This is a genomic window from Pseudomonas sp. AK-TSAG1-1, assembly GCF_056821665.1.
Window position 1 is genome coordinate 5,514,535 of record NZ_CM165965.1, and the last position, 85,466, is coordinate 5,600,000.

At 58.4% G+C, this 85,466-nt stretch carries 91 protein-coding genes, 4 tRNA genes and 2 rRNA genes (2 of these 97 only partly in view); 22 read left to right on the forward strand and 75 right to left on the reverse strand.

The features are described from left to right. On the forward strand, positions 1-589 hold the final stretch of the coding sequence (locus tag AC1UK9_RS24950; RefSeq protein WP_482578687.1) for a TonB-dependent receptor domain-containing protein. 1,295 nt of this gene lie to the left of the window's left edge; only the last 589 of its 1,884 coding nucleotides appear in the window; the start codon falls outside the window, past its left edge; its stop codon occupies positions 587-589. A gap of 138 nt (positions 590-727) precedes the next feature. Here the strand turns inward: AC1UK9_RS24950 and AC1UK9_RS24955 are convergent, their stop codons facing one another. From AC1UK9_RS24955 to nrdR, 12 genes are all read right to left on the reverse strand, one after another. Further along, a complete protein-coding gene (locus AC1UK9_RS24955; protein WP_482578688.1) occupies positions 728-1,528 on the reverse strand; it encodes a cobalamin-binding protein in 801 nt (266 codons plus the stop codon). Next, positions 1,528-1,947: an MFS transporter gene (locus AC1UK9_RS24960; protein WP_482578689.1), complete on the reverse strand. Its 420-nt coding sequence runs from the start codon at positions 1,945-1,947 to the stop codon at positions 1,528-1,530. Before AC1UK9_RS24960 ends, AC1UK9_RS24955 begins: the two co-directional genes overlap by 1 nt. After that, positions 1,944-2,561, reverse strand: coding sequence for a GTP cyclohydrolase II (gene ribA, locus AC1UK9_RS24965; protein WP_007968177.1), 618 nt, complete (start codon positions 2,559-2,561; stop codon positions 1,944-1,946). Before ribA ends, AC1UK9_RS24960 begins: the two co-directional genes overlap by 4 nt. Positions 2,562-2,819: 258 nt before the next feature. Then, entirely contained in the window at positions 2,820-3,557 is a 738-nt protein-coding gene (locus tag AC1UK9_RS24970; protein WP_473013701.1) for an ABC transporter substrate-binding protein, read from the reverse strand. A gap of 34 nt (positions 3,558-3,591) precedes the next feature. After that, complete coding sequence (locus AC1UK9_RS24975) at positions 3,592-4,095, reverse strand: phosphatidylglycerophosphatase A family protein (protein ID WP_003228639.1); 504 nt, start codon at positions 4,093-4,095, stop codon at positions 3,592-3,594. Then, on the reverse strand, positions 4,092-5,057 hold the full coding sequence (gene thiL / locus AC1UK9_RS24980) for a thiamine-phosphate kinase (protein WP_473013702.1): 966 nt from the start codon (positions 5,055-5,057) through the stop codon (positions 4,092-4,094). Before thiL ends, AC1UK9_RS24975 begins: the two co-directional genes overlap by 4 nt. An 18-nt stretch (positions 5,058-5,075) precedes the next feature. Beyond that, positions 5,076-5,576, reverse strand: a complete 501-nt coding sequence (gene nusB, locus AC1UK9_RS24985) for a transcription antitermination factor NusB (protein WP_025109537.1) — start codon at positions 5,574-5,576, stop codon at positions 5,076-5,078. Continuing rightward, positions 5,573-6,049, reverse strand: coding sequence for a 6,7-dimethyl-8-ribityllumazine synthase (gene ribH / locus AC1UK9_RS24990; RefSeq protein WP_003228649.1), 477 nt, complete (start codon positions 6,047-6,049; stop codon positions 5,573-5,575). The genes nusB and ribH overlap by 4 nt, the downstream gene beginning before the upstream one ends. Positions 6,050-6,140: 91 nt before the next feature. Continuing rightward, positions 6,141-7,232: a bifunctional 3,4-dihydroxy-2-butanone-4-phosphate synthase/GTP cyclohydrolase II gene (gene ribBA, locus AC1UK9_RS24995; protein ID WP_025109536.1), complete on the reverse strand. Its 1,092-nt coding sequence runs from the start codon at positions 7,230-7,232 to the stop codon at positions 6,141-6,143. A 31-nt stretch (positions 7,233-7,263) separates the two neighbouring features. Continuing rightward, a complete protein-coding gene (locus AC1UK9_RS25000; RefSeq protein WP_473013703.1) occupies positions 7,264-7,926 on the reverse strand; it encodes a riboflavin synthase in 663 nt (220 codons plus the stop codon). A gap of 47 nt (positions 7,927-7,973) precedes the next feature. Then, the gene (ribD, locus tag AC1UK9_RS25005; protein ID WP_482578690.1) at positions 7,974-9,107 is read right to left on the reverse strand and encodes a bifunctional diaminohydroxyphosphoribosylaminopyrimidine deaminase/5-amino-6-(5-phosphoribosylamino)uracil reductase RibD; all 1,134 of its coding nucleotides are present in this window, start codon (positions 9,105-9,107) and stop codon (positions 7,974-7,976) included. Next, the gene (nrdR, locus tag AC1UK9_RS25010) at positions 9,104-9,568 is read right to left on the reverse strand and encodes a transcriptional regulator NrdR (protein ID WP_007910946.1); all 465 of its coding nucleotides are present in this window, start codon (positions 9,566-9,568) and stop codon (positions 9,104-9,106) included. The genes ribD and nrdR overlap by 4 nt, the downstream gene beginning before the upstream one ends. A gap of 128 nt (positions 9,569-9,696) precedes the next feature. Here nrdR and AC1UK9_RS25015 point away from each other — a divergent pair, with 128 nt between their 5' ends. From AC1UK9_RS25015 to trxA, 3 genes are all read left to right on the forward strand, one after another. Continuing rightward, complete coding sequence (locus tag AC1UK9_RS25015) at positions 9,697-10,161, forward strand: YbaY family lipoprotein (protein WP_025109533.1); 465 nt, start codon at positions 9,697-9,699, stop codon at positions 10,159-10,161. Further along, positions 10,158-10,814, forward strand: coding sequence for a class I SAM-dependent methyltransferase (locus AC1UK9_RS25020; RefSeq protein WP_482578691.1), 657 nt, complete (start codon positions 10,158-10,160; stop codon positions 10,812-10,814). The genes AC1UK9_RS25015 and AC1UK9_RS25020 overlap by 4 nt, the downstream gene beginning before the upstream one ends. A 175-nt stretch (positions 10,815-10,989) precedes the next feature. After that, positions 10,990-11,862 (forward strand): thioredoxin, encoded by an 873-nt coding sequence (trxA, locus tag AC1UK9_RS25025; protein ID WP_025109531.1) that lies wholly within the window; start codon positions 10,990-10,992, stop codon positions 11,860-11,862. A 4-nt stretch (positions 11,863-11,866) separates the two neighbouring features. Here the strand turns inward: trxA and AC1UK9_RS25030 are convergent, their stop codons facing one another. Beyond that, entirely contained in the window at positions 11,867-12,226 is a 360-nt protein-coding gene (locus tag AC1UK9_RS25030; protein WP_473013705.1) for a hypothetical protein, read from the reverse strand. A 135-nt stretch (positions 12,227-12,361) separates the two neighbouring features. Here AC1UK9_RS25030 and AC1UK9_RS25035 point away from each other — a divergent pair, with 135 nt between their 5' ends. The 5 genes from AC1UK9_RS25035 to AC1UK9_RS25055 all read left to right on the forward strand — a co-directional run bounded on the left by AC1UK9_RS25035 (position 12,362) and on the right by AC1UK9_RS25055 (position 16,534). Beyond that, entirely contained in the window at positions 12,362-12,964 is a 603-nt protein-coding gene (locus AC1UK9_RS25035; protein ID WP_025109529.1) for a DUF2796 domain-containing protein, read from the forward strand. 140 nt (positions 12,965-13,104) lie between these two features. Further along, complete coding sequence (locus AC1UK9_RS25040; RefSeq protein ID WP_007966120.1) at positions 13,105-13,815, forward strand: ABC transporter ATP-binding protein; 711 nt, start codon at positions 13,105-13,107, stop codon at positions 13,813-13,815. A gap of 1 nt (position 13,816) precedes the next feature. Then, positions 13,817-15,082: an ABC transporter permease gene (locus tag AC1UK9_RS25045; RefSeq protein WP_482578692.1), complete on the forward strand. Its 1,266-nt coding sequence runs from the start codon at positions 13,817-13,819 to the stop codon at positions 15,080-15,082. Between the two features lie 11 nt (positions 15,083-15,093). Continuing rightward, complete coding sequence (locus AC1UK9_RS25050; RefSeq protein WP_025109527.1) at positions 15,094-15,612, forward strand: DUF3299 domain-containing protein; 519 nt, start codon at positions 15,094-15,096, stop codon at positions 15,610-15,612. 223 nt (positions 15,613-15,835) lie between these two features. Beyond that, on the forward strand, positions 15,836-16,534 hold the full coding sequence (locus AC1UK9_RS25055) for an OmpW/AlkL family protein (RefSeq protein ID WP_025109526.1): 699 nt from the start codon (positions 15,836-15,838) through the stop codon (positions 16,532-16,534). Positions 16,535-16,716: 182 nt separating this feature from the next. On the opposite strand, the gene AC1UK9_RS25060 is transcribed toward AC1UK9_RS25055, so the two are convergent. Then, the gene (locus tag AC1UK9_RS25060) at positions 16,717-17,646 is read right to left on the reverse strand and encodes an NAD-dependent epimerase/dehydratase family protein (protein ID WP_025109525.1); all 930 of its coding nucleotides are present in this window, start codon (positions 17,644-17,646) and stop codon (positions 16,717-16,719) included. Beyond that, complete coding sequence (locus tag AC1UK9_RS25065) at positions 17,639-18,523, reverse strand: sugar nucleotide-binding protein (RefSeq protein ID WP_025109524.1); 885 nt, start codon at positions 18,521-18,523, stop codon at positions 17,639-17,641. Before AC1UK9_RS25065 ends, AC1UK9_RS25060 begins: the two co-directional genes overlap by 8 nt. A 240-nt stretch (positions 18,524-18,763) precedes the next feature. On the opposite strand from AC1UK9_RS25065, the gene AC1UK9_RS25070 reads away from it, so the two are divergent. Continuing rightward, on the forward strand, positions 18,764-23,065 hold the full coding sequence (locus AC1UK9_RS25070; RefSeq protein ID WP_482578693.1) for a DEAD/DEAH box helicase: 4,302 nt from the start codon (positions 18,764-18,766) through the stop codon (positions 23,063-23,065). A 116-nt stretch (positions 23,066-23,181) separates the two neighbouring features. Here AC1UK9_RS25070 and AC1UK9_RS25075 read toward each other — a convergent pair whose 3' ends face one another. After that, positions 23,182-25,275 carry a mechanosensitive ion channel family protein gene (locus AC1UK9_RS25075; RefSeq protein ID WP_482578694.1) on the reverse strand — a complete coding sequence of 698 codons (2,094 nt, stop codon included), beginning with the start codon at positions 25,273-25,275 and terminating at the stop codon, positions 23,182-23,184. A 233-nt stretch (positions 25,276-25,508) separates the two neighbouring features. Between AC1UK9_RS25075 and AC1UK9_RS25080 the strand changes: the two genes are divergently transcribed. The 5 genes from AC1UK9_RS25080 (at position 25,509) to AC1UK9_RS25100 (ending at position 30,892) form a co-directional block, all read left to right on the forward strand. Next, positions 25,509-26,714: an MFS transporter gene (locus tag AC1UK9_RS25080; RefSeq protein ID WP_473013711.1), complete on the forward strand. Its 1,206-nt coding sequence runs from the start codon at positions 25,509-25,511 to the stop codon at positions 26,712-26,714. A 215-nt stretch (positions 26,715-26,929) separates the two neighbouring features. Beyond that, complete coding sequence (locus tag AC1UK9_RS25085; protein WP_482578695.1) at positions 26,930-27,856, forward strand: DUF72 domain-containing protein; 927 nt, start codon at positions 26,930-26,932, stop codon at positions 27,854-27,856. Continuing rightward, positions 27,853-28,650 carry an endonuclease/exonuclease/phosphatase family protein gene (locus AC1UK9_RS25090; protein WP_473013713.1) on the forward strand — a complete coding sequence of 266 codons (798 nt, stop codon included), beginning with the start codon at positions 27,853-27,855 and terminating at the stop codon, positions 28,648-28,650. Before AC1UK9_RS25085 ends, AC1UK9_RS25090 begins: the two co-directional genes overlap by 4 nt. Continuing rightward, positions 28,647-29,921 carry a cardiolipin synthase ClsB gene (gene clsB, locus AC1UK9_RS25095; protein WP_025109518.1) on the forward strand — a complete coding sequence of 425 codons (1,275 nt, stop codon included), beginning with the start codon at positions 28,647-28,649 and terminating at the stop codon, positions 29,919-29,921. Before AC1UK9_RS25090 ends, clsB begins: the two co-directional genes overlap by 4 nt. Next, a complete protein-coding gene (locus AC1UK9_RS25100; protein WP_473013714.1) occupies positions 29,918-30,892 on the forward strand; it encodes a lysylphosphatidylglycerol synthase domain-containing protein in 975 nt (324 codons plus the stop codon). The genes clsB and AC1UK9_RS25100 overlap by 4 nt, the downstream gene beginning before the upstream one ends. Before the next feature lie 114 nt (positions 30,893-31,006). On the opposite strand, the gene AC1UK9_RS25105 is transcribed toward AC1UK9_RS25100, so the two are convergent. The 5 genes from AC1UK9_RS25105 to AC1UK9_RS25125 form a co-directional block, all read right to left on the reverse strand. Further along, a complete protein-coding gene (locus AC1UK9_RS25105; RefSeq protein ID WP_025109516.1) occupies positions 31,007-31,765 on the reverse strand; it encodes an alpha/beta hydrolase family protein in 759 nt (252 codons plus the stop codon). Further along, positions 31,755-32,864: a DUF3182 family protein gene (locus AC1UK9_RS25110; protein WP_482578696.1), complete on the reverse strand. Its 1,110-nt coding sequence runs from the start codon at positions 32,862-32,864 to the stop codon at positions 31,755-31,757. Before AC1UK9_RS25110 ends, AC1UK9_RS25105 begins: the two co-directional genes overlap by 11 nt. A gap of 177 nt (positions 32,865-33,041) precedes the next feature. Further along, positions 33,042-33,782, reverse strand: a complete 741-nt coding sequence (locus AC1UK9_RS25115; protein ID WP_482578697.1) for an iron-containing redox enzyme family protein — start codon at positions 33,780-33,782, stop codon at positions 33,042-33,044. Between the two features lie 95 nt (positions 33,783-33,877). Further along, positions 33,878-35,071, reverse strand: coding sequence for an MFS transporter (locus AC1UK9_RS25120; protein ID WP_482578698.1), 1,194 nt, complete (start codon positions 35,069-35,071; stop codon positions 33,878-33,880). Beyond that, entirely contained in the window at positions 35,072-36,205 is a 1,134-nt protein-coding gene (locus AC1UK9_RS25125) for a HesA/MoeB/ThiF family protein (RefSeq protein WP_482578699.1), read from the reverse strand. Between the two features lie 572 nt (positions 36,206-36,777). Between AC1UK9_RS25125 and AC1UK9_RS25130 the strand changes: the two genes are divergently transcribed. The 6 genes from AC1UK9_RS25130 to AC1UK9_RS25155 all read left to right on the forward strand — a co-directional run bounded on the left by AC1UK9_RS25130 (position 36,778) and on the right by AC1UK9_RS25155 (position 41,320). Beyond that, positions 36,778-37,446 (forward strand): YjfI family protein, encoded by a 669-nt coding sequence (locus tag AC1UK9_RS25130; RefSeq protein WP_025109512.1) that lies wholly within the window; start codon positions 36,778-36,780, stop codon positions 37,444-37,446. Positions 37,447-37,463: 17 nt separating this feature from the next. Beyond that, positions 37,464-38,162, forward strand: a complete 699-nt coding sequence (locus tag AC1UK9_RS25135) for a PspA/IM30 family protein (protein ID WP_025109511.1) — start codon at positions 37,464-37,466, stop codon at positions 38,160-38,162. Positions 38,163-38,371: 209 nt separating this feature from the next. Then, the gene (locus AC1UK9_RS25140) at positions 38,372-39,019 is read left to right on the forward strand and encodes a DUF2491 family protein (protein WP_482578700.1); all 648 of its coding nucleotides are present in this window, start codon (positions 38,372-38,374) and stop codon (positions 39,017-39,019) included. A gap of 14 nt (positions 39,020-39,033) precedes the next feature. Beyond that, positions 39,034-39,459, forward strand: a complete 426-nt coding sequence (locus AC1UK9_RS25145) for a DUF350 domain-containing protein (RefSeq protein ID WP_025109509.1) — start codon at positions 39,034-39,036, stop codon at positions 39,457-39,459. Positions 39,460-39,476: 17 nt separating this feature from the next. Beyond that, positions 39,477-40,160 (forward strand): DUF1190 domain-containing protein, encoded by a 684-nt coding sequence (locus AC1UK9_RS25150; RefSeq protein ID WP_025109508.1) that lies wholly within the window; start codon positions 39,477-39,479, stop codon positions 40,158-40,160. Between the two features lie 2 nt (positions 40,161-40,162). Further along, positions 40,163-41,320, forward strand: coding sequence for a glutathionylspermidine synthase family protein (locus AC1UK9_RS25155; protein ID WP_482578701.1), 1,158 nt, complete (start codon positions 40,163-40,165; stop codon positions 41,318-41,320). 200 nt (positions 41,321-41,520) lie between these two features. On the opposite strand, the gene AC1UK9_RS25160 is transcribed toward AC1UK9_RS25155, so the two are convergent. Together AC1UK9_RS25160 and AC1UK9_RS25165 are read right to left on the reverse strand one after the other, a co-directional pair. Then, positions 41,521-42,039 (reverse strand): single-stranded DNA-binding protein, encoded by a 519-nt coding sequence (locus tag AC1UK9_RS25160; RefSeq protein ID WP_003228709.1) that lies wholly within the window; start codon positions 42,037-42,039, stop codon positions 41,521-41,523. Between the two features lie 9 nt (positions 42,040-42,048). After that, positions 42,049-43,446 carry an MFS transporter gene (locus tag AC1UK9_RS25165; RefSeq protein WP_025109506.1) on the reverse strand — a complete coding sequence of 466 codons (1,398 nt, stop codon included), beginning with the start codon at positions 43,444-43,446 and terminating at the stop codon, positions 42,049-42,051. Positions 43,447-43,636: 190 nt separating this feature from the next. Between AC1UK9_RS25165 and uvrA the strand changes: the two genes are divergently transcribed. Then, a complete protein-coding gene (gene uvrA, locus AC1UK9_RS25170) occupies positions 43,637-46,471 on the forward strand; it encodes an excinuclease ABC subunit UvrA (RefSeq protein ID WP_025109505.1) in 2,835 nt (944 codons plus the stop codon). A gap of 64 nt (positions 46,472-46,535) precedes the next feature. Here uvrA and bfr read toward each other — a convergent pair whose 3' ends face one another. The 52 genes from bfr to AC1UK9_RS25430 all read right to left on the reverse strand — a co-directional run. Beyond that, entirely contained in the window at positions 46,536-47,000 is a 465-nt protein-coding gene (gene bfr, locus AC1UK9_RS25175) for a bacterioferritin (protein WP_025109504.1), read from the reverse strand. Positions 47,001-47,150: 150 nt separating this feature from the next. Next, positions 47,151-48,605, reverse strand: coding sequence for a catalase (locus AC1UK9_RS25180; protein WP_482578702.1), 1,455 nt, complete (start codon positions 48,603-48,605; stop codon positions 47,151-47,153). A gap of 239 nt (positions 48,606-48,844) precedes the next feature. Next, complete coding sequence (rplQ, locus tag AC1UK9_RS25185; RefSeq protein ID WP_003176402.1) at positions 48,845-49,231, reverse strand: 50S ribosomal protein L17; 387 nt, start codon at positions 49,229-49,231, stop codon at positions 48,845-48,847. Positions 49,232-49,273: 42 nt separating this feature from the next. Further along, on the reverse strand, positions 49,274-50,275 hold the full coding sequence (locus tag AC1UK9_RS25190; RefSeq protein WP_003186012.1) for a DNA-directed RNA polymerase subunit alpha: 1,002 nt from the start codon (positions 50,273-50,275) through the stop codon (positions 49,274-49,276). A gap of 22 nt (positions 50,276-50,297) precedes the next feature. Further along, complete coding sequence (gene rpsD / locus AC1UK9_RS25195; protein ID WP_003176404.1) at positions 50,298-50,918, reverse strand: 30S ribosomal protein S4; 621 nt, start codon at positions 50,916-50,918, stop codon at positions 50,298-50,300. An 18-nt stretch (positions 50,919-50,936) separates the two neighbouring features. Then, positions 50,937-51,326, reverse strand: a complete 390-nt coding sequence (rpsK, locus tag AC1UK9_RS25200) for a 30S ribosomal protein S11 (RefSeq protein WP_002555466.1) — start codon at positions 51,324-51,326, stop codon at positions 50,937-50,939. Between the two features lie 30 nt (positions 51,327-51,356). Then, positions 51,357-51,713, reverse strand: coding sequence for a 30S ribosomal protein S13 (gene rpsM, locus AC1UK9_RS25205; RefSeq protein ID WP_008374135.1), 357 nt, complete (start codon positions 51,711-51,713; stop codon positions 51,357-51,359). A gap of 130 nt (positions 51,714-51,843) precedes the next feature. Beyond that, positions 51,844-51,960, reverse strand: coding sequence for a 50S ribosomal protein L36 (gene rpmJ, locus AC1UK9_RS25210; RefSeq protein ID WP_002555468.1), 117 nt, complete (start codon positions 51,958-51,960; stop codon positions 51,844-51,846). Between the two features lie 27 nt (positions 51,961-51,987). Continuing rightward, positions 51,988-53,316 carry a preprotein translocase subunit SecY gene (gene secY / locus AC1UK9_RS25215; RefSeq protein ID WP_003228718.1) on the reverse strand — a complete coding sequence of 443 codons (1,329 nt, stop codon included), beginning with the start codon at positions 53,314-53,316 and terminating at the stop codon, positions 51,988-51,990. After that, positions 53,317-53,754, reverse strand: coding sequence for a 50S ribosomal protein L15 (rplO, locus tag AC1UK9_RS25220; RefSeq protein ID WP_003228720.1), 438 nt, complete (start codon positions 53,752-53,754; stop codon positions 53,317-53,319). 3 nt (positions 53,755-53,757) lie between these two features. Beyond that, complete coding sequence (gene rpmD / locus AC1UK9_RS25225) at positions 53,758-53,934, reverse strand: 50S ribosomal protein L30 (RefSeq protein WP_003176408.1); 177 nt, start codon at positions 53,932-53,934, stop codon at positions 53,758-53,760. A 2-nt stretch (positions 53,935-53,936) separates the two neighbouring features. Further along, positions 53,937-54,437: a 30S ribosomal protein S5 gene (gene rpsE, locus AC1UK9_RS25230; protein WP_003186035.1), complete on the reverse strand. Its 501-nt coding sequence runs from the start codon at positions 54,435-54,437 to the stop codon at positions 53,937-53,939. 3 nt (positions 54,438-54,440) lie between these two features. Continuing rightward, positions 54,441-54,791 (reverse strand): 50S ribosomal protein L18, encoded by a 351-nt coding sequence (gene rplR, locus AC1UK9_RS25235; RefSeq protein ID WP_003186037.1) that lies wholly within the window; start codon positions 54,789-54,791, stop codon positions 54,441-54,443. Between the two features lie 10 nt (positions 54,792-54,801). Continuing rightward, the gene (rplF, locus tag AC1UK9_RS25240) at positions 54,802-55,335 is read right to left on the reverse strand and encodes a 50S ribosomal protein L6 (protein WP_003176412.1); all 534 of its coding nucleotides are present in this window, start codon (positions 55,333-55,335) and stop codon (positions 54,802-54,804) included. Positions 55,336-55,347: 12 nt separating this feature from the next. Further along, positions 55,348-55,740, reverse strand: coding sequence for a 30S ribosomal protein S8 (gene rpsH / locus AC1UK9_RS25245; RefSeq protein ID WP_007918458.1), 393 nt, complete (start codon positions 55,738-55,740; stop codon positions 55,348-55,350). 209 nt (positions 55,741-55,949) lie between these two features. Continuing rightward, positions 55,950-56,255: a 30S ribosomal protein S14 gene (gene rpsN, locus AC1UK9_RS25250; protein ID WP_003228726.1), complete on the reverse strand. Its 306-nt coding sequence runs from the start codon at positions 56,253-56,255 to the stop codon at positions 55,950-55,952. Positions 56,256-56,268: 13 nt separating this feature from the next. Next, a complete protein-coding gene (rplE, locus tag AC1UK9_RS25255; protein ID WP_003210069.1) occupies positions 56,269-56,808 on the reverse strand; it encodes a 50S ribosomal protein L5 in 540 nt (179 codons plus the stop codon). 20 nt (positions 56,809-56,828) lie between these two features. Beyond that, positions 56,829-57,143 (reverse strand): 50S ribosomal protein L24, encoded by a 315-nt coding sequence (rplX, locus tag AC1UK9_RS25260; RefSeq protein ID WP_003186046.1) that lies wholly within the window; start codon positions 57,141-57,143, stop codon positions 56,829-56,831. Positions 57,144-57,154: 11 nt separating this feature from the next. Next, entirely contained in the window at positions 57,155-57,523 is a 369-nt protein-coding gene (gene rplN, locus AC1UK9_RS25265) for a 50S ribosomal protein L14 (protein WP_002555479.1), read from the reverse strand. Between the two features lie 23 nt (positions 57,524-57,546). Beyond that, a complete protein-coding gene (gene rpsQ / locus AC1UK9_RS25270; protein WP_003194644.1) occupies positions 57,547-57,813 on the reverse strand; it encodes a 30S ribosomal protein S17 in 267 nt (88 codons plus the stop codon). Between the two features lie 2 nt (positions 57,814-57,815). Further along, entirely contained in the window at positions 57,816-58,007 is a 192-nt protein-coding gene (gene rpmC, locus AC1UK9_RS25275) for a 50S ribosomal protein L29 (RefSeq protein ID WP_002555481.1), read from the reverse strand. Beyond that, positions 58,007-58,420 (reverse strand): 50S ribosomal protein L16, encoded by a 414-nt coding sequence (gene rplP, locus AC1UK9_RS25280; protein ID WP_003228729.1) that lies wholly within the window; start codon positions 58,418-58,420, stop codon positions 58,007-58,009. Before rplP ends, rpmC begins: the two co-directional genes overlap by 1 nt. Positions 58,421-58,432: 12 nt before the next feature. Then, entirely contained in the window at positions 58,433-59,119 is a 687-nt protein-coding gene (rpsC, locus tag AC1UK9_RS25285) for a 30S ribosomal protein S3 (protein WP_003176422.1), read from the reverse strand. Positions 59,120-59,132: 13 nt separating this feature from the next. Next, positions 59,133-59,465 (reverse strand): 50S ribosomal protein L22, encoded by a 333-nt coding sequence (gene rplV / locus AC1UK9_RS25290; RefSeq protein WP_003103908.1) that lies wholly within the window; start codon positions 59,463-59,465, stop codon positions 59,133-59,135. A gap of 11 nt (positions 59,466-59,476) precedes the next feature. Continuing rightward, the gene (rpsS, locus tag AC1UK9_RS25295) at positions 59,477-59,752 is read right to left on the reverse strand and encodes a 30S ribosomal protein S19 (RefSeq protein ID WP_003228731.1); all 276 of its coding nucleotides are present in this window, start codon (positions 59,750-59,752) and stop codon (positions 59,477-59,479) included. A gap of 16 nt (positions 59,753-59,768) precedes the next feature. Then, the gene (gene rplB / locus AC1UK9_RS25300) at positions 59,769-60,593 is read right to left on the reverse strand and encodes a 50S ribosomal protein L2 (RefSeq protein WP_003228734.1); all 825 of its coding nucleotides are present in this window, start codon (positions 60,591-60,593) and stop codon (positions 59,769-59,771) included. 14 nt (positions 60,594-60,607) lie between these two features. Continuing rightward, positions 60,608-60,907: a 50S ribosomal protein L23 gene (gene rplW, locus AC1UK9_RS25305; protein WP_002555488.1), complete on the reverse strand. Its 300-nt coding sequence runs from the start codon at positions 60,905-60,907 to the stop codon at positions 60,608-60,610. After that, positions 60,904-61,506, reverse strand: a complete 603-nt coding sequence (gene rplD / locus AC1UK9_RS25310; protein ID WP_003228735.1) for a 50S ribosomal protein L4 — start codon at positions 61,504-61,506, stop codon at positions 60,904-60,906. The genes rplW and rplD overlap by 4 nt, the downstream gene beginning before the upstream one ends. A 12-nt stretch (positions 61,507-61,518) precedes the next feature. Continuing rightward, positions 61,519-62,154, reverse strand: a complete 636-nt coding sequence (gene rplC / locus AC1UK9_RS25315) for a 50S ribosomal protein L3 (RefSeq protein ID WP_003228738.1) — start codon at positions 62,152-62,154, stop codon at positions 61,519-61,521. A gap of 80 nt (positions 62,155-62,234) precedes the next feature. Continuing rightward, positions 62,235-62,546 (reverse strand): 30S ribosomal protein S10, encoded by a 312-nt coding sequence (gene rpsJ / locus AC1UK9_RS25320; RefSeq protein ID WP_003186070.1) that lies wholly within the window; start codon positions 62,544-62,546, stop codon positions 62,235-62,237. A gap of 158 nt (positions 62,547-62,704) precedes the next feature. Continuing rightward, complete coding sequence (tuf, locus tag AC1UK9_RS25325) at positions 62,705-63,898, reverse strand: elongation factor Tu (RefSeq protein WP_038362141.1); 1,194 nt, start codon at positions 63,896-63,898, stop codon at positions 62,705-62,707. Between the two features lie 31 nt (positions 63,899-63,929). Beyond that, positions 63,930-66,035: an elongation factor G gene (gene fusA, locus AC1UK9_RS25330; RefSeq protein ID WP_025113549.1), complete on the reverse strand. Its 2,106-nt coding sequence runs from the start codon at positions 66,033-66,035 to the stop codon at positions 63,930-63,932. A 30-nt stretch (positions 66,036-66,065) separates the two neighbouring features. Next, positions 66,066-66,539 (reverse strand): 30S ribosomal protein S7, encoded by a 474-nt coding sequence (gene rpsG / locus AC1UK9_RS25335; RefSeq protein ID WP_003228745.1) that lies wholly within the window; start codon positions 66,537-66,539, stop codon positions 66,066-66,068. Positions 66,540-66,646: 107 nt separating this feature from the next. After that, the gene (gene rpsL / locus AC1UK9_RS25340) at positions 66,647-67,018 is read right to left on the reverse strand and encodes a 30S ribosomal protein S12 (RefSeq protein ID WP_003186084.1); all 372 of its coding nucleotides are present in this window, start codon (positions 67,016-67,018) and stop codon (positions 66,647-66,649) included. Positions 67,019-67,233: 215 nt separating this feature from the next. After that, positions 67,234-71,433 (reverse strand): DNA-directed RNA polymerase subunit beta', encoded by a 4,200-nt coding sequence (gene rpoC / locus AC1UK9_RS25345; protein ID WP_025113548.1) that lies wholly within the window; start codon positions 71,431-71,433, stop codon positions 67,234-67,236. A 63-nt stretch (positions 71,434-71,496) separates the two neighbouring features. Next, positions 71,497-75,570, reverse strand: a complete 4,074-nt coding sequence (gene rpoB, locus AC1UK9_RS25350; RefSeq protein WP_025113547.1) for a DNA-directed RNA polymerase subunit beta — start codon at positions 75,568-75,570, stop codon at positions 71,497-71,499. Positions 75,571-75,791: 221 nt separating this feature from the next. Further along, positions 75,792-76,157, reverse strand: a complete 366-nt coding sequence (gene rplL, locus AC1UK9_RS25355; RefSeq protein ID WP_003228750.1) for a 50S ribosomal protein L7/L12 — start codon at positions 76,155-76,157, stop codon at positions 75,792-75,794. 74 nt (positions 76,158-76,231) lie between these two features. Then, positions 76,232-76,732: a 50S ribosomal protein L10 gene (gene rplJ / locus AC1UK9_RS25360; protein ID WP_025113546.1), complete on the reverse strand. Its 501-nt coding sequence runs from the start codon at positions 76,730-76,732 to the stop codon at positions 76,232-76,234. Positions 76,733-76,930: 198 nt separating this feature from the next. Beyond that, on the reverse strand, positions 76,931-77,626 hold the full coding sequence (gene rplA / locus AC1UK9_RS25365) for a 50S ribosomal protein L1 (protein WP_003228754.1): 696 nt from the start codon (positions 77,624-77,626) through the stop codon (positions 76,931-76,933). Beyond that, positions 77,626-78,057, reverse strand: coding sequence for a 50S ribosomal protein L11 (rplK, locus tag AC1UK9_RS25370; protein WP_003228756.1), 432 nt, complete (start codon positions 78,055-78,057; stop codon positions 77,626-77,628). Before rplK ends, rplA begins: the two co-directional genes overlap by 1 nt. Before the next feature lie 117 nt (positions 78,058-78,174). Further along, positions 78,175-78,708 carry a transcription termination/antitermination protein NusG gene (nusG, locus tag AC1UK9_RS25375; RefSeq protein WP_025113545.1) on the reverse strand — a complete coding sequence of 178 codons (534 nt, stop codon included), beginning with the start codon at positions 78,706-78,708 and terminating at the stop codon, positions 78,175-78,177. Positions 78,709-78,717: 9 nt separating this feature from the next. Next, a complete protein-coding gene (gene secE / locus AC1UK9_RS25380; RefSeq protein ID WP_007916493.1) occupies positions 78,718-79,086 on the reverse strand; it encodes a preprotein translocase subunit SecE in 369 nt (122 codons plus the stop codon). 45 nt (positions 79,087-79,131) lie between these two features. Continuing rightward, positions 79,132-79,207, reverse strand: a tRNA-Trp gene (locus AC1UK9_RS25385). A gap of 53 nt (positions 79,208-79,260) precedes the next feature. Further along, positions 79,261-80,454: an elongation factor Tu gene (tuf, locus tag AC1UK9_RS25390; RefSeq protein WP_038362141.1), complete on the reverse strand. Its 1,194-nt coding sequence runs from the start codon at positions 80,452-80,454 to the stop codon at positions 79,261-79,263. Positions 80,455-80,539: 85 nt separating this feature from the next. Then, positions 80,540-80,615, reverse strand: a tRNA-Thr gene (locus tag AC1UK9_RS25395). Positions 80,616-80,641: 26 nt separating this feature from the next. Next, positions 80,642-80,715 (reverse strand) — tRNA-Gly (locus AC1UK9_RS25400). 24 nt (positions 80,716-80,739) lie between these two features. Then, positions 80,740-80,824: transfer RNA gene (locus AC1UK9_RS25405), tRNA-Tyr, on the reverse strand. 142 nt (positions 80,825-80,966) lie between these two features. Beyond that, entirely contained in the window at positions 80,967-81,404 is a 438-nt protein-coding gene (locus AC1UK9_RS25410) for a hypothetical protein (protein WP_025113568.1), read from the reverse strand. A gap of 7 nt (positions 81,405-81,411) precedes the next feature. Next, entirely contained in the window at positions 81,412-82,161 is a 750-nt protein-coding gene (locus AC1UK9_RS25415; protein WP_473013720.1) for a pantothenate kinase, read from the reverse strand. Further along, complete coding sequence (gene birA, locus AC1UK9_RS25420; protein ID WP_473013721.1) at positions 82,151-83,104, reverse strand: bifunctional biotin--[acetyl-CoA-carboxylase] ligase/biotin operon repressor BirA; 954 nt, start codon at positions 83,102-83,104, stop codon at positions 82,151-82,153. Before birA ends, AC1UK9_RS25415 begins: the two co-directional genes overlap by 11 nt. Positions 83,105-83,236: 132 nt before the next feature. Continuing rightward, positions 83,237-83,352: ribosomal RNA gene (gene rrf, locus AC1UK9_RS25425) — 5S ribosomal RNA — on the reverse strand. Between the two features lie 159 nt (positions 83,353-83,511). After that, positions 83,512-85,466, reverse strand: a 23S ribosomal RNA gene (locus AC1UK9_RS25430); it runs 937 nt beyond the window's last position.

Here is an 85,466-nt window from a genome sequence, read left to right on the forward strand (position 1 = left end):
CTTCAGCAACCCTGGCCTGAAACCGGAAACCTCGAAAAGCTACGAGCTGCAATGGCGCAGCCAATTGAGCGATAGCAGCCGTCTGGAAGCGTCGATTTACCGTACTGACCTGCAAGACGCGATCATCTTCGGCAGCAACTCACGCCCGGAGAACGTTGCCTCGGCGCGGATCAATGGTTTTGAAGCGGCGCTGAAACAGGAACTGTTTGGCTGGCAGAGCAACCTCGGCGTGACGATCATCGACCCGCGCGATCGCGATACCGGGCACACCCTGGCGCGTCGTGCACGGCGTACCGCGAGTTGGGATCTGGATCGCCAGTTCGACCGGTTGGGACTGGGCGCCAGTTGGCAACTGGTCAGCGGCAGCTACGACGACCTGAACAACACCCAGTCGCTGGGTGGCTACGGCACAATCGGGTTGCGCAGCAGCTGGGCGCTGAACCGTGAGATCAAACTGGATCTGAAGCTGGATAACCTGCTGGACAAGGGTTACAGCCGCGCGTTGTACAGCTATGGAGGCAGCCAATATGGCTATCGCGAGGAAGGTCGGGCGTGGGTGTTTGGGGTGACCTGGACACCGGAGCTCTGATCCAGAATTCACGCTGCTTTGACTGGCCTCTTCGCGAGCAAGCCCGCTCCCACAGTAGATCGGGGCCTGCCCTGAAACTCTGGCAAAACACAGATCCCATGTGGGAGCGGGCTTGCTCGCGAACAATTCACCTCGGTCTCAGCGGTCTGGCGCGATCGAATGGCAGAGCTTGGCGGTGGCCTCGATCATCTGCCCGCTCGGGCGCTCCAGGCCTTTGTCGCTGACCAACAGCAACTGCCCATGCGCCACCGCAGCCACCTGCGGCCAGGCCTTCCATGCATCAAGCTGGGCCTGATCAGTGGCCAGAATCACCTCGGGATTGCGCTGCAATACCGCCTCGATACTGACCTGCGGTGCCGGTAAGCTCAGGTCCGCGAATACATTGCGCGCGCCGCACACCTCAAGCGCATCGCTGATGATCTGCCCGCCGCCGACGGTGTACAACGGCTTGTCCCAGACTTGATAGAACACTTTCAGCGGCGTATCCCGGCGATAGCGCTGACGCAAATCGTCGAGTTTTCTGCGCAGCTCCGACGCCAGTGTCACCCCCTGCTCAGGTCGCCCCAGTCGAGCGGCAATGGCCTCGATCTGCGCCGACAGCTGTTCAAGATCATGCGGTTCGGCAACGTAAGTCGCAATGTTCAGGCGCTTGAGTTGATCGCGTTGCGCCGGGCCGACACTGCCGGGCCACAGCAGCAATAAATCAGGTTTGAGACTGAGCAGGCGCTCAATGTCCAACTGGCCGTAGCGCCCCACTGACGGTAGATCCTTGAGCGCAACAGGACGCTCACCAGCGTCGAGCACGCCGACCAGCAAATCAGCCGAATCCAGTTCAACAACGATTTCAGAGAGAGAGGGGGCGAGGCTGACCACCCGCAGGCTCCCCAGCACCGGGCCGGCGCAGGCCAGCAGCAGAACCGCCAGCCACAGACGACGCATCAGCCGAGTTGACGCGGGATGCGATAGAGGTAGAACAGCACGGCAGTGGACAACGCCAGCAGCATCAATGGCACCGCTTCGAGGCCGACGAATACCGCCAAGGCGCCGATCCACGCCGGCAGCGCTGCCGCCAGAAACGCGGTGCGGCGGCGTGCCGCGAGGGTAATCCAGGCCGACGGTTCGCCAGGCGTATCGAGGGCTTTCTGGGTGGCGATCAATGCATGTTTGTAGCCACCGAAAAATTTCAGGCTGACAAACATCGAGGCCACACCGGCGATGAACATCGGCATGGTCAGCACCGGCAGCAACGCCTCATATTGGCCGAACAGTGCATTGAGCACGAACAACGGCACCAGCGCCAGCGCCAGATATTTCCACCAGTCGACCGCCAGACGGCGTCGCACCTGCCCGCGGGTCACGCCCGGTCTACCTCGCCCTGGTGCTCGTTACCCATCATGTGGTCGAGCTTGCTGGCCTTGGTCGCCAGGTACAGTTTGTTGTGCGGGTTGTGGCCGGTGTGCAGCGGTACGCGCTCGGCGACGACGATGTTCATGTCGGTCAGGGCTTTGACCTTGCGCGGGTTGTTGGTCATCAGGCGCAAGGACTTCACGCCCAGATGCTCAAGCATCGGCAGGCACATGGCGTAGTCGCGCTGGTCGGCGGCAAAGCCCAGACGCTCGTTGGCTTCAACGGTGTCGGCACCGCCATCCTGCAACTCGTAGGCGCGGATCTTGTTCAACAGACCGATACCACGCCCTTCCTGGCGCAGGTACAGCAGCACACCCCGGCCTTCACGGGCGATGGCCTTGAGCGCCGCTTCGAGTTGCGAGCCGCAGTCGCAGCGCTGGCTGAACAGGGCGTCACCGGTCAGGCACTCGGAGTGCAACCGACCGAGGACCGGGGCACCGTCGTCAATTTCACCCAGGCTCAGCACGACGTGCTCGCGGCCGGTGGCTTCATCGAGAAAACCGTGCATGGTGAATTGCGCAAAAGGCGTTGGCAGCTTGGAAGCGGCGACAAAAACGACAGGCACCGGTGTGCTCCTGATCTAAAAAGTCTGAAGATTCGCAGGCCGGCATTGTAACAGCAGGTGCCTGCAGACGCTTAGGCTGAATTATCGGGCATAACGATCAAAAAGTTTGATAACACCCGGCCAGTGCAGATCCCCGTGGGAGCGAGCCTGCTCGCGAAGGCGTCGGCAGATTCAATCTCTGTGTTGCCTGACCCAGCGCTTTCGCGAGCAGGCGCGCTCCCACAGGGGGGGGGGCAGTGCTGGACACAAGACCTGCGCTCAGTTCGCGTCGAACGGATACGGCTGCTGCCACTTCTCGAACACCGGTTTCAGTTCGCCGCTCTTCACCAACTGCTCCATGCGCTTGTCGAACAGCGCCATCAACGTGCGAGCCTGCGGCGTGTCGGCGAAGCACAGGTACAACGGCAACTCGGCGATGTGGGTCTTGCGAAACTGCGTCGGATCCTTGGCCCGGCCGACCACGTAATCGATTTCGGTCTGCGCATCGATGTAATAGTCGGCGCGGTTGTGGGTGAGCATCGACAGGATCCCGGTACGCCGGATGACCTCATTGTAGTTGCGCACATTGGGCAGGTATTTCTGATAGTCATAACCACGAACCCAGGCCAGCCGATAGCTGCCGAGGGTGTCCTGGCTCGGCGGCGGATTGCTCGCCAGGCCCAGGGCGTAGATGTGATCGGTATCAAAATTCCAGCGCGGATACAGCAGATCACTGGCCTCGTCATGATAGGAGCCGACGCAGGCGTCGACTTCACCGCGCTCGGCCAGACCGACCGAGCGGGTATACGGTTCGCTGCGAATGTCGAGCTTCACCCCGGCCGGTTCGAACACCTTGCGCAGCACGTCCCAGCCCAGGCCATGACCGTCGGCGGCGGTGTAATCTTCCCATTCTTCACTGGCCAGGTGGATGACCGCAGGCGTCGGCGCAGCTTCCTGCGCACTGGCAACAGTGCCCAGCAAGATCAGAAACACCAGCGCCAGCCAGCGTCGAGCCATCCCTACTCTCCTCACTTAACCCTGACGATCCGGATCAGGCGAAAATCCACACCAGTCCCTGCATTGCCAGCCAGGCGAACACGCCGGCCAGCACGTCATCGAGCATGATGCCGACGCCACCGTGGACATGCCGGTCGATCCAGCGGATCGGCCATGGCTTGAGAATGTCGAAGAAACGGAACATCAGGAAACCGGCAAGCAACCAGTACCAGCCTTCCGGCACCAGCCACAGGGTGATCCACATCCCGACCATCTCGTCCCAGACGATGCCTTCGTGGTCGTGTACCCGCAGATCGTCGGCGACCTTGCCGCACAGCCAGAAGCCGAACAGCATGGTGATCCCGAGCATCAGCCAGTAACCCCAGTCGGGCAGCATCTGCCACAACGGGATAAAGGGTAGCGCAACTAACGAGCCCCACGTGCCCGGCGCTTTCGGCAAGGTGCCGGAACCGAAGCCGAACGCGAGAAAATGCCAGGGATTGCGCCAGACCGACGGCGGAACGAATTCGGCCGGAACCTGTTTCGGGTGATCTGTCACGGTGTCTCCTGAAAATGTTGATAACCCCGGATTTGCGGGGTGATGTCGTGTCCTTCGCGATCCAGCAGCACCACACCCTGGCCCTGCGCCACCCGCCCGATCACATGAATCGGCCAGCCATCGGCCAGCAACGCCGACAACTCGACGGACGGCAGGGTGAAGGCCAGTACGTAGTCATCGCCGCCGCTCAACGCCGCCCGTTCCGCGCCGCGCTGACCAAGAAACGCCACTAAGGCGTTCGACAACGGGACGCGCTCACGTTCAACCTCAAGCCGCACTTGCGAGGCCAGGGCGATATGCCCGCAGTCGGCGAGCAGGCCATCGGAAATGTCGAGGGCTGAAGTGGCCTTGCCGCGCAACGCCTGACCGAGCGCCAGTTGTGGCTGCGGTGACCAGTAATGACTGAGCAGCGGCTCGGCTATCTCAGCATCCGCTTCACGCTGACCGAGTACCAGTGGCAAGGCACCAGCGGCATTGCCCAACTCACCGCCGACACACAGCAGATCCCCCGGTTGCGCACCGCTGCGGGTCAAGGCCTGGCCGGACGGAACGCGACCGAACACCGTGACCGTCAGGCTCAACGGCCCACGCGTGGTGTCGCCGCCGACCAGTGCCACGCCGCAGCTCTGCGCCATGCGGTTCAAACCGCGGGCATAGGCTTGCAGCCAATCGGCAGTCACCGTCGGTACAGTCAGGGCAAGGGTAAAGGCAACGGGCGTGGCGCCCATGGCGGCCAGATCGCTGACCGCGACGGCCAGCGAGCGCTGACCGAGCAGAAACGGATCGCAGGGATCGGCGAAATGCACGCCGGCCACCAGCGTATCGGTGGAAATCGCCAGCTGTTCCCCGGGGGGAACCGCCAGCAAGGCGCAGTCGTCACCGATCCCCAGTGCAACGCCCTCGCCGCCCTGCGCACAAGGCGCGGCGGCGAAGAAGTTGCGGATCAGCTCAAACTCGCCCATTGCGATATCAAGCGCTGATCAGCGCTTGAACGCCTTGACTTCAGCTTCACGCAGGCGCGGAGCCAGCTTGTCGAGTACGCCGTTGACGAACTTGTGGCCGTCGGTCGAACCGAAGACTTTCGCCAGCTCGATACCTTCGTTGATCACAACGCGATACGGCACGTCGACGCGCTTGAGCAGCTCCCAGGTGGACAGGCGCAGAACCGCCAGTTCAACCGGGTCCAGCTCTTCGATTTCGATGTCCAGGCAAGGCTTGAGCGCGGTGTCGATTTCGCTCTTGAACTGCGGAACCCCGTGCAGGATTTCGCGAAAGTAAGCGCCATCGACATCGGTGAAATCGTTATCGACCCGGAACTGCGCTTCGATCTCGTTCAGCGACTGCTTGGCCATGTGCCATTGATACAGGGCCTGCGTCGCGAGCTGACGGGCTTCGCGGCGCTTGACGCTCTTCGATGGCTTGCCGGCGGCCGCAGGTTTTGGATCGCGCGGGTTGAAACGATCGCTATCGTCGCTAATCACTTGGCCTCCAACTGCGCCAGCAGGCTGACCATTTCCAGAGCGGACAGGGCAGCTTCAGCACCTTTGTTGCCGGCCTTGGTGCCGGAACGTTCGATGGCTTGCTCGATGGAATCAACGGTCAGGACGCCGAAAGCGACCGGTACGCCGAACTCCATGGACACCTGGGCCAGGCCCTTGGTGCACTCGCCTGCCACGTATTCGAAGTGCGGAGTGCCACCACGAATGACCGCGCCGAGGGCGATGATGGCTGCGAACTCGCCTTTCTGGGCGACTTTCTGCGCAACCAGCGGGATTTCGAAGGCGCCAGGTGCGCGGATGATGGTGATGTCGCTTTCGCTCACGCCGTGGCGAACCAGGGCATCCACTGCACCGCTGACCAGGCTTTCAACTACGAAGCTGTTGAAGCGGCCCACTACCAGAGCGTAGCGGCCTTTAGGGGCGATGAAGGTACCTTCGATGGTCTTCAGGGTCATTCGTCAGATCTCTTAAAGAGCCGGGACGCGTCTGTTTCGCGTCCCTCAGTGATTTATTTGCCGCGAATTCGGGGCCGGAAACAACCGGTCATTATTCGGAGGGCACGTATTCTACAACTTCCAGATCGAAACCGGATATCGCATTAAATTTCATCGGTGCCGACATCAGGCGCATTTTGCGCACACCGAGGTCACGCAGGATCTGCGAACCGGCACCGACGATGCTGTAGGTGGTCGGTTTTTTCACCGCCGCCTGATCACCGGTTTCGCGGATGTGCGCCAGCAACACGTCACCGTCCAGCGGGTGACCGAGCAACAGCACCACGCCGCTGCCGGCCTCGGCGACCGCGGCCATCGCGGCGCGCAGGCTCCAGCGGCCCGGTTGCTTGACCATCAGCAGGTCGCGCAGCGGGTCCATGTTGTGCACGCGAACCAGGGTCGGCTCTTCGGCGCAAACGGTGCCCAGAGTGAGGGCCATGTGCACGTCGCCTTCCACCGAATCACGATAGGTCACCAGGTTGAATTGGCCCAGTTCGCTGTCCAGTGGCTGCTCGGCAATCCGCTGAACGGTACGTTCGTGGATCATCCGGTAGTGAATCAGGTCGGCGATGGTGCCGATCTTGATGTTGTGCTCGGCGGCGAAGGCTTCCAGTTCAGCGCGACGGGACATGGTGCCGTCGTCGTTCATCACTTCGCAGATTACGCCGCTCGGCTCGAAACCGGCCATGCGCGCCAGGTCGCAAGCCGCTTCGGTATGACCGGCACGGGCCAGGGTGCCACCGGCCTGGGCCATCAGCGGGAAGATGTGGCCCGGGCTGACGATGTCTTCAGCTTTCGCGTCTTTCGCGGCAGCCGCTTGCACGGTGCGCGCACGATCGGCGGCGGAGATACCGGTGGTCACGCCTTCGGCGGCTTCGATCGACACGGTGAACTTGGTGCCGAAACCGGAGCCGTTGCGCGGCGCCATCAGCGGCAGCTTCAACAGTTCGCAGCGCTCACGGCTCATCGGCATGCAGATCAGGCCACGAGCGTGCTTGGCCATGAAGTTGATGTGCTCGGCCTTGCAGCATTCGGCGGCCATGATCAGGTCGCCTTCGTTCTCGCGGTCTTCGTCATCCATGAGGATGACCATCTTGCCTTGGCGGATGTCTTCAACCAGTTCTTCGATGCTATTGAGCGCCACAAGGCACCCCCCTTCTTTCGAATTTAGAGCTTCAGGATTTGAGGTAGCCGTTTTGGGCCAGAAAGCTTTCAGTGATGCCACCGGACGTTGGCTCTGCAGCCTTGTCGCCCAACAGCAGGCGCTCCAGATAACGCGCCAGCAAGTCGACTTCCAGGTTCACCCGGCGACCTGGCTTGTAGGACGCCATGATGGTTTCGCTCAAGGTGTGCGGAATGATCGTCAGCATGAATTCGGCGCCATCGACCGCGTTCACGGTGAGGCTGGTGCCGTCGACAGTGATCGAGCCTTTATGGGCGATGTACTTGGCCAGCTCCTTCGGCGCGCGAATGCGAAATTCCACGGCGCGGGCGTTGTCGCTGCGCGAGACGATTTCGCCGACACCGTCGACGTGACCGCTGACCAGGTGCCCGCCGAGACGGGTGGTCGGGGTCAGGGCTTTTTCCAGATTGACCGGACTGCCGCTTTTCAGGTCATTCATGGCAGTGCAGTCGAGGGTTTCACGACTGACATCGGCGGCGAAACCGTCGCCCGGCAGCTCAACCGCCGTCAGGCACACGCCGTTGACCGCGATGCTGTCGCCGAGTTTGACGTCGCTCAGGTCGAGCTTGCCGGTTGCGACGTGCACCCGCACATCACCGCCCTTGGGGGTCAGTGCACGGATACTGCCGATGGATTCGATGATGCCGGTAAACATGGGGTTCTCCTTGAGAACGAAGCCAGCGCTAAGGCGATGGCCGGGAATTATACGCTCGCCGAAAGGACCGGCGTCGCAGTGACTCGCCAGTCATCGCCAACCGCGCGGATTTCAGTGATTTTCAGCTCGGGAGCGTCTTTCATATAGGCCAGCGGCCAGTCCAGCAGCGGACGCGCCGTGGAACCGAGGAACTTGCCGGCGATGAAGATCACGAATTCGTCGACCAGACCAAGTTGGGCAAACGCACCAGCCAGTCGCGGGCCGGCCTCGACCAGCACTTCGTTGACGCCACGGCTGGCCAGTTCGATGAGCAATTGATGCAGATCGACCTGACCGTCGTCACCCGGCACGATCAGGCATTCCGGGCCGTTGGCATATTGTTCCTCGACCGCCATGCAGGTGGCGACCAATGCCGGGCCGGCCTTGAAGAACGGCGCATCCAGCGGCACCCGCAGACGCCCGTCGATCAGCACTCGCAGCGGCGGGCGACTCATGGCCAAAGCGGTTTGTTCGGCATCCAGACCCAGTTCGTCGGCGCGTACGGTCAGGCGAGCACCGTCAGCCAGTACAGTGTCGGCGCCGGTCAGCACCACGCTGGCCTGTGCGCGCAAACGCTGCACGGCGGAACGCGCGGCCGGGCCGGTGATCCACTGGCTCTCGCCGCTTTCCATCGCTGTGCGACCGTCCAGGCTCATGGCCAGTTTGACCCGCACAAACGGCAAGCCGTGTTCCATGCGCTTCAGAAAACCTTGATTGAGCTGGCGCGCTTCAGCTTCGAGCACCCCGCTTTCGGTGGCGATGCCGGCATCAGCCAGACGCTGCAAGCCACGCCCGGCAACCTGCGGGTTCGGATCACGCATCGCCGCGACCACCCGGCCGACACCGGCATTGACCAACGCATCGGCACACGGCGGCGTGCGGCCATGGTGGCTGCACGGCTCAAGGGTGACGTAAGCCGTCGCGCCCCGGGCCAGTTCACCGGCAGCGCGCAGGGCGTGGACTTCGGCGTGGGGTTCGCCGGCGCGCTCGTGAAAGCCTTCGCCGACAATCTGCCCGTCGCGCACAACCACGCAGCCAACCCGAGGATTGGGGTGCGTGGTGTAGTGGCCCTTGCGCGCCAGTTCCAGCGCGCGCGCCATGAAGTGAGCGTCGAGGATGGCCTGCTCGGCGGCGCTGGTCATTCTTTCACCGGCTCGCGGGCAAGGCGGTCGATCTCTTCGCGGAACTCGTTGAGGTCCTGAAAGCGCTTGTACACCGACGCGAAACGGATATAGGCCACTTCATCGAGCTTTTGCAGCTCGGCCATCACCAGTTCGCCGACCACGAGGGACTTGACCTCGCGCTCGCCAGTGGCGCGCAGCTTGTGCTTGATGTGGACCAGAGAGGATTCGAGGCGCTCGACGCTCACCGGACGCTTCTCCAGGGCGCGTTGCATGCCCGCGCGGAGTTTTTCTTCGTCGAACGGTTGGCGGCTGCCGTCGGTTTTGATCAGGCGCGGCAACACCAGTTCGGCCGTCTCGAACGTCGTGAAACGTTCGCCGCAGGCCAGGCATTCACGCCGGCGGCGCACCTGTTCGCCCTCGGCGACCAGACGCGAGTCGATGACCTTGGTGTCGTTGGCACCGCAGAAGGGACAGTGCATGGTGGCTGGCAACAAAAAAAGGGAGGGCCATGGTAGCGCATCCCGGTGGCAAGACAAGCCATAGGGTTTGCGGTATACAGACTGCCATGATCGTTTGATCCATGGATTTCATTTTGCTGGAGCTGCCAATGCCGCTACGACCGCTCGTTTTGCTCAGTCTTTTCGCCCTGCTGGTGGCCTGCGGCAGCGACAAGCCCAAGCCGCAGCCGCCGACACCAGGCCCTGCGCCGCAACAGGCGCAGAAAAAAGCCAAAGAGGCTGCCGATCTGGGTCCGCTGCCGGCCTATCAACGTGAACTGAGCGGCACTTTACAAGGCGTGCCGGCCGGTGCCGAAGTCGAACTGGCGCTGCTGGTGATCGACGAGAAGTCGCGCCCGCAGCAATTGCTCGCCAGTTCCAGCCTGATCGGTAACAACCAGATCCTGCCGTTCCGCCTGCGTTTCAATCCGGAAGCCTTTCCAGCCGGCGCCAGGGTTGAGCTGCGCGGTCGGGCCACGCAGTCCGGCCAGTTGATCCTGCATCTGCCGTCGCAAACCATCACCCAGCCGACCACTCAGGCGCTGGGCCAACTGCAATTTGTCAAAGCACCATGACGGCACCGCTCGACCTGCAACAGGCGTTAGGTGAATTGCTCGGCGATGCCAGGCTCAAAGCCTGTGCATTGCCGGGCACTGACTTGCAGCTATGGCTGATCGACGGCGACAACATGCACCGCGAATTCAGCCCCGACGAAACCCGCCGTATCCTCCACGAGCCACCGTATTGGAGCTTCTGCTGGGCCAGTGGCCTGGCGGTGGCGCGTTATCTGGCGGCGTTTCCCGAGTGGGTACGCGGCAAGCGGGTACTGGATTTCGGCGCTGGTTCCGGGATTGCCGGGATTGCCGCCGTGAAGGCCGGGGCGCTGGAAGTGGTGGCGTGTGACCTCGATCCGCTGGCGATTGCTGCCTGCCGGGCCAACGCCGCACTCAATGAGGTGCAAATGAGTTACTCGACGGATTTCTTCGCCGAGGCCGATCGTTTCGACCTGATCCTCGTGGCAGACGTGCTGTACGACCGCGAGAACCTGCCATTGCTCGATGCGTTTCTCAGCCGCGGGCGTGAGGCGCTGGTGGCGGATTCGCGGGTGCGCGATTTTCGCCATCCGTTGTACCGGCGCATCGAAATGCTCGAAGCCATGACCCTGCCGGATCTGGCCGAGCCGGAAGAATTCAGACATGTCAGCCTTTACCATGCGCGGCGTGACTAGAAGCTTCGCGAGCAGGCTCGCTCCCACAAGGGGTGGGTGAACGTCATAGATCCGATGTGGGAGCTTGCTCGCGAAAGCGTCCTGCCAGGCGGCACAACGCTCAAATCTGCACCGCTTCCGGCCACACCCCGCCAAGCCGTATAGTTGCCCCATCCACGCTTTTACGAGATCCCCCATGAGTCAGCAAACGCCGTACATCTTCGACGCCACGACTGCCGATTTCGACCAGTCGGTGATCGAAGCTTCCTTCAACAAACCGGTGCTGGTGGATTTCTGGGCCGAATGGTGTGCGCCGTGCAAGGCGCTGATGCCGATGCTGCAAGGCATCGCCGAGAGCTATCAGGGCGAACTGCTGCTGGCCAAGGTCAACTGCGACATCGAGCAGGACATCGTCGCCCGCTTCGGTATCCGCAGCCTGCCGACCGTGGTGCTGTTCAAGGACGGCCAACCGGTGGACGGTTTTGCCGGTGCGCAACCGGAATCCGCGGTGCGCGCCCTGCTCGAACCGCATGTGCAGATGCCGGCGCCAACCGCTGCCGATCCGTTCGAGCAGGCTCAGGCGCTGTTCGATGAAGGGCGTTACGCCGATGCCGAAGCGGCGCTGGTGGTGATGCTCACCGAAGACAACAGCAACGCCAAGGCGCTGATCCTCTACGCCCGCTGCCTGACCGAACGCGGCGAACTGGGCGAAGCGCAAACCGTGCTCGACGCGGTCAAGAGCGATGAGCACAAGGCTGCACTGGCCGGGGCCAAGGCGCAGATCAAGTTCCTCGGCCTGGCTCGCGACCTGCCGGATGCCGCTGACCTCAAGGCGCGTCTTGCGCAGAATCCGCAGGACGACGAAGCGGTGTATCAACTGGCGATCCAGCAGCTGGCGCGCCAGCAATACGAGGCGGCGCTGGAAGCCTTGCTCAAGTTGTTCATCCGCAACCGCAGCTACGGCGAAGGGTTGCCGCACAAGACCCTGCTGCAAGTGTTCGAACTGCTGGGCAACGATCACCCGCTGGTGACCGCTTACCGGCGCAAGGTGTTTGCGGCGCTTTATTAAGCGCTCACTCGATCCAGCTGTAGAGCGGCGTATCCCCGCCGCTCGCCACTTTCACCCGTGCACTATGGCGCAAGCGCACCAGCAGGCGTTTGCCCGCCGCCGCGCTGCCGGTCAGGCCCTCAAGCTGATCCAGCAAGTCCGGGCCGCTGAGCTGACCGGCCTTGCGCAACAGGTCCTGCGCGACTTGCCACAACGCATCGTCCTGGTTCTGCGGTTTGGCTGCCGGGGTCAGTACTGCCGCCTGCGGCTGCTCGCTCTGCGTGTGCGCCCCAAGCGCCGCGCCCAGCTTCGCCCAATCGCTGTCATCCAGCTCCACCGTCAAATCCACCGGCATCGCGCCGACGGTTCCACGTATCCGCAACATCTGCTTCGCTCCTGCACATTTCTGACCTGCATGCTCCCACGGGACTTGTGCAACGCCAAGCAGGCGGGCAAACTCTGCGCACTTTCGTTATAAGATTACATAACAAACTCTTCACTTTACTTTCCGGAGATCGCCATGCGCCGTCTGCTGCTCGCTTTGCCGTTTGCCCTGTTGCCGCTGGCCATCGCCCACGCCGCCGATGAGCACGATCATGACCACGAGCACGGCAGCCTCGGCGCCCATGAACATGGCGTCGGCCGGCTGAACGCTGCGCTCGACGGCCAGACCCTGGAGCTGGAACTGGAAAGCCCGGCAATGAACCTGGTCGGCTTCGAACACGCTGCCACCACCGACGTCGACAAAGCCAAGGTCGTGGCCGCGCGCACCAAACTGGAAAACCCGCTGGCGCTGTTCAACCTGCCAGCCGCCGCCGGTTGCAAAGTCACCAGTCAGGAACTGCAAAGCCCGCTGTTCGGCGACAAGCCGGATGCCGACGACCATGACGATGATGACCACGACGAAGATGCCAAGGGCGGTGAAGCGCATCACCACGATCACAGCGAGATCCACGCCCATTATCAATTCAGCTGCGCGACCCCGGGTGCTCTGAAGACGCTGGATCTGGCGAACATCTTCAATACCTTCCCGGCGACCCAGAAAATTCAGGTACAACTGATCGGTCCGAGCGGCCAGCAAGGGACGGAAGTGACGGCCAAGGCGGCTGCCCTGAAATTCTGATCACACCGACGATCCCCTGTGTGAGCGGGCTTGCTCGCGAATGCGGTGGATCAGTCAACAAAGATTTGGCTGATCCATTGCATTCGCGAGCAAGCCCGCTCCCACAAGGGGTTATGTGTTCACTTCATGAAACTGGTGCCATGACCCAAGCACTCATCGAACTGTCCGACCTGGGCTTCAACTGGCCCGGTCACCCGCCGCTGCTGGACATCCCGGCATTTCGCCTGGAACCGGGCGAAACCTTGTTCCTCAAAGGCCCCAGCGGCAGTGGCAAGACCACCCTGCTCGGCCTGCTCGGCGGGGTGCAAAAACCCGGGCGCGGCAGCATTCGCCTGCTTGGCCAGGAGCTGACCGAACTGGGTGCCGGCGCCCGCGACCGCTTTCGTGTCGATCACACTGGCTACATTTTCCAGCAGTTCAACCTGCTGCCGTTTCTCTCGGTGCGCGAGAACGTCGAGCTGCCCTGCCACTTCTCGAAACTGCGTGCCGAACGGGCGAAACAACGTCACGGCAGTGTCGATCAGGCCGCCGCCACCCTGCTCGCCCACTTGGGCTTGAAGGATGAAAGCATCCTCGGTCGACGCGCCGACTCGCTGTCGATCGGTCAGCAGCAACGGGTCGCCGCCGCGCGTGCCTTGATCGGCCAACCGGAACTGGTGATCGCCGACGAACCGACCTCGGCGCTGGATTACGACGCCCGGGAGAACTTCATTCGCCTGTTGTTCGCCGAATGCCGCGAAGCCGGATCGAGCCTGTTGTTCGTCAGCCACGATCAGAGCCTTGCGCCGCTGTTCGACCGTCACCTGTCCCTGGCCGAACTCAATCGCGCCGCCACGTCTGCCGAGGTCTGAGATGTATCTGTTTCGTCTGGCCATGGCCAGCCTGGCCAACCGCCGCTTCACCGCCCTGCTCACCGCTTTCGCGATCGCCTTGTCGGTGTGTCTGCTGCTCGCCGTCGAGCGCGTGCGCACCGAAGCCAAAGCCAGTTTCGCCAGCACCATCAGCGGCACCGACCTGATCGTCGGCGCCCGCTCCGGTTCGGTGAACCTGTTGCTGTACTCGGTGTTCCGTATCGGCAATGCGACCAACAACATTCGCTGGGAGAGCTTCGAACACTTCGCCAGCAACCCGAAAGTGAAGTGGGCGATCCCGATGTCCCTCGGCGACTCGCATCGCGGCTACCGGGTGATGGGCACCACCGAGGCGTATTTCGAGCATTACCAGTACGGCCGCCAGCAACATCTGGAACTGGCTGATGGCCGGGCGTTTGCCACCGACCCGTTCGAAGTGGTGCTCGGCGCCGAAGTGGCCGAGGCGCTGCATTACAAGCTCGGCGACCAACTGGTGCTGGCCCACGGTGTGGCGGCGATCAGTCTGGTCAAGCACGACGACAAACCGTTCACCGTGGTCGGCATTCTCAAGCGCACCGGCACCCCGGTGGATCGCACGTTGCACATCAGCCTCGGCGGCATGGAGGCGATCCACATCGACTGGCACAATGGCGTGCCGGCGCGAGGTAACGGCAGGATCACCGCGGATCAGGCGCGCAACATGGACCTGACGCCACAAGCGATCACCGCGTTCATGCTCGGCCTCAACAGCAAGATTTCCACCTTCGCCCTGCAACGCGAGATCAACGAATACCGTGGCGAGCCGATGCTGGCGATCCTTCCGGGCGTGGCCTTGCAGGAGTTGTGGAGCCTGATGAGCACCGCTGAAAAAGCGCTGTTCGTGGTCTCGTTGTTCGTGGTGCTGACCGGGTTGATCGGCATGCTCACGGCGATTCTCACCAGCCTCAACGAGCGTCGCCGGGAGATGGCGATTCTGCGTTCGGTCGGTGCGCGGCCGTGGCACATCGCAAGCCTGCTGGTGCTGGAAGCCTTTGCGTTGGCGCTGACCGGGGTGATCGCCGGGCTGGCGTTGCTGTACATCGGCATCGCCGCCGCGCAGGGTTACGTGCAGGCCAATTACGGGCTGTACCTGCCGCTGGCGTGGCCGAGCGAGTATGAATGGACGCTGCTCGGTGGCATTCTGGCAGCCGCGCTGCTGATGGGCAGCGTGCCGGCCTGGCGTGCATATCGCCAATCCCTGGCTGATGGCCTGTCGATCCGTTTATGAGGATGCTCACCATGCCCCGCGCTGTACTTGCGCTGCTGTTGCTGGTTGCCCTGCCCGTGTGGGCAGCGGCGCCGAAAGACCTGACCTGGTCGGAAATGATCCCGCCGGACGCCGCGCCGGAAGTGCCGAACATGACGCCTCTGCACGACATGTCGAAGATGAGTGATGCACTCTCCGCCGAGTCCGCGCCAGCCGCCAGGCAGGACCTGCCCAACGCGCCGGTGGTGCCGAGCCTCGACGGGCAGAACATCCGCCTGCCGGGCTACATCGTGCCGCTAGAAGTCAACGAAGAGGGGCGCACCACGGACTTCCTGCTGGTGCCGTACTTCGGCGCCTGCATCCACGTGCCGCCACCGCCGTCGAACCAGATCGTGCATGTGAAAAGCGAAGTCGGCGTAAAGCTCGACGAGCTGTATCAGCCGTACTGGGTCGAGGGGCCGCTGCAGGTCAAGGCGTCCACCAGCGAACTGGCCGATGCCGGGTATCAGATGGATGCCGACAAGATTTATGTGTATGAACTGCCGGAGTGAATCCCGAGAGTTTTGTACCGGTTGATCAATCGCCTTCGTGAACAAGCCCGCTCCCACATTTGAAAAGCATTCACCTGTGGGAGCGGGCTTGTTCGCGAAGGGGCGGCAAAGGTTCCACAAAAAACCACCCCTTCACTGTTTCATTGAGCTGAGTCAAAAGACCGTATCAGTTGGCTTCATACCATAGGGCATCAGACATTTTTAACGTCCTTTTGGAGCTCCCATGAACAAGTCCTTGCTCAGCGCTTCGCTGTTTGCATTCGCGCTCGCAGCCCCGCTCGCCCACGCCCACGAAGCCGGCGACATCATCGTTCGCGCCGGTGCGATCACCGTCAACCCGAAGGCCGACAGCTCCAGCGTCAAGGTCGATCAGGGTCCGTTGAGCGGCACCAATCTGGGCGGCAAGGCGACCATGAGCAGCGACACCCAACTGGGTCTGAACTTCGCCTACATGCTGACCAACAACATCGGTATCGAGTTGCTGGCCGCCTCGCCGTTCGAGCATGACGTAAAAATCAAAGGCACCGCGCTGCCAGCTGCCAACGGCAAACTCGGTACCCTGAAACACCTGCCGCCAACCCTCAGCGTCGTGTACTACCCGCTGGATGCCAAGTCGCCGTTCCAGCCGTACATCGGCGGCGGCATCAACTACACCTGGATCTACGACGAGCACGTCGGCAGCGAAGCCCAATCCAACGGCTTCAGCAACTTCAAGGCGAAAAATTCCTGGGGTCTGGCCTGGCAGGTCGGCGCCGACTACATGCTGACCGACAACATCATGCTCAACGCCCAGGTGCGCTACATCGACATCGATACCCGCGCCACCGTCGAGAACAACGCCGTGGCGCCGGGCACCCGTGCCAAGGTGAATGTTGATGTCGATCCATTTGTGTACATGGTGGGTCTGGGCTACAAGTTCTAAGGCAGATTCAACCAGGAACGTTCACGTGGTGGTGAATGAGGCTTTGGGTGAGCAGGCTTGGAACTGACGACGATCACGTGTGATCGATCGGGGATAAATCCCCTCGCCACAGGAATAGCGACATATTCCGGCCGTGAAAAAGGCGCCTGTAAAAAGGCGCCTTTTTCATGTCTGCGATAAACCTACTTGTCGAGCAACCGCGCCAGCCCCACACGCATCGGCGTCGGCTCTGGCAGCTTGAAACGCTCCAGCAAACGCGCGTTGTTCGCCCGCGAATGACGGATGTCACCGGAGCGCGCCGGGCCGTAGCTGACCGGGGGCAAATCGCCGACCACTTCCTGCAGCGCTTGCAGCATCTGCTTGAGGTTCATTGCCTGATTCCAGCCGACGTTCATCGCGCCCACTTCCACTTCAGGCTTGTCGATCGCCTGCACCAGCACATCAACCAGATCCTCGACATAGAGGAAATCGCGGGTCTGCTCGCCATCGCCGAACACGGTGATCGGCAGGCCTTTCTGCGCCCGTTCGCTGAAAATGCTGATGACTCCGGAGTACGGCGAGGACGGATCCTGGCGTGGCCCGAAGATGTTGAAGAAGCGGAAGATCACCGGTTCCAGGCCATGCTGGCGGCGGTAGAAATCGAAGTAGTGCTCGCCGGCCAGTTTGTCCGAAGCGTACGGGGTCAGCGGAGCCTTTGGCGTCTCCTCGTCGATCGACTCGCCTTCACCGTTGTTGCCGTAGACGGCAGCGCTGGAAGCGAATAGCACACGCTTCACACCGGCTTTGCGCATGGCTTCACAAACATTCAGGGTGCCGATGAAATTGCTCTGGTGAGTCTTCACCGGATCGTCCACCGAAGCCTGGACCGAGGCCACCGCTGCCAGATGCGCCACCGCGCTGCAACCTAGCATCGCCTGTGCGACCAGCGCGGCATCGGCGACGTCACCGACGATCAGCTCGACCTGCGGATTGTCCAGCGGCAGGTTGGCGCGTTTGCCGGTCGACAGATCATCGAGAATCCGCACCGAGTGGCCCTTGGCGAGCAGCGCATCCGTCAGGTGCGAGCCGATGAAACCGGCGCCACCGGTGATTAAAACAGGGCCTTCAGCCATGACGATAAAACCTATCCAGTAAAGCCGGGAGTGCCGCGCGCCAGGCGCGTGGCTTGATCCCGAAAGTGTGCAGAATTTTCTTGCAGGCGAGTACCGCGTGCTGCGGTTCTTCGGCGGCGTCCGGTCGCGCGGCATGTGCCTGGGCGGTCGGGGCTTCGATCGCCAGCTGATGCAAATTGCGAGCTTCGGTCAAAATCGCCTGACCGAGCGCCAGCGGCGTGGTCGCCTCATGGCCGGCGTAATGGTAAGTGCCCCACAGCGGCGCCGCGCAATCGAGTTGCTTGAGCACCGAAATGATCACCCGCGCCGCGTCATCCACCGGCGTCGGATTGCCCCGACGGTCGTCGGCCATGAGCAATTCGTCCGGTTGTTCGGCGCGGGCGAGGAAGCGCCCGAGGGTGCCTTCAGGGCTGTCATCGAGCAGCCAGCCGAAGCGCAACAGCACGTGTTGCGGGCACGTCGCACGGACGCTTTGTTCGATGCGCCACAGCGCCTGACCGCGCAGGCCCAAGGGCACCGGCTCGTCTTTTTCGCTGTAGGCAGTCGCCCGCGAACCGTCGAACACCCGGTAACTGGAAGGCTGCACGAGGATGATGTTGTGGTGCTGGCACAGCTCGGCCAGCCGCTCGATGGCGCGCTCCTGCCCGGCCAGACGGCTTTCGCTGACGGTTTCGGCCTGGAACCAGTCGAAATAGTAGGCGAGGTTGATCAACGCATCCGGACGGGTGTCGTCGAGCAGTTGCGTCAGGCTCGCGGCATCCCAGCCGTCTTCTGGCGGGCGGGGGGCGAGGAAACCGATGTCTTCCTCTGCACCGAGGCGAATCAGCGCCTGCCCAAGGGCATTTCCGCCGCCCAGTAACATAAGGCGCATTCGCATAGAGTCAGCAGGCCCAGTCTGATTGGAACGATGGCTTTAACGACAGTGTTTGTGACACCGCCGTCGATAATTGCCGGAATCGTTGCATTTTGCGGGTTTAGTGCGCAACCGTCACCCGTAAAGTGTAGATCGCCGGGAATTGTGCTGAATCAACTGGCCTGCTCGCGATGAAGCCCTGTCAACCACTGGAGATCCCCAGCGGTACTTGCATCTTGCCGCCCCCACCCGCATAACTTAAGCATGAATCTGCCCATCTCCAAGGACGCGGCCCTGGCAGGCTTTCACCCCGCCGTCAGCGCCTGGTTCAGCAGCACCTTCCCGACGGTCACCGCCGCCCAGGCCCGCGCATGGCCGTTGATCCGACTGCGCCGCTCGACGCTGATCGCCGCGCCCACCGGCTCCGGTAAAACCCTCACCGCGTTTCTCGCCGTACTCGACGATCTCGTCCACCGTGGCCTGGAAAACCCCGACGGCCTGCCCGACGAAACTCTGGTGGTCTACGTTTCGCCGCTCAAGGCGCTGTCCAACGACATCCGCATCAACCTGCAGAATCCGCTGACGGGGATCACCGAGCAGTTGCGCCAGATGGGCCTGCCGCAATTGCAGATCACCACGGCCGTGCGCACCGGCGACACCCCGCAAAAAGAACGCGCCGCCATGCGCAAAAGTGCGCCGCACATTCTGGTGACCACCCCGGAATCGCTGTACGTGCTGCTCGGCTCCGAATCCGGGCGCAAAATGCTCGGCACCACGCGCACGGTAATCGTCGACGAAATCCACGCCATGGCCGCCGGCAAGCGCGGCAGTCACCTGGCCCTGAGCCTTGAGCGACTGCAAGCGCTGTGCGCCGAACCACTGACCCGCATCGGCCTGTCCGCCACACAGAAACCGGTCGAAGCCGTGGCGCAATTTCTCGTCGGCCATGATCGCCCCTGCGAAATCATCGACATCGGCCACGCCCGTCCGCGGGATCTGGGCATCGAAGTACCGCCAGTGCCGTTGTCGGCGGTGATGCCCAACGATGTCTGGGAACGGGTCTACGACCGCCTCGCCGAGTTGGCCCGCGAACACCGCACCACGCTGATTTTCGTCAATACCCGGCGTCTGGCTGAACGCTTGAGCCGTCACCTCAGCGAGCGTCTGGGCAAACACGCGGTAGCGGCGCACCACGGCAGTCTGGCCAAGGAGTTTCGCCTCGACGCCGAACAGCGGCTCAAGCGCGGCGAGCTGCAAGTGCTGATCGCCACCGCCTCGCTGGAATTGGGCATTGATATCGGTGAAGTCGATCTGGTTTGTCAGATCGCCTCGCCGCGTTCGATTGCCGGATTTCTGCAACGAGTCGGGCGCTCCGGGCACCAGGTCGGCGGCACGCCCAAAGGCCGGTTGTTTGCCACCACCCGCGACGACCTGATCGAATGCGCCGCCCTGCTCGACTGCGTGCGCCGTGGCGAACTCGACACCTTGCACATTCCCGAAGCGCCGCTGGATGTACTGGCGCAGCAGATCATTGCCGAAGTCAGCTGCCAGGAATGGTCGGAAGACGCGCTACTGGCGCTATTTCGCCAAGCCTCGCCGTATCGCGATCTCGACGAAAAACACTATCAGGCGCTGCTGACGATGCTCGCCGAAGGCTACAACGGTCGTCAGGGCATCCGCAGCGCCTACCTGCATCGCGACGCCGTCAGCGGCACTCTGCGTGGCCGCCGTGGCTCGCAACTGACCGCCGTGACCAGCGGCGGCACCATCCCGGACAACGCTGACTACAGCGTGCTGCTGGAGCCGCAAGGCCTGAACATCGGCAGCGTCAACGAAGACTTCGCCGTGGAGAGCATTGCCGGCGACGTGTTCCAGCTCGGCAATACGTCCTATCGCATCCTGCGGGTGGAAACCGGCAAGGTGCGGGTCGAGGATGCCCAGGGTCAGCCGCCGACCATTCCATTCTGGCTCGGCGAAGCCCCGGGACGCAGCGACGAATTGTCCTCGGCGGTGGCGCGCCTGCAGGCCACCCTCGACAACCTGCTCGGCGCCAGCCCCGGCGACCTGCAACCGGCGCTCGACTGGCTGACCGAGATCCTCGGCCTGAATGCCGCCAGCGCCGAGCAACTGGTGGAATACCTCGCCCGCGCTCGCCTGACCCTCGGCGCCCTGCCCTCACAAGACACGCTGCTGATGGAGCGGTTTTTCGACGAGTCCGGCGGCACCCAGTTGATCATCCATTCACCGTTCGGCAGCCGCATCAACCGCGCCTGGGGCCTGGCCTTGCGCAAGCGTTTCTGTCGCACCTTCAACTTCGAATTACAGGCTGCCGCCAGCGAAGACGCGATTGTCCTGTCGCTGTCCACAAGCCACAGTTTCGAACTCGATGACGTCTGGCGTTACCTGCACAGCAACAGCGCCGAGCACATCCTGATTCAAGCGGTTCTGGACGCGCCGTTGTTCGGCGTGCGCTGGCGCTGGAATGCCGGGGTGGCACTGGCGTTGCCGCGTTTTACCGGCGGGCGCAAAGTCGCGCCGCAGTTGCAGCGGATGAAAAGCGAAGACCTGATCGCCAGCGTATTTCCCGATCAGATCGCCTGTCTGGAAAACCTCGCGGGCGAGCGGGAAATTCCCGAGCATCCGCTGGTGGAGCAAACCCTCGACGACTGCCTGCACGAGGCCATGGACAGCAAAGGCTGGCTGGCGCTGCTGCGGCGCATGGAGCGTGGCGAAGTGCGTTTGTTCAGCCGTGATCTGCCGGCGCCGTCACCGCTGGCGGCAGAGATTCTCAGCGCGCGGCCATACACCTTTCTCGACGACGCACCGCTGGAGGAGCGCCGGACCCAGGCGGTCATCAATCGGCGCTGGAGCGATCCGCAATCCACCGATGATCTCGGTGCACTGGATGCCGACGCCATCAGCGCGGTGCGTGAAGAAGCGTGGCCGACGCCGGCCAACATCGATGAAATGCACGAGGCGCTGATGAGCCTGGCGTGCGTCAGCGAGGCCGAAGTGCAGGCCAACGAATCCTGGCGCGAATGGTTGAACACGTTGACAGACAGTGGCCGCGCCTGCCGCCTGATGATCGCGCCACAGTGCTGGTTGTGGCTGGCGCGAGAACGCCTGACCTGCCTGCTGGCGCTTTATCCACAGGCTACGCTGCAACCGCAGCAGGAGGCCTTGCCCGGTTTCGACGAACCCTGGAGTTTCGATGACGCACAGGTCGAAGTGATCCGCGCACGGCTCGGCGCGTTTGGTCCGCTGCCGGTCGCGGCGATTGCCGGACCGCTGGCGCTGCCCACAGCGCAAGCCTCGCAAGCCCTCGCGCAACTGGAGCGCGAAGGTTATGTGCTGCGCGGTCGTTTCACCCCGGACGTGGCGGTCGAAGAATGGTGCGAACGGCATCTGCTGGCGCGTATCCATCGTTACACGGTCAAGCGTTTGCGCCGGGAAATCGAACCGGTGGCGTTGCAGGACTTCATGCGTTTCCTGTTCGACTGGCAGCACCTGTCCAGTACCACGCGCGGTCAGGGCAGCGCGGTGTTGCCGGCAATTGTCGGCCAGTTCGAAGGCTACCCGGCGGCGGCCTCGGCGTGGGACAGCGACATTCTCCCGGCACGGCTCAGGGACTATTCGCCGAGCTGGCTGGATGACCTGTGCCGCAACGGCAAACGGGTGTGGACGCGGCTCAGTGCCCGGCAGAAAGTCAGCGGCACGGCCCTGCGCAGTACGCCGATTGTGCTGCTGCCACGCAGTCAGGTCGGGTTGTGGAGTGCACTGACCGAGCAGACGCCGGTCAGCGAGCTGTCGCCGAAAACCCAAAAGGTCCACGCGGCGCTCAGTCAGCACGGGGCACTGTTTTTTGATGAACTGATTCATGAAGCGCACCTGCTGCGCACCGAGCTGGAAATCGCCTTGCAGGAGCTGGTTGGCGCCGGTCTGGTAAACGCCGACAGCTTCGCCGGCCTGCGTGCGCTGATCACCCCGGCGAGCAAGCGCCAGCAGCGCAGCAGTCGACGCGGACGCGGCGCGTTTGTCGGTGGCATGGACGATGCCGGACGCTGGGCATTGCTGCGCCGAGGGCCGTTGGTGGAGAACAGCCAGACGCCTTCGCCGCAAACCCTGGAACACATCGCCATGACCTTGCTGCGGCGCTACGGCGTGGTGTTCTGGCGCCTGCTGGAACGCGAGGCGGATTGGCTGCCGAGCTGGCGCGAGTTGCTGCGCACATTTCATCGGCTAGAGGCCCGTGGCGAGATTCGCGGCGGACGATTTGTCAGTGGTCTGGCGGGGGAGCAATTTGCCTTGCCGGAGGCGATTGCGCTGCTGCGCGAGGTACGGCGACGGCCCCATGACGGCAGCTTGATCGCCGTGTGCGGGGTGGATCCGCTAAATCTGGCCGGGACGTTGTTGCCGGGGGCGAAGGTGCCAGCGTTGGCGAGTAATCGGCTGGTGTATCGGGACGGTCTGCCTGTCGCTGCCGAAATTGCCGGCCAGCAGGTTTTCTGGACAGCGCTGGATCAGATCGCCATGGAACAGGTGCGCAGCAAGCTGATACGGCATTGATGTGAGCTGGACGGACGTCTTCGCGAGCAGGCTCGCTCCCACAGTTTGATCGCGTTCCCCCTGTGGGAGCGAGCCTGCTCGCGAAAGGGCCAGCAATCCCACTCCAGAAATTTGCGCTAGGTCCGCGATTCCTGCGGCATCTTGCTCGCCATCAGCTCCCCCTCACCCTGACGCCTGGGCAACAAAACCTGCTGTGGATAAGTCTGCGCGAAATGCACCACCGGACTGTTATCCACAAGCTTTTTCAAACGCTGGTTGAACGCCCGGCTCACCGCATACTGCCCGCCCGACACGGTACGGAACTGCGCGGTCAGCACGACCCCGTTCAAATCCATCTTGTCCACACCAAACACATCCAGCGGCCCTTGCAGGTTGTACTTGAGGAACGGGTCTTCGCGGATCGAATCGCCGGTCTCGCGAATCAGTTCGATGGCCTTGTCGACATCAGTGTCGTAAGTGAACTGCACCGAGAAAAACGCATAGGCAAACTGCCGCGACTGGTTGGTGACCGCCTTGATCTGGCCGAACGGCACCGAATGCACGAAACCCTTGCCGTCGCGCAGGCGCAGGGTCCGAATGGTCAGGCCCTCGACCGTGCCGGCGTGCCCGGAATCGAGCACCACCCAGTCGCCGATCGACAGCGTGTCTTCGATGATGATGAACAGCCCGGTGATCACGTCCTGCACCAGTTGCTGCGAACCGAAACCGATCGCCAGCCCGACCACCCCGGCACCGGCCAGCAGTGGCGCAACGTTGATCCCCAGATTGGCCATGGTGGTGATCGCGCAGATCACCACCAGGATGATTTTGATCGCGTTGCGCAGCAGCGGCAGGATGGTTTTGACCCGGGTGCTGGGCTGGCGCGACGAGCGTTTGCTGACTGGTGGTTTCAGCGCTTCCTGAATCGCCGTGTCGAGCACCACCCACAACAGCCAGGTGACGAGGAAGATCAGGCCGATGCTGCTCAACGCGTTGCTGATCGCGCGGCCGACGGTGCTGCTCTGGGCGAAATCGAGCAGAGAGACGCCCCAGATACGCCCGAGAATATCGATAAAGGCAACGGCGATGACGATCCGCAACAAGGCGTGCAACAGCCTGAGAAACCGCTCCTTGTAAGCACTGCTGCGCTGGATCGCTTCGGCCTTTCGCGACTTGAACAGGTGCTGAAGAATGGTGCTGAGGAACACCGTGCCGATCAGCAGCACCGTGGTGAACAACGCACAGCGCAGGGCTTTCTGGTTGTCCTCGCCGATGCCGATCAGATTGACCGCCGAGACCAGCACCATCAGCACGATCGGCCAGTACCAGAGCCCGGAAAAAATCCGCAGTGACTCCTGCAACGAAGGTTGTTTCAAGCGCTGCGCCAGCGGCCGGTTGCGGATCAGGTGCGCCACCGGCCGGCGCAGACGAATCACCAGCAGACCGAAAATGATTGAAGCGATCAATCCGGTGAACACAGCGATGCTGCTGGTGATGTTGCCGCCCAGCTGGCGGGCGATCTGCGGGCTGGTCAACGCGTCACTGAGGGCGGCGAGGAAGCCGATCAGGAACAGTGGTTTCGGGCAGTAATCGCGGATGATCCGCGCGGCGGGCCGTTTGTGGCCGACGTTGAACAGCACCACCACACACAGCAACATCGAGGTGGAAAAAATACCGCTGCTGGTGGCATACGCCAGACACAGCGCCAGCGCCCGCCCAACCGAGGCTTGCAGAAAGTGGCTGAAGTACAGCGTCAGCGGCAGGCAGACCAGCGCCGGCAGTGTGTACGGCAGCAGATAACCGAGCAGGTCCTGACTGCGCTGGCGGGTGCGCAGCCAACGACCTTCGCGCAGACGTTTGGCCAGCAGGCTGCCCAGTACCGTGAGCAGTGCGAAGGCGCCAAGCCACACCCCGGACAACATCAGGAAATCCCCGGCGACGCTCCAGCCCGAGCGATCCGATGGCTGGTTGACCAACTTGTCGACTTCGTCCGCCGCGCGGTCGGCACGCAGGCGCCAGGCGTCGACCAGGTGCTCGTTGAGGTCGAGTTTGTCCTGCACGTCGTCGATGCTCGAACTGATCGCGCCGAGCAGACCACCCTGCACTATCGGCTCGGGCTCGGCGGCCTTGGTGGCGGTGGCCGGCACGCCGGGCAATGCCGCGGCTTCCAGTTCACTGGCGCCGAGAAACAGCAGTGCTCCCAGCACAATGGCGATCCTGAACTTGATCAAAACTCCATTCTCCGTTGGCTGAACCTGTAAGGAACTGATCAGTAATTGCACGGCAAGTTCAAGAGCCTCCTTACCCCATTGGCAGCGGTACGACGTTTCGCGAGGTATGGGGTGAGGGGGAGCGCTTTTGATCTTTGCGCCCAAGGCAAATATCAAATGCTCACCCCCGTATTTTTCCGCACAACCCAAACCCCGACACTGCGCTCCATTCAAACCTCTACCGGAGTGCTGTCATGCCCATTGCCTTGCTCGCGCTGACCCTCAGCGCATTCGCCATCGGGACGACCGAGTTCGTCATCGTTGGCCTGCTACCTACCATCGGCGCCGATCTGGGCGTCAGCCTGCCGTCCGCCGGGTTGTTGGTCAGTCTCTATGCGCTGGGCGTTGCCATCGGCGCGCCGGTGCTGACCGCCCTCACCGGCAAAGTCCCGCGCAAACTGTTGCTGCTGTCGCTGATGGTGCTGTTCACCCTCGGCAACCTGCTGGCGTGGCTGGCGCCGAGTTATGAATCGCTGGTGCTGGCGCGGATCGTCACCGGCCTGGCGCATGGGGTGTTCTTCTCCATCGGCTCGACCATCGCCACCAGCCTGGTGCCCAAGGAAAAAGCCGCCAGTGCGATTGCGATCATGTTCACCGGCCTCACCGTGGCCCTGGTCACCGGCGTGCCGCTGGGCACGTTCATTGGTCAGCATTTCGGCTGGCGGGAAACCTTCCTCGCCGTCTCGGCACTGGGTGTGATCGCCTTCATCGGCAGCCTGTTGTATGTGCCGAACAACATCGCCCACAGCAAACCGGCATCGTTGCTGCAGCAACTGCAAGTGTTGAAACAACCGCGCCTGCTGCTGGTGTACGCCATGACCGCCATCGGTTACGGCGGCTCGTTCATCGCCTTCACCTTCCTCGCGCCGATCCTGCAGGACCTCTCCGGCTTCAGCGCCGGCACCGTCAGCCTGGTGCTGCTGGTGTACGGCGTATCGGTGGCGGTCGGCAACATCTGGGGCGGCAAACTGGCCGACAAACGCGGGCCGATCAGCGCCCTGAAAATCATTTTCTCCCTGCTGGCGGCGGTGCTGTTGGTGCTGACCTTCACCGCTGGCAATCCATGGCTGGCGCTGGCCACGGTGCTGGTGTGGGGCGCGGTGGCGTTCGGCAACGTACCGGGCCTGCAGGTGTATGTGGTGCGTCAGGCCGAGCATCACACACCGCAGGCCGTGGACGTGGCATCGGGGCTGAACATTGCTGCGTTCAACCTCGGGATTGCCGGCGGTGCGTGGGGCGGCGGACTGATCGTCGAGCACCTTGGCCTGATTCACACGGCGTGGATCGGTGGTCTGGTGGTGTTGGTGGCGTTGGCGCTCACAGCGTGGAGCGGACGCCTTGATCGCCTCGGTCCGACCTATGCCGAACCGGCTCAAGGCCGATTATTCACGGGGCACTGAGTAACCCTGTGGGAGGGGGCTTGCTCCCGAAGGCGGAGGGTCAGTCAGCATCGATAGCGACTGAACCACCGCTTTCGGGAGCAAGCCCCCTCCCACATTGCGATCCGTGCTTTTTGTAGAATGTGTACCGTCCGTAACGCCACCGAAACTTTCCCGAACCGCCCACAGTCATCAACAGACACAGGCTGTACGAGGACTGACAACGGGAGGGCGACATGGCAACGATTCACATCGGTATTTCCGGCTGGCGCTATGCCCCGTGGCGCGGGGATTTCTACCCCAAGGGACTGACCCAGAAGCGTGAATTGCAATTCGCTTCACGGGCGGTCAACAGCATCGAAATCAATGGATCGTTCTACGCCCTGCAACGGCCCAAACGCTACGCCCAGTGGTACAGCGAAACGCCCGACGACTTCGTGTTCAGCGTCAAGGCGCCGCGTTTCATCACGCACATCCGCCGCTTGCGCGAGATCGAAAAGCCGCTGGCGAATTTCTTCGCCTCGGGGGTGCTGGAGCTCAAGGAAAAGCTCGGGCCGATCCTCTGGCAGTTTCCGCCAAACTTCAAATTCGACCCCGAGCGTTTCGAACACTTCCTGTCATTGCTGCCCCACGACACTGAGGCCGCAGCCGCCCTCGCCCGTCAGCACGACGCCCACCTGCACGGCCATGCCAGCCTCAAAGCCTGGCGCAAAAAACCGCTGCGCCATGCTGTGGAAGTGCGCAACGACACCTTCATCGATCCCGACTTCATTCGTTTGTTGAAACGCTACAACACCGCTCTGGTGATCGCCGACACCGCCGGCAAATGGCCGTACCGCGAAGACCTCACCAGTGACTTCGTCTACCTGCGCCTGCACGGCGCCGAAGCGCTTTACGCCAGCGGCTACACCGACTCCGCACTGAAGCGCTGGGCTGAACGCATCGACGCCTGGCATCACGGTCGACAGCCCGGTGATGCGCACCTGATCGCGCCGCGCCTCAAACCACGGGCGCGCAAATCCCGTGAAGTGTTTTGCTATTTCGACAACGACATCAAAGTCCGCGCCCCTTACGACGCGCGCAATCTTCTGCAGCGTTTCGCCCTCGACAAACACCTCGCGACCACCCCTGGCGAGCCCGCTGACGAAGGGGTGCTGGCATGAGTATTCCAGAGCCGGTGGGCTTCACCGATGAAGGCTCGATCGTCGCGCCATCAGTGCGCAGTTTCACCGTGCTGACGGTCAACACACACAAGGGTTTTACCGCGCTCAATCGACGGTTCATCCTCCCCGAATTGCGCGAAGCGGTGCGCAGTGTGGCCGCCGACGTGGTGTTTCTGCAGGAAGTCCACGGTACCCACGAACACCATCCCAAGCGCTACAGCAACTGGCCGACGATGCCGCAGTACGAGTTCCTCGCCGACAGCCTCTGGCCGCAATTCGCCTACGGGCGCAACGCGGTATACCCGGAGGGCGATCACGGCAATGCGCTGCTGTCGAAGTTCCAGATCATCCGCCACGACAACCTCGACGTCTCGATCAATGGCCATGAGAATCGTGGCCTGCTGCATTGCGTACTGCGCCTGCCTGGCGATGGCGTTGAGGTGCATGCAATCTGTGTGCATCTGGGCCTGCGCGAAAGCCATCGCCATGCACAACTGAAGCTGCTCGGGCAGCATCTGGCGGAGCTGCCGGCTGAAGCGCCGGTGATCGTTGCCGGTGACTTCAACGACTGGCGCCAGCGCGCCGATGCGTTGCTCAAACCCTGCGGTCTGCGCGAGGTGTTCGCCGAGCATCACGGCAAACCGGCGCGCAGCTTTCCAGCGCGGCTGCCAACCCTGCGCCTGGACCGCATCTACGTGCGTAACCTCAAGACCCGCCAGCCGAAAGTCCTGGCGAACAGCCCCTGGTCCCATCTGTCCGACCACGCCCCGCTGTCGGTGGAGATCGAATTATGAGCAGTGCGCCGCTGGAGAAATCCACCGTGGAACCGATCAGCATCAACCCGCCAGTACGCGAGCCCGGCCATGTCGACGTCGAGTACAGTTGGCAGGGCAACAACCGTGTCGAGTTGCTGGAAAACGGCGAGGAATATTTCCCCCGGGTGTTCGACGCCCTGCGTGCGGCGAAGAGTGAAATCCTGCTGGAGACCTTCATCGTCTTCGAAGACAAGGTCGGCGCGCAATTGCAGCAGGTCCTGATCGACGCCGCCCGGCGCGGCGTGCGCACCACCGTCAGCCTCGACGGCTTCGGCTGTGGCGAGTTGACCACCGGTTATCTCGCGGCGTTGAGCGACGCGGGCGTGCACCTGCAGATGTTTGATCCGGCGCCCAAACACCTGGGTTTTCGCACCAACTGGTTTCGCCGTTTGCACCGCAAGATCGTGGTGGTCGACGGGTTGGTCGCGTTCATTGGCGGGATCAATTTTTCCGGCGATCACCTGGCCGACTTCGGCCCCGAGGCGAAACAGGATTACGCCGTGCAGGTTCAGGGGCCGGCGGTCGCTGACATCCATCACTTTGCCCTGCTGCAAAGCGGTCGGCCGGGACGCGCACGGTTCTGGTGGCAGCGTCGGCGCCAGCGTCGCGCGGAAATGGCTTTCAGCGACCACGACGGCCAAGTGCGTCTGGTGTTTCGCGACAACGATCAGCACCACACTGATATCGAAGACGTGTACTTGCAGGTGTTGCGCCGGGCCCAGCGCCGGGTGGTGATCGCCAATGCCTACTTCTTTCCCGGCTATCGCCTGCTGCGCGAGATTCGCAATGCCGCGCGCCGTGGCGTCGATGTCCGGCTGATCCTGCAAGGCCAGCCGGACATGCTGGTGGCGAAACTGGCGGCGCGCATGACTTACGACTACCTGCTCAAGGCCGGCGTGCAGATCCACGAATATTGCCAGCGGCCGCTGCACGGCAAAGTCGCGCTGGTGGATGAGGAATGGAGCACGGTCGGTTCGAGCAATCTCGATCCGTTGAGCCTGTCACTGAACCTGGAAGCCAACGTGCTGATCCGCGATCGCGCGTTCAATCAGCATTTGTTCCAGCGCCTCGAAGACCTGAGCCAGAACCACTGCAAGGCCATGGACCCGAGCAAGTCGCCACGCGGGCGGATCTGGCACATGACCGTGGGATTTCTGGTGTTCCACTTCCTGCGCCATTTCCCGGCAATGGCTGGTTGGTTGCCGGCGCATAAACCTCGGCTCAAGCCGTTTCGAGGTGACGCCTCATGAGCCATTCCCACGCGCAATCGGCGCCGGCCACGCACTCGCGATGGCATCGCTGGAAACGTCCACTGACCTTGCTGTTCTTCCTTGCGCTGATCGTGTTGCTGACGCTGTTCGCCACGCGCATCGAATGGGCAGAAGTGCTGCAAACCCTGACCGAGTTCAAGGTGCGCACGCTGCTCATCGCCGCCAGCCTGACCTTGCTGAGCTTTCTGGTGTACGCCAGTTTCGATCTGATCGGGCGCACCTACATCCGCCAGGACCTGACCTGGAAGCAGATACTCCCGGTAGGCATCATTAGCTATGCCTTCAATCTCAATCTCAGCGCGTGGGTCGGCGGCATCGCCATGCGTTATCGGCTGTATTCGCGCCTGGGTGTGAGCAAAGGCAACATCGCCAAAATCCTCGGCCTGAGCCTGGCGACCAACTGGTTCGGCTACATGACGATTGCCGGCGCGGTGTTCAGCAGTGGCCTGGTGAGCATGCCGCCGGGCTGGAAAGTCAGCAGCGACGCGCTGCAGGGCATCGGTGTGCTGTTGTTGCTGTCGAGTGCCGGCTACCTCGCCGCGTGCCAGTTCTCGAAGCGCCGCGAGTGGTCGATTCGCGGGGTAGAAATCAACCTGCCGTCGCTGCGCATGGCCGTCCTGCAATTGCTGCTCGGTGCGCTGAACTGGTCGCTGATGGCGGCGGTGATTTTCACCTTGCTGCCGGGCAAACTGGATTACCCGCTGGTGCTCGGAGTATTGCTGATCAGTGCAATTGCCGGGGTCATCACGCACATTCCGGCGGGGCTCGGGGTGCTGGAAGCGGTGTTCGTCGCGCTGCTGCAACACGAGGCTTCACGCGGGAGCCTGGTGGCGGGGCTGCTGGCGTATCGGGCGATTTATTTTCTGTTGCCGCTGTTGATCACGGTGGTGATGTATCTGTTGGTGGAGGCCAAGGCGAAGGCGTTGCAGATCGAGAAGAAGCCTTCCTGATTGCGTTGTCGAAGCTGAAAAAGCTATCACGAGCAGGCTCACTCCTACAGGGGAACGCATTCCAACCTGTGGGAGCGGGCTTGCTCGCGAAGGCGCCCCAGAGGACACCGCCGATCATGAGGACTGAATAATGCTCAACCGCTCACCGACCACCATCTCGGTAATCCAGTCCACCAGAATCGAGGTGTAGGCCTGCTGCGAAACCGGCTCGCTCAAGGCATGGTCAGCGCCGTCAATGATCCGGTGCGTCAACGAATGCGTCTGCTGACACGCCGCGCGATAGCTCATGATCGCCGTGTGGGGCACGTAATCATCGGTTTCCGATTCCACCAGCAACACATCCCCGGTGAATTGCGAGCAGGCATGCAGCGCACGGTTACTGTCGGCACGCACCAACGTCGCCCGATAATCACGCAAATCCGCCTTGTCCAGATCACGCTTGGGCGTGTGCCATTGCTCGTCGCGATACAGCGCCGGCACCCGCAGCGCCAGCCAGCGCACCGGGCGCAATGAAGTGAGGATCGAGGCGAGATAACCGCCATAACTGGTGCCGACCACCGCAATCGCCGAGGTGTCGAGCGCCGGGTGCGCCAGCAAGCGATCGTAAGCGGCAAGCAGGTCGCGCAGGTTGTCTTCTCGGGTCACCCGGGTCAGCGGGATGCCAGTACCACCGGTGTGCCCACGCAGGTCGAAGGTCAGGCATACGCAGCCAAGACCGGCGATGCCCTTGGCGCGCTCAAGGTCGCGCTCCTGGCTACCGCCCCAACCGTGCACAAACAACACGCCAGGCACTTTCGATTTGGGACTGAGAAACGTCCCGCTCATCTGTTCGTCATCAATGTCGATTTGAATGCTTTCGCTTCTAGCCGTCATAGGGTTTGACCGTTACGTATTTGAGGAGAAAGTCGCTGTTCTCGGCCGGCCCGCGATAGATTTCGATGGCGTCTGCCGGCAAGGTTCGATCGCTGTAGGTTTCCACCGTCGACACACGGATCGCCGGCATCTGCGGATCGTTGACGAAGCTTTGCAGCGCCGCGAGTTCCGCGCTGCTGGCGCCGCCCATGCGCCAGGATTGTTCGAGCACACCGCTGCGGGGTTTGCCATTGCTGTCCAGGCCCTGGGCTATGTCGTAGTTGCGCCGTGAGGCGTAGAAATCCGGATAGGCCTCATCTGCCGCCCGGTCGAAAATCTGCGCCTGCTTGATGGCCAGACGGACTTCGTCCGGCAACGCCAGCGCCAGCAGCTCTGCATAACCGCCCTGCACCACCAGCAGATTCGAGCCGCCGTAGACGTCTTCGCCGTGAGCGTCCTTGGTCAAGTATTGATCACCGCAGTAGCTCAACACCTTGCCGCCGATGAATGACTGGCCGACGCTGTGGGTGAAGACCTTGCTCAGGTCCTGCTCCAGCACTACACCGTCGCGAAACAACCGGGCTGCCTCCGTACGGGCGAGCACTTCATCGAACGCGTCGAGGCTGTTGATAACTTCCTGGCCGCGACCGGCACAGGCGTGAATCGGCTTCAGACGGATCGGCCCGCTGTACAGCAAATGCTCGGCAGCAGGCCGCGCGTCTTCCAGGGCGAACACGGTCAGGCCATCGAGCACCACGTCACGTACGCGTTCGGAGAACAGCGGCGCCCAGCCTTGAGGCGCGCAGGCCAGATGGCTGCGCAAGCCATGGCTGATGGCTTTGGTGCAGATGAAATCGTGTTCGACGAATCCACCCCACAAGTCGTCCGCGCTTTTGATGCCCAAGGCCTGTGCCTGTCTGGCACCGACAAGGGTTTGCGTCGGCAGCCAGTAAAGGTCACGACCGCGGTGTTTTTCCGGGTCGTAGCTGCCCCCAAAATTGAGCCCGAGAATGTGCGCCAGCCAGCGGGCCAGCGCCTTGTTGGTCTGCATCTCATGTTGCGGCGCCCCGGTACGAACCGAATGGGCGACTACCATTTTTTTGCTCGGCATCGGGGTCATGCGTCCCCCTTCAGCGACTCGATGAATGTAGTCGTTAGAACTGCAGAGATCAGGCCAATCACCGCGTAACGAGAATGCGCAATGAATCAAGCGCTTGCGCCAACGCTGATGGCACAGGGCCTGTTTCAATCTGCACGACCGCCCGGCAATCCCCGGCAATTTGCATGATCGCCGGGCCTAGCGCTGCTCACGGACCTCCTTCCAGATGGCGTCAAACATGACGCATCGCTTGTTGATCGCTTGACGCCCGGTTTGTATCGCAATCACCTTTGCTTCAGGAACCTGCCGAGTCATTCGCCCCAGAATCTCCAGCATGGTGACTGCGTGACCCTCATCTTCTTCGATGTGCAGTCGAAAGAACTCCAGACCTTCCTCGCCGATATTCAGTCTCTTCAGCGCCGCCAGAATCGGTTTGTAGATCAATGGCACTACGGCTTCAGCCCCCAGGCATAGTGCCGAAAGGCCCTCAACCGGATTTTCACTGCGGCAGAACGTCATGATCGAATGGGTAAAATCAACGGTCTGGGATAAAGGCGGCTCCGCCATGGGGTGGGTGCCAAGAATCCTTAGTGATCGTTGAAACAGATCGGCATGGGTGAGCTTATCGTTACCATCGATCCCCATTTCCTCCTGCAGGTTTTCCATTAAAAGCTTGATATCGTCGAGGGACTCAAGGCGATTGATGATCGCGCAGAGAAAGCGGGTGAAGTTTCTAGAATAATAATGATGCTGCACCAGAAAATAGCGCATGCCGCTCAGAGAAACTTGGCCACTCTCCATCGCCACCAACAGATCATGATGAACTAACCTATTTAACACATCAGCGTCCAGCCACTTATCCCATCTGGAACCGCCAGTGGCCGCTCGAACAGCACTCACTACATCATCGCCATATAACCTGTTATCTCTTTCCACCATAAAATTCCTTTTAACTGTCCCCAGCCATCCAATGACCAGACCGTTTTAATTAATGAGCAGCTCCAAGAACTTAAGTCCTGCCTGCAACGTTTTACTCATTGCGCATCGCTGCAAACAACTTGTCGCTCATACCTGGCCAGACAATAAGCACACAGAGAGGCGAAGATAATGCACAGACCACCGGCGGCAAGAATGAGCGCACTGCTGGAGAAATGGAGTAACAGCCATCCACTGAGCACACTCGCGGGCGGAATCGCCAGGTAGGCGATGAGCCGAGTCACCCCGACGGTTCGCCCCAGAATCGCTCGCGGAACCACTTGCTGGCGATAGGTGAAAAAAGCGATGACCACCACGGATTGGCAGCAGGTAGACAGCGCCCAGAGTGCTGCGAGTGTCCAGGGGTCGCTGGCCAACGCTGCGGTCAACGTGAATATCCCTGCCAACAGGCAACTGCGCCGGATGAGAACGCCAGCCGGATAGCGCTTCACAAGAACTGCACCTGTAGCTGATCCGGCAACGGCACCTGCGCCAATGAGCCCGTAGTAATAGCCGACATCGCTCAACGGCACAGCCAGGAGCGTGGTGAAGACATAGATCAGACTGGCACCGATCAGAGCAAAACCGAAGTTGCAGAAAAAGAACAGCAAAACCAGTGAACACAGTTCTCGATGCCGAAGGACATAGAGCAGGCCGGCTTTGATTTCAGTGAAGACACGGGTTGTGGCGGGCTGAGGTTTGCCCTGCTCCTTTAGCCAATAGCAAAGCGGCAGAGAGAACGCAAAGCCGGCAATGCTGACAACGAGAATTTGCTCCTTGGTGCTGAAGGCCAACACCGCAGCCACGCTGATCGGCGCAACGATGCGAATGATGTTGTCACTGGCGTTGACGATCGCATTGAACCGGTGAAGTTGTCGCCCCTCGACCAGCGCAGGTGCGATGCTCTGGAATACAGGGTGATGGGTTGCGCCAACGCTTGCCAGCATAAAGCTCAGCAACAACAGCGTGATGGTCAAGGCGTCCCCGGACAAGGTGCCCACGGCGACGTACATCAGGCAGCCGATGACAATGTTGACCAGATCGCCACCGATCAGAAATCGCCGCTTGCTGTAGCGATCACTCCATACACCCGCAAACGGCGTGACCAGTATGTAGGGCGCCATCGCGGCGAAAAAGGCCAGCGATGTCCAGACAGGGGAGCCTGTCTGCTCATAGACGTAAAGCGGGACAAGAAATGCAATGGCCCATGAGCAAACAGACGTGATGACATAGGATGCCAGCAGCTTGAACATCTAGACGGTCTCCGTCTGCATGGGTAGCCGCTGCGAATTCGCGAGATGCCCGCACACCATGCATTCCGGGTTCTGCTGCCAGACTTCCGCAATGCCGACATCCAGATCGTCGAAGGTGAATTCCTTGAGCTTGTTGGTCAATTGTGGCGACTGGCAACCGGTGAGGATCTTTACAGTTTCGCTCACCATCATGCCCGCGGTGACGGCCACCAGGGTCACCAGTGCCGGGCCTGGGTACTGGTAGGTTATGTCGTGCTGCTTGGCCATGGTCGAGATACTGTTCACAAGGGCGCTTTTGTTGCGTGCCGACGTCAGCCAGCAAGCACCGCAGCCCGAGCTGCCAGGTACTACCGAATAGAAAACCGACCGTCGCACATCGAGCCCGCCTGATATGAAGGGCACGCCCTCCTGAACACAGGCCTCGTTCAGCCAGTCGGCCATATAGTTCGCGGGTTTGTCGGCAACGCAAATCACAATATCGTGGCCACTTACGACTTTGGCGACATCCTGAGCTGATTCGAGGCGAGTCTCGTGGGCGGTGATGTCGAGGTGACTGTTGAACTCGAGCAACCGACGCCTGGCGGTCTCGACCTTCGGCATCCCGATGTCGCTCTCCTTGTAAAGGATCTGTCGATTCAGGTTACTCAACTCGATCTTGTCAAAATCAAGGATCGTCAGGTGATGCACACCCAGCGCTACCAGATCGAACAGGATATGGGTGCCGAGTCCGCCGCAACCCAGTACGCAAACCCTGGCCGCGCGCAGTTTCTCCTGAGAGGAAAACTTGTTCTCCCCCACCGCCGCCATCGACCCGAAAAAATCGATGTTGCGGGAAAATCTGTTGCGATCGTGGTCCGAAAGAGAAGTCGTCTCGAAAGCATCAGGACTCTCGACCAGTCGGTATCTGATCAAATCCTGCGCAACGCTGCGCAGATCCTCCTGATCCACCGCGGGATAACGGCCTGCCACCAGAGTGATCAACGCTTCCAATGGCGCGCGGCCATCCAATGCAGTAGCGAATTCCCAGACAGCACCGTGGGGGTCGGGAATTTTTGCGTATTGCCCGTTGAACCGCAGAACAACCTGGCCTTCAAGTTTGAACGGAATAATGGTCGGCTTCAGACAAAGCTTCATATATCAGCCTCAAAGACAATTAATAACAAGGTCATAAAGAACCAGGGCCATAAGGCCCCAGCTCTTATTGGCTAGTTCAGCCGATCTGAGAATCGCCAGCGGAAGATGCTTTTTCGAAAGTCATAATGATTTCCTCAAAAAAGTTAAAGGGCCAGTGGTCGAACCAACTCTCCACCGGGGTGAAGGTGTGCACACACAAAACCTAGAATAAGTTTCCGAGAGTTGCGAATCCGCGTTATTTCTTAATGTTACTCAAACAAAATACACACCCACACTCCTACACCATTCAGTAGTTAGCTCTTACAGAAACAAGAAAATACAGTGTAGGAACCACCCTTAAACTTTAAACAAGAAAGCGCTGATACTAAACATCAAAAAAACGTCGACAATCTGATACAAAACTTCAGATACAACCAGGCGACGTATTCCTCATGGCAAGCACACTCACGCCCACGGTTAGGCAGAGGCACTTTCGACGCATCGAAAAAAATCTCACGCGTGAGCCATTGATGGCACTTTGAATTGGTTGTAGTGTGGCTCACGCGTGAGATGTTCATAACGGAGTCATTGCCATGAAAAGTCGCTCCCCCACTGTTGCGTCAGAGAGCCCAAAGGGAGAGCGCTCGAAACCGTCCGCGAAAAAGCCGTCGAGCTTCTATATGAAGCAGATGCGCGCGGGCCTGGCTGCCGCCGGTTATGTGAAACACGAAACTTGGGTGCTTCCGGAAAACCGAAGCTTGCTCAAGCTAATGGAGCAACAGCTACGCCAACCGATTCTGGCTGGCTCATTCATGTCGGAGAATTACATGAGCGCAGGCAACAACTGGAACATCGATAGCCTCTTCAACGCCCTCAAGGCACTGGACGAGGTGGCTTCGCACGAGATCACACTGTCTCTGATCCAGAGCTCCGAACCCAGCATCAAGCTGGAAATGAACGAATTCGGCGGTCTGCCGATTCACATCGCCGTGGCCGGTGCACAGATCATCGTCGACACCGTGCTGGTGGACATCGACTCGATCACTGACGTGCGCGCCTTCAACGACGCCGTGCTGCGCAGCCGGGAAATGTTCCCGCTGTCGTCGATCGGTATCGAGTCGATGCCGAACGGGCAGACCGTCTACAACATGTTTGGCGCCCTCAGCGCCGACTCGAGCCTGACCAACGTCGTCACCGAGGTGAAAACCCTGGTCGACAACGTGCAGCGCGCGAGTGAAGCCTTCGAACACTTCTTCAAGTAATCAACAGGGAATATCCAATGACTCAGTCCATCTGGAGCAAGTTGTTCACCGCACTGCGCGGCGGAGCCAATGAAGTCGGCGAAGCGATCGTCGACCAACAGGCCCTGCGCATCCTCGATCAGGAAATCCGCGACGCCGACACCGCGCTGTCCAACGCCCGTCGCGAACTGGTCACCATCATGGCCAAGCACAAACTGGCCGCTGACCGCGTGAGCGAGTACGACGCCAAGATCAAGGACCTGGAAGCCAAGGCTGTTTCCGCACTGAACGCCGGCCGCGAAGACCTGGCAATGGAAGTGGCGGAAGCGATTTCGACCCTGACCAACGACCTGACCGCTGAAAAGGCCCAGAGCGATGAGTTCGGCACCTACGCCGAAAACATGCGCAAAGACATCAGCAAGGCCGAGTCGCGGATCAAGAGCCTGCGTCAGCAGGTGGACATGGCCAAGGCCCGCGACAGCGTGCAGAAGGCGCAAGTCAGCGCGTCCATCGCCAGCGGCGGCGCCAACGGCAAACTGGAAACTGCCGTCGGTACCCTGAACCGTCTGCAAGCCAAGCAGCAGCAACGCGCCGCCGAGCTGAGCGCCGCCGATGAGCTGGCCGACGCTTCGACCGGCAACGACCTGGAACGCAAACTGCGCGACGCCGGCATCACGCCGAACGAAGGCAGCGCCAATGCGATTCTTGAGCGCCTGAAACAAAAATCCGCTCAGTAACAACGCGATAAAAAACCTGTGGGAGCGGGCTTGCTCGCGAATACGGTGTGTCAGCGAATAATTTGCCGACTGACACATTGTATTCGCGAGCAAGCCCGCTCCCACAGGGTTTGTGCTGTGCAAATCACTCTGCTAGTTCGTCGCCCGGCCCGGTACACTAGCGGCGCTTTTTATGACGAACACCTCCACCCGCCTCAAGGAATGTACCCATGGGATGGTTCAAAGACTTGCTGGGCTCCAGCAACTGGCAGACTGCCGCGCCCGCTCCAGTAGCCGGCGGCCCACTCGGAATGGCACAAGGCAAAGGCGTGCGGTTCGATTCGACCCTGGCCTTGCTGCTCGATGGCAGCACCTCGGTGCAGGTTCCGGCAGCTGAGGCGATCTGGAGCGCCGGCTGGATCGACCTCGGCCAATCCAACAAGCTGCATCGCTACTACCTCAACAACGAGGACTTCTGGCTGCAGATCCACGTCACCGGTGACGACCAGATCGAGTCGGTCACGCTGTTCAATTACCTCAGCTACGTGACCGTCAACAGTGACGCCGAGCTGCAGCGCCTCGCCGGCCCCGACAGCCCGATCGGCCTGCCGACCTACACCCACGAGGGCGTCAAGTACAGCCGCGAATGGGGCACCGAGCTGGGCCAGACCGAACTGGTGCCGCTGACCGAACACGTGGTCAACCCGGACGAAAGCTACACCATCGAACACCACTCCATGCTTTACGCGCGCGAGACCGGCCTGACCGATCGCCGCGAATTGCTGCTGTTCTCCGTCGAACAGGACGAGGAAGGCACCGTCAGCCTGAGCACCTCGCTGGGCATTTCGCTGTACACGACTGATCTGAGCACCATTTAAAAAGGAAGTTTTCCATGCTGGAAGTGCTGGCCGTTTCCCTGAACAAGACCGCGCTGGTCGGCTTCGTCGTCTACCTGATCGGCGCCGTGCTGCTGTTCATGCTGTTTCAGTTCGTCTACACCCGTATCACGCCACACAAAGAGTTCGAGCTGATCCGCTCCGGCAACATCGCCGCCGCCATCGCCCTGTCCGGCGCGATCATCGGTTTTGCGATTCCAGCCAGCAATGTCATCGCGTTTTCGGTCAATGTCCTCGACTTCGTGCTGTGGGCGGTAATCGCTGCCGTCGTGCAACTGCTGGCGTTCCTCGCCACCGGCCTGGTGCTCAAGGGCACATCCAGACGCATCGCCAACGGTGAAATCGCCTCGGGTATCTACGTGGCCGCAGTGGCCATCAGCGTCGGCATGCTCAACGCCGCGTGCATGACCCCGTCCAACTGATCGGCAGGAAGCCTTCGATGAAACGCAGCAAGTACGTTCAACTGTCCCTCGCCGCTTCGGTGGCGCTGGCGATTTCCGGCGAGGTTGCCGCGCAGGATCAGCAACGATTTCAAACGGTCGAGCAGTGCGTCGGCGCCGAAGTGGCCGCCGATGTCTGCTCCAACGCCTATGTCGCGGCATTGACCGAGCACCGACGCATTGCGCCGGCCTACGACGACAAGGCCAAGTGCGACGCGGACTTCGCCGCCGACTGGTGCCAGAAAAACTCCGACGGCCGCTTCGTGCCCAAGCTCGGCGGTTTCAAGGTGCCGCAGAACGGCGAGGCGCCGCAGGATCTGAATGCGATCGCCAACGCGCAGATGCCTGCCGGGGAAGCGGCCGCCGCGCAGAACGCGCAAAGCACTTCCCACTCATCCGGTGGCGGCAACGGCTGGCTCACAGGCTGGCTGATCGGCAATGCGATGAGCAACAACGCCAACCGCACCGTTTACCGCGATCGCGACACGCGTCAGACCTACAACACCTCGACGCAGTACCGCAAAATCGAATCGGCACCGCGCAGTCAACCGGACTACGAGAGCAGCAAAAGCAAACCGGTGAACGTCGCCTCGTCGACCTCCCGTGGCGGCTTCGGCAGCCAGTCCTCCGCCCGCAGCGGTTGGGGTGGCTGGGGCAGCAGTTCCGGACGTTCGAGCAGCTGACCATGAAGAAGATCCACTGCGCCGAGCGCCCCGACTGGAAACAGACTGCCGAAGGCCTCGGCTTTCTGTTCCACACCATCGACGACGAGCCGTACTGGGACGAAAGCGCCTACTACCAGTTCACGCTCGCGCAGATCGAAAACGATCTGGAGGACCCGACCACCGAACTGCACGAGATGTGCATGGACCTGGTCGACCGCGTGGTGAACAGCGAAGAATTGCTGGATCGCCTGAGCATCCCGGCCTCGTACTACGACATGATTCGCACGTCCTGGCTGGAAGGTCATCCGCATCTGTACGGACGCATGGACTTTTCCTACAGCGGCAACGGCCCTGCCAAGCTGCTGGAACTCAACTACGACACGCCGACCAGCCTTTATGAAGCCTCCGCGTTTCAGTGGGGCTGGCTGGAACAATGCATCGAGCGCGGAATGCTGCCGCGCCATGCCGACCAGTTCAACAGCATCGATAGCAAGCTGCATCAGGCGTTCGCCGAATTGCAGCTCAAGCGGCCGTTCTACTTTGCCTCGATGAAAGACTCGGTCGAGGACAAGGGCACCACCGACTACCTGCGGCTGATCGCGGAAAAAGTCGGCATTGAATCCCGGCACATCGACATTGAAGACATCGGTCTGACCGCCGATGGTCGTTTCGTCGACCTCGAGGATCGCTGGATTCCGCACCTGTTCAAGCTGCACGCCTGGGAGTTCATCTTCCACGAACCGTTCGGCGCGGCGATTGCCGAGTGCGATACACAGTTTTTTGAACCGGCGTGGAAGTCGATCCTGTCGAACAAAGGCGCACTGCCGCTACTGTGGGAGCTGCACAAGGGCCATCCAAATCTGCTCGCGGCGCATCTTGATCCGAACCCGGCCAACGCCGTGCCTAGGGGCTGGGTACGCAAACCGTACTTCTCCCGCGAAGGCGCCAACATCGAACTGCAAACGGCGCAAGGCCTGATCGTCAAAGAGGACGGCCCTTACACCGATGCGCCGTTCATCCTGCAGGAATTTGCGCCATTGCCGAAATTCGACGACAGCTACACGCTGATCGGCTCATGGGTGATCGGCGATCAGGCGGCGGGGATTGGCGTGCGCGAAGACAACAGTCTGATCACCAAGGATTCGAGTCGGTTTCTGCCGCACCTGATCCTCGATTGAGGAACACATCGGCTCCTGGGGGAGCGGCCTTGCTCGCGAAAGGGGATTGCCATTCAACCAGTGCGGCGACTGACCCGACGCCTTCGCGAGCAAGCCCGCTCCCACAGGGGATCGGTGGTAATCACGGACCTTGCGCAATGAAAAAGGCCCGTCGTTTTGAACGACGGGCCTTTTTTATTCAGCGCGGATGCAGCATCGAATCAGAACGGAATGTCATCATCAAAACTGTCGAAATCCGGAGCTGGTTGCGGCGCAGCCTGCTGTGGAGCCGGGGCCGAACGCTGCTGAGGAGCCGACTGCTGCGGGCGTGGAGCCTGCTGACGCGGTGCCTGCTGCTGGTAGTTGTTGCCACCGCCTTGTTGGTCGCCCTGTTGTGGACGGCCGCCGAGCAGTTGCATGGTGCCTTGCATGTCGACCACGATTTCGGTGGTGTAACGCTTGATACCGTCTTTTTCCCACTCGCGGGTCTGCAGCTTGCCTTCGATGTAGACCTGCGAACCCTTACGCAGGTATTCGCCGGCGATTTCGGCAACCTTGCCGAACATCGAAACACGGTGCCATTCGGTCTTCTCGACCTTCTGACCGGTTTGCTTGTCGGTCCACTGTTCGCTGGTTGCCAGACTCAGGTTGGTCACGGCGTTACCGTTAGGCAGGTAGCGAACTTCGGGATCCTGGCCGCAAGTGCCGACCAATATGACTTTGTTAACCCCACGGGCCATAACGTTCTCCTAGGCTTCGCAAGCAGCCTCGGCCGGGTTGTTCACCAGGCGTTCGAGGGTGTCGCGATCCACTAATTCTTTGTCCAGTTTGATGTAAACAGCCGCTTCATCAGCAACTATCACTGCATCTGTTACCCCTACGAGGGCCTTGAGGCGCTCGACCAGACCCGCTTCGCGGATCGCCTCGGGCGACAACGGCAAGCGCAGGCTCGTCACGTAGGGAGGTTCGCGCATGGTAACAGCAAAGGCCAGCCAGATGGCAGCCAGACCGGCACATCCGAGGAACACAACCGACAGACCGCCATGCTGAAACAGCCAGCCGCCGAGTATCCCGCCGAGCGCCGAACCGAGGAACTGGCTGGTGGAATACACGCCCATCGCCGTGCCCTTCCCGCCTGCCGGTGAAACCTTGCTGATCAGCGACGGCAACGAAGCCTCCAGCAGATTGAACGCGGTGAAGAACACCACCGTGCCGATCACCAGCGCCCGCAAGCTGTCACCGAACTGCCAGAAGAATAGCTCAGTGAGCATCAGCGTCAGGACGGCGCCGAGCAAAATTCGTTTCATTTTGCGTTTCTTCTCGCCGTAGATGATGAACGGGATCATGGCGAAGAAAGAAATCAGTAGCGCGGTCAGGTAGACCCACCAGTGCTGCTCTTTGGGCAACCCGGCTTTTTCCACCAATGCCAGCGGCAAGGCAACGAAGCTCGACATCAACATGGCATGTAACACAAAGATGCCCAGATCCAGACGCAACAGGTCCGGGTGCTTGAGCGTCGGCATCAAGGCCTGACGCGCCACGCCGGACTCACGATGCTGCAATGGCCCGGTTGATTTCGGCACCATGAACATGATGATCAGGATGCCGACCAGTGCCATGCCGCCTGTGGCGAGAAACAGTCCGGACAGACCGAATGCACGGGTCAACAGCGGACCGACGACCATCGCCACGGCGAACGACAGGCCGATGGTCATGCCGATCATGGCCATGGCCTTGGTGCGATGCTGTTCGCGGGTCAGGTCGGAAAGCAATGCCATGACCGCAGCGGAAATCGCCCCGGCGCCTTGCAGGATACGGCCGGCGATCACGCCCCAGATCGAATCGGCCTGAGAGGCCAGCACACTGCCGAGGGCGAACACGATCAGACCGATATAGATCACCGGACGACGGCCGATGCGGTCGGAAATAATCCCGAACGGAATCTGAAAAATCGCCTGGGTCAGGCCGTAGGCGCCGATGGCCAGGCCGATCAGGGCCGGAGTCGCTCCCGCCAGATCCATGCCGTAGGTCGCCAATACCGGCAACACCATGAACATGCCAAGCATACGGAAGGCGAACACCAGGGCCAGACCGCTCGCCGCGCGGGTCTCGCTGCCACTCATGCGTTCGCTGTGGGGATCGTGCATGGAAAAACCTCGTGTGAACCGGCGGCGATTCTACCAGTCCCATCGAAAGACGGGGTATATCGCGACGCTATGACGCGTATAGATGAAACTCTCTTCATGTAAGGTAAAAACCCTTCGTTTGATAGTGTGCATCCATCCAGTATTTGGCCGTATACTCCTACGTTTTCGACGCCCGCCAAGCGAGGCCACTTTGGACAAGATCCTGATACGTGGGGCCCGTACCCACAACCTGAAGAACATCGACCTGACCCTGCCACGGGACAAACTGATCGTCATCACCGGCCTGTCCGGATCCGGCAAGTCGTCCCTGGCCTTCGACACGCTGTACGCCGAAGGTCAGCGCCGCTATGTCGAATCCCTGTCGGCCTACGCCCGACAGTTCCTGTCGATGATGGAAAAACCCGACGTCGACACCATCGAAGGTTTGTCGCCGGCGATTTCCATCGAACAGAAGTCAACCTCGCACAACCCGCGCTCCACGGTTGGCACCATCACTGAAATCTACGACTACCTGCGCCTGCTTTACGCACGCGTCGGTACGCCACGCTGCCCGGATCACGACATTCCGCTGGAGGCGCAGACCGTCAGCCAGATGGTCGACCTGGTGCTGGCTCAGCCGGAGGGCAGCAAACTGATGCTGCTGGCGCCGGTGATCCGCGAGCGCAAGGGCGAGCACTTGTCGGTGTTCGAAGAACTGCGCGCCCAAGGCTTCGTCCGTGCACGGGTCAACGGCCGCATCTGTGAGCTCGACGAGCTGCCGAAACTGGACAAGCAGAAGAAGCACTCGATCGATGTCATCGTCGACCGTTTCAAGGTCCGCGCCGACCTGCAGCAACGCCTGGCCGAGTCGTTCGAGACCGCACTGAAACTGGCGGATGGCATTGCGCTGGTCGCACCGATGGACGATGAGCCGGGCGAAGAGATGATCTTCTCTGCGCGCTTCGCCTGCCCGATCTGCGGCCACGCCATCAGCGAGCTGGAACCGAAGCTGTTCTCCTTCAACAACCCGGCCGGCGCCTGCCCGACTTGCGATGGCCTGGGCGTGAAGCAGTTCTTCGATATCAAGCGCCTGGTCAACGGCGAACTGACCCTGGCCGAAGGCGCGATTCGTGGCTGGGACAGGCGCAACGTCTATTACTTCCAGATGCTCGGCTCACTGGCCGCGCATTACGGCTTCAGCCTGGAGAAGCCGTTCAACGAACTGCCGGCCGATCAGCAGAAGTACATTCTGCATGGCAGCGGCTCGCAGAACGTTGACTTCAAGTACCTGAACGACCGTGGCGATATCGTCAAACGCTCGCACCCGTTCGAAGGCATCGTGCCAAACCTTGAGCGCCGCTACCGCGAAACCGAATCGGCCAGCGTGCGTGAAGAACTGGCCAAATTCCTCAGCACCCAGGCTTGCCCGGACTGCCGTGGCACCCGGTTGCGCCGTGAAGCGCGACACGTTTGGGTGGGCGAGAAAACCCTGCCGGCGGTGACCAACCTGCCTATCGGCGATGCCTGCGAGTACTTCGGCGAGCTGAAGATGACCGGCCGTCGCGGCGAGATCGCCGACAAGATCCTCAAGGAAATCCGCGAACGCCTGCAGTTCCTGGTCAACGTCGGTCTCGACTATCTGTCCCTGGATCGCAGCGCTGACACTCTGTCCGGTGGCGAGGCGCAGCGGATTCGTCTGGCCAGTCAAATCGGCGCAGGCCTGGTCGGAGTTCTGTACATCCTTGACGAACCGTCTATCGGCCTGCACCAGCGCGATAACGACCGGCTGCTCGGCACCCTCAAGCACCTGCGCGATATCGGCAACACCGTGATCGTGGTCGAGCACGACGAAGATGCGATTCGTCTGGCTGATTATGTGGTGGATATCGGGCCGGGGGCTGGCGTGCATGGCGGGCAGATCGTTGCCGAGGGCACCCCTGCCGAAGTCATGGCACACCCGGATTCCCTGACCGGCAAATACCTGTCGGGCCGCGTGAAGATAGAGGTGCCCGCCAAACGCACACCGCGCAATAAAAAGCTGACCTTGTCGCTCAAGGGCGCGCGCGGCAACAACCTGCGCAATGTCGATCTGGAAATTCCGATCGGGCTGCTGACCTGCGTGACCGGTGTGTCCGGTTCGGGCAAATCGACGCTGATCAACAACACGCTGTTCCCTTTGAGCGCTACCGCCCTCAATGGTGCGACCACGCTTGAAGCGGCTGCACACGACAGCATCAAAGGCCTTGAGCATCTCGATAAAGTCGTCGACATCGACCAGAGCCCGATCGGCCGCACGCCGCGCTCCAATCCGGCAACTTACACCGGGCTGTTCACTCCTATCCGCGAACTGTTTGCCGGCGTTCCCGAGTCGCGCTCTCGTGGTTACGGCCCGGGACGTTTCTCGTTCAACGTCAAGGGCGGGCGCTGCGAGGCGTGTCAGGGTGACGGCCTGATCAAAGTCGAAATGCACTTCCTGCCGGACATCTATGTGCCGTGTGACGTGTGCAAGAGCAAGCGCTACAACCGCGAGACCCTTGAAATCAAGTACAAGGGCAAGAGCATCCACGAAACCCTCGAAATGACCATCGAGGAAGCCCGGGAGTTCTTCGATGCGGTGCCCGCGCTGGCGCGCAAGCTGCAGACATTGATGGACGTGGGTCTGTCATACATCAAACTCGGCCAGTCAGCCACCACGCTGTCCGGCGGCGAGGCGCAGCGGGTCAAGCTGTCACGCGAGTTGTCCAAGCGCGACACCGGCAAGACCCTGTACATCCTCGATGAGCCGACCACCGGCCTGCACTTCGCGGATATCCAGCAATTGCTCGACGTGCTGCACCGCCTTCGCGACCATGGCAACACGGTGGTGGTGATCGAACACAACCTGGACGTGATCAAGACTGCCGACTGGCTGGTGGATCTCGGACCAGAAGGCGGCTCCAAAGGTGGGCAGATCATCGCCACCGGTACGCCGGAGGAAGTGGCCGAGATGAAGCAGTCTCACACCGGGCATTACCTCAAGCCGCTGTTGATTCGCGACCGCGCTTAACCGCCGGGCATGAAAAAGCCCCTGTCACCTCAGCGGTGACAGGGGCTTTTTTGTGTCTGTGCAATCAGGTGTGAGATTGCAGGTAATTTTCGAGACCGATGAGTTTGATCAGGCCCAACTGCTTTTCAAGCCAATAAGTGTGATCTTCTTCGGTGTCGTTGAGCTGAATACGCAGGATTTCGCGACTGACGTAGTCTTTGTGCTGCTCGCACAACTCAATGCCTTTGCACAGCGCTGCGCGGACTTTGTACTCAAGACGCAGATCAGCCTCGAGCATCTCTGGCACGGTGGTGCCGACGTCGAGATCATCCGGGCGCATGCGCGGGGTGCCTTCGAGCATCAGGATCCGGCGCATCAGAGCGTCTGCGTGACCGGCCTCTTCTTCCATCTCGTGGTTGATTCGTTCGTAGAGCTTGGTGAAACCCCAGTCCTCATACATCCGCGAGTGCACAAAATATTGGTCACGCGCGGCCAGTTCGCCGGTCAGCAACGTGTTGAGGTAATCGATAACGTCTGGGTGGCCTTGCATCGCCCTACATCTCCCTGCTTGAAAGTCTGTAGTTTGAACCAAGCCGACCGGAAGGTCACCCCGTTTCGCGCAATAAAAGCGAAGATATTCTGAGAAAATCGGCCTAAATAACGCAAAAACCGCCCTAATGAGGGCGGTTCTGCTTCTCGTTTAGACTTCGTTAAGCTGTACGTTGAGCAGCTTTGCGATTGCTTCTCCATACGCCGGATCGGCCTTGAAGAAATGCTGTAACTGACGGTCAACCACATCAGGTGAAACACCGCTCATGGCGCCCGCGATATTACTGACCAGCAAGGCTTTCTGCTCCTCGCTCATCAAACGGAACAGCGCGCCCGCGTGGCTGTAGTAGTCAGTGTCTTCGCGATGATCGTACCGGTCGGCCGGTCCGCTCAAAGCCAAAGCAGGCTCGGCGTAGTGCGGCGCCTGCTTCGGCGACTCGATGTAGCTGTTCGGTTCATAGTTGGGTGCTGCGCCACCGTTGCTGCCAAAGGCCATCGAGCCGTCGCGCTGGTAGGTGTTCACCGGGCTGCGCGGGGCATTCACCGGCAGTTGCTGGTGATTGGTGCCAACACGGTAGCGGTGCGCATCGGCGTAGGCGAACACACGACCCTGGAGCATGCGGTCCGGCGACAGACCAACACCCGGCACCATGTTGCTTGGGCCAAATGCTGCTTGCTCGACTTCGGCGAAGTAATTCAGCGGGTTGCGGTTCAACTCCAACTCACCGACTTCGATCAACGGGAACTCTTTCTGCGACCAGGTCTTGGTCACGTCGAACGGGTTCTCGTAGTGAGCTGCAGCCTGCGCCTCGGTCATGATCTGAATGCACACACGCCATTTCGGGAAGTCACCACGCTCGATGGCCTCGAACAGGTCACGCTGAGCGTAATCCGGGTCGGTGCCCGCCAGACGCGCAGCATCAGCCGGCGCAAGGTTCTTGATCCCTTGTTGGGTCTTGTAATGCCACTTCACCCAGTGACGCTCGCCTTTGGCGCTGATCAGGCTGTAGGTGTGGCTGCCGAAGCCGTGCATGTGACGGTAACCATCAGGAATGCCGCGATCCGAAAACAGAATGGTCACCTGGTGCAGCGCTTCAGGCGAATGCGACCAGAAGTCCCACATCATCTGGGCGCTTTTCAGGTTGCTCTGCGGCAAACGTTTCTGAGTATGGATAAAGTCGGGAAACTTCAGCGGGTCTCGAATGAAGAACACTGGCGTGTTGTTACCAACGATGTCCCAATTACCTTCCTCGGTGTAGAACTTCAGGGCGAAACCGCGCGGATCACGCTCGGTGTCAGCCGAACCACGCTCGCCACCTACAGTGGAGAACCGCAGGAATGTCGGGGTTTGCTTGCCGACAGCCTCGAACAGCTTGGCGCTGGTGTATTCAGTGATGTCGCGAGTCACGGTGAACGTGCCGTAAGCACCCGAGCCTTTGGCGTGCACGCGACGCTCAGGAATATTTTCACGGTTGAAGTGGGCAAGCTTCTCGATCAAATGGAAATCGTCGAGCAGCAGCGGGCCACGAGGGCCGGCGGAGCGAGAATTCTGGTTATCAGCGACAGGTGCGCCACTGGCGGTCGTAAGCGTTTTGATCTGGCTCATACGGTCTTCTTCCTCTGTCAGTCTTGAAACTGCCGGCTAATCGGCTTGCTGGGAAGTATTGATCATCGATGTGACAGCCACAAATTCATTAACCTTCAAGCATCGATAGAAAATTACTAACAACAAATCCCATCACATAATGACAACAGAACAATGTCAGAAGCTTGTACGAACCGTGCATTTATTGCGGACACAAAAAACCGGGCACTAGGCCCGGTTTTTCGTTGCAGACTGACGTCTTACTCGGCGGATACAGCTTCGCCAGCAGTAGCACGATCAACCAACTCGACGTACGCCATAGGCGCGTTGTCGCCAGCGCGGAAACCGCACTTGAGGATGCGCAGGTAGCCACCCTCACGGGTAGCGTAACGCTTGCCCAGGTCGTTGAAGAGCTTACCAACGATAGCTTTCGAACGAGTACGGTCGAAAGCCAGACGGCGGTTAGCCAGGCTGTCTGTCTTGGCCAGAGTGATCAGCGGCTCGGCAACGCGGCGCAGTTCTTTGGCTTTTGGCAGAGTAGTTTTGATCAGCTCGTGCTCGAACAGCGACACCGCCATGTTCTGGAACATGGCCTTGCGGTGCGAGCTGGTGCGGCTCAGGTGACGCCCACTTTTACGATGACGCATGGTTCATTCCTTACCAAACACTACGTTCGGTGATTACGACGATCAGGCAGTCGCCTTGTCGTCCTTCTTAAGACTTGCAGGCGGCCAGTTGTCGAGGCGCATGCCGAGGGACAGACCGCGGGAGGCCAGAACGTCCTTGATTTCAGTCAAGGATTTCTTGCCCAGGTTCGGAGTCTTCAACAGCTCTACTTCGGTGCGCTGAATCAGGTCGCCGATGTAGTAGATGTTTTCCGCCTTAAGGCAGTTAGCCGAACGTACAGTCAGTTCCAGATCGTCAACCGGGCGAAGCAGGATCGGATCGATCTCGTCTTCCTGCTCGACAACCACTGGCTCACTGTCACCTTTGAGATCGACGAACGCAGCCAACTGCTGTTGCAGGATGGTTGCAGCGCGGCGGATAGCCTCTTCAGGATCCAGGGTACCGTTGGTTTCCAGATCAATAACCAGCTTGTCCAGGTTGGTACGCTGCTCGACACGGGCGTTTTCCACCACGTATGCGATACGGCGAACCGGGCTGAACGAAGAATCGAGCTGCAAGCGACCGATGCTGCGGCTTTCGTCTTCATCGCTCTGACGCGAGTCGGCTGGTTCATAACCACGACCACGAGCTACGGTGAGCTTCATGTTCAGGGCGCCGTTAGACGCCAGGTTAGCGATTACGTGATCGGGATTAACGATCTCGACATCATGATCCAGCTGAATATCGGCAGCGGTAACCACCCCCGAACCCTTCTTCGACAAGGTCAGCGTAACTTCGTCACGACCGTGCAGCTTGATGGCCAGACCTTTAAGGTTCAACAGGATTTCAATTACGTCTTCCTGTACACCTTCGATGGCGCTGTACTCGTGGAGCACACCGTCAATCTCGGCCTCGACTACTGCGCAGCCGGGCATTGAGGACAACAGGATGCGGCGCAGCGCGTTGCCCAGGGTGTGGCCAAAACCACGCTCGAGAGGCTCGAGAGTGATCTTGGCGCGGGTTGGACTGACAACCTGCACATCAATATGGCGGGGTGTCAGGAACTCATTTACCGAAATCTGCATGGATGCACCTATTTTCTAGCCCTTACTTGGAGTAGAGCTCGACAATCAGGCTTTCGTTGATGTCGGCGGACAGATCACTGCGAGCAGGAACGTTCTTGAAAACGCCCGACTTCTTCTCAGTGTCTACTTCTACCCATTCTACGCGGCCACGTTGGGCACACAGATCGAGAGCTTGGACAATGCGAAGTTGGTTTTTTGCTTTCTCGCGAACTGCAACCACGTCACCAGCACGAACCTGATACGACGGAACGTTTACGGTCTGACCGTTAACGCTGATCGACTTGTGCGATACCAGCTGACGGGATTCGGCACGAGTCGAACCAAAGCCCATACGGTATACAACGTTGTCCAGACGGCATTCGAGCAGTTGCAGCAGGTTTTCACCGGTTGCACCTTTCTTGCCAGCAGCTTCTTTGTAGTAGCCGCTGAACTGACGCTCGAGAACGCCGTAGATACGACGGACCTTCTGCTTTTCACGCAGTTGGGTGCCGTAATCGGACTGGCGACCGCGGCGTTGGCCGTGGATACCAGGTGCTGCTTCAATGTTGCACTTCGATTCGATCGCGCGCACGCCGCTCTTCAGGAAGAGATCGGTGCCTTCGCGACGAGCGAGTTTGCATTTTGGACCAATGTAACGAGCCATTCTTTACAATCTCCTGGATTACACGCGGCGCTTCTTCGGCGGACGGCACCCGTTGTGCGGGATTGGCGTCACGTCGGTGATGCTGGCGATCTTGTAGCCACAGCCGTTCAAAGCGCGGACTGCGGATTCACGACCCGGACCTGGACCTTTGACGTTAACGTCGAGGTTTTTCAGGCCGTATTCCAGCGCAGCTTGACCAGCACGTTCAGCAGCTACTTGAGCAGCGAACGGGGTGGACTTGCGGGAACCGCGGAAACCCGAACCACCGGAGGTAGCCCAGGAAAGAGCGTTACCTTGACGGTCGGTAATGGTCACGATGGTGTTGTTAAAAGAAGCATGGATGTGGGCGATGCCATCAACCACTGTCTTTTTAACTTTTTTACGAGGACGAGCAGCAGGTTTTGCCATGATTAAATTCCTGTCGATTCGCTGGGGCGATTACTTGCGGATCGGCTTACGCGGACCTTTACGGGTACGCGCGTTGGTCTTGGTACGCTGACCGCGTACTGGAAGACCGCGACGATGACGCAGACCGCGATAGCAACCGAGGTCCATCAAGCGCTTGATTTTCATGTTGATTTCGCGACGCAGGTCACCTTCAGTGGTGAACTTCGCCACTTCGCCACGCAGCTGTTCAATTTGCTCGTCGCTCAGATCTTTGATCTTTGCTGCTGGGTTTACCCCAGTATCTGCACAGATTTTCTGCGCAGTAGTGCGACCGACACCATAGATGTAGGTCAGCGAGATAACAGTATGCTTGTTATCTGGAATGTTAACGCCTGCAATACGGGCCATTCAGTGGGACTCCAATTGACAGCTACCTACGCCCCGGAAGCCAAGAAATAGGGCGCGAGATAATATCGCTGTAATAACAAATAATCAACCCGGCAGCGCACTAGCTGCCGGGCTTGAAGCACAATCACACTCAGCCTTGGCGCTGTTTGTGACGCGGTTCCGCGCTGCAAATTACTCGAACAACACCTTCGCGGCGAATAATCTTGCAGTTACGGCACAGCTTTTTCACCGATGCACGAACTTTCATCACCAACTCCTCGAACCTTATGGGTACTCAGCGCAACATGCCGCTGCCGTAACCCTTCAGGTTGGCTTTCTTCATCAGGGATTCGTACTGGTGCGAAACGAGGTGCGATTGTACTTGGGACATGAAGTCCATCACAACCACGACCACGATCAGCAACGAGGTCCCGCCAAGGTAGAACGGAACGTTTGCTGCAACCACCAGGAACTGGGGCAACAGGCACACGGCCGTCATGTAAAGAGCACCGAACATGGTCAAGCGAGTCAGAACGCCATCAATGTAGCGCGCAGACTGCTCACCTGGACGGATGCCCGGAATAAAGGCACCGGACTTCTTCAGGTTTTCCGCTACGTCTTTCGGATTGAACATCAACGCCGTATAGAAGAAGCAGAAGAAAATAATCCCTGCACTAAACAGCAGAATATTCAACGGCTGACCAGGAGCGATCGACTGCGAGATGTCCTGCAACCAGCCCATACCTTCAGACTGACCAAACCAGGCACCCAACGAAGCCGGGAACAGCAAAATGCTGCTCGCGAAAATAGCCGGAATAACACCGGCCATGTTCACCTTCAGCGGCAAGTGGCTTGTCTGCGCAGCAAAAACCTTGCGGCCCTGCTGACGCTTGGCGTAGTGAACGGCGATACGACGCTGACCACGCTCAATGAACACCACAAAACCGATAATCGCTACTGCCAGCAAACCGATGGCAACCAGGGCGAAAATATTGATATCACCCTGACGCGCAGACTCGAAAGACTGCCCGATTGCTCTCGGAAGACCGGCGACGATACCCGAAAAAATCAACATCGAGATACCGTTGCCTACACCACGCTCAGTAATCTGCTCACCCAGCCACATCATGAACATCGCACCAGCCACAAACGTGGATACCGCGACGAAATGGAAGCCAAAGTCACCAGTGAACGCAACGCCCTGCCCCGCCAGACCAATGGACATGCCAATGGCCTGAACGAGAGCGAGAACGACGGTGCCGTAGCGGGTGTACTGGCTGATCTTGCGACGGCCAGCTTCACCTTCCTTCTTCAACTGCTCCAGCTGCGGGCTGACGGCGGTCATCAGTTGCATGATGATCGATGCCGAAATGTACGGCATGATCCCCAGTGCAAAGATGCTCATCCGTTCCAGCGCGCCGCCGGAGAACATGTTGAACAAGCTAAGAATGGTCCCCTCATTCTGTCGAAACAGGTCTGCGAGTCGGTCCGGGTTGATACCTGGAACCGGGATGTGTGCGCCTATTCGGTAGACGATAATCGCCAGGAACAGAAAACGCAGACGAGCCCAGAGTTCAGACATACCGCCTTTGCCGAGCGCAGAGAGAGCACCTTGCTTAGCCATTTATTCCTCGAACTTGCCGCCAGCTGCTTCGATAGCCGCACGCGCACCTTTGGTGGCGCCGATTCCCTTGCCGATAGTGACAGCGCGAGTCACTTCACCGGACAGCATGATTTTCACACGCTGTACGTTGACGTTGATCACGTTGGCATCTTTCAGGGACTGCACAGTGACGATATCGCCTTCCACTTTAGCCAGCTCGGACAGACGCACTTCTGCGCGATCCATGGCTTTCAGGGAAACGAAACCGAACTTCGGCAGGCGACGGTGCAGCGGCTGTTGACCGCCTTCAAAGCCTGGAGCAATGGTGCCACCGGAACGGGAGGTTTGACCTTTGTGGCCACGGCCACCAGTCTTACCCAAACCGCTACCGATACCACGGCCCGGACGATGCTTTTCGCGACGGGAACCCGGCGCTGGACTCAGATCATTGAGTTTCATCGATTAACCCTCGACACGCAGCATGTAGTAGGCCTTGTTGATCATCCCGCGATTCTCGGGAGTATCCTGGACTTCTACAGTGTGACCGATGCGACGCAGACCCAGACCCTTAACACACAGTTTGTGGTTAGGGATGCGGCCGGTCATGCTTTTGATCAGCGTTACTTTAACGGTAGCCATGATCAGAAGATCTCCTTGACGCTTTTGCCACGCTTGGCGGCAATGGATTCAGGAGACTGCATAGCTTTCAAACCTTTGAAAGTGGCGTGAACCACGTTTACCGGGTTAGTCGAGCCGTAGCACTTGGCCAGAACGTTCTGAACGCCAGCAACTTCGAGGACAGCACGCATAGCGCCGCCAGCGATGATACCGGTACCTTCAGAAGCAGGCTGCATGTACACCTTCGAAGCGCCGTGAGCGGACTTCATTGCGTACTGCAGAGTGGTGCCGTTCAGGTCAACTTGAATCATGTTACGGCGAGCAGCTTCCATTGCCTTCTGGATCGCAGCAGGCACTTCACGCGACTTGCCACGGCCGAAGCCAACACGCCCTTTACCATCACCCACCACGGTCAACGCGGTGAAAGTGAAGATACGGCCGCCTTTAACGGTTTTGGCTACGCGGTTAACTTGAACCAGCTTCTCAATGTAGCCTTCGTCGCGCTTTTGGTCGTTATTTGACATAACTTAGAACTCCAGCCCAGCTTCACGAGCAGCATCAGCCAGCGCTTTAACGCGGCCGTGGTACTTGAAGCCAGAGCGGTCGAAAGCCACTTGCGAGACGCCAGCGGCCTTAGCACGCGTAGCGACCAGCTGGCCAACCTTTGTGGCCGCGTCGATGTTGCCAGTGGCACCATCACGCAGTTCTTTATCCAAAGTCGAGGCGCTTGCCAGGACTTTGTTGCCGTCGGCCGAGATGACCTGGGCGTAGATGTGCTGCGACGAGCGGAACACGCAGAGACGCACGACTTCTAGTTCGTGCATTTTCAGGCGTGCTTTGCGAGCGCGACGCAGTCGAGTAACTTTTTTGTCGGTCATTTGCTATGCCCTACTTCTTCTTGGCTTCTTTACGACGGACGACTTCGTCCGCGTAGCGCACACCTTTGCCTTTGTACGGCTCTGGTGGACGGAAGTCGCGGATCTCAGCGGCCACTTGACCTACCAGCTGCTTGTCGATGCCCTTGATCAGGATATCGGTCTGGCTAGGAGTCTCAGCGGTGATGCCTTCCGGCAGTTCGTAATCCACTGGGTGCGAGAAGCCAAGGGCCAGGTTCAAAACCGTGCCTTTTGCTTGCGCTTTGTAACCAACACCGACCAGCTGGAGCTTGCGCTCGAAGCCTTGGCTTACGCCTTGGACCATGTTGTTTACCAACGCACGCGTGGTACCGGCCATTGCGCGAGTCTGTTGATCGCCATTGCGAGCAGCGAAACGCAGCTCACCAGCTTCTTCAACGATCTCAACGGACGAATGGATGTTCAGTTCAAGAGTACCCTTGGCACCCTTCACCGAAAGCTGTTGGCCTGCGAATTTTACTTCGACACCGGCTGGCAGCTTAACGGGGTTCTTAGCGACGCGAGACATGCTTATCCCCCCTTAGAACACAGTGCAAAGAACTTCGCCGCCGACACCGGCAGCGCGCGCAGCACGATCCGTCATCACACCTTTGTTGGTGGAGACGATAGACACGCCAAGACCGCCACGAACTTTCGGCAGATCTTCAACGGACTTGTACTGACGCAGGCCTGGACGACTAACGCGCTTCACTTCTTCGATAACCGGACGGCCTTCGAAGTACTTCAGCTCGATGGACAACGACGGCTTAGCGTCGGTGGTGATCTGAAAATCCGCGATGTAACCTTCGTCCTTCAGGACTTTTGCTACAGCCACCTTCAGCGTGGAAGACGGCATGCTTACGACAGACTTTTCAGCCATCTGGGCATTACGGATTCGAGTTAGCATGTCCGCTAACGGGTCCTGCATACTCATGGGCTAGACGCTCCTAATACAGAAAAATTAGCCTTACGGCTACTACTTGTCGCCGAGAAACTCCGGGCATGAAAAACACGGGCTCAGGCGAGCCGGTCATTCTAGACACACCCCAGAAATGAATCAAGCCCCAAAAGGGGCTTGATTCAGATTCAAGGCCACCGATGGTCAGGTTCTTGCGAACCCGAACATCGAGACTTTGACAGCGATTACCAGCTGGCTTTAACCAGACCTGGAACGTCACCACGCATTGCCGCTTCACGCAGTTTGTTACGGCCCAGGCCGAACTTGCGGTAAACGCCATGCGGACGACCAGTCAGGCGGCAACGGTTACGCATGCGCGAAGCGCTTGCGTCACGTGGTTGCTTCTGCAGAGCTACGGTAGCTTCCCAACGCGCTTCTGGACTTGCGTTCAGATCGACGATGATAGCTTTCAGCGCTGCACGCTTGGTGGCGTACTTGGCAACTGTGAGCTGACGCTTCAGCTCACGGTTTTTCATGCTCTTCTTGGCCATTTTCCTACTCCAATCAGTTGCGGAACGGGAATTTGAAAGCACGCAGCAGAGCGCGGCCTTCATCATCGTTCTTGGCAGTGGTGGTCAGGGTAATGTCCAGACCGCGGAGAGCATCGATCTTGTCGTAGTCGATTTCCGGGAAAATGATCTGCTCTTTCACGCCCATGCTGTAGTTGCCACGACCATCGAAGGACTTGGCATTCAGGCCGCGGAAGTCGCGAACCCGAGGCAGGGAGATCGACAGCAGACGATCCAGGAACTCGTACATACGCTCACGGCGCAGAGTCACTTTGACGCCGATCGGCCATCCTTCACGGACTTTAAAGCCAGCGATGGATTTACGAGCGTAGGTCACAACGACTTTTTGGCCGGTGATCTTTTCCAGGTCAGCAACAGCGTGCTCGATGACTTTTTTGTCGCCGATCGCTTCGCCCAGACCCATGTTCAGGGTGATTTTGGTAACGCGCGGAACTTCCATCACGTTCGAAAGCTTAAGTTCTTCCTTAAGTTTCGGAGCGATTTCCTTCCGGTAAATCTCTTTTAGTCGTGCCATGGTCTTCTACCTAGCAGTGTTCAAGCATCAACCGCTTTTTGGGTCGACTTGAAGACACGAATTTTCTTACCGTCTTCTACTTTGAAACCAACGCGGTCAGCCTTGTTGGTTTCGCCGTTGAAGATGGCGACGTTGGAAGCGTGCAGTGGCGCTTCTTTCTCGACGATACCGCCCTGTACGCCCGACATCGGGTTAGGCTTGGTATGACGCTTGACCAGGTTCAGACCACCAACAACCAGACGGTTGTCAGCAAGAACCTTCAGCACCTTACCGCGCTTACCTTTGTCTTTGCCGGCGATCACGATGATCTCGTCGTCACGACGAATCTTTTGCATGTCGGATCTCCTTACAGCACTTCTGGGGCGAGCGAGACGATCTTCATGAACTTCTCAGTACGAAGTTCACGGGTCACTGGCCCAAAGATACGGGTGCCGATCGGCTCTTGCTTGTTGTTCAGAAGAACAGCAGCGTTGCCATCAAAGCGGATAATGGAGCCATCAGCACGACGTACGCCGTGACGAGTGCGGACTACAACAGCAGTCATCACTTGGCCTTTTTTCACTTTACCGCGAGGAATTGCTTCCTTCACGGTAACTTTGATGATGTCACCGATACCAGCGTAACGACGATGGGAGCCACCCAGCACCTTGATGCACATAACGCGGCGAGCGCCGCTGTTATCGGCCACATCGAGCATGGATTGAGTCTGAATCATATAATTTCTCCGACCCCTAGCCCTTAGACTTCCACAGCGCGTTCGAGAACATCAACCAGCGCCCAAGACTTGGTCTTGGCCATCGGACGAGTTTCACGAATAGTGACTTTGTCGCCGATGTGGCACTGATTGGTTTCGTCGTGCGCGTGCAGCTTAGTCGAACGCTTAACGTATTTACCGTAGATCGGGTGCTTAACGCGACGCTCGATCAGAACGGTGATGGTTTTGTCCATCTTGTCGCTGACAACACGGCCAGTCAGCGTACGGACAGTTTTTTCGGCTTCAGCCATGATCACTTACCTGCCTGCTGGTTGAGCACAGTCTTCACGCGAGCGATGTCACGCTTAACTTGCGAGAGCAGATGAGACTGCCCCAACTGGCCAGTTGCTTTCTGCATGCGCAGATTGAACTGGTCGCGCAGCAAGCCGAGCAGTTGCTCGTTCAGCTGCTGTGCGGATTTTTCACGAAGTTCATTCGCTTTCATCACATCACCGTCCGTTTAACAAAGGAGGTGGCGAGCGGCAGCTTTGCAGCAGCCAGGGCGAAAGCCTCACGCGCCAGCTCTTCAGAAACACCCTCGATTTCATACAGGACTTTGCCTGGCTGAATCTGGGCAACCCAGTACTCCACGTTACCCTTACCTTTACCCATACGAACCTCGAGAGGTTTTTTGGAGATCGGCTTGTCCGGGAATACACGGATCCAGATCTTGCCGCCACGTTTTACGTGACGGGTCAGAGCACGACGCGCTGACTCGATCTGACGAGCGGTGAGACGACCACGAGCAACAGACTTCAGCGCGAACTCGCCGAAGCTGACTTTGCTACCGCGCAGTGCCAGACCACGGTTGTGGCCGGTCATCTGCTTGCGGAACTTCGTACGCTTTGGTTGCAACATTTGGCGTACCCCTTACTTAGCAGCTTTTTTACGAGGCGCTGGTGCTTGTGGCTTCAGCTCTTCTTGGCGACCACCAATTACTTCGCCTTTGAAGATCCAAACCTTTACACCGATCACACCGTAAGTGGTGTGAGCTTCGTAGTTGGCATAGTCGATGTCGGCACGCAGGGTGTGCAGTGGCACACGACCTTCGCGATACCATTCAGTACGTGCGATTTCAGCACCGCCGAGACGACCGCTCACTTGGATTTTGATGCCTTTGGCACCAATGCGCATGGCGTTCTGTACAGCGCGCTTCATAGCGCGACGGAACATTACACGACGCTCCAGCTGCTGAGCTACGCTCTGCGCAACCAGCATACCGTCGAGCTCCGGCTTGCGGATCTCTTCGATATTGATGTGCACAGGCACACCCATTTGCTTGGTCAGGTCCTGACGCAGTTTCTCAACATCTTCACCCTTCTTCCCGATAACGATACCTGGACGAGCGGTGTGGATGGTGATGCGTGCAGTTTGGGCCGGACGATGGATATCGATACGGCTTACGGACGCGCTTTTTAGTTTGTCTTGGAGATACTCACGCACTTTCAGATCTGCGAACAAGTAGTCCGCATAAGTCCGACCGTCTGCGTACCAGACGGAGGTGTGCTCCTTGACGATTCCCAGGCGAATGCCAATGGGATGTACTTTCTGACCCATCTCTTCGACTCCGTTACTTGTCAGCAACCTTGACAGTGATATGGCAAGACCGCTTGACGATGCGATCAGCACGGCCTTTGGCACGTGGCATGATGCGCTTCAGCGAACGCCCTTCGTTGACGAAAACGGTGCTGACCTTCAGGTCATCAACGTCTGCGCCTTCGTTATGCTCGGCGTTGGCTACGGCCGACTCCAGCACTTTCTTCATGATCTCGGCGGCTTTCTTACTGCTGAAAGCCAACAGGTTGAGCGCTTCGCCCACCTTCTTCCCGCGGATCTGGTCGGCGACCAAGCGGGCTTTCTGGGCGGAGATTCGAGCGCCCGACAACTTAGCGGCTACTTCCATTTCCTTACCCCTTAACGCTTGGCTTTCTTGTCAGCCACGTGCCCACGATAAGTGCGGGTACCGGCGAACTCGCCCAGTTTATGGCCAACCATGTCTTCGTTCACGAGAACTGGGACGTGCTGACGGCCGTTGTGTACTGCAATGGTCAGACCGACCATTTGTGGCAGGATCATCGAACGACGCGACCAAGTCTTAATTGGTTTGCGATCGTTCTTTTCCGCCGCCACTTCGATCTTCTTCAGTAGGTGAAGATCAATAAAAGGACCTTTTTTCAGAGAACGTGGCACTGTCGTATCCCTCTATTTACTTGCGACGACGGACGATCATTTTGTCGGTACGCTTATTACCACGAGTCTTCGCGCCCTTAGTCGGGAAGCCCCATGGCGATACCGGATGACGACCACCAGAGGTACGACCTTCACCACCACCATGTGGGTGGTCAACCGGGTTCATGGCAACACCACGAACGGTTGGGCGAACGCCACGCCAGCGTTTGGCACCAGCTTTACCCAGCGAACGCAGGCTGTGCTCGGAGTTCGAGACTTCGCCCAGGGTCGCACGGCATTCAGCCAGGACTTTACGCATTTCACCGGAACGCAGACGCAGGGTAACGTAAACGCCTTCACGAGCGATCAGCTGAGCCGAAGCACCAGCGGAACGAGCGATCTGTGCGCCTTTACCTGGCTTCAGTTCGATGCCGTGTACGGTAGAACCGACTGGAATGTTGCGCAGTTGCAGAGCGTTGCCTGGCTTGATTGGAGCCAGAGCGCCTGCGATCAGCTGGTCGCCAGCACTCACGCCTTTAGGGGCGATGATGTAGCGGCGCTCGCCGTCTGCGTAGCAGAGCAGTGCGATGTGAGCAGTACGGTTTGGATCGTATTCGATACGCTCGACAGTGGCGACGATGCCATCTTTGTCGTTGCGACGGAAATCGACCATACGGTAATGCTGCTTATGACCACCACCGATGTGACGAGTGGTAATACGGCCATTGTTGTTACGACCACCAGTCTTCGATTTTTTCTCGAGCAGCGGTGCGTGAGGAGCGCCTTTATGCAGCTCCTGGTTGACCACCTTGACCACAAAACGGCGGCCAGGGGAAGTCGGTTTGCATTTAACGATTGCCATGATGCACCCCTTCCTTACTCAGCACTGCTGCTGAAATCGAGATCTTGGCCTGGCTGAAGGGAGATAACTGCCTTCTTCCAGTCATTACGCTTGCCCAGACCGCGAGCAGTGCGCTTGCTCTTACCCAGAACGTTCAGGGTAGTGACGCGCTCTACTTTCACGCTGAACAGGCTTTCGACGGCCTTCTTGATTTCCAGCTTGGTTGCGTCAGTAGCAACCTTGAAAACGAACTGGCCTTTCTTGTCTGCCAGAACCGTAGCCTTCTCGGAAACGTGCGGGCCAAGCAGAACTTTAAATACGCGTTCCTGGTTCATCCCAGCAGCTCCTCGAATTTCTTCACGGCCGACACGGTGATCAACACCTTGTCGTATGCGATCAGACTAACTGGATCGGAACCTTGCACGTCACGTACATCTACGTGAGGCAGGTTACGAGCAGCCAGGTACAGGTTCTGATCAACAGCGTCAGACACGATCAGAACGTCGGTCAGGCTCATGTTGTTCAGTTTGCCCAGCAGATCTTTGGTTTTCGGAGTTTCAACAGCGAAATCCTGAACCACGACCAGACGATCAGTACGCACCAGCTCAGCAAGGATGGAACGCATTGCTGCGCGATACATCTTCTTGTTCAGCTTCTGGGAGTGATCCTGTGGACGAGCTGCGAAAGTGGTACCACCGCCACGCCAGATTGGGCTACGGATAGTACCGGCACGAGCACGGCCAGTACCTTTCTGACGCCATGGGCGCTTGCCGCCACCACGAACGTCGGAACGGGTCTTTTGCTGCTTGCTACCTTGACGGCCGCCGGCCATGTAGGCCACGACTGCTTGGTGAACCAGCGTCTCGTTGAACTCGCCGCCAAATGTCAGTTCGGAAACTTCGATCGCTTGAGCGTCATTTACATTTAATTGCATGTCAGCTTCCCCTTAACCGCGAGCCTTGGCTGCTGGACGTACAACCAGGTTGCCGCCAGTAGCGCCAGGAACAGCGCCCTTGACCAACAACAGATTGCGTTCAGCGTCCACGCGCACTACTTCCAGGGACTGCACGGTCACGCGCTCAGCGCCCATATGACCGGACATTTTTTTGCCCTTGAATACACGACCAGGAGTCTGGCACTGGCCGATAGAGCCTGGGACGCGGTGGGATACGGAGTTACCGTGGGTGTTATCTTGCCCGCGGAAATTCCAACGCTTGATCGTACCCTGGAAGCCTTTACCCTTGGACTGACCGGTTACATCAACCAGTTGACCAGCGGCGAAGATTTCAGCGTTGATCAGATCGCCAGCCTGGTACTCGCCTTCTTCAAGACGGAATTCCATGGTAGTGCGACCAGCGGCAACGTTCGCCTTGGCGAAGTGGCCAGCTTGAGCTGCTGTTACACGCGAAGCGCGACGCTCGCCGACAGTGACTTGCACTGCACGATAGCCATCGGTCTCTTCAGTTTTGAACTGGGTGACGCGATTCGGCTCGATCTCAATGACCGTGACCGGAATGGAGACACCTTCTTCGGTGAAAATACGGGTCATACCGCATTTACGACCGACTACACCAATAGTCATGTTGTAAACCTCATGAGTGTACGGGGCTTTCACCCGCTATGGCCGCCCATTTCAGAGCGTTACACGACTAAGACCGAGTCTTAGCCGAGGCTGATCTGCACTTCCACACCGGCCGCAAGATCAAGCTTCATAAGAGCATCAACGGTTTTATCCGTTGGCTGGACGATGTCCAGAACGCGCTTATGAGTGCGGATTTCGTACTGGTCACGCGCGTCTTTGTTGACGTGCGGGGAAACCAGAACGGTGAACCGCTCTTTACGGGTAGGCAGTGGAATTGGACCACGCACTTGAGCACCAGTACGTTTCGCGGTTTCCACGATTTCCTGGGTTGATTGGTCGATCAGGCGATGGTCGAAAGCCTTCAACCTGATACGGATTTGCTGATTTTGCATTGGATTTCAGACTCCGGCTGCTATTCCCACCGGGCGCAATACGCCCGTTAAAAGGAGGCGCAATTCTATAGACGCCCCAGATAGGTGTCAACCCAATAAAAAAGCCCCCGCTGAGCGGGGGCTTTTTCAATTCATCAAGCAGACTCTATAAAAGAGAATTACTCGATGATTTTGGCTACGACGCCAGCGCCGACGGTACGACCGCCTTCACGGATAGCGAAACGCAGACCGTCTTCCATCGCGATGGTTTTGATCAGGGTAACAGTCATCTGAATGTTGTCACCTGGCATTACCATTTCAACGCCTTCTGGCAGCTCGCAGTTACCAGTCACGTCAGTAGTACGGAAGTAGAACTGTGGACGGTAGCCTTTGAAGAACGGAGTGTGACGGCCGCCTTCTTCCTTGCTCAGAACGTAAACTTCTGCGGTGAACTTGGTGTGCGGCTTAACCGAACCCGGCTTGACCAGAACCTGACCACGCTCAACGTCGTCACGCTTGGTACCACGCAGCAGAACGCCGCAGTTCTCGCCAGCACGACCTTCGTCGAGCAGCTTGCGGAACATTTCAACACCCGTGCAGGTGGAAACGGTAGTGTCACGCAGACCAACGATTTCCAGCGGATCCTGAACGCGAACGATACCGCGCTCGATACGACCAGTCACAACAGTACCGCGACCCGAGATCGAGAATACGTCTTCGATTGGCATCAGGAACGGCTTGTCGATCATACGAACTGGTTCTGGGATGTAGCTGTCCAGAGTTTCAACCAGCTTCTTGACGGCAGTGGTGCCCATCTCGTTGTCGTCTTTGCCTTCCAGCGCCATACGAGCCGAACCGATGATGATTGGAGTGTCATCGCCCGGGAAGTCGTAGGTGGACAGCAGGTCGCGAACTTCCATCTCAACCAGTTCCAGCAGCTCAGCGTCGTCTACCAGGTCAGCCTTGTTCAGGAAAACCACGATGTACGGAACGCCTACCTGACGGGACAGCAGGATGTGCTCACGGGTTTGTGGCATCGGACCATCAGCGGCCGAACAAACCAGAATAGCGCCGTCCATTTGAGCAGCACCAGTGATCATGTTCTTCACATAGTCAGCGTGACCTGGGCAGTCAACGTGAGCGTAGTGACGGATCAGCGAGTTGTACTCAACGTGTGCGGTGTTGATGGTGATACCGCGAGCTTTTTCTTCTGGAGCGCTGTCGATCTTGTCGAATTCAACTACGGCCGAACCGAAAACTTCGGAGCAAACGCGAGTCAGAGCAGCGGTCAGAGTGGTTTTACCGTGGTCAACGTGACCAATGGTGCCAACGTTTACGTGCGGTAGGGAACGATCAAATTTTTCTTTAGCCACGACAATTAACTCCTAGCCTAAAGGGGCTGAATCAGCCTTGTTTTTTGGTAACGGATTCGACGATGTGCGACGGAGCCGTATCGTATTTTTTGAATTCCATAGAGTAGCTTGCGCGACCCTGAGACATGGAACGAACGTCGGTCGCATAACCGAACATCTCACCCAGTGGAACTTCGGCACGGATAACCTTGCCGGACACTGTGTCTTCCATACCCTGGATCATGCCGCGACGACGGTTAAGGTCGCCCATCACATCACCCATATAGTCTTCAGGCGTAACAACCTCTACCGCCATGATCGGCTCGAGCAACTCACCACCGCCCTTCTGGGCCAGTTGCTTGGTCGCCATGGAAGCAGCCACTTTAAACGCCATCTCGTTGGAGTCGACGTCGTGGTAAGAACCATCGAACACGGTAGCCTTCAGGCCGATCAGCGGATAGCCGGCTACAACGCCGTTCTTCATCTGCTCTTCGATACCCTTCTGGATAGCCGGGATGTATTCCTTAGGAACCACACCACCTACTACTTCGTTCACGAATTGCAGACCTTCCTGACCTTCGTCAGCAGGAGCAAAACGGATCCAGCAGTGACCGAACTGGCCACGACCGCCGGACTGACGAACGAACTTGCCTTCGATTTCGCAGTTCTTCGTGATGCGCTCACGATAGGAAACCTGAGGCTTACCGATGTTAGCTTCGACGTTGAACTCACGGCGCATCCGGTCAACCAGGATGTCCAGGTGCAGCTCGCCCATGCCGGAGATGATCGTTTGACCAGTCTCTTCATCAGTCTTGACGCGGAAAGACGGGTCTTCCTGAGCAAGTTTGCCCAGAGCGATACCCATTTTTTCCTGGTCATCCTTGGTCTTAGGCTCTACGGCAACCGAAATAACCGGCTCCGGGAAGTCCATACGTACCAGGATGATTGGCTTGTCAGCGTTGCAGAGGGTTTCACCAGTGGTGACGTCCTTCATGCCGATCAGGGCCGCGATGTCACCAGCGCGTACTTCCTTGATCTCTTCACGGGCGTTTGCGTGCATTTGCACCATACGACCCACGCGCTCTTTCTTGCCTTTAACCGAGTTGATCACGCCGTCGCCGGAGTTCAACACGCCCGAGTAAACACGGACGAAGGTCAAGGTACCCACGAATGGGTCGGTAGCGATTTTGAACGCCAGAGCAGCAAACGGCTCGTCATCACTTGCGTGACGCTCCATCTCCTCTTCCTCGTTATCAGGGTTGGAACCCTTGATAGCAGGAATGTCGGTCGGAGCAGGCAGGAAGTCGATAACGGCGTCGAGAACCAGGGGAACACCCTTGTTCTTGAACGACGAACCGCAAACGGCCAGAACGATTTCGCCGGCGATAGTACGCTGACGCAAAGCAGCCTTGATCTCTTCGATCGACAGCTCTTCGCCTTCCAGGTACTTGTTCATCAGCTCTTCGTTGGCTTCGGCGGCAGCTTCAACCATGTTGTTGCGCCACTCTTCAGCCAACTCTTGAAGCTCGGCAGGAATGTCCTTGCGAACAGGGACCATACCTTTGTCAGAGTCGTTCCAGTAGACAGCTTGCATGTTGATCAGATCGATCTGACCCTGGAAGTTGTCTTCGGAACCGATAGCCAGCTGAATCGGCACCGGAGTGTGACCCAGACGCTGCTTGATCTGACCGATCACGCGCAGGAAGTTGGCACCAGCACGGTCCATCTTGTTTACGTAAACAAGACGTGGAACGCCGTATTTGTTGGCTTGACGCCATACGGTTTCCGACTGAGGCTCAACACCCGAAGTACCGCAGAACACAACGACAGCGCCGTCGAGTACACGCAGGGAACGCTCAACTTCAATGGTGAAGTCTACGTGGCCCGGGGTATCGATTACGTTGAAGCGATGCTCGTGCGCATACTGCTTCTCGGAACCTTTCCAGAAGGCGGTGATGGCAGCAGAAGTAATGGTAATACCACGCTCCTGCTCCTGCACCATCCAGTCTGTGGTCGCGGCGCCGTCATGCACCTCGCCCATTTTGTGACTTTTGCCGGTGTAAAAAAGGACGCGCTCGGTGGTGGTGGTTTTACCAGCATCCACGTGAGCGACGATACCGATGTTACGGTAGCGACTAATCGGAGTAGTACGAGCCATAAAGCCCTCGCAAAATTAGTGAAGCTAAAATTAGAAGCGGTAGTGCGAGAAAGCTTTGTTAGCTTCGGCCATACGGTGCACGTCTTCACGCTTCTTAACAGCAGCACCTTTACCTTCAGCAGCATCCAGCAGTTCGCCAGCCAAGCGCAGAGCCATAGACTTCTCGCCACGCTTACGGGCGAAGTCTACCAACCAGCGCATTGCCAGAGCGTTACGGCGGGAAGGACGAACCTCGACCGGAACCTGGTAAGTAGCACCACCAACGCGGCGCGACTTCACTTCGACCAGCGGAGCGATGGCGTCGAGTGCTTTTTCGAAGAGTTCCAGGGGATCGGTGCCGGCCTTACGAGCCTTCACGGTTTCCAGGGCACCATAAACGATACGTTCGGCAACGGCTTTCTTGCCGCTTTCCATAACGTGGTTCATGAATTTGGCGAGGATCTGGCTTCCGTATTTCGGATCGTCCAGAATCTCACGCTTTGCTGCTACGCGACGTCTTGGCATGATAAGCCCTCAAGCGGTCTTCAGGTTAGCTCGGGACAGATCCAATGGATGCGTGCCCGACCTTACTCTTATCGACTCAATAAAATGAAAATCTGCAAAACGGCCGATTACTTCGGACGCTTGGTACCGTACTTCGAACGACCCTGGTTACGGCCTTTAACGCCGGAAGTATCCAAGGAGCCGCGAACGGTGTGGTAACGAACACCTGGCAAGTCTTTTACACGACCGCCGCGGATCAGTACCACGCTGTGCTCTTGCAGGTTGTGGCCTTCACCACCGATGTACGAGGAAACCTCGAAACCGTTGGTCAGACGCACACGGCATACTTTACGCAGTGCCGAGTTAGGTTTTTTCGGCGTAGTGGTGTACACACGGGTGCACACGCCACGACGTTGCGGGCAGTTCTGCAGCGCAGGTACGTCGGATTTCTCGACGATACGCTTACGCGGCTGACGTACCAGCTGGTTGATAGTTGCCATCTACTAGCTCCACTGTTGTCTTGCGACGCTATTGTCTTGCAAGAAAAGCAAAATGGCAGGAACGGATTCCCGCCAAATTTAGGGGATCAAGAGTCTAAAGAGGATCTTGCCCCCAGTCAAGGCAAGGCCCCGACCTCCCCGCCTGTCGAACCTTGACAATATGTCTCGATTCGACGAACGGAGCGATCAGGGCCTCAGCTCATTTACCGCAGAACTCAGTTACCGCTCGAGTTCAGCGCTTCGGTCAGTGCAGCTTCCACTTCACTGGCGCTTACGCGCAACGGCTTGTCAGCATCACGGCGACGCTTGCGCTCGCTGTGATAAGCCAGACCGGTACCGGCCGGGATCAGACGACCCACGACCACGTTTTCTTTCAGGCCGCGCAGGTAATCGCGCTTGCCGGTGACTGCCGCTTCGGTCAGTACGCGGGTGGTTTCCTGGAAGGAAGCCGCCGATATGAACGATTCGGTGGACAACGACGCCTTGGTGATACCCAGCAGAACGCGAGTGAACTTGGAGACAAACTTGTCTTCCGCGCCCAGACGCTCGTTCTCTACCAGTACGTGAGTCAGTTCCATCTGGTCGCCCTTGATGAAACTGGAATCGCCGGATTCGGAGATCTCAACTTTACGCAGCATCTGACGCAGAATGGTCTCGATGTGCTTGTCGTTGATCTTCACGCCTTGCAGACGGTAAACGTCCTGGATCTCGTTAACGATGTACTTGGCCAGCGCGCTCACACCCAGCAGACGCAGGATGTCGTGCGGATCGCTTGGACCGTCGGAGATAACTTCGCCGCGGTTTACCTGTTCGCCTTCGAACACGTTCAGGTGACGCCACTTCGGAATCAGCTCTTCGTACGGATCGCTACCGTCGTTCGGGGTAATAACCAGACGGCGCTTGCCTTTGGTCTCTTTACCGAACGCGATGGTGCCGCTGACTTCAGCCAGAATCGACGCTTCTTTCGGACGACGGGCTTCGAACAGGTCAGCAACACGCGGCAGACCACCGGTGATGTCACGAGTCTTCGAAGTTTCTTGCGGGATACGAGCGATAACATCACCGATCGCGATCTTCGCACCGTCCGCAACACCGACCAGGGCGTTGGCTGGCAGGAAGTACTGAGCGATAACGTCAGTGCCTGGCAGCAACAGATCCTTGCCGTTGTCGTCGACCATCTTAACTGCCGGACGGATTTCTTTGCCCGCAGCTGGACGATCTTTCGCGTCGAGTACTTCAATGTTGGTCATACCGGTCAATTCGTCAGTCTGACGCTTGATCGTGATGCCCTCTTCCATGCCCACGTAGGTCACGGTACCTTTCATTTCGGTAACGATTGGGTGAGTGTGCGGATCCCACTTGGCCACGATTGCGCCAGCGTCGACCTTGTCACCTTCTTTAACCGAAATCACGGCACCGTACGGCAGCTTGTAGCGCTCGCGCTCACGACCGAAGTCATCAGCGATGGCCAGCTCACCGGAACGGGACACAGCAACCAGGTGACCATCCACTCGCTCAACGTGCTTCAGGTTGTGCAGACGGACGGTACCGCCATTCTTCACCTGAACGCTGTCGGCTGCGGAAGTACGGCTTGCCGCACCACCGATGTGGAACGTACGCATCGTCAGCTGGGTACCCGGTTCACCGATGGACTGGGCAGCGATAACGCCGACCGCTTCACCGATGTTCACCTGGTGACCACGAGCCAGATCACGGCCGTAGCACTTGGCGCAAATGCCATAGCGGGTTTCGCAGCTGATCGGCGAACGCACGATCACTTCGTCGATGCTGTTCAGCTCGATGAACTCGACCCACTTCTCGTCTACCAGAGTACCAGCAGGAACGATGACGTCCTCGGTGCCTGGCTTGAACACGTCACGAGCAATAACACGACCCAATACGCGCTCACCCAACGGCTCTACAACGTCACCGCCTTCAATGTGCGGAGTCATCAGCAGACCGTGCTCGGTGCCGCAATCGATCTCGGTTACAACCAGATCCTGCGCCACGTCTACCAGACGACGAGTCAGGTAACCGGAGTTCGCAGTTTTCAACGCGGTATCCGCCAGACCTTTACGAGCACCGTGAGTCGAGATGAAGTACTGAAGTACGCTCAAACCTTCACGGAAGTTCGCAGTAATCGGCGTTTCAATGATGGAACCGTCCGGCTTGGCCATCAGACCACGCATACCGGCCAGCTGACGAATCTGTGCTGCGGAACCCCGCGCACCCGAGTCGGCCATCATGTACATCGAGTTGAAAGACTCTTGATCGACTTCAACGCCATGACGGTCGATAACCTTCTCTTTCGAGAGGTTGGCCATCATTGCCTTGGAAACTTCGTCGTTCGCTTTCGACCAAAGGTCGATCACTTTGTTGTACTTCTCGCCCTGGGTTACCAGGCCGGAGGCGTACTGGCTCTCGATCTCTTTCACTTCATCGGTGGCTGCACCGATGATGCGGGCTTTCTCGTCCGGGATAACGAAGTCGTTAACACCGATGGAAACGCCGGAGATGGTCGAGTAAGCGAAACCGGTGTACATCAACTGGTCAGCGAAGATCACGGTCTCTTTCAAACCAACCACGCGGTAGCACTGGTTGATCAGCTTGGAGATCGCCTTTTTCTTCATTGGCAGGTTGACGACGTCGTACGACAGACCTTTTGGCACAACCTGGAACAGCAGCGCACGGCCGACAGTGGTGTCGACGATACGGGTACCGCTCACGCTGTTGCCGTCACGGTCGTTGACGGTTTCGTTGATACGAACTTTGACCTTGGCGTGCAGTGCGGCTTCGCCGGCACGGAACACACGGTCAACTTCCTGCAGATCCGCGAACACACGACCTTCGCCTTTGGCGTTGATCGCTTCACGAGTCATGTAGTACAGACCCAATACAACGTCCTGCGACGGAACGATGATTGGCTCACCGTTGGCTGGCGACAGAATGTTGTTGGTCGACATCATCAACGCACGCGCTTCGAGCTGGGCTTCCAGCGTCAGCGGTACGTGCACGGCCATTTGGTCGCCGTCGAAGTCGGCGTTGTACGCGGCGCAGACCAGCGGGTGCAGCTGGATAGCCTTACCTTCGATCAGTACCGGCTCAAACGCCTGGATACCCAGACGGTGAAGGGTCGGTGCACGGTTGAGCAGAACCGGGTGTTCGCGAATCACCTCAGCGAGAACGTCCCAGACCTCTGGCAGTTCGCGCTCGACCATTTTCTTGGCGGCTTTGATGGTGGTCGCGAGACCACGCATTTCCAGCTTGCCGAAAATGAACGGCTTGAACAGCTCGAGAGCCATCTTCTTCGGCAGACCGCACTGATGCAGACGCAGGGTCGGGCCTACGGTAATTACCGAACGACCGGAGTAGTCAACACGCTTACCGAGCAAGTTCTGACGGAAACGACCCTGCTTACCCTTGATCATGTCAGCCAGGGATTTCAGAGGACGCTTGTTGGAGCCGGTGATAGCGCGGCCACGACGACCGTTGTCGAGCAGAGCATCGACAGCTTCCTGCAACATACGCTTTTCGTTGCGCACGATGATGTCCGGAGCGGACAGATCCAGCAGGCGCTTCAAACGGTTGTTACGGTTGATCACTCGACGATACAGATCGTTGAGGTCGGAAGTCGCGAAACGACCGCCATCGAGCGGAACCAGTGGACGCAGATCTGGCGGCAGAACCGGCAGAACGGTCAGCACCATCCACTCTGGCAGGTTGCCGGAACCCTGGAAGGCTTCCATCAACTTCAGACGCTTGGACAGCTTCTTGATCTTGGTTTCGGAGTTGGTTTGCGGAATTTCTTCACGCAGACGGCCAATCTCGTGCTCCAGGTCGATAGCGTGCAGCAGTTCACGGACAGCTTCAGCACCCATGCGGGCATCGAAGTCGTCACCGAACTCTTCCAGCGCTTCGAAGTACTGCTCGTCGTTCAGCAACTGACCTTTTTCAAGGGTGGTCATGCCTGGATCGATAACGACATAGCTCTCGAAGTAGAGAACGCGCTCGATATCACGCAGGGTCATGTCCATCAGCAAGCCGATACGGGACGGCAGCGATTTCAGGAACCAGATGTGAGCAACCGGCGAAGCCAGTTCGATGTGCGCCATGCGCTCACGACGAACCTTGGCCAGTGCAACTTCAACGCCGCACTTCTCGCAGATCACACCACGGTGCTTCAAGCGCTTGTACTTACCGCACAGGCACTCGTAATCCTTTACCGGGCCAAAGATCTTGGCGCAGAACAGACCGTCACGCTCAGGTTTGAACGTACGATAGTTGATGGTTTCCGGCTTTTTAACTTCACCGAACGACCACGAGCGGATCATCTCAGGCGAGGCCAATCCGATACGGATGGCGTCGAACTCTTCGACTTGACCCTGGTTTTTCAGCAAATTCAGTAGGTCTTTCAAGGCCTTTCCTCCTGGCGGAGCAGAGAGCGGGCAGTCCTGCCCCGCTCTCGATCGCGTCACGTGTTATTCGGTTTCCAGATCGATATCGATGCCGAGGGAACGAATTTCCTTGATCAACACGTTGAAGGACTCGGGCATGCCCGGCTCCATACGGTGATCGCCATCCACGATGTTTTTGTACATCTTGGTACGGCCGTTCACATCGTCCGACTTCACTGTGAGCATTTCTTGCAGAGTGTAAGCGGCACCGTATGCTTCCAGTGCCCAGACCTCCATCTCCCCGAAACGCTGACCACCGAACTGCGCCTTACCACCCAGCGGCTGCTGGGTAACCAGGCTGTACGAACCGGTAGAACGCGCGTGCATCTTGTCGTCTACCAAGTGGTTCAGCTTCAGCATGTACATGTAGCCAACGGTAACTGGACGCTCGAACTTGTTGCCGGTACGGCCGTCAGTCAGCTGCATCTGGCCGCTTTCCGGCAGGTCTGCCAGTTTCAGCATGGCCTTGATTTCGCTTTCCTTGGCACCGTCGAACACTGGAGTGGCCATTGGAACACCGCCACGCAGGTTCTTCGCCAGATCCAGGATTTCCTGATCGGAGAAGCTGTCCAGATCTTCGTTACGACCGCCGATCTGGTTGTAGATCTCGTCCAGGAAAGTACGCAGCTCAGCGACTTTACGCTGCTCTTCGATCATCCGGTTGATCTTCTCGCCCAGACCTTTGGCCGCGAGGCCCAGGTGGGTTTCAAGGATCTGACCGACGTTCATACGCGAAGGTACGCCCAGCGGGTTGAGGACCACATCGACCGGGGTGCCATTGGCATCGTGCGGCATGTCTTCAACTGGCATGATCACGGAGACCACACCTTTGTTACCGTGACGACCGGCCATCTTGTCGCCCGGCTGGATGCGGCGACGGATTGCCAGGTAAACCTTGACGATTTTCAGCACGCCTGGAGCCAGGTCATCGCCCTGCTGCAGTTTGCGCTTCTTGTCTTCGAACTTGTCGTCCAGCAGACGGCGACGATCAACGATGTAGGCCTGAGCCTTTTCGAGCTGCTCGTTCAGAGCATCTTCAGCCATGCGCAGTTTGAACCACTGACCATGCTCAAGACCGTCGAGAACTTCGTCGGTGATGTCCTGACCTTTCTTCAGACCAGCACCGCCTTCAGCCTTGTGGCCTACCAGAGCGGAGCGCAGACGTTCGAAGGTTGCGCCTTCAACGATACGGAACTCTTCGTTCAGATCCTTGCGGATCTCGTCCAGCTGGGACTTCTCGATCGACAGTGCACGAGCGTCACGCTCAACGCCATCACGGGTGAAGACCTGTACGTCGATGACAGTACCTTTGGTACCGGTAGGTACGCGCAGGGAGGTGTCTTTAACGTCGCTGGCTTTTTCACCGAAGATCGCACGCAGCAGTTTTTCTTCCGGAGTCAGTTGGGTCTCGCCTTTCGGAGTGACCTTGCCAACCAGGATGTCGCCTGCGCCTACTTCAGCACCTACGTAAACGATACCGGCTTCGTCCAGCTTGTTCAGTGCAGCCTCACCCACGTTCGGGATGTCCGCAGTGATTTCCTCTGGGCCAAGCTTGGTGTCACGGGCCACACAGGTCAGTTCCTGAATGTGGATCGTGGTGAAACGGTCTTCCTGAACCACACGCTCGGACAGGCAGATGGAGTCTTCGAAGTTGAAGCCGTTCCATGCCATGAACGCGATGCGCATGTTTTGGCCCAGCGCCAGTTCACCCATGTCGGTGGACGGGCCGTCGGCCATGATGTCGCTACGCTGAACGCGATCACCCTTGCTCACCAGCGGACGCTGGTTGATGCAGGTGTTCTGGTTCGAGCGGGTGTATTTGGTCAGGTTGTAGATGTCGACACCAGCTTCGCCGGTTTCCACTTCATCATCAGCAACACGAACCACGATACGGCTGGCGTCGACGGAGTCGATCACGCCGCCACGACGAGCCACGACGCAAACGCCGGAGTCACGGGCTACGTTACGCTCCATGCCGGTACCTACCAGCGGCTTGTCAGCGCGCAGGGTTGGTACAGCTTGACGCTGCATGTTCGAACCCATCAACGCACGGTTGGCGTCGTCGTGCTCGAGGAACGGAATCAGCGACGCTGCAACCGAAACTACCTGCTTCGGCGAAACGTCCATCAAGGTGACTTCTTCAGGCGCCTTGACGGTGAATTCGTTCAGGTGACGTACGGCTACCAGTTCGTCGATCAGGACTTTCTGGTCGTTCATGGTCGCCGAAGCCTGCGCGATCACGTGATCGGCTTCTTCAATAGCGGACAGGAACACGATCTCGTCGGTGACCACACCCTCTTTAACCACGCGGTACGGGCTTTCCAGGAAGCCGTACTGGTTGGTGCGAGCGTAAGCAGCCAGGGAGTTGATCAGACCGATGTTCGGACCTTCCGGCGTTTCAATCGGGCATACACGACCGTAGTGAGTCGGGTGTACGTCACGGACTTCAAAGCCTGCGCGCTCACGAGTCAGACCACCAGGGCCGAGTGCAGAGACACGACGCTTGTGGGTGATCTCGGACAGCGGGTTGTTCTGGTCCATGAACTGCGAGAGCTGGCTGGAACCGAAGAACTCTTTCACCGCCGCAGCCACTGGCTTGGCGTTGATCAGGTCTTGCGGCATCAGGCCTTCGCTTTCAGCCATCGACAGACGCTCTTTGACCGCACGCTCAACACGCACCAGGCCAACGCGGAACTGGTTCTCGGCCATTTCGCCTACGCAGCGAACACGACGGTTACCCAGGTGGTCGATGTCATCGACGATGCCTTTACCGTTACGGATGTCGACCAGAGTCTTCAGTACCGCGACGATATCTTCCTTGCACAGCACGCCCGAACCTTCGATCTCGGTACGACCGATACGACGGTTGAACTTCATCCGGCCGACCGCAGACAGATCGTAGCGCTCAGGGCTGAAGAACAGGTTGTTGAACAGGGTTTCGGCAGCGTCTTTGGTTGGCGGCTCGCCTGGACGCATCATGCGATAGATCTCGACCAGCGCTTCCAATTGGTTGCTGGTGGAGTCGATCTTCAGAGTGTCAGAGACAAACGGACCGCAGTCGATGTCGTTGGTGTACAGAGTTTCGATGCGAACAACGCCGGCCTTGGCAATTTTTGCCAGGACTTCGGTGTTCAGCTCAGTGTTGCACTCTGCCAGGATTTCGCCGGTAGCCGGGTGCACGATGACCTTGGCGGTGGTGCGACCCAGGACGTAGTCCAGAGGTACTTCCAGCGTCTTGATACCGGCTTTTTCGATCTGGTTGATGTGGCGCGCGGTAATACGGCGGCCCGCTTCAACGATGACCTTGCCCTTCTCGTCCTGAATATCCAGAACCGCGATTTCACCACGCAGGCGCGATGGCACCAGTTCCAGGCTGAGGGTTTCGCCGCTCAGGTGGAAGACGTTGGTGGTGTAGAACGCGTCGAGCACTTCTTCAGTGGTGTAACCGAGCGCACGCAGCAATACCGAGGCCGGCAGCTTGCGACGACGGTCGATACGCACGAACACGCAGTCTTTCGGGTCGAACTCGAAGTCCAGCCACGAACCGCGGTAAGGAATGATACGCGCCGAGTACAGCAGTTTACCGGAGCTGTGCGTCTTGCCACGGTCGTGGTCGAAGAACACGCCCGGGGAACGGTGCAGCTGGGAAACGATAACACGCTCGGTACCGTTGATTACGAAGGTACCGTTCTCAGTCATCAATGGGATTTCACCCATGTAGACTTCTTGCTCTTTGATGTCCTTGATCGCTTTGTTCGACGACTCTTTGTCGAAAATGATCAGGCGCACTTTTACCCGCAAAGGTACGGCGAAAGTTACACCGCGCAATACGCATTCTTTGACATCAAATGCCGGTTCGCCCAGGCGATAACCGACGTACTCCAGCGCAGCATTGCCGGAGTAGCTGATGATCGGGAAAACGGATTTGAAGGCCGCATGCAGGCCCACGTCGCGGAACTGATCTTTAGTCGCTCCCGCTTGCAAGAATTCACGATACGAATCCAGCTGGATGGCCAGGAGGTACGGCACATCCATGACGTCCGGCAACTTGCTAAAGTCCTTGCGGATACGTTTTTTCTCAGTATATGAGTAAGCCATCAGCGTTCCCCAGCTTGGTCACCTGCTTGTTTGGCCCCTCCCGACGGGAGCAGCCAGAAAATCGTGCAAACCCCATGGTTTGCGCCACCGCATCGGGTGGTTACAGCGCCTTTATCAGCACCGACCCAGTCGGCTGCCAATAACGGAAAAAGGCCGGTGGCAAGAGCCACCAGCCATCAGCCTGTCGCTTGACGCTCGGGCTGGAGGAGCAAAGTCGATACTTATTTCAGCTCGACTTTAGCGCCTGCTTCTTCCAGCTTCTTCTTGGCGTCTTCAGCAGCTTCTTTCGAAACGCCTTCAGCTACAACCTGAGGAGCGCCGTCTACTTTCTCTTTGGCTTCTTTCAGGCCCAGACCGGTCAGTTCACGAACTGCCTTGATCACGTTAACCTTCTTCTCGCCAGCTTCCAGCAGAACAACGTTGAACTCGGTTTGCTCTTCAACAACAGCGGCAGCAGCAGCTGGACCAGCCGAAGCAGCAGCAGCGGTAACACCGAAGGTTTCTTCCATCGCTTTGATCAGCTCAACGATTTCCACTACGGATTTCTGGCCGATTGCTTCGATGATTTGTTCGTTAGTCAGAGACATGACTCAATTCCTGAATTGGGGGACGGCCTTCGCGACCATCGAAATAAACAAAAAACGCGAGAAGTTGACGAGCCTTAGGCTGCGGCAGCTTCTTTCTGGTCGCGAATTGCCGCCAGAGTACGAGCCAACTTGCTGGTAGCGCCTTGAATCACGCTCATCAGCTGAGAAATTGCTTCGTCACGGGTCGGCAGAGTTGCCAGTACGTCGATCTGATTAGCTGCGAGGAACTTGCCCTCGAACGCAGCTGCCTTGATCTCGAACTTGTCCTGACCCTTGGCAAACTCTTTGAAGATACGGGCAGCAGCGCCCGGATGTTCGTTCGAGAATGCAATCAGGGTCGGGCCGGTGAACACGTCGTTGAGAACACTGAATTCAGTGTCAGCAACAGCGCGCTTGAGCAGGGTGTTACGTACAACGCGTACGTAAACGCCAGCCTCACGAGCCTCTTTACGGAGTCCGGTCATTGCGCCTACTGTTACGCCACGGGCATCAACCACGACAGCGGACAGAGCGACTTTGGCAGCCTCGTTGACTTCAGCGACGATGGCCTTCTTGTCTTCGAGATTAATTGCCACGGGTTTAACTCCTGCTTGTTACCGTTTCACTCGGCCGAAACCGAATGTCGTTTTGGTGTCTGATTCGGTAAGGAACCGGGAGCACCATCTGCGTAGGCTTATGGTTTAAGGCTTGCGCCGCCTACGGTCTTGGATAGCCCCCGCCAGGCAGGGACCCCAATCTTTCAATTGGCGCGAACAGTCGCGCCAACCTTTGTCTTACGCGTCCAGCGAGCTCTGGTCGATAACCAGACCTGGGCCCATAGTGGTGCTCAGGGTAACGCGCTTGACGTAAATACCTTTCGAAGAAGCTGGTTTGATGCGCTTCAGATCAGCGATCAGAGCTTCAACGTTTTCCTTCAGCTTGACGGCATCAAAGCCGATCTTGCCAACGGAAGTGTGGATGATGCCGTTTTTGTCGGTGCGATAACGAACCTGACCAGCCTTGGCGTTTTTAACCGCGGTGGCTACGTCTGGAGTAACGGTGCCGACTTTCGGGTTAGGCATCAGGCCACGTGGACCGAGGATCTGACCCAGTTGACCTACAACGCGCATGGCATCCGGGGATGCGATCACTACGTCATAGTTCAAGTCGCCGCCTTTCATTTCGGCAGCCAGGTCGTCCATACCTACACGGTCAGCGCCGGCAGCCAGAGCGGCCTCAGCAGCTGGACCCTGGGTGAACACAGCAACGCGAACGGTCTTGCCAGTGCCGTGTGGCAGCACAGTAGCGCTACGAACAACCTGGTCAGATTTACGCGGATCTACACCCAGGTTTACAGCAACGTCAAACGACTCGCTGAACTTGACAGTCGACAGCTCAGCCAGCAGAGCAGCAGCATCTACAATGTTGTAGGCCTTGCCTGCTTCGATTTTGCCGGCGATAGCCTTTTGACGCTTGGTCAGCTTAGCCATTACACACCCTCCACGTTAAGGCCCATGCTACGAGCAGAACCGGCGATAGTACGCACGGCTGCATCCATATCAGCTGCAGTCAGATCCGCGTTTTTGGTTTTCGCGATTTCTTCCAGCTGAGCACGGGTAACAGTGCCAACCTTAACGGTGTTCGGACGAGCGGAACCGCTGGTCAGACCGGCCGCCTTCTTCAGCAGAACCGAAGCAGGGGTGGATTTGGTTTCGAAAGTGAAGCTACGGTCGCTGTAGACAGTGATGATCACTGGAGTCGGCAGACCTGCTTCAAGACCCTGAGTACGGGCGTTGAAAGCCTTGCAGAATTCCATGATGTTCACGCCGTGCTGACCCAGAGCAGGACCAACAGGTGGGCTTGGGTTAGCCTGAGCGGCCTTCACTTGCAGCTTGATGTAAGCGGTAATCTTCTTGGCCATGAGGCACTCCAATTACGGGTTCGAACGCCTCGAAAGGCTCCCCGGTTACTTGCGCGTTTATCCCAGTGACGACAAAACCCCACAGCCTAGGGCTGCGGGGTTGGGATGCTTGTTCAGTTAGACCTTTTCGACCTGACTGAACTCCAACTCTACCGGAGTAGAGCGACCGAAAATAAGCACTGCCACTTGGACACGGCTCTTTTCGTAGTTAACTTCTTCAACAGTGCCGTTAAAGTCAGCGAATGGGCCGTCAGTAACACGAACCACTTCACCTGGCTCAAACAAAGTCTTCGGCTTCGGCTTATCACTACCATCAGCCACACGACGCAGGATGGCTTCCGCCTCTTTGTCGGTAATTGGCGCAGGCTTGTCAGCGGTACCGCCAATAAAGCCCATCACCCGAGGAGTATCCTTGACCAAGTGCCAGGTACCCTCATTCATATCCATCTGAACCAGCACGTAACCTGGGAAGAACTTACGCTCGCTTTTGCGCTTCTGGCCATTACGCATTTCAACCACTTCTTCAGTGGGAACCAGAATCTCGCCGAAGCCATCTTCCATGCCAGCCAGCTTTACGCGCTCGATCAGCGAGCGCATCACATGCTTCTCGTAACCCGAGTAAGCATGCACAACATACCAACGCTTAGCCACGGGACACCCTTAGCCGACAATCAAGGAAACAAGCCAACCGAGCAGGGAATCAAGACCCCACAACAGCAACGCCATAACCAGAACAACAGCCACCACAATCAGGGTGGTCTGCGTGGTTTCTTGGCGAGTTGGCCACACGACTTTACGAATCTCGGTACGAGCTTCCTTAACCAGCACAAAGAAAGACTTGCCCTTCGCAGTCTGCAGGCCTACAAAGGCAGCTACAGCAGCAATGACAAGCAATGCGAGTACACGGTACAGGATCGGCGAAGCAGAGTAATACTGATTGCCAACAACGCCAACAACCACCAAAGCGACAACTACAAGCCACTTGAGCAGATCGAAGCGAGAGCCTTGAGCTTCAGCTTTAGGAGTCATCTATGAAGATCCTGTGAAAAGAAAGCCAGACACACCGAGTGAATCTGGCAGGTCAGGAGGGAATCGAACCCCCAACCTACGGTTTTGGAGACCGTCGCTCTGCCAATTGAGCTACTGACCTAAAACAAAATCAGGCCGACCATTATGCCGGCCCGAAAAATACATTACAACCGCTTATTCGATGATTTTAGCTACGACGCCAGCGCCAACGGTACGACCGCCTTCACGGATAGCGAAACGCAGACCGTCTTCCATCGCGATGGTTTTGATCAGGGTAACAGTCATCTGAATGTTGTCACCTGGCATTACCATTTCAACGCCTTCTGGCAGCTCGCAGTTACCAGTCACGTCAGTAGTACGGAAGTAGAACTGTGGACGGTAGCCTTTGAAGAACGGAGTGTGACGGCCGCCTTCTTCCTTGCTCAGAACGTAAACTTCTGCGGTGAACTTGGTGTGCGGCTTAACCGAACCCGGCTTGACCAGAACCTGACCACGCTCAACGTCGTCACGCTTGGTACCACGCAGCAGAACGCCGCAGTTCTCGCCAGCACGACCTTCGTCGAGCAGCTTGCGGAACATTTCAACACCCGTGCAGGTGGAAACGGTAGTGTCACGCAGACCAACGATTTCCAGCGGATCCTGAACGCGAACGATACCGCGCTCGATACGACCAGTCACAACAGTACCGCGACCCGAGATCGAGAACACGTCTTCGATTGGCATCAGGAACGGCTTGTCGATCATACGAACTGGTTCTGGGATGTAGCTGTCCAGAGTTTCAACCAGCTTCTTGACGGCAGTGGTGCCCATCTCGTTGTCGTCTTTGCCTTCCAGCGCCATACGAGCCGAACCAATGATGATTGGAGTGTCATCGCCCGGGAAGTCGTAGGTGGACAGCAGGTCGCGAACTTCCATCTCAACCAGTTCCAGCAGCTCAGCGTCGTCTACCAGGTCAGCCTTGTTCAGGAAAACCACGATGTACGGAACGCCTACCTGACGGGACAGCAGGATGTGCTCACGGGTTTGCGGCATCGGACCATCAGCGGCCGAACAAACCAGAATAGCGCCGTCCATTTGAGCAGCACCGGTGATCATGTTCTTCACATAGTCAGCGTGACCTGGGCAGTCAACGTGAGCGTAGTGACGGATCAGCGAGTTGTACTCAACGTGTGCGGTGTTGATGGTGATACCGCGAGCTTTTTCTTCTGGAGCGCTGTCGATCTTGTCGAATTCAACTACGGCCGAACCGAAAACTTCGGAGCAAACGCGAGTCAGAGCAGCGGTCAGAGTGGTTTTACCGTGGTCAACGTGACCAATGGTCCCAACGTTGACGTGGGGCAGGGAACGATCAAATTTTTCCTTAGCCATCGATATCACCCTCAACAGAAGAAATTAGACAAACAATATCAGCCATTAAAACAAAGGCAGATATTTTCATATCTGCCTTGTTATATGGAGCTCTTGAGCGGATTTGAACCGCTGACCTCACCCTTACCAAGGGTGTGCTCTACCAACTGAGCTACAAGAGCGTAACACTTTGCACAACCTGCAAACTTGGAGCGGGTAGCGGGAATCGAACCCGCATCATCAGCTTGGAAGGCTGAGGTTCTACCACTAAACTATACCCGCGGAGCTTGCAGCTCACGCTAAAAATGGTGGAGGGGGAAGGATTCGAACCTTCGAAGTCGTAGACGTCAGATTTACAGTCTGATCCCTTTGGCCGCTCGGGAACCCCTCCTAAGCGAGCCGGCATTCTATACTATGCCGACCTTCTGTCAAGCATTTTCTCATTAAAAACCTGAGGTTAGCTGCGTTGACATCGCTCCGCTTTGACAACCTGTTTAGGTGTTCGCTGTGGAGCGGGCGCCATTCTATGCAAACTATTCCAACGGTGCAACCCCCTCGCACAGCATTATTTTATGTTTTAACTCATTGAATTCCTTGGAAAGGTTTTGCAACTGGGCATCCCCTAACAAACGCTGGCTTTCGGGCGCGATGCGCAGCCAGTAACCGGGCTCGGTGAGATCCTTTTGCGAAGGTTGAGCCCTTACGTTCATGGCTACTAGCCGCTGCTGCAGCGCAGAAATAGCCTCCTCTCGAGCCAAGCCACCCAAGAACAGGCAATCCTGCCCTGTGCGTCGTGCACCCTGCCCCACTCCGGATTCATCACTAGCCTCACTCAGCAAGCGAATGTCTTGCTGGGATCCACGGTACATGCTGAGTGGCGTGACATCTTTTGCTCGCAAGGGCGCTTCCTGCTGATGCCAGACGTAATAGAACACATTGAGAACAACCAGCAGCAGGAACAACCAACGCATACAAACCTCAAGATAAGGGACACGCCATCGCCAACCCCACAAAGACCAGATCCGGGACGACTCGGGCATCAGGCACGACATCCGCAACCAAACCTGCGTCGCCACCTGTAATAAAGACGGTAAAGCGCTCACCCCAATAGGATCGAGCCATTTCCATTTGGGTCAACACGAACCCCCTCAACATCAACGAGCACCCCCGCTCCACCGCCTCAACGGTGCTCCGCCCAGGAGCATGACTCGTCAGAGCCCGCTCGGCAGCCAAATCTCCATAACGGATATTCCGAGTATGTGTGCGAAGTTGATTTCGCATCAATGGCATCCCCGGACAAATGAATCCCCCCTGGTGCTCACCGTCGGCATTAATGAAGTCTGCCGTCACAGCAGTGCCGAAATCCAGAATCAGACAAGCACCTGCGGCCAGGTGGAAACCACCGAGCATTGCCAGCCAGCGATCCAGCCCCAGACGCTCATAGTCGTCATAGCCATTTTTGACACCGGACATTTCATTGGCCGGCTTCGCACACACTACAGAGAGGGCGAACGTCTGCTCAAGAATCCGAGTCAGAGCGGCAGTCTCCTCACTAGTTCTGACACTGACCAAGCGACAGTTACGTAGCGACAGGCCGCCCAATGCACAGAGACTATCCACCAGGGCCTGATCCGAGTCGACCACTCCTTCTGCGAAAAGACCTTCGGCGGCAGCATTCAATACCCGCCACTTGATGAAGCTGTTTCCACAGTCGAGCTCAAGAATCATCACGCAACCTCAGACTGAGCTCACCACCGCTAAATACTTTTTCCACGCCATCCACCTTCAGGCGCAGCGCACCTTGACTATCAATACCGAGCACCACGCCTTCTATATGATTAGCGCCGGCAATCAACGAAACCGAGCGACCTTGCCACATATGGTCCTTTTGCCACTCATCCTGGAGAGCTGAAAAGCCATCCACCTGATGGCGATGGATATAGCTGCGCAGTTGCTCGCTTAGCTCCGCCACCAATACATTACGATCACAGCTTTTGCCCGTCTCGAGTCGAATTGACGTCCATTGCTGATCGACCTCCTCAGCAACCTGCATATTCACGTTAATGCCTATCCCCAGCACCACGTGACAAACATCTGCTGGATCCCCTACGAGCTCCAGAAGAATACCGGCAATTTTCTTGTTTCCGACCAATACGTCGTTGGGCCACTTCAATCCAGCGCCAGACACTCCCAGCTTTCGCAAGGAATGCAGGACCGCCAGACCGACCACAAGACTCAGCCCCTCAAGCTGGCGCATGCCGCCTTCAATACGCAGGACCAAGCTGTAATAGAGATTTTCAGCAAAGGGACTTATCCACTTGCGCCCCCTGCGTCCTCGACCGGAAATTTGTCGCTCTGCCAAGACCAGGAACGGCGCCGTGCGACCTTGATTGATCGCGCGTAACGCTTCTCCATTGGTGGAGTCAATGGAGTCAAAGACTGTCATAGGCCAAACCGGGGCCAAGGCACCAATACTCAGAGGATCGAGTAGCGTCAGGGGAGCAGCCAGTTGGTAGCCTCGACCCCGGACCTTATTGATGGACAACCCTAGCTCAGCCTCAAGATGCTGAAGCTGCTTCCATACAGCACTTCGACTGATGCCCAGGGCAACCCCAAGAGCCTGACCAGAATGGAATCGACCATCCTTTAAAAGATTCAACAACGTCAGCATGCAGGTCTCGCCTCACAATGAGGCCCGAATAATAGCCATGAGGCGGCCGATTGCATAGAAATCAAGCAAACCACTTTCCTGCGGGCAAAACAAAACCCCAACTGCTTTCGCAATTGGGGTTTCGGAATTTAATCTTGACGATGACCTACTCTCACATGGGGAAACCCCACACTACCATCGGCGATGCATCGTTTCACTTCTGAGTTCGGGATGGGATCAGGTGGTTCCAACGCTCTATGGTCGTCAAGAAATTCGGTGTGCCGACTCGTCTTTCGACGCTTCAGCAAATTGGGTATGCGATAGTTTGTGTGTTTCTCTCGAACTTTCGGTTCGTTTCGTCTTCACACACCGCAATCTGGTGACCTTTCGCTTTTCAGCTCAAAGCCTGCAAATTGCTTGGGTGTTATATGGTCAAGCCTCACGGGCAATTAGTATTGGTTAGCTCAACGCCTCACAGCGCTTACACACCCAACCTATCAACGTCGTAGTCTTCGACGGCCCTTCAGGGAACTCAAGGTTCCAGTGAGATCTCATCTTGAGGCAAGTTTCCCGCTTAGATGCTTTCAGCGGTTATCTTTCCCGAACATAGCTACCCGGCAATGCCACTGGCGTGACAACCGGAACACCAGAGGTTCGTCCACTCCGGTCCTCTCGTACTAGGAGCAGCCCCTCTCAAATCTCAAACGTCCACGGCAGATAGGGACCGAACTGTCTCACGACGTTCTAAACCCAGCTCGCGTACCACTTTAAATGGCGAACAGCCATACCCTTGGGACCGGCTTCAGCCCCAGGATGTGATGAGCCGACATCGAGGTGCCAAACACCGCCGTCGATATGAACTCTTGGGCGGTATCAGCCTGTTATCCCCGGAGTACCTTTTATCCGTTGAGCGATGGCCCTTCCATACAGAACCACCGGATCACTAAGACCTACTTTCGTACCTGCTCGACGTGTCTGTCTCGCAGTCAAGCGCGCTTTTGCCTTTATACTCTACGACCGATTTCCGACCGGTCTGAGCGCACCTTCGTACTCCTCCGTTACTCTTTAGGAGGAGACCGCCCCAGTCAAACTACCCACCATACACTGTCCTCGATCCGGATAACGGACCTGAGTTAGAACCTCAAAGTTGCCAGGGTGGTATTTCAAGGATGGCTCCACGCGAACTGGCGTCCACGCTTCAAAGCCTCCCACCTATCCTACACAAGCAAATTCAAAGTCCAGTGCAAAGCTATAGTAAAGGTTCACGGGGTCTTTCCGTCTAGCCGCGGATACACTGCATCTTCACAGCGATTTCAATTTCACTGAGTCTCGGGTGGAGACAGCGCCGCCATCGTTACGCCATTCGTGCAGGTCGGAACTTACCCGACAAGGAATTTCGCTACCTTAGGACCGTTATAGTTACGGCCGCCGTTTACCGGGGCTTCGATCAAGAGCTTCGCGTTAGCTAACCCCATCAATTAACCTTCCGGCACCGGGCAGGCGTCACACCCTATACGTCCACTTTCGTGTTTGCAGAGTGCTGTGTTTTTAATAAACAGTCGCAGCGGCCTGGTATCTTCGACCGGCATGAGCTTACGGAGCAAGTCCTTCACCCTCACCGGCGCACCTTCTCCCGAAGTTACGGTGCCATTTTGCCTAGTTCCTTCACCCGAGTTCTCTCAAGCGCCTTGGTATTCTCTACCCAACCACCTGTGTCGGTTTGGGGTACGGTTCCTGGTTACCTGAAGCTTAGAAGCTTTTCTTGGAAGCATGGCATCAACCACTTCGTCACCCAAAGGGTAACTCGTCATCAGCTCTCGGCCTTAAGATCCCGGATTTACCTAAGATCTCAGCCTACCACCTTAAACTTGGACAACCAACGCCAAGCTGGCCTAGCCTTCTCCGTCCCTCCATCGCAATAACCAGAAGTACAGGAATATTAACCTGTTTTCCATCGACTACGCTTTTCAGCCTCGCCTTAGGGACCGACTAACCCTGCGTCGATTAACGTTGCGCAGGAAACCTTGGTCTTTCGGCGTGGGTGTTTTTCACACCCATTGTCGTTACTCATGTCAGCATTCGCACTTCTGATACCTCCAGCAAGCTTCTCAACTCACCTTCACAGGCTTACAGAACGCTCCTCTACCGCATCACTTGCGTGATACCCGTAGCTTCGGTGTATGGTTTGAGCCCCGTTACATCTTCCGCGCAGGCCGACTCGACTAGTGAGCTATTACGCTTTCTTTAAAGGGTGGCTGCTTCTAAGCCAACCTCCTAGCTGTCTAAGCCTTCCCACATCGTTTCCCACTTAACCATAACTTTGGGACCTTAGCTGACGGTCTGGGTTGTTTCCCTTTTCACGACGGACGTTAGCACCCGCCGT

What these genes read in the sequence shown, in the direction of transcription:
- AC1UK9_RS24955 (WP_482578688.1), bottom strand. Translation starts at nt 1,528, where the DNA reads ATGCGTCGTCTGTGGCTGGCGGTTCTGCTGCTGGCCTGCGCCGGCCCG.
- AC1UK9_RS24970 (WP_473013701.1), bottom strand. Translation starts at nt 3,557, where the DNA reads ATGGCTCGACGCTGGCTGGCGCTGGTGTTTCTGATCTTGCTGGGCACT.
- thiL (WP_473013702.1), bottom strand. Translation starts at nt 5,057, where the DNA reads ATGGGCGAGTTTGAGCTGATCCGCAACTTCTTCGCCGCCGCGCCTTGT.
- ribH (WP_003228649.1), bottom strand. Translation starts at nt 6,049, where the DNA reads ATGACCCTGAAGACCATCGAAGGTACCTTCATCGCCCCTAAAGGCCGC.
- AC1UK9_RS25000 (WP_473013703.1), bottom strand. Translation starts at nt 7,926, where the DNA reads ATGTTTACCGGCATCATCGAATCCATCGGCAGTATCCGTGCACTGACC.
- ribD (WP_482578690.1), bottom strand. Translation starts at nt 9,107, where the DNA reads ATGACCAGCGCCGCCGAGCAGGCCATCCTCGACGCTCACTTCATGGCG.
- nrdR (WP_007910946.1), bottom strand. Translation starts at nt 9,568, where the DNA reads ATGCACTGTCCCTTCTGCGGTGCCAACGACACCAAGGTCATCGACTCG.
- AC1UK9_RS25015 (WP_025109533.1), top strand. Translation starts at nt 9,697, where the DNA reads ATGCCGCTACGACCGCTCGTTTTGCTCAGTCTTTTCGCCCTGCTGGTG.
- AC1UK9_RS25020 (WP_482578691.1), top strand. Translation starts at nt 10,158, where the DNA reads ATGACGGCACCGCTCGACCTGCAACAGGCGTTAGGTGAATTGCTCGGC.
- trxA (WP_025109531.1), top strand. Translation starts at nt 10,990, where the DNA reads ATGAGTCAGCAAACGCCGTACATCTTCGACGCCACGACTGCCGATTTC.
- AC1UK9_RS25030 (WP_473013705.1), bottom strand. Translation starts at nt 12,226, where the DNA reads ATGTTGCGGATACGTGGAACCGTCGGCGCGATGCCGGTGGATTTGACG.
- AC1UK9_RS25035 (WP_025109529.1), top strand. Translation starts at nt 12,362, where the DNA reads ATGCGCCGTCTGCTGCTCGCTTTGCCGTTTGCCCTGTTGCCGCTGGCC.
- AC1UK9_RS25040 (WP_007966120.1), top strand. Translation starts at nt 13,105, where the DNA reads ATGACCCAAGCACTCATCGAACTGTCCGACCTGGGCTTCAACTGGCCC.
- AC1UK9_RS25045 (WP_482578692.1), top strand. Translation starts at nt 13,817, where the DNA reads ATGTATCTGTTTCGTCTGGCCATGGCCAGCCTGGCCAACCGCCGCTTC.
- AC1UK9_RS25050 (WP_025109527.1), top strand. Translation starts at nt 15,094, where the DNA reads ATGCCCCGCGCTGTACTTGCGCTGCTGTTGCTGGTTGCCCTGCCCGTG.
- AC1UK9_RS25055 (WP_025109526.1), top strand. Translation starts at nt 15,836, where the DNA reads ATGAACAAGTCCTTGCTCAGCGCTTCGCTGTTTGCATTCGCGCTCGCA.
- AC1UK9_RS25060 (WP_025109525.1), bottom strand. Translation starts at nt 17,646, where the DNA reads ATGGCTGAAGGCCCTGTTTTAATCACCGGTGGCGCCGGTTTCATCGGC.
- AC1UK9_RS25065 (WP_025109524.1), bottom strand. Translation starts at nt 18,523, where the DNA reads ATGCGAATGCGCCTTATGTTACTGGGCGGCGGAAATGCCCTTGGGCAG.
- AC1UK9_RS25070 (WP_482578693.1), top strand. Translation starts at nt 18,764, where the DNA reads ATGAATCTGCCCATCTCCAAGGACGCGGCCCTGGCAGGCTTTCACCCC.
- AC1UK9_RS25080 (WP_473013711.1), top strand. Translation starts at nt 25,509, where the DNA reads ATGCCCATTGCCTTGCTCGCGCTGACCCTCAGCGCATTCGCCATCGGG.
- AC1UK9_RS25085 (WP_482578695.1), top strand. Translation starts at nt 26,930, where the DNA reads ATGGCAACGATTCACATCGGTATTTCCGGCTGGCGCTATGCCCCGTGG.
- AC1UK9_RS25090 (WP_473013713.1), top strand. Translation starts at nt 27,853, where the DNA reads ATGAGTATTCCAGAGCCGGTGGGCTTCACCGATGAAGGCTCGATCGTC.
- clsB (WP_025109518.1), top strand. Translation starts at nt 28,647, where the DNA reads ATGAGCAGTGCGCCGCTGGAGAAATCCACCGTGGAACCGATCAGCATC.
- AC1UK9_RS25100 (WP_473013714.1), top strand. Translation starts at nt 29,918, where the DNA reads ATGAGCCATTCCCACGCGCAATCGGCGCCGGCCACGCACTCGCGATGG.
- AC1UK9_RS25105 (WP_025109516.1), bottom strand. Translation starts at nt 31,765, where the DNA reads ATGACGGCTAGAAGCGAAAGCATTCAAATCGACATTGATGACGAACAG.
- AC1UK9_RS25110 (WP_482578696.1), bottom strand. Translation starts at nt 32,864, where the DNA reads ATGACCCCGATGCCGAGCAAAAAAATGGTAGTCGCCCATTCGGTTCGT.
- AC1UK9_RS25115 (WP_482578697.1), bottom strand. Translation starts at nt 33,782, where the DNA reads ATGGTGGAAAGAGATAACAGGTTATATGGCGATGATGTAGTGAGTGCT.
- AC1UK9_RS25120 (WP_482578698.1), bottom strand. Translation starts at nt 35,071, where the DNA reads ATGTTCAAGCTGCTGGCATCCTATGTCATCACGTCTGTTTGCTCATGG.
- AC1UK9_RS25125 (WP_482578699.1), bottom strand. Translation starts at nt 36,205, where the DNA reads ATGAAGCTTTGTCTGAAGCCGACCATTATTCCGTTCAAACTTGAAGGC.
- AC1UK9_RS25130 (WP_025109512.1), top strand. Translation starts at nt 36,778, where the DNA reads ATGAAAAGTCGCTCCCCCACTGTTGCGTCAGAGAGCCCAAAGGGAGAG.
- AC1UK9_RS25135 (WP_025109511.1), top strand. Translation starts at nt 37,464, where the DNA reads ATGACTCAGTCCATCTGGAGCAAGTTGTTCACCGCACTGCGCGGCGGA.
- AC1UK9_RS25140 (WP_482578700.1), top strand. Translation starts at nt 38,372, where the DNA reads ATGGGATGGTTCAAAGACTTGCTGGGCTCCAGCAACTGGCAGACTGCC.
- AC1UK9_RS25145 (WP_025109509.1), top strand. Translation starts at nt 39,034, where the DNA reads ATGCTGGAAGTGCTGGCCGTTTCCCTGAACAAGACCGCGCTGGTCGGC.
- AC1UK9_RS25150 (WP_025109508.1), top strand. Translation starts at nt 39,477, where the DNA reads ATGAAACGCAGCAAGTACGTTCAACTGTCCCTCGCCGCTTCGGTGGCG.
- AC1UK9_RS25155 (WP_482578701.1), top strand. Translation starts at nt 40,163, where the DNA reads ATGAAGAAGATCCACTGCGCCGAGCGCCCCGACTGGAAACAGACTGCC.
- AC1UK9_RS25160 (WP_003228709.1), bottom strand. Translation starts at nt 42,039, where the DNA reads ATGGCCCGTGGGGTTAACAAAGTCATATTGGTCGGCACTTGCGGCCAG.
- AC1UK9_RS25165 (WP_025109506.1), bottom strand. Translation starts at nt 43,446, where the DNA reads ATGCACGATCCCCACAGCGAACGCATGAGTGGCAGCGAGACCCGCGCG.
- bfr (WP_025109504.1), bottom strand. Translation starts at nt 47,000, where the DNA reads ATGCAAGGCCACCCAGACGTTATCGATTACCTCAACACGTTGCTGACC.
- AC1UK9_RS25180 (WP_482578702.1), bottom strand. Translation starts at nt 48,605, where the DNA reads ATGAGCCAGATCAAAACGCTTACGACCGCCAGTGGCGCACCTGTCGCT.
- rplQ (WP_003176402.1), bottom strand. Translation starts at nt 49,231, where the DNA reads ATGCGTCATCGTAAAAGTGGGCGTCACCTGAGCCGCACCAGCTCGCAC.
- AC1UK9_RS25190 (WP_003186012.1), bottom strand. Translation starts at nt 50,275, where the DNA reads ATGCAGATTTCGGTAAATGAGTTCCTGACACCCCGCCATATTGATGTG.
- rpsD (WP_003176404.1), bottom strand. Translation starts at nt 50,918, where the DNA reads ATGGCTCGTTACATTGGTCCAAAATGCAAACTCGCTCGTCGCGAAGGC.
- rpsK (WP_002555466.1), bottom strand. Translation starts at nt 51,326, where the DNA reads ATGGCAAAACCTGCTGCTCGTCCTCGTAAAAAAGTTAAAAAGACAGTG.
- rpsM (WP_008374135.1), bottom strand. Translation starts at nt 51,713, where the DNA reads ATGGCCCGTATTGCAGGCGTTAACATTCCAGATAACAAGCATACTGTT.
- rpmJ (WP_002555468.1), bottom strand. Translation starts at nt 51,960, where the DNA reads ATGAAAGTTCGTGCATCGGTGAAAAAGCTGTGCCGTAACTGCAAGATT.
- secY (WP_003228718.1), bottom strand. Translation starts at nt 53,316, where the DNA reads ATGGCTAAGCAAGGTGCTCTCTCTGCGCTCGGCAAAGGCGGTATGTCT.
- rplO (WP_003228720.1), bottom strand. Translation starts at nt 53,754, where the DNA reads ATGAAACTCAATGATCTGAGTCCAGCGCCGGGTTCCCGTCGCGAAAAG.
- rpmD (WP_003176408.1), bottom strand. Translation starts at nt 53,934, where the DNA reads ATGGCTACCGTTAAAGTAACGCTGATCAAAAGCATGACCGGCCGCATC.
- rpsE (WP_003186035.1), bottom strand. Translation starts at nt 54,437, where the DNA reads ATGTCAAATAACGACCAAAAGCGCGACGAAGGCTACATTGAGAAGCTG.
- rplR (WP_003186037.1), bottom strand. Translation starts at nt 54,791, where the DNA reads ATGACCGACAAAAAAGTTACTCGACTGCGTCGCGCTCGCAAAGCACGC.
- rplF (WP_003176412.1), bottom strand. Translation starts at nt 55,335, where the DNA reads ATGTCTCGCGTCGCTAAGAACCCCGTTAAGCTGCCAGCCGGTGTCGAA.
- rpsH (WP_007918458.1), bottom strand. Translation starts at nt 55,740, where the DNA reads ATGAGTATGCAGGACCCGTTAGCGGACATGCTAACTCGAATCCGTAAT.
- rpsN (WP_003228726.1), bottom strand. Translation starts at nt 56,255, where the DNA reads ATGGCCAAGAAGAGCATGAAAAACCGTGAGCTGAAGCGTCAGCTCACA.
- rplE (WP_003210069.1), bottom strand. Translation starts at nt 56,808, where the DNA reads ATGGCACGACTAAAAGAGATTTACCGGAAGGAAATCGCTCCGAAACTT.
- rplX (WP_003186046.1), bottom strand. Translation starts at nt 57,143, where the DNA reads ATGCAAAAGATTCGTCGTGACGACGAGATCATCGTGATCGCCGGCAAA.
- rplN (WP_002555479.1), bottom strand. Translation starts at nt 57,523, where the DNA reads ATGATTCAGACTCAATCCATGCTCGATGTGGCCGATAACAGCGGCGCT.
- rpsQ (WP_003194644.1), bottom strand. Translation starts at nt 57,813, where the DNA reads ATGGCTGAAGCCGAAAAAACTGTCCGTACGCTGACTGGCCGTGTTGTC.
- rpmC (WP_002555481.1), bottom strand. Translation starts at nt 58,007, where the DNA reads ATGAAAGCGAATGAACTTCGTGAAAAATCCGCACAGCAGCTGAACGAG.
- rplP (WP_003228729.1), bottom strand. Translation starts at nt 58,420, where the DNA reads ATGTTGCAACCAAAGCGTACGAAGTTCCGCAAGCAGATGACCGGCCAC.
- rpsC (WP_003176422.1), bottom strand. Translation starts at nt 59,119, where the DNA reads ATGGGTCAGAAAGTACATCCCATTGGCATTCGCCTGGGAATCGTCAAG.
- rplV (WP_003103908.1), bottom strand. Translation starts at nt 59,465, where the DNA reads ATGGAAGTAGCCGCTAAGTTGTCGGGCGCTCGAATCTCCGCCCAGAAA.
- rplB (WP_003228734.1), bottom strand. Translation starts at nt 60,593, where the DNA reads ATGGCAATCGTTAAATGCAAACCGACTTCCCCTGGCCGCCGTTTTGTG.
- rplW (WP_002555488.1), bottom strand. Translation starts at nt 60,907, where the DNA reads ATGAACCAGGAACGCGTATTTAAAGTTCTGCTTGGCCCGCACGTTTCC.
- rplD (WP_003228735.1), bottom strand. Translation starts at nt 61,506, where the DNA reads ATGCAATTAAATGTAAATGACGCTCAAGCGATCGAAGTTTCCGAACTG.
- rplC (WP_003228738.1), bottom strand. Translation starts at nt 62,154, where the DNA reads ATGACTATTGGTGTAGTCGGTCGTAAATGCGGTATGACCCGTATTTTC.
- rpsJ (WP_003186070.1), bottom strand. Translation starts at nt 62,546, where the DNA reads ATGCAAAATCAGCAAATCCGTATCAGGTTGAAGGCTTTCGACCATCGC.
- fusA (WP_025113549.1), bottom strand. Translation starts at nt 66,035, where the DNA reads ATGGCTCGTACTACTCCGATTAGTCGCTACCGTAACATCGGTATCGTC.
- rpsG (WP_003228745.1), bottom strand. Translation starts at nt 66,539, where the DNA reads ATGCCAAGACGTCGCGTAGCAGCAAAGCGTGAGATTCTGGACGATCCG.
- rpsL (WP_003186084.1), bottom strand. Translation starts at nt 67,018, where the DNA reads ATGGCAACTATCAACCAGCTGGTACGTCAGCCGCGTAAGCGTATCGTC.
- rpoB (WP_025113547.1), bottom strand. Translation starts at nt 75,570, where the DNA reads ATGGCTTACTCATATACTGAGAAAAAACGTATCCGCAAGGACTTTAGC.
- rplL (WP_003228750.1), bottom strand. Translation starts at nt 76,157, where the DNA reads ATGTCTCTGACTAACGAACAAATCATCGAAGCAATCGGCCAGAAATCC.
- rplA (WP_003228754.1), bottom strand. Translation starts at nt 77,626, where the DNA reads ATGGCTAAGCTGACCAAGCGTCAAAAGGCTATCGCCGGCAAAATCGAA.
- rplK (WP_003228756.1), bottom strand. Translation starts at nt 78,057, where the DNA reads ATGGCCAAGAAGATTACCGCTTACATCAAGCTGCAAGTGAAGGCCGCT.
- secE (WP_007916493.1), bottom strand. Translation starts at nt 79,086, where the DNA reads ATGACTCCTAAAGCTGAAGCTCAAGGCTCTCGCTTCGATCTGCTCAAG.
- tuf (WP_038362141.1), bottom strand. Translation starts at nt 80,454, where the DNA reads ATGGCTAAGGAAAAATTTGATCGTTCCCTGCCCCACGTCAACGTTGGG.
- AC1UK9_RS25410 (WP_025113568.1), bottom strand. Translation starts at nt 81,404, where the DNA reads ATGCGTTGGTTGTTCCTGCTGCTGGTTGTTCTCAATGTGTTCTATTAC.
- AC1UK9_RS25415 (WP_473013720.1), bottom strand. Translation starts at nt 82,161, where the DNA reads ATGATTCTTGAGCTCGACTGTGGAAACAGCTTCATCAAGTGGCGGGTA.
- birA (WP_473013721.1), bottom strand. Translation starts at nt 83,104, where the DNA reads ATGCTGACGTTGTTGAATCTTTTAAAGGATGGTCGATTCCATTCTGGT.